The organism is Escherichia sp. WS1118, from assembly GCF_046487695.1.
Taxonomy (GTDB): Bacteria; Pseudomonadota; Gammaproteobacteria; order Enterobacterales; family Enterobacteriaceae; genus Escherichia; species Escherichia coli.
The window spans coordinates 1-115,343 of record NZ_JBJQIZ010000009.1 but is presented as its reverse complement, the minus strand read 5'-3'; the positions used below and the strand labels follow the sequence as shown (position 1 = coordinate 115,343).

At 50.9% G+C, this 115,343-nt stretch carries 107 protein-coding genes, 7 tRNA genes and 2 pseudogenes (1 of these 116 running past the window's edge); 77 read left to right on the top strand and 39 right to left on the bottom strand.

Features of this window, described 5'->3' with window-relative positions; genetic code table 11:
• A protein-coding gene (locus tag ACJHYO_RS16385) for a DUF1176 domain-containing protein (protein ID WP_001270553.1) crosses the window boundary here: on the top strand, window positions 1–481 show its final stretch. 563 nt of this gene lie to the left of the window's left edge; only the last 481 of its 1,044 coding nucleotides appear in the window; the start codon falls outside the window, past its left edge; the stop codon is at window positions 479–481.
• Window positions 482–583: 102 nt separating this feature from the next.
• Here the strand turns inward: ACJHYO_RS16385 and tkt are convergent, their stop codons facing one another.
• Complete coding sequence (tkt, locus tag ACJHYO_RS16380; RefSeq protein WP_000087285.1) at window positions 584–2,587, bottom strand: transketolase; 2,004 nt, start codon at window positions 2,585–2,587, stop codon at window positions 584–586.
• Window positions 2,588–2,606: 19 nt separating this feature from the next.
• Complete coding sequence (tal, locus tag ACJHYO_RS16375) at window positions 2,607–3,557, bottom strand: transaldolase (protein ID WP_001003709.1); 951 nt, start codon at window positions 3,555–3,557, stop codon at window positions 2,607–2,609.
• Window positions 3,558–3,845: 288 nt separating this feature from the next.
• Between tal and maeB the strand changes: the two genes are divergently transcribed.
• The 18 genes from maeB to eutR all read left to right on the top strand — a co-directional run bounded on the left by maeB (window position 3,846) and on the right by eutR (window position 21,403).
• Entirely contained in the window at window positions 3,846–6,125 is a 2,280-nt protein-coding gene (gene maeB, locus ACJHYO_RS16370) for an NADP-dependent oxaloacetate-decarboxylating malate dehydrogenase (RefSeq protein WP_000342643.1), read from the top strand.
• A 292-nt stretch (window positions 6,126–6,417) separates the two neighbouring features.
• Window positions 6,418–6,753, top strand: coding sequence for an ethanolamine utilization microcompartment protein EutS (eutS, locus tag ACJHYO_RS16365; protein ID WP_000356956.1), 336 nt, complete (start codon window positions 6,418–6,420; stop codon window positions 6,751–6,753).
• Window positions 6,754–6,765: 12 nt separating this feature from the next.
• Entirely contained in the window at window positions 6,766–7,245 is a 480-nt protein-coding gene (eutP, locus tag ACJHYO_RS16360) for an ethanolamine utilization acetate kinase EutP (RefSeq protein WP_000820789.1), read from the top strand.
• Window positions 7,220–7,921, top strand: a complete 702-nt coding sequence (gene eutQ, locus ACJHYO_RS16355; RefSeq protein ID WP_000733937.1) for an ethanolamine utilization acetate kinase EutQ — start codon at window positions 7,220–7,222, stop codon at window positions 7,919–7,921. The genes eutP and eutQ overlap by 26 nt, the downstream gene beginning before the upstream one ends.
• Entirely contained in the window at window positions 7,918–8,721 is an 804-nt protein-coding gene (gene eutT / locus ACJHYO_RS16350) for an ethanolamine utilization cob(I)yrinic acid a,c-diamide adenosyltransferase EutT (RefSeq protein ID WP_000651298.1), read from the top strand. The genes eutQ and eutT overlap by 4 nt, the downstream gene beginning before the upstream one ends.
• Entirely contained in the window at window positions 8,718–9,734 is a 1,017-nt protein-coding gene (gene pta / locus ACJHYO_RS16345; protein WP_000584522.1) for a phosphate acetyltransferase, read from the top strand. The genes eutT and pta overlap by 4 nt, the downstream gene beginning before the upstream one ends.
• 38 nt (window positions 9,735–9,772) lie before the next feature.
• Window positions 9,773–10,066: an ethanolamine utilization microcompartment protein EutM gene (eutM, locus tag ACJHYO_RS16340; RefSeq protein ID WP_000387713.1), complete on the top strand. Its 294-nt coding sequence runs from the start codon at window positions 9,773–9,775 to the stop codon at window positions 10,064–10,066.
• Between the two features lie 106 nt (window positions 10,067–10,172).
• Window positions 10,173–10,460: an ethanolamine utilization microcompartment protein EutN gene (gene eutN / locus ACJHYO_RS16335; protein WP_000762196.1), complete on the top strand. Its 288-nt coding sequence runs from the start codon at window positions 10,173–10,175 to the stop codon at window positions 10,458–10,460.
• 11 nt (window positions 10,461–10,471) lie between these two features.
• Window positions 10,472–11,875, top strand: coding sequence for an aldehyde dehydrogenase family protein (locus ACJHYO_RS16330; RefSeq protein ID WP_001075697.1), 1,404 nt, complete (start codon window positions 10,472–10,474; stop codon window positions 11,873–11,875).
• A 10-nt stretch (window positions 11,876–11,885) separates the two neighbouring features.
• Window positions 11,886–12,722, top strand: coding sequence for an ethanolamine utilization protein EutJ (gene eutJ, locus ACJHYO_RS16325; RefSeq protein ID WP_021541187.1), 837 nt, complete (start codon window positions 11,886–11,888; stop codon window positions 12,720–12,722).
• A complete protein-coding gene (gene eutG / locus ACJHYO_RS16320; protein ID WP_001298450.1) occupies window positions 12,712–13,899 on the top strand; it encodes an ethanolamine utilization ethanol dehydrogenase EutG in 1,188 nt (395 codons plus the stop codon). Before eutJ ends, eutG begins: the two co-directional genes overlap by 11 nt.
• A 316-nt stretch (window positions 13,900–14,215) precedes the next feature.
• Window positions 14,216–15,442, top strand: coding sequence for an ethanolamine utilization protein EutH (gene eutH, locus ACJHYO_RS16315; protein ID WP_000512347.1), 1,227 nt, complete (start codon window positions 14,216–14,218; stop codon window positions 15,440–15,442).
• Window positions 15,439–16,842, top strand: coding sequence for an ethanolamine ammonia-lyase reactivating factor EutA (eutA, locus tag ACJHYO_RS16310; RefSeq protein WP_001097487.1), 1,404 nt, complete (start codon window positions 15,439–15,441; stop codon window positions 16,840–16,842). Before eutH ends, eutA begins: the two co-directional genes overlap by 4 nt.
• A gap of 11 nt (window positions 16,843–16,853) precedes the next feature.
• Window positions 16,854–18,215, top strand: coding sequence for an ethanolamine ammonia-lyase subunit alpha (eutB, locus tag ACJHYO_RS16305; protein WP_000769961.1), 1,362 nt, complete (start codon window positions 16,854–16,856; stop codon window positions 18,213–18,215).
• 20 nt (window positions 18,216–18,235) lie between these two features.
• A complete protein-coding gene (gene eutC, locus ACJHYO_RS16300) occupies window positions 18,236–19,123 on the top strand; it encodes an ethanolamine ammonia-lyase subunit beta (RefSeq protein WP_000372316.1) in 888 nt (295 codons plus the stop codon).
• Between the two features lie 9 nt (window positions 19,124–19,132).
• On the top strand, window positions 19,133–19,792 hold the full coding sequence (gene eutL, locus ACJHYO_RS16295) for an ethanolamine utilization microcompartment protein EutL (protein WP_001111047.1): 660 nt from the start codon (window positions 19,133–19,135) through the stop codon (window positions 19,790–19,792).
• A gap of 12 nt (window positions 19,793–19,804) precedes the next feature.
• Entirely contained in the window at window positions 19,805–20,305 is a 501-nt protein-coding gene (eutK, locus tag ACJHYO_RS16290) for an ethanolamine utilization microcompartment protein EutK (RefSeq protein WP_001295463.1), read from the top strand.
• A 45-nt stretch (window positions 20,306–20,350) separates the two neighbouring features.
• A complete protein-coding gene (eutR, locus tag ACJHYO_RS16285) occupies window positions 20,351–21,403 on the top strand; it encodes an HTH-type transcriptional regulator EutR (RefSeq protein WP_000753709.1) in 1,053 nt (350 codons plus the stop codon).
• A gap of 5 nt (window positions 21,404–21,408) precedes the next feature.
• On the opposite strand, the gene hemF is transcribed toward eutR, so the two are convergent.
• Together hemF and amiA are read right to left on the bottom strand one after the other, a co-directional pair.
• Entirely contained in the window at window positions 21,409–22,308 is a 900-nt protein-coding gene (hemF, locus tag ACJHYO_RS16280; protein WP_001298446.1) for an oxygen-dependent coproporphyrinogen oxidase, read from the bottom strand.
• A 3-nt stretch (window positions 22,309–22,311) separates the two neighbouring features.
• Window positions 22,312–23,181: an N-acetylmuramoyl-L-alanine amidase AmiA gene (gene amiA / locus ACJHYO_RS16275; protein WP_000102910.1), complete on the bottom strand. Its 870-nt coding sequence runs from the start codon at window positions 23,179–23,181 to the stop codon at window positions 22,312–22,314.
• Between the two features lie 213 nt (window positions 23,182–23,394).
• Here amiA and ACJHYO_RS16270 point away from each other — a divergent pair, with 213 nt between their 5' ends.
• The 4 genes from ACJHYO_RS16270 (at window position 23,395) to yfeX (ending at window position 25,887) form a co-directional block, all read left to right on the top strand.
• Window positions 23,395–23,820 (top strand): GNAT family acetyltransferase, encoded by a 426-nt coding sequence (locus ACJHYO_RS16270; RefSeq protein ID WP_000406000.1) that lies wholly within the window; start codon window positions 23,395–23,397, stop codon window positions 23,818–23,820.
• The gene (locus ACJHYO_RS16265) at window positions 23,807–24,256 is read left to right on the top strand and encodes a DUF2919 domain-containing protein (protein ID WP_001331810.1); all 450 of its coding nucleotides are present in this window, start codon (window positions 23,807–23,809) and stop codon (window positions 24,254–24,256) included. The genes ACJHYO_RS16270 and ACJHYO_RS16265 overlap by 14 nt, the downstream gene beginning before the upstream one ends.
• Before the next feature lie 60 nt (window positions 24,257–24,316).
• A complete protein-coding gene (locus ACJHYO_RS16260; RefSeq protein ID WP_000838948.1) occupies window positions 24,317–24,892 on the top strand; it encodes an RpoE-regulated lipoprotein in 576 nt (191 codons plus the stop codon).
• Between the two features lie 95 nt (window positions 24,893–24,987).
• Window positions 24,988–25,887, top strand: coding sequence for a porphyrinogen peroxidase (gene yfeX, locus ACJHYO_RS16255; RefSeq protein WP_000084590.1), 900 nt, complete (start codon window positions 24,988–24,990; stop codon window positions 25,885–25,887).
• Between the two features lie 88 nt (window positions 25,888–25,975).
• On the opposite strand, the pseudogene ACJHYO_RS16250 reads toward yfeX, so the two are convergent.
• The 3 genes and pseudogenes from ACJHYO_RS16250 to murQ form a co-directional block, all read right to left on the bottom strand.
• A pseudogene (locus tag ACJHYO_RS16250) lies at window positions 25,976–26,062 on the bottom strand (hypothetical protein); the annotation flags it as partial.
• A 2-nt stretch (window positions 26,063–26,064) separates the two neighbouring features.
• Window positions 26,065–27,489 carry a PTS N-acetylmuramic acid transporter subunit IIBC gene (gene murP / locus ACJHYO_RS16245; RefSeq protein WP_001040463.1) on the bottom strand — a complete coding sequence of 475 codons (1,425 nt, stop codon included), beginning with the start codon at window positions 27,487–27,489 and terminating at the stop codon, window positions 26,065–26,067.
• Window positions 27,490–27,492: 3 nt separating this feature from the next.
• The gene (gene murQ / locus ACJHYO_RS16240; protein WP_001175632.1) at window positions 27,493–28,389 is read right to left on the bottom strand and encodes an N-acetylmuramic acid 6-phosphate etherase; all 897 of its coding nucleotides are present in this window, start codon (window positions 28,387–28,389) and stop codon (window positions 27,493–27,495) included.
• A gap of 279 nt (window positions 28,390–28,668) precedes the next feature.
• Here murQ and ucpA point away from each other — a divergent pair, with 279 nt between their 5' ends.
• From ucpA to cysM, 6 genes are all read left to right on the top strand, one after another.
• Window positions 28,669–29,460, top strand: a complete 792-nt coding sequence (gene ucpA, locus ACJHYO_RS16235; protein ID WP_000517443.1) for an SDR family oxidoreductase UcpA — start codon at window positions 28,669–28,671, stop codon at window positions 29,458–29,460.
• Between the two features lie 157 nt (window positions 29,461–29,617).
• Window positions 29,618–30,634 carry a thiosulfate/sulfate ABC transporter substrate-binding protein CysP gene (cysP, locus tag ACJHYO_RS16230; protein ID WP_000290260.1) on the top strand — a complete coding sequence of 339 codons (1,017 nt, stop codon included), beginning with the start codon at window positions 29,618–29,620 and terminating at the stop codon, window positions 30,632–30,634.
• Window positions 30,634–31,467 carry a sulfate/thiosulfate ABC transporter permease CysT gene (gene cysT, locus ACJHYO_RS16225; protein ID WP_000458408.1) on the top strand — a complete coding sequence of 278 codons (834 nt, stop codon included), beginning with the start codon at window positions 30,634–30,636 and terminating at the stop codon, window positions 31,465–31,467. Before cysP ends, cysT begins: the two co-directional genes overlap by 1 nt.
• Window positions 31,467–32,342: a sulfate/thiosulfate ABC transporter permease CysW gene (cysW, locus tag ACJHYO_RS16220; protein ID WP_000852686.1), complete on the top strand. Its 876-nt coding sequence runs from the start codon at window positions 31,467–31,469 to the stop codon at window positions 32,340–32,342. The genes cysT and cysW overlap by 1 nt, the downstream gene beginning before the upstream one ends.
• A complete protein-coding gene (gene cysA, locus ACJHYO_RS16215; protein WP_000021034.1) occupies window positions 32,332–33,429 on the top strand; it encodes a sulfate/thiosulfate ABC transporter ATP-binding protein CysA in 1,098 nt (365 codons plus the stop codon). Before cysW ends, cysA begins: the two co-directional genes overlap by 11 nt.
• Before the next feature lie 134 nt (window positions 33,430–33,563).
• Window positions 33,564–34,475 carry a cysteine synthase B gene (gene cysM, locus ACJHYO_RS16210; protein ID WP_000105467.1) on the top strand — a complete coding sequence of 304 codons (912 nt, stop codon included), beginning with the start codon at window positions 33,564–33,566 and terminating at the stop codon, window positions 34,473–34,475.
• 2 nt (window positions 34,476–34,477) lie between these two features.
• Here the strand turns inward: cysM and ACJHYO_RS16205 are convergent, their stop codons facing one another.
• Window positions 34,478–34,846 carry a YfeK family protein gene (locus tag ACJHYO_RS16205; protein ID WP_000719965.1) on the bottom strand — a complete coding sequence of 123 codons (369 nt, stop codon included), beginning with the start codon at window positions 34,844–34,846 and terminating at the stop codon, window positions 34,478–34,480.
• A gap of 104 nt (window positions 34,847–34,950) precedes the next feature.
• Here ACJHYO_RS16205 and pdxK point away from each other — a divergent pair, with 104 nt between their 5' ends.
• Window positions 34,951–35,802, top strand: coding sequence for a pyridoxine/pyridoxal/pyridoxamine kinase (pdxK, locus tag ACJHYO_RS16200; RefSeq protein ID WP_000096640.1), 852 nt, complete (start codon window positions 34,951–34,953; stop codon window positions 35,800–35,802).
• Window positions 35,803–35,844: 42 nt separating this feature from the next.
• Here pdxK and crr read toward each other — a convergent pair whose 3' ends face one another.
• The 5 genes from crr to cysZ all read right to left on the bottom strand — a co-directional run bounded on the left by crr (window position 35,845) and on the right by cysZ (window position 40,725).
• Entirely contained in the window at window positions 35,845–36,354 is a 510-nt protein-coding gene (crr, locus tag ACJHYO_RS16195; protein ID WP_000522247.1) for a PTS glucose transporter subunit IIA, read from the bottom strand.
• 40 nt (window positions 36,355–36,394) lie between these two features.
• Window positions 36,395–38,122 carry a phosphoenolpyruvate-protein phosphotransferase PtsI gene (gene ptsI / locus ACJHYO_RS16190; RefSeq protein WP_000623136.1) on the bottom strand — a complete coding sequence of 576 codons (1,728 nt, stop codon included), beginning with the start codon at window positions 38,120–38,122 and terminating at the stop codon, window positions 36,395–36,397.
• A gap of 44 nt (window positions 38,123–38,166) precedes the next feature.
• Window positions 38,167–38,424 (bottom strand): phosphocarrier protein Hpr, encoded by a 258-nt coding sequence (gene ptsH / locus ACJHYO_RS16185; protein WP_000487600.1) that lies wholly within the window; start codon window positions 38,422–38,424, stop codon window positions 38,167–38,169.
• A gap of 383 nt (window positions 38,425–38,807) precedes the next feature.
• Window positions 38,808–39,779 carry a cysteine synthase A gene (gene cysK / locus ACJHYO_RS16180; RefSeq protein WP_000034402.1) on the bottom strand — a complete coding sequence of 324 codons (972 nt, stop codon included), beginning with the start codon at window positions 39,777–39,779 and terminating at the stop codon, window positions 38,808–38,810.
• A 184-nt stretch (window positions 39,780–39,963) separates the two neighbouring features.
• Window positions 39,964–40,725: a sulfate transporter CysZ gene (cysZ, locus tag ACJHYO_RS16175; protein WP_000254826.1), complete on the bottom strand. Its 762-nt coding sequence runs from the start codon at window positions 40,723–40,725 to the stop codon at window positions 39,964–39,966.
• 229 nt (window positions 40,726–40,954) lie between these two features.
• Between cysZ and zipA the strand changes: the two genes are divergently transcribed.
• The 3 genes from zipA to ACJHYO_RS16160 all read left to right on the top strand — a co-directional run bounded on the left by zipA (window position 40,955) and on the right by ACJHYO_RS16160 (window position 44,259).
• On the top strand, window positions 40,955–41,953 hold the full coding sequence (gene zipA / locus ACJHYO_RS16170; protein ID WP_001350313.1) for a cell division protein ZipA: 999 nt from the start codon (window positions 40,955–40,957) through the stop codon (window positions 41,951–41,953).
• Window positions 41,954–42,023: 70 nt separating this feature from the next.
• Window positions 42,024–44,039: an NAD-dependent DNA ligase LigA gene (gene ligA, locus ACJHYO_RS16165; RefSeq protein ID WP_000443690.1), complete on the top strand. Its 2,016-nt coding sequence runs from the start codon at window positions 42,024–42,026 to the stop codon at window positions 44,037–44,039.
• A 1-nt stretch (window position 44,040) separates the two neighbouring features.
• Complete coding sequence (locus tag ACJHYO_RS16160; protein ID WP_000410198.1) at window positions 44,041–44,259, top strand: DUF3820 family protein; 219 nt, start codon at window positions 44,041–44,043, stop codon at window positions 44,257–44,259.
• Here ACJHYO_RS16160 and ACJHYO_RS16155 read toward each other — a convergent pair.
• Entirely contained in the window at window positions 44,256–45,254 is a 999-nt protein-coding gene (locus ACJHYO_RS16155; protein WP_000765604.1) for a bile acid:sodium symporter family protein, read from the bottom strand. The genes ACJHYO_RS16160 and ACJHYO_RS16155 overlap by 4 nt on opposite strands.
• Before the next feature lie 89 nt (window positions 45,255–45,343).
• On the opposite strand from ACJHYO_RS16155, the gene ACJHYO_RS16150 reads away from it, so the two are divergent.
• On the top strand, window positions 45,344–46,270 hold the full coding sequence (locus ACJHYO_RS16150; protein WP_001109796.1) for a LysR family transcriptional regulator: 927 nt from the start codon (window positions 45,344–45,346) through the stop codon (window positions 46,268–46,270).
• Window positions 46,271–46,308: 38 nt separating this feature from the next.
• On the opposite strand, the gene ACJHYO_RS16145 is transcribed toward ACJHYO_RS16150, so the two are convergent.
• Window positions 46,309–47,073: an outer membrane protein OmpK gene (locus tag ACJHYO_RS16145; protein WP_000716367.1), complete on the bottom strand. Its 765-nt coding sequence runs from the start codon at window positions 47,071–47,073 to the stop codon at window positions 46,309–46,311.
• 247 nt (window positions 47,074–47,320) lie between these two features.
• Between ACJHYO_RS16145 and xapA the strand changes: the two genes are divergently transcribed.
• Genes xapA through xapR form a run of 4 tightly spaced genes read left to right on the top strand, consistent with a single transcriptional unit; the run spans window position 47,321 to window position 50,607 of the window.
• Window positions 47,321–48,154: a xanthosine phosphorylase gene (xapA, locus tag ACJHYO_RS16140; protein ID WP_000283878.1), complete on the top strand. Its 834-nt coding sequence runs from the start codon at window positions 47,321–47,323 to the stop codon at window positions 48,152–48,154.
• 60 nt (window positions 48,155–48,214) lie between these two features.
• A complete protein-coding gene (gene xapB / locus ACJHYO_RS16135; RefSeq protein WP_085455461.1) occupies window positions 48,215–49,471 on the top strand; it encodes a xanthosine/proton symporter XapB in 1,257 nt (418 codons plus the stop codon).
• 52 nt (window positions 49,472–49,523) lie between these two features.
• Window positions 49,524–49,682 carry a DUF1427 family protein gene (locus tag ACJHYO_RS16130; protein ID WP_000651752.1) on the top strand — a complete coding sequence of 53 codons (159 nt, stop codon included), beginning with the start codon at window positions 49,524–49,526 and terminating at the stop codon, window positions 49,680–49,682.
• A gap of 40 nt (window positions 49,683–49,722) precedes the next feature.
• Complete coding sequence (gene xapR, locus ACJHYO_RS16125) at window positions 49,723–50,607, top strand: DNA-binding transcriptional regulator XapR (RefSeq protein WP_000442954.1); 885 nt, start codon at window positions 49,723–49,725, stop codon at window positions 50,605–50,607.
• Between the two features lie 110 nt (window positions 50,608–50,717).
• On the opposite strand, the gene ACJHYO_RS16120 is transcribed toward xapR, so the two are convergent.
• From ACJHYO_RS16120 to ACJHYO_RS16105, 4 genes are all read right to left on the bottom strand, one after another.
• Window positions 50,718–50,793 (bottom strand) — tRNA-Lys (locus ACJHYO_RS16120).
• A 4-nt stretch (window positions 50,794–50,797) separates the two neighbouring features.
• Window positions 50,798–50,873: transfer RNA gene (locus tag ACJHYO_RS16115), tRNA-Val, on the bottom strand.
• Window positions 50,874–50,919: 46 nt separating this feature from the next.
• Window positions 50,920–50,995, bottom strand: a tRNA-Val gene (locus ACJHYO_RS16110).
• A 44-nt stretch (window positions 50,996–51,039) separates the two neighbouring features.
• Window positions 51,040–51,115 (bottom strand) — tRNA-Val (locus ACJHYO_RS16105).
• 258 nt (window positions 51,116–51,373) lie between these two features.
• Between ACJHYO_RS16105 and gltX the strand changes: the two genes are divergently transcribed.
• Window positions 51,374–52,789 (top strand): glutamate--tRNA ligase, encoded by a 1,416-nt coding sequence (gene gltX, locus ACJHYO_RS16100; protein ID WP_000695635.1) that lies wholly within the window; start codon window positions 51,374–51,376, stop codon window positions 52,787–52,789.
• A gap of 50 nt (window positions 52,790–52,839) precedes the next feature.
• Here the strand turns inward: gltX and ACJHYO_RS16095 are convergent, their stop codons facing one another.
• Window positions 52,840–53,232, bottom strand: a complete 393-nt coding sequence (locus ACJHYO_RS16095) for a MerR family transcriptional regulator (protein ID WP_000826499.1) — start codon at window positions 53,230–53,232, stop codon at window positions 52,840–52,842.
• 1 nt (window position 53,233) lies between these two features.
• The gene (locus ACJHYO_RS16090) at window positions 53,234–53,593 is read right to left on the bottom strand and encodes a YfeC-like transcriptional regulator (RefSeq protein ID WP_000472021.1); all 360 of its coding nucleotides are present in this window, start codon (window positions 53,591–53,593) and stop codon (window positions 53,234–53,236) included.
• A gap of 220 nt (window positions 53,594–53,813) precedes the next feature.
• Here ACJHYO_RS16090 and ACJHYO_RS16085 point away from each other — a divergent pair.
• From ACJHYO_RS16085 to ACJHYO_RS16075, 3 genes are all read left to right on the top strand, one after another.
• A tRNA-Ala gene (locus tag ACJHYO_RS16085) sits at window positions 53,814–53,889 on the top strand.
• 39 nt (window positions 53,890–53,928) lie between these two features.
• Window positions 53,929–54,004 (top strand) — tRNA-Ala (locus tag ACJHYO_RS16080).
• A gap of 206 nt (window positions 54,005–54,210) precedes the next feature.
• Window positions 54,211–56,400, top strand: coding sequence for a sensor domain-containing phosphodiesterase (locus tag ACJHYO_RS16075; protein WP_001298577.1), 2,190 nt, complete (start codon window positions 54,211–54,213; stop codon window positions 56,398–56,400).
• Window positions 56,401–56,448: 48 nt separating this feature from the next.
• On the opposite strand, the gene nupC is transcribed toward ACJHYO_RS16075, so the two are convergent.
• Entirely contained in the window at window positions 56,449–57,651 is a 1,203-nt protein-coding gene (gene nupC / locus ACJHYO_RS16070) for a nucleoside permease NupC (protein WP_000376337.1), read from the bottom strand.
• A gap of 335 nt (window positions 57,652–57,986) precedes the next feature.
• On the opposite strand from nupC, the gene ACJHYO_RS16065 reads away from it, so the two are divergent.
• Window positions 57,987–59,225, top strand: a complete 1,239-nt coding sequence (locus ACJHYO_RS16065; protein WP_000186369.1) for an Nramp family divalent metal transporter — start codon at window positions 57,987–57,989, stop codon at window positions 59,223–59,225.
• A gap of 140 nt (window positions 59,226–59,365) precedes the next feature.
• Here ACJHYO_RS16065 and ypeC read toward each other — a convergent pair whose 3' ends face one another.
• Together ypeC and ACJHYO_RS16055 are read right to left on the bottom strand one after the other, a co-directional pair.
• The gene (ypeC, locus tag ACJHYO_RS16060) at window positions 59,366–59,692 is read right to left on the bottom strand and encodes a DUF2502 domain-containing protein YpeC (RefSeq protein ID WP_000490081.1); all 327 of its coding nucleotides are present in this window, start codon (window positions 59,690–59,692) and stop codon (window positions 59,366–59,368) included.
• A gap of 114 nt (window positions 59,693–59,806) precedes the next feature.
• Window positions 59,807–61,063, bottom strand: a complete 1,257-nt coding sequence (locus ACJHYO_RS16055) for an ion channel protein (RefSeq protein WP_033549471.1) — start codon at window positions 61,061–61,063, stop codon at window positions 59,807–59,809.
• A gap of 203 nt (window positions 61,064–61,266) precedes the next feature.
• On the opposite strand from ACJHYO_RS16055, the gene glk reads away from it, so the two are divergent.
• The 6 genes from glk to ptsP all read left to right on the top strand — a co-directional run bounded on the left by glk (window position 61,267) and on the right by ptsP (window position 68,704).
• On the top strand, window positions 61,267–62,232 hold the full coding sequence (glk, locus tag ACJHYO_RS16050) for a glucokinase (RefSeq protein ID WP_000170355.1): 966 nt from the start codon (window positions 61,267–61,269) through the stop codon (window positions 62,230–62,232).
• 218 nt (window positions 62,233–62,450) lie between these two features.
• Window positions 62,451–62,777, top strand: a complete 327-nt coding sequence (locus tag ACJHYO_RS16045; RefSeq protein ID WP_000038456.1) for a PTS fructose transporter subunit IIB — start codon at window positions 62,451–62,453, stop codon at window positions 62,775–62,777.
• 21 nt (window positions 62,778–62,798) lie between these two features.
• Entirely contained in the window at window positions 62,799–64,046 is a 1,248-nt protein-coding gene (locus ACJHYO_RS16040; RefSeq protein ID WP_000985305.1) for a PTS fructose transporter subunit IIC, read from the top strand.
• Window positions 64,047–64,061: 15 nt separating this feature from the next.
• Window positions 64,062–65,147 carry an aminopeptidase gene (gene ypdF, locus ACJHYO_RS16035; protein WP_000173256.1) on the top strand — a complete coding sequence of 362 codons (1,086 nt, stop codon included), beginning with the start codon at window positions 64,062–64,064 and terminating at the stop codon, window positions 65,145–65,147.
• Window positions 65,147–66,184, top strand: a complete 1,038-nt coding sequence (gene ypdE, locus ACJHYO_RS16030; RefSeq protein WP_000366000.1) for an aminopeptidase — start codon at window positions 65,147–65,149, stop codon at window positions 66,182–66,184. The genes ypdF and ypdE overlap by 1 nt, the downstream gene beginning before the upstream one ends.
• Window positions 66,185–66,208: 24 nt before the next feature.
• Window positions 66,209–68,704, top strand: coding sequence for a phosphoenolpyruvate--protein phosphotransferase (gene ptsP / locus ACJHYO_RS16025; protein WP_000955875.1), 2,496 nt, complete (start codon window positions 66,209–66,211; stop codon window positions 68,702–68,704).
• A 2-nt stretch (window positions 68,705–68,706) separates the two neighbouring features.
• On the opposite strand, the gene ACJHYO_RS16020 is transcribed toward ptsP, so the two are convergent.
• From ACJHYO_RS16020 to ypdA, 3 genes are read right to left on the bottom strand one after another with little or no spacing between them, the layout of a single operon-like run.
• Complete coding sequence (locus ACJHYO_RS16020; protein WP_000646857.1) at window positions 68,707–69,564, bottom strand: AraC family transcriptional regulator; 858 nt, start codon at window positions 69,562–69,564, stop codon at window positions 68,707–68,709.
• Between the two features lie 12 nt (window positions 69,565–69,576).
• Window positions 69,577–70,314 (bottom strand): two-component system response regulator YpdB, encoded by a 738-nt coding sequence (gene ypdB, locus ACJHYO_RS16015; RefSeq protein WP_001314031.1) that lies wholly within the window; start codon window positions 70,312–70,314, stop codon window positions 69,577–69,579.
• 14 nt (window positions 70,315–70,328) lie between these two features.
• A complete protein-coding gene (gene ypdA / locus ACJHYO_RS16010) occupies window positions 70,329–72,026 on the bottom strand; it encodes a two-component system sensor histidine kinase YpdA (RefSeq protein ID WP_000544377.1) in 1,698 nt (565 codons plus the stop codon).
• A 376-nt stretch (window positions 72,027–72,402) separates the two neighbouring features.
• Between ypdA and alaC the strand changes: the two genes are divergently transcribed.
• Window positions 72,403–73,641, top strand: coding sequence for an alanine transaminase (gene alaC / locus ACJHYO_RS16005; protein ID WP_000785931.1), 1,239 nt, complete (start codon window positions 72,403–72,405; stop codon window positions 73,639–73,641).
• Between the two features lie 64 nt (window positions 73,642–73,705).
• Here alaC and ypdK read toward each other — a convergent pair whose 3' ends face one another.
• Both ypdK and lpxP read right to left on the bottom strand, forming a co-directional pair.
• A complete protein-coding gene (gene ypdK, locus ACJHYO_RS16000; protein ID WP_010723117.1) occupies window positions 73,706–73,777 on the bottom strand; it encodes a membrane protein YpdK in 72 nt (23 codons plus the stop codon).
• A gap of 355 nt (window positions 73,778–74,132) precedes the next feature.
• Complete coding sequence (lpxP, locus tag ACJHYO_RS15995) at window positions 74,133–75,053, bottom strand: kdo(2)-lipid IV(A) palmitoleoyltransferase (protein WP_000484021.1); 921 nt, start codon at window positions 75,051–75,053, stop codon at window positions 74,133–74,135.
• Between the two features lie 352 nt (window positions 75,054–75,405).
• Here lpxP and ACJHYO_RS15990 point away from each other — a divergent pair, with 352 nt between their 5' ends.
• Window positions 75,406–75,648 (top strand): YfdY family protein, encoded by a 243-nt coding sequence (locus ACJHYO_RS15990; protein ID WP_000639875.1) that lies wholly within the window; start codon window positions 75,406–75,408, stop codon window positions 75,646–75,648.
• A 76-nt stretch (window positions 75,649–75,724) separates the two neighbouring features.
• Here ACJHYO_RS15990 and ypdI read toward each other — a convergent pair whose 3' ends face one another.
• The gene (gene ypdI / locus ACJHYO_RS15985) at window positions 75,725–76,000 is read right to left on the bottom strand and encodes a colanic acid biosynthesis lipoprotein YpdI (RefSeq protein WP_000867654.1); all 276 of its coding nucleotides are present in this window, start codon (window positions 75,998–76,000) and stop codon (window positions 75,725–75,727) included.
• Window positions 76,001–76,294: 294 nt separating this feature from the next.
• Between ypdI and ACJHYO_RS15980 the strand changes: the two genes are divergently transcribed.
• From ACJHYO_RS15980 to yfdE, 5 genes are all read left to right on the top strand, one after another.
• The gene (locus tag ACJHYO_RS15980; protein ID WP_000825598.1) at window positions 76,295–76,927 is read left to right on the top strand and encodes a YfdX family protein; all 633 of its coding nucleotides are present in this window, start codon (window positions 76,295–76,297) and stop codon (window positions 76,925–76,927) included.
• 511 nt (window positions 76,928–77,438) lie between these two features.
• A complete protein-coding gene (frc, locus tag ACJHYO_RS15975) occupies window positions 77,439–78,689 on the top strand; it encodes a formyl-CoA transferase (protein WP_000106750.1) in 1,251 nt (416 codons plus the stop codon).
• Between the two features lie 53 nt (window positions 78,690–78,742).
• On the top strand, window positions 78,743–80,437 hold the full coding sequence (gene oxc / locus ACJHYO_RS15970; RefSeq protein WP_001283513.1) for an oxalyl-CoA decarboxylase: 1,695 nt from the start codon (window positions 78,743–78,745) through the stop codon (window positions 80,435–80,437).
• Window positions 80,438–80,506: 69 nt separating this feature from the next.
• On the top strand, window positions 80,507–81,451 hold the full coding sequence (gene yfdV / locus ACJHYO_RS15965) for a transporter YfdV (RefSeq protein ID WP_000955028.1): 945 nt from the start codon (window positions 80,507–80,509) through the stop codon (window positions 81,449–81,451).
• 73 nt (window positions 81,452–81,524) lie between these two features.
• A complete protein-coding gene (yfdE, locus tag ACJHYO_RS15960) occupies window positions 81,525–82,670 on the top strand; it encodes a CoA:oxalate CoA-transferase (RefSeq protein ID WP_001296273.1) in 1,146 nt (381 codons plus the stop codon).
• A gap of 55 nt (window positions 82,671–82,725) precedes the next feature.
• On the opposite strand, the gene evgS is transcribed toward yfdE, so the two are convergent.
• Window positions 82,726–86,319, bottom strand: a complete 3,594-nt coding sequence (gene evgS / locus ACJHYO_RS15955; protein ID WP_001592431.1) for an acid-sensing system histidine kinase EvgS — start codon at window positions 86,317–86,319, stop codon at window positions 82,726–82,728.
• A 4-nt stretch (window positions 86,320–86,323) separates the two neighbouring features.
• A complete protein-coding gene (evgA, locus tag ACJHYO_RS15950) occupies window positions 86,324–86,938 on the bottom strand; it encodes an acid-sensing system DNA-binding response regulator EvgA (protein ID WP_000991370.1) in 615 nt (204 codons plus the stop codon).
• Between the two features lie 415 nt (window positions 86,939–87,353).
• On the opposite strand from evgA, the gene emrK reads away from it, so the two are divergent.
• Together emrK and emrY are read left to right on the top strand one after the other, a co-directional pair.
• A complete protein-coding gene (emrK, locus tag ACJHYO_RS15945; protein WP_001683100.1) occupies window positions 87,354–88,517 on the top strand; it encodes a multidrug efflux MFS transporter periplasmic adaptor subunit EmrK in 1,164 nt (387 codons plus the stop codon).
• On the top strand, window positions 88,517–90,055 hold the full coding sequence (gene emrY / locus ACJHYO_RS15940) for a multidrug efflux MFS transporter permease subunit EmrY (RefSeq protein ID WP_001018723.1): 1,539 nt from the start codon (window positions 88,517–88,519) through the stop codon (window positions 90,053–90,055). Before emrK ends, emrY begins: the two co-directional genes overlap by 1 nt.
• 107 nt (window positions 90,056–90,162) lie before the next feature.
• Here emrY and dsdA read toward each other — a convergent pair whose 3' ends face one another.
• Together dsdA and dsdX are read right to left on the bottom strand one after the other, a co-directional pair.
• On the bottom strand, window positions 90,163–91,491 hold the full coding sequence (gene dsdA, locus ACJHYO_RS15935) for a D-serine ammonia-lyase (RefSeq protein ID WP_000426391.1): 1,329 nt from the start codon (window positions 91,489–91,491) through the stop codon (window positions 90,163–90,165).
• 17 nt (window positions 91,492–91,508) lie between these two features.
• Window positions 91,509–92,846, bottom strand: a complete 1,338-nt coding sequence (gene dsdX, locus ACJHYO_RS15930; protein ID WP_000556041.1) for a D-serine transporter DsdX — start codon at window positions 92,844–92,846, stop codon at window positions 91,509–91,511.
• Between the two features lie 217 nt (window positions 92,847–93,063).
• On the opposite strand from dsdX, the gene dsdC reads away from it, so the two are divergent.
• A complete protein-coding gene (gene dsdC, locus ACJHYO_RS15925) occupies window positions 93,064–93,999 on the top strand; it encodes a DNA-binding transcriptional regulator DsdC (RefSeq protein WP_001329887.1) in 936 nt (311 codons plus the stop codon).
• A 99-nt stretch (window positions 94,000–94,098) separates the two neighbouring features.
• Here dsdC and ACJHYO_RS15920 read toward each other — a convergent pair.
• Both ACJHYO_RS15920 and ACJHYO_RS15915 read right to left on the bottom strand, forming a co-directional pair.
• Window positions 94,099–94,173, bottom strand: a tRNA-Arg gene (locus ACJHYO_RS15920).
• A gap of 75 nt (window positions 94,174–94,248) precedes the next feature.
• Entirely contained in the window at window positions 94,249–95,181 is a 933-nt protein-coding gene (locus tag ACJHYO_RS15915) for a formate/nitrite transporter family protein (protein ID WP_000368123.1), read from the bottom strand.
• Window positions 95,182–95,473: 292 nt separating this feature from the next.
• Between ACJHYO_RS15915 and mlaA the strand changes: the two genes are divergently transcribed.
• Complete coding sequence (mlaA, locus tag ACJHYO_RS15910) at window positions 95,474–96,229, top strand: phospholipid-binding lipoprotein MlaA (RefSeq protein WP_000776774.1); 756 nt, start codon at window positions 95,474–95,476, stop codon at window positions 96,227–96,229.
• A gap of 61 nt (window positions 96,230–96,290) precedes the next feature.
• Here the strand turns inward: mlaA and fadL are convergent, their stop codons facing one another.
• The gene (fadL, locus tag ACJHYO_RS15905) at window positions 96,291–97,631 is read right to left on the bottom strand and encodes a long-chain fatty acid transporter FadL (RefSeq protein WP_001350318.1); all 1,341 of its coding nucleotides are present in this window, start codon (window positions 97,629–97,631) and stop codon (window positions 96,291–96,293) included.
• Between the two features lie 371 nt (window positions 97,632–98,002).
• On the opposite strand from fadL, the gene ACJHYO_RS15900 reads away from it, so the two are divergent.
• From ACJHYO_RS15900 to ACJHYO_RS15850, 11 genes and pseudogenes are all read left to right on the top strand, one after another.
• The gene (locus ACJHYO_RS15900) at window positions 98,003–98,287 is read left to right on the top strand and encodes a YfcZ/YiiS family protein (protein WP_001296261.1); all 285 of its coding nucleotides are present in this window, start codon (window positions 98,003–98,005) and stop codon (window positions 98,285–98,287) included.
• A 180-nt stretch (window positions 98,288–98,467) separates the two neighbouring features.
• The gene (gene fadI, locus ACJHYO_RS15895; protein ID WP_000531977.1) at window positions 98,468–99,778 is read left to right on the top strand and encodes an acetyl-CoA C-acyltransferase FadI; all 1,311 of its coding nucleotides are present in this window, start codon (window positions 98,468–98,470) and stop codon (window positions 99,776–99,778) included.
• On the top strand, window positions 99,778–101,922 hold the full coding sequence (gene fadJ / locus ACJHYO_RS15890; RefSeq protein ID WP_410232512.1) for a fatty acid oxidation complex subunit alpha FadJ: 2,145 nt from the start codon (window positions 99,778–99,780) through the stop codon (window positions 101,920–101,922). The genes fadI and fadJ overlap by 1 nt, the downstream gene beginning before the upstream one ends.
• A gap of 202 nt (window positions 101,923–102,124) precedes the next feature.
• Window positions 102,125–102,610, top strand: coding sequence for a phosphohistidine phosphatase SixA (sixA, locus tag ACJHYO_RS15885; protein WP_001195816.1), 486 nt, complete (start codon window positions 102,125–102,127; stop codon window positions 102,608–102,610).
• Window positions 102,611–103,175: 565 nt separating this feature from the next.
• Window positions 103,176–103,742 (top strand): fimbrial protein, encoded by a 567-nt coding sequence (locus tag ACJHYO_RS15880; RefSeq protein WP_000032640.1) that lies wholly within the window; start codon window positions 103,176–103,178, stop codon window positions 103,740–103,742.
• Window positions 103,743–103,822: 80 nt separating this feature from the next.
• Window positions 103,823–106,471 (top strand): fimbrial biogenesis outer membrane usher protein, encoded by a 2,649-nt coding sequence (locus ACJHYO_RS15875; RefSeq protein WP_001683094.1) that lies wholly within the window; start codon window positions 103,823–103,825, stop codon window positions 106,469–106,471.
• Window positions 106,472–106,490: 19 nt separating this feature from the next.
• Window positions 106,491–107,243, top strand: a complete 753-nt coding sequence (locus ACJHYO_RS15870; RefSeq protein ID WP_000120673.1) for a fimbria/pilus periplasmic chaperone — start codon at window positions 106,491–106,493, stop codon at window positions 107,241–107,243.
• A gap of 16 nt (window positions 107,244–107,259) precedes the next feature.
• The gene (locus ACJHYO_RS15865) at window positions 107,260–107,763 is read left to right on the top strand and encodes a fimbrial protein (RefSeq protein WP_000642895.1); all 504 of its coding nucleotides are present in this window, start codon (window positions 107,260–107,262) and stop codon (window positions 107,761–107,763) included.
• Window positions 107,760–108,238 (top strand): annotated as a pseudogene (locus ACJHYO_RS15860) (fimbrial protein). Before ACJHYO_RS15865 ends, ACJHYO_RS15860 begins: the two are co-directional and overlap by 4 nt.
• Window positions 108,235–108,762 carry a fimbrial protein gene (locus tag ACJHYO_RS15855; protein ID WP_085455460.1) on the top strand — a complete coding sequence of 176 codons (528 nt, stop codon included), beginning with the start codon at window positions 108,235–108,237 and terminating at the stop codon, window positions 108,760–108,762. The pseudogene ACJHYO_RS15860 and the gene ACJHYO_RS15855 overlap by 4 nt, the downstream one beginning before the upstream one ends.
• A 1-nt stretch (window position 108,763) precedes the next feature.
• Window positions 108,764–109,606, top strand: a complete 843-nt coding sequence (locus ACJHYO_RS15850) for a StfH/YfcO family fimbrial adhesin (protein ID WP_410232510.1) — start codon at window positions 108,764–108,766, stop codon at window positions 109,604–109,606.
• A gap of 319 nt (window positions 109,607–109,925) precedes the next feature.
• Here the strand turns inward: ACJHYO_RS15850 and smrB are convergent, their stop codons facing one another.
• The gene (smrB, locus tag ACJHYO_RS15845; RefSeq protein ID WP_000730805.1) at window positions 109,926–110,477 is read right to left on the bottom strand and encodes an endonuclease SmrB; all 552 of its coding nucleotides are present in this window, start codon (window positions 110,475–110,477) and stop codon (window positions 109,926–109,928) included.
• Window positions 110,478–110,642: 165 nt separating this feature from the next.
• Here smrB and prmB point away from each other — a divergent pair, with 165 nt between their 5' ends.
• From prmB to ACJHYO_RS15815, 6 genes are read left to right on the top strand one after another with little or no spacing between them, the layout of a single operon-like run.
• Window positions 110,643–111,575 (top strand): 50S ribosomal protein L3 N(5)-glutamine methyltransferase, encoded by a 933-nt coding sequence (gene prmB / locus ACJHYO_RS15840; protein ID WP_001306448.1) that lies wholly within the window; start codon window positions 110,643–110,645, stop codon window positions 111,573–111,575.
• 34 nt (window positions 111,576–111,609) lie between these two features.
• Window positions 111,610–112,695, top strand: a complete 1,086-nt coding sequence (aroC, locus tag ACJHYO_RS15835; RefSeq protein ID WP_085455458.1) for a chorismate synthase — start codon at window positions 111,610–111,612, stop codon at window positions 112,693–112,695.
• Between the two features lie 3 nt (window positions 112,696–112,698).
• The gene (gene mepA, locus ACJHYO_RS15830) at window positions 112,699–113,523 is read left to right on the top strand and encodes a penicillin-insensitive murein endopeptidase (protein WP_001043805.1); all 825 of its coding nucleotides are present in this window, start codon (window positions 112,699–112,701) and stop codon (window positions 113,521–113,523) included.
• Window positions 113,523–114,332, top strand: a complete 810-nt coding sequence (locus ACJHYO_RS15825; protein WP_000447366.1) for a sulfite exporter TauE/SafE family protein — start codon at window positions 113,523–113,525, stop codon at window positions 114,330–114,332. The genes mepA and ACJHYO_RS15825 overlap by 1 nt, the downstream gene beginning before the upstream one ends.
• Window positions 114,332–114,880: an elongation factor P hydroxylase gene (gene epmC / locus ACJHYO_RS15820; protein WP_001089235.1), complete on the top strand. Its 549-nt coding sequence runs from the start codon at window positions 114,332–114,334 to the stop codon at window positions 114,878–114,880. Before ACJHYO_RS15825 ends, epmC begins: the two co-directional genes overlap by 1 nt.
• Before the next feature lie 33 nt (window positions 114,881–114,913).
• Window positions 114,914–115,192 carry a YfcL family protein gene (locus ACJHYO_RS15815; RefSeq protein WP_000559761.1) on the top strand — a complete coding sequence of 93 codons (279 nt, stop codon included), beginning with the start codon at window positions 114,914–114,916 and terminating at the stop codon, window positions 115,190–115,192.
• A 72-nt stretch (window positions 115,193–115,264) separates the two neighbouring features.
• On the opposite strand, the gene ACJHYO_RS15810 is transcribed toward ACJHYO_RS15815, so the two are convergent.
• On the bottom strand, window positions 115,265–115,343 hold a 79-nt coding region (locus ACJHYO_RS15810), incomplete at its 5' end, for an IS3 family transposase (RefSeq protein ID WP_322967685.1).

The following is a 115,343-nucleotide window of genomic DNA, read 5'->3' as shown; positions in this document are numbered from 1 at the left end:
TAACCCAACGCCGACGCCACTCTCACGCGAAGAACGTAACGATTTGCTGGATTATGGAAACTGGCGGATGAATGGTCTGCGCTGTTCGCTTGATCCGTTACGTCGTGAGGTGAATGTCACTGCGCTGACCGATGATAAAGCGCTGATGATGATTAGCTGTGAGGCTGGGGCCTATAACACCATTGATTTGGCATGGATTGTGTCGCGTAAAAAGCCGCTGGCCTCGCGCCCGGTACGGTTGCGTTTGCCGTTCAACAACGGTCAGGAGACCAATGAACTGGAACTGATGAACGCAACATTCGATGAAAAATCGCGTGAACTGGTGACCTTAGCAAAAGGGCGCGGATTAAGCGATTGTGGCATTCAGGCGCGCTGGCGCTTTGACGGTCAGCGTTTTCGCCTGGTGCGTTACGCCGCAGAACCCACCTGCGATAACTGGCATGGGCCAGACGCCTGGCCCACGTTGTGGATCACCCGTTAAACAAAATCCCAGATGCGCCCCTAAAAAGCGCACGGACCGTCCCCTCGCCCCTCTGGGGAGAGGGTTAGGGTGAGGGGAACATACAGCATCCGGCGATCACCATCAGGCACCTTTCACTCCCAGTACCTTATGCGCTTTTGCCACAATATTCTCGGCGGTAAAGCCAAAGAACGGGAACAGCTTATCCGCCGGAGCTGATTCCCCATAACCTGTCATCCCGACAATTGCCCCTTTCAGGCCAACATATTTGTACCAGTAATCGGCAATACCCGCTTCTACTGCCACGCGGGCAGAAACATTTGAAGGCAGTACCGACTCCCGATATTTCTCATCCTGGGCATCGAAAATATCGGTCGAGGGCAGGGAAACTACGCGAACATTGCGACCTTCTCCCGCTAATTTCTCTGCCGCTTGCAGGGTGATTTCCATCTCTGAACCGGTGGCAATCAGAATAATATCTGGCTTACCGCCGCTGTCTTTCAGCACATAACCGCCACGAGCAATCTCTTTAACCTGATCCGGTGTTCGTTCTACCTGTGCCAGATTCTGCCTTGAGAGGATCAGTGCTGTCGGTCCGTTGTGGCGCTCAACCGCCAGCTTCCAGCCAACCGCCGCTTCCACCTGATCGCACGGTCGCCAGGTGCTGAAATTTGGCGTTAAGCGCAGACTAGCCAGTTGCTCAACAGCCTGGTGCGTCGGACCATCTTCGCCCAGACCAATTGAGTCGTGGGTATAAACCATAATCTGCCGCGCTTTCATCAGTGCCGCCATCCGCGCGGCGTTACGGGCGTATTCAACAAACATCAGGAACGTCGCGGTATACGGCACAAAGCCGCCGTGGTGCGCGATGCCGTTGGCGATAGCGGTCATACCAAATTCACGCACCCCGTAGTGAATGTAGTTGCCCGCCGGATCTTCCTTCAGCGAAACAGAACCTTTCCAGATGGTCAGGTTGCTGGGAGCCAGATCCGCCGAACCGCCGAGCAACTCAGGCAGCATCGGCCCGTAAGCGTTAAGCGTATTTTGCGAAGCCTTACGGGTAGCGATTTTCGCCGGATTCGCCTGCAACTCATTGATATATTTCTGAGTCGTTTTCTCCCAGTCCTTCGGCAAACCGCCGCTCATTCGACGGGTAAACTCTTCTGCCAGTTGCGGATGAGCCTTTTTATAGGCGGCAAACTTCTCATTCCAGCTCTGCTGCGCTTTTTCGCCTTTTTCACGGGCATCCCAGGCGTGATAAATCTCTTTAGGGATCTCAAATGGCGGATGGTGCCAGCCCAGTTTTTGCCGTGCCAGAGCTACTTCTTCTTCCCCCAGCGGTGCGCCGTGCGCCTCTTCCTTACCTGCTTTATTCGGCGAACCAAAGCCAATCACCGTACGGCAGATAATCAGCGACGGCTTATCTTTCACGCTTTGCGCTTCAAGGATCGCTTCCTTCACCGCCTGCGGATCGTGGCCGTCGATTTCATGGATCACATGCCAGTGATAGGCTTCAAAACGTTTTGCCGTATCGTCGGTAAACCAGCCTTCGGTTTCACCGTCGATGGAAATACCGTTGTGATCGTAAAAACCAATCAGCTTGCCCAGCCCCAGCGTGCCCGCCAGCGAACAGACTTCGTGAGAGATACCTTCCATCAGGCAGCCGTCGCCCATAAACACATAGGTGAAGTGATCGACAATTTCATGATCCGGCTGATTAAATTGCGCCGCCAGCGTACGCTCTGCTATCGCCAGCCCGACGGCGTTCGCCAAACCTTGTCCAAGAGGACCGGTGGTGGTTTCAACACCTGGCGTATAGCCGATTTCCGGGTGACCAGGGGTTTTCGAATGCAACTGACGGAAGTTCTTCAGTTCTTCCAGTGGCAGGTCGTAACCGGTCAGATGCAGCAAACTGTAGAGCAGCATCGACGCGTGACCGTTGGAAAGAATAAAGCGGTCACGGTCATACCAGGTTGGGTCGGTGGGGTTATGTTTAAGAAAATCGTTCCACAGCACTTCGGCAATATCAGCCATGCCCATCGGCGCGCCGGGATGACCAGAATTGGCTTTTTGTACCGCATCCATACTGAGTGCGCGAATCGCATTGGCAAGGTCTTTTCGGGACATATAACACTCCGTGGCTGGTTTATAGTTTGGCGGCAAGAAGATCTTCCAGTTTGCGTTGATCAACGGCGAACAGACGAATGCCTTCAGACAGTTTTTCTACCGCCATCGCATCCTGATTGTGCTCCCAACGGAACTCCGCTTCGCTCATGGGAGCTGGGCGTGGGAACGTCTGAGAAGGTGGGATTAATTTACGTACCACTGGCGAAACTTTTTCCTGTAGCTCCTTCAGCAAATTCGGTGCGATAGTCAGTCGGTCGCAGCCGGTTAAGGCGAGGATTTGTTCGGTGCGACGGAAGCTAGCGCCCATCACAATGGTTTCATAGTGGTGTTGCTTATAGTAGTCGTAGATATTGCGTACTGATTTAACGCCTGGATCTTCTTCCACCACATACGGGTCCATCGGCTTGCGTGCCTGATACCAGTCATAAATACGCCCGACAAACGGCGAAATCAGAAAAACGCCTGCTTCTGCACAGGCCCGCGCCTGTGCAAAAGAAAACAGCAGCGTCAGGTTGCAGTTAATACCTTCTTTTTCCAGCTCTTCTGCCGCGCGAATTCCTTCCCAGGTCGAAGCCAGCTTGATCAGAATGCGTGATTTCTCAACGCCTTGTTGCTGATACAAGTCCACCAGATGGCGCGCCTTCTCAATACTCTTTTCTTTATCAAAAGAGAGGCGTGCATCAACTTCTGTTGACACGCGACCGGGTACGATTTTGAGAATTTCAGCACCGAAATTGACCGCCAGTTTGTCACACGCTGCGACCACCTGTTGCTCCTGGGTCTTGCCATTTTTTTTACCCCAGGCGATAGCATCGTCTATTAAATGCTCATATTGTGATAATCCGGCAGCCTTGAGTAACAGCGAAGGATTGGTGGTGGCATCCTGGGGATGATAATGGCGAATGGACTCAATATCGCCGCTGTCTGCCACGACAGTGGTGAACTGTTTGATGCCGTCTAACTCGTTCATAGGAAATACTCCTTGAAAAGTAAAGTGTTAGATGAGTGCGTTAATTCACACTTCTGAGAAATTTCGCTAAACGCATCAAAAAAGCATAGCAGACAGGCATGGTATTGCTGGATTAAGCAGGTAACATCAGTGTTATAGGATTATTACCAAAACATTATATTAATGGTGAGAGTTTGGACTTGCTCAAAGTCTGTAGACTCCGGCAGGGTAATAATGTGCGCCACGTTGTGGACAGGGGCTGTTGCCCACACACTTTATTTGTGAACGTTACGTGAAAGGAACAACCAAATGGATGACCAGTTAAAACAAAGTGCACTTGATTTCCATGAATTTCCAGTTCCAGGGAAAATCCAGGTTTCTCCAACCAAGCCTCTGGCAACGCAGCGCGATCTGGCGCTGGCCTACTCACCAGGCGTTGCCGCACCTTGTCTTGAAATCGAAAAAGACCCGTTAAAAGCCTACAAATATACCGCGCGCGGTAACCTGGTTGCGGTGATCTCTAACGGTACGGCGGTGCTGGGGTTAGGCAACATTGGCGCGCTGGCAGGCAAACCGGTGATGGAAGGCAAGGGCGTTCTGTTTAAGAAATTCGCCGGGATTGATGTATTTGACATAGAAGTTGATGAACTCGACCCGGACAAATTTATTGAAGTCGTCGCTGCGCTCGAACCGACCTTTGGCGGCATCAACCTCGAAGACATTAAAGCGCCAGAATGTTTCTATATTGAACAGAAACTGCGCGAGCGGATGAATATTCCGGTATTCCACGACGATCAGCACGGCACGGCAATTATCAGCACTGCCGCCATCCTCAACGGCTTGCGCGTGGTGGAGAAAAACATCTCCGACGTGCGGATGGTGGTTTCTGGCGCGGGTGCCGCAGCAATCGCCTGTATGAACCTGCTGGTAGCGCTGGGTCTGCAAAAACATAACATCGTGGTTTGCGATTCAAAAGGCGTTATCTATCAGGGCCGTGAGCCAAACATGGCGGAAACCAAAGCCGCATACGCGGTGGTGGATGACGGTAAACGTACCCTCGATGATGTGATTGAAGGCGCGGATATTTTCCTCGGCTGTTCCGGCCCGAAAGTGCTGACCCAGGAAATGGTGAAGAAAATGGCCCGTGCGCCAATGATCCTGGCGCTGGCGAACCCGGAACCGGAAATTCTGCCGCCGCTGGCGAAAGAAGTGCGTCCGGATGCCATCATCTGTACCGGCCGTTCCGACTACCCGAACCAGGTGAACAACGTCCTTTGCTTCCCGTTTATCTTCCGTGGCGCGCTGGACGTTGGCGCAACCGCCATCAACGAAGAGATGAAACTGGCGGCGGTACGCGCGATTGCAGAACTGGCCCATGCGGAACAGAGTGAAGTGGTGGCTTCAGCGTATGGCGATCAGGATCTGAGCTTTGGTCCGGAATACATCATTCCAAAACCGTTTGATCCGCGCTTGATCGTTAAGATCGCTCCTGCGGTGGCGAAAGCGGCGATGGAGTCGGGCGTGGCGACGCGTCCGATTGCTGATTTCGACGTCTACATCGACAAGCTGACAGAGTTCGTTTACAAAACCAACCTGTTTATGAAGCCGATTTTCTCCCAGGCTCGCAAAGCGCCGAAGCGCGTAGTTCTGCCGGAAGGGGAAGAGGCGCGCGTTCTGCATGCCACTCAGGAACTGGTAACGCTGGGACTGGCGAAACCGATCCTTATTGGTCGTCCGAACGTGATCGAAATGCGCATTCAGAAACTGGGCTTGCAGATCAAGGCGGGCGTTGATTTTGAGATCGTCAATAACGAATCCGATCCGCGCTTTAAAGAGTACTGGACCGAATACTTCCAGATCATGAAGCGTCGCGGTGTCACTCAGGAGCAGGCGCAGCGTGCGCTGATCAGTAACCCGACAGTGATCGGCGCGATCATGGTTCAGCGTGGCGAAGCCGATGCAATGATTTGCGGTACGGTGGGCGATTATCATGAACACTTTAGCGTGGTGAAAAATGTCTTTGGTTATCGCGATGGCGTTCACACCGCAGGTGCAATGAACGCGCTGCTGTTGCCGAGTGGTAACACCTTTATTGCCGATACCTACGTCAATGATGAGCCTGATGCAGAAGAGCTGGCGGAGATCACCTTGATGGCGGCAGAAACTGTTCGTCGTTTTGGTATTGAGCCGCGTGTGGCTCTGTTGTCGCACTCCAACTTTGGTTCTTCTGACTGCCCGTCGTCGAGCAAAATGCGTCAGGCGCTGGAACTGGTCAGGGAACGTGCGCCAGAACTGATGATTGATGGTGAAATGCACGGCGATGCAGCGCTGGTGGAAGCGATTCGCAACGACCGTATGCCGGACAGCCCTTTGAAAGGTTCCGCTAATATTCTGGTGATGCCGAACATGGAAGCTGCCCGCATTAGTTACAACTTACTGCGCGTTTCCAGCTCGGAAGGTGTGACTGTCGGTCCGGTGCTGATGGGCGTGGCGAAACCGGTTCACGTGTTAACGCCGATCGCATCGGTACGTCGTATCGTCAACATGGTGGCGCTGGCCGTGGTTGAAGCGCAAACCCAACCGCTGTAATTCTTTTTTAACTCTCACGCTTACCCTGAATATTCAGGGTAAGCGGTTTAGCTGCAATATATTAGTAAAGTTTATTACTGAGTTTGCGAATAATAAAAAAAGCAGTATATAAAATATCTCGATATTATTTTATTTATATTCATGCGTTGCATATGAAAGTTTATGCACCACAGCAAATATCTCTCCATTCTTAGTGATCTACCTCACCTTTTAAACGCGCTTGCCGAATTTTGTTATTTACTCTGACGAAAAATTGTCACGATACACGAAAGTTTTTCACAGGCGGCGACTCATGGATAAAGAACGCATCATTCAGGAATTTGTGCCCGGTAAACAGGTCACACTGGCGCATCTCATCGCGCATCCCGGCGAGGAACTGGCGAAGAAAATCGGCGTTCCGGATGCGGGCGCAATCGGCATTATGACGCTAACTCCCGGAGAAACGGCGATGATCGCCGGTGATTTAGCGTTGAAAGCCGCCGATGTGCATATCGGTTTTCTCGATCGTTTTAGTGGCGCGCTGGTGATTTATGGCTCGGTGGGCGCAGTAGAAGAAGCGTTATCACAAACCGTCAGTGGTTTAGGACGCTTATTAAATTATACGCTTTGTGAAATGACCAAAAGTTAATACGAGGCATTCATGAAACGAATTGCGTTTGTGGGGACCGTCGGGGCAGGAAAAACAACGTTATTTAATGCGTTGCAGGGGAATTATACCCTCGCAAGAAAAACACAGGCCGTGGAATTTAATGATAATGGCGATATTGATACGCCGGGTGAATATTTTAGCCATCCCCGCTGGTATCACGCCTTAATTACCACGCTACAGGATGTGGACATGCTGATCTATGTCCACGGCGCGAATGACCCGGAAAGTCGGTTGCCTGCCGGGTTGCTGGATATTGGCGTCAGCAAACGGCAAATCGCCGTCATCAGTAAAACGGACATGCCAGATGCTGACGTCGCCGCAACGCGAAAGTTATTGCTTGAGACGGGCTTCGAAGAGCCGATTTTCGAGCTAAACAGCCACGACCCGCAAAGCGTGCAGCAACTGGTGGATTATCTGGCATCTCTCACCAAACAGGAGGAAGCAGGTGAAAAAACTCATCACAGCGAATGATATTCGTGAAGCACACGCGCGCGGCAAACTGGCAATGTCCGTGGTTCTGCGCGCCAGCATTATTACCCCGGAAGCCCGTGAAGTGGCTGATCTGTTGGGTTTTACCATCACCGAATGTGATGAATCGATCCCGGTAACGGCGTCTGTTCCCGCCAGCGCATCAGCCGATAAAACCGAAAGCCAGCGCATCCGTGAAACCATTATCGCCCAACTGCCGGAAGGTCAGTTTACCGAAAGCCTGGTCGCGCAGCTGATGGAAAAAGTGATGAAGGAAAAACAGTCGCTGGAACAGGGTGCACTGCAGCCGAGCTTTAAATCGGTGACCGGCAAAGGCGGCATCAAAGTTATTGATGGCAGCAGCGTCAAGTTTGGTCGTTTCGACGGCGCACAACCGCACTGCGTAGGCTTGACTGATCTCGTGACCGGAGACGACGGCAGCAGTATGGCCGCTGGTTTCATGCAGTGGGAGAACGCCTTCTTTCCGTGGACCCTGAACTACGACGAAATCGACATGGTGCTGGAAGGGGAGCTGCATGTTCGCCACGAAGGCGAAACTATGATCGCCAAAGCGGGCGATGTGATGTTTATCCCGAAAGGCTCCAGCATCGAATTTGGTACGACATCCAGCGTGAAATTCCTGTATGTCGCCTGGCCGGCTAACTGGCAATCCCTATGAAAGATTTCATCACCGAAGCATGGCTAAGAGCGAACCATACGCTCAGCGAAGGCGCAGAGATCCATCTCCCTGCGGACAGTCGCCTGACGCCCTCTGCCCGGGAGTTACTGGAAAGCCGCCATCTGCGCATCAAGTTTATTGACGAGCAGGGCCGCCTGTTTGTTGACGATGAACAGCAGCAGCCGCAGCCCGTTCACGGGCTGACCAGTAGCGATGAACATCCGCAGGCGTGCTGCGAACTGTGCCGCCAGCCGGTAGCAAAAAAGCCGGATACGCTGACTCACCTGTCGGCGGAAAAAATGGTCGCCAAAAGCGATCCGCGTCTGGGTTTTCGCGCTGTTCTCGACAGCACCATTGCGCTGGCAGTGTGGCTGCAAATTGAACTGGCGGAACCGTGGCAGCCGTGGCTGGCGGATATCCGTTCGCGTCTTGGCAACATTATGCGTGCCGATGCGCTGGGGGAACCGTTGGGCTGTCAGGCGATTGTCGGGCTTTCTGACGAAGATCTGCATCGGCTTTCTCACCAGCCGCTGCGTTATCTCGACCACGATCATCTGGTGCCGGAAGCCAGCCACGGGCGCGATGCGGCGTTGCTGAATCTGTTACGCACCAAAGTGCGGGAAACCGAAACCGTAGCGGCGCAGGTCTTTATCACCCGCAGCTTTGAAGTATTACGCCCGGACATTTTGCAGGCGCTGAACCGCCTTTCCAGCACGGTCTACGTGATGATGATCCTGAGCGTAACGAAGCAGCCGCTAACGGTGAAGCAGATCCAACAACGACTGGGGGAAACGCAATGATTATTAAACGTTGTCGTGAACTGGCGTTGCGAGCGCCCGCCAGAGTAGTTTTTCCGGATGCGTTAGATCAACGTGTGCTGAAAGCTGCGCAATATTTACATCAACAAGGTCTGGCAACGCCCATTCTGGTCGCCAATCCGTTTGAACTTCGTCAGTTTGCGCTCAGTCACGGCGTGGCGATGGACGGGCTACAGGTGATAGATCCGCATGGCAACCTCGCAATGCGGGAAGAATTTGCTCATCGCTGGCTGGCCCGCGCGGGCGAAAAAACGCCGCCGGATGCGCTGGAAAAACTTACCGATCCGCTGATGTTCGCCGCCGCAATGGTCAGCGCCGGTAAAGCGGATGTCTGTATCGCGGGCAACCTCTCTTCCACGGCGAATGTGCTGCGTGCCGGATTACGCATTATCGGCTTGCAGCCAGGCTGTAAAACGCTCTCATCCATTTTCCTGATGCTGCCACAGTACAGCGGTCCGGCGTTGGGCTTTGCCGATTGCAGCGTGGTGCCGCAGCCGACGGCGGCACAACTGGCGGATATCGCGCTTGCCAGCGCCGAAACCTGGCGCGCCATCACCGGAGAAGAACCGCGCGTGGCGATGCTGTCGTTTTCCAGTAACGGTAGTGCCCGTCACCCCTGCGTTGCCAACGTCCAGCAGGCGACAGAAATCGTCCGTGAGCGCGCACCAAAGCTGGTTGTCGATGGCGAGTTGCAGTTTGACGCCGCCTTCGTGCCGGAAGTGGCGGCGCAAAAAGCGCCTGCCAGCCCGTTACAGGGCAAAGCTAATGTGATGGTTTTTCCGTCGCTGGAAGCCGGAAATATTGGCTACAAAATCGCACAACGACTTGGCGGATATCGTGCCGTCGGGCCATTGATACAAGGACTTGCCGCGCCGATGCACGATCTCTCTCGTGGTTGTAGCGTGCAGGAAATTATCGAACTGGCGCTGGTGGCAGCTGTGCCGCGTCAGACAGAAGTGAACCGCGAAAGCAGTTTACAAACACTGGTTGAATGAACGGTCCCGTTCTGGACCCTGATAAAGAGGAAAGCACAATGGAAGCATTAGGAATGATCGAAACCCGGGGCCTGGTTGCACTGATTGAGGCTTCTGACGCGATGGTTAAAGCTGCGCGCGTCAAGCTGGTTGGTGTTAAGCAGATTGGCGGCGGCCTGTGTACTGCCATGGTTCGTGGTGATGTTGCAGCCTGTAAAGCCGCGACCGATGCCGGTGCCGCAGCGGCACAGCGTATCGGCGAGCTGGTATCTGTACACGTTATCCCGCGTCCGCACGGCGACCTGGAAGAAGTCTTCCCGATCGGCCTGAAAGGCGATAGCAGCAACCTGTAATCACCTTGTGTGACGTCGATTCGGGCGTCACGCTCTCTCCTTTTTCATTTTACCTTCTGCGGAGGGTAGGGAGAGCTTTTACCTGAAATACGCCACGGAGGCGGGTATGAAACTGGCAGTCGTCACTGGACAAATTGTTTGTACCGTACGCCATCACGGACTGGCGCATGACAAATTGCTGATGGTGGAAATGATTGATCCACAAGGTAATCCTGACGGGCAATGCGCCGTCGCCATCGACAATATTGGCGCGGGAACCGGGGAGTGGGTGTTACTGGTGAGTGGCAGTTCCGCCCGCCAGGCGCATAAAAGCGAAACGTCACCGGTCGATCTGTGCGTGATTGGCATCGTCGATGAGGTGGTGTCTGGCGGTCAGGTCATTTTCCACAAATAAGGCAGAACATCATGAATCAACAGGATATTGAACAGGTGGTGAAAGCGGTACTGCTGAAAATGCAAAGCAGTGACACGCCGCCCGCCGCCGTTCATGAGATGGGCGTTTTCGCGTCCCTGGATGACGCCGTTGCGGCAGCCAAAGTCGCCCAGCAAGGGTTAAAAAGCGTGGCAATGCGCCAGTTAGCCATTGCTGCCATTCGTGAAGCAGGCGAAAAACACGCCAGAGATTTAGCGGAACTTGCCGTCAGTGAAACCGGCATGGGGCGCGTTGAAGATAAATTTGCCAAAAACGTCGCTCAGGCGCGCGGCACACCAGGCGTTGAGTGCCTCTCTCCACAGGTGCTGACTGGCGACAACGGCCTGACTTTAATTGAAAACGCGCCCTGGGGCGTAGTGGCTTCGGTGACGCCTTCCACTAACCCGGCGGCAACCGTCATTAATAACGCCATCAGCCTGATTGCCGCGGGCAACAGCGTCATTTTTGCCCCGCATCCGGCGGCGAAAAAAGTCTCCCAGCGGGCGATCACGCTGCTCAACCAGGCGATTGTTGCCGCAGGCGGGCCGGAAAACTTACTGGTTACCGTAGCAAATCCGGATATCGAAACCGCGCAACGCTTATTCAAGTTTCCGGGTATCGGCCTGCTGGTGGTGACCGGCGGCGAAGCGGTAGTGGAAGCGGCGCGCAAACACACCAATAAACGCCTGATTGCGGCAGGTGCCGGTAACCCGCCGGTAGTGGTGGATGAAACCGCCGACCTCGCCCGTGCTGCTCAGTCCATCGTCAAAGGCGCTTCTTTCGATAACAACATCATTTGTGCCGACGAAAAGGTACTGATTGTTGTTGATAGCGTAGCCGATGAACTGATGCGTCTGATGGAAGGCCAGCATGCGGTGAAACTGACCGCAGAGCAGGCGCAGCAACTGCAATCGGTGTTGCTGAAAAATATCGACGAGCGCGGAAAAGGCACCGTCAGCCGTGACTGGGTTGGTCGCGATGCGGCGAAAATCGCGGCGGCAATCGGCCTGAACGTCCCGTCAGAAACGCGACTGCTGTTTGTAGAAACCACCGCAGAACATCCGTTTGCCGTGACCGAACTGATGATGCCGGTGCTGCCCGTCGTGCGCGTCGCCAACGTGGCGGATGCCATTGCGCTGGCGGTGAAACTGGAAGGCGGTTGCCACCACACGGCGGCAATGCACTCGCGCAATATCGAAAACATGAACCAGATGGCGAACGCCATTGATACCAGCATTTTCGTTAAGAACGGACCGTGCATTGCCGGGCTGGGGCTGGGCGGGGAAGGCTGGACCACCATGACCATCACCACGCCAACCGGTGAAGGGGTAACCAGCGCGCGGACGTTTGTCCGTCTGCGTCGCTGTGTATTAGTCGATGCGTTTCGCATTGTTTAAGGAGTAACCGATGGCGCACGACGAACAATGGCTCACCCCACGTCTGCAAACGGCGGCAACGCTGTGTAACCAGACGCCTGCCGCGACGGAATCTCCGCTGTGGCTGGGGGTGGATCTGGGCACTTGCGATGTGGTGTCGATGGTTGTCGACCGCGACGGTCAGCCGGTGGCGGTATGCCTCGACTGGGCCGATGTGGTCCGCGACGGCATCGTCTGGGATTTCTTCGGTGCGGTCACCATTGTTCGTCGCCATCTCGACACCCTTGAGCAGCAATTCGGTCGCCGTTTTAGCCATGCGGCGACCTCATTTCCTCCTGGTACGGACCCGCGTATTTCCATCAACGTGCTGGAGTCTGCCGGACTGGAAGTGAGCCATGTGCTGGATGAGCCAACCGCAGTTGCGGATCTGCTGCAACTGGACAACGCCGGTGTAGTGGATATCGGCGGCGGCACTACCGGCATTGCCATCGTGAAAAAGGGCAAAGTGACGTACTCGGCGGATGAAGCCACCGGCGGACATCACATCTCTCTGACTCTCGCCGGAAATCGCCGTATTTCGCTGGAAGAGGCAGAGCAGTACAAACGCGGTCACGGTGACGAGATTTGGCCCGCGGTGAAACCGGTGTACGAAAAAATGGCGGACATTGTGGTCCGGCATATTGAAGGGCAGGGCATTACGGATTTATGGCTGGCGGGCGGTTCCTGTATGCAACCGGGCGTAGCGGCGCTGTTTTGCAAACAATTTCCGGCGTTACAGGTGCATTTACCGCAGCACAGTTTGTTTATGACCCCGCTGGCAATCGCCAGTAGTGGGCGAGAGAAAGCGGAGGGGATCTATGCAAAGTGAATTGCAAACGGCGCTTTTTCAGGCGTTCGATACCCTGAATCTGCAACGGGTAAAAACATTTAGCGTTCCACCGGTGACGCTTTGCGGTCCGGGCGCGGTGAGCAGTTGCGGGCAGCAAGCGCAAACGCGTGGGTTGAAACATCTGTTCGTGATGGCAGACAGCTTTTTGCATCAGGCAGGGATGACCGCCGGGCTGACACGTAGCCTGGCCGTTAAAGGTATCGCCATGACGCTCTGGCCATGTCCGGTGGGCGAACCGTGCATCACCGACGTGTGTGCAGCCGTGGCGCAGTTGCGTGAATCAGGTTGTGACGGGGTGATCGCGTTTGGCGGCGGCTCGGTGCTGGATGCGGCGAAAGCCGTGGCGTTGCTGGTGACGAACCCGGATAGCACGCTGGCAGAAATGTCAGAAACCAGCGTTCTGCAACCGCGCCTGCCGTTGATTGCCATTCCAACGACCGCCGGAACCGGCTCTGAAACGACTAACGTGACGGTGATTATCGATGCGGTAAGCGGGCGCAAACAGGTGTTAGCCCATGCCTCGCTGATGCCGGATGTGGCGATTCTCGACGCCGCGTTGACCGAAGGCGTGCCGTCGCATGTCACGGCGATGACTGGCATTGATGCGTTAACCCATGCCATTGAAGCGTACAGCGCGCTGAACGCTACACCGTTTACCGACAGCCTGGCGATTGGTGCCATTGCGATGATTGGCAAATCGCTGCCGAAAGCGGTGGGCTACGGTCACGACCTTGTCGCCCGCGAGAGCATGTTGCTGGCTTCATGTATGGCGGGAATGGCGTTTTCCAGCGCCGGGCTTGGGTTATGCCACGCGATGGCGCATCAGCCAGGGGCGGCGCTGCATATTCCGCACGGTCTGGCGAACGCCATGTTGCTGCCAACGGTGATGGAGTTCAACCGGATGGTCTGTCGTGAACGCTTTAGTCAGGTTGGTCGGGCGCTGCGAACTAAAAAATCCGACGATCGTGACGCTATTAATGCGGTAAGTGAGCTGATAGCGGAAGTTGGGATTGGTAAACGAATGGGCGATGTTGGTGCGACATCTGCGCATTACGGCGCATGGGCACAGGCCGCGCTGGAAGATATTTGTCTGCGCAGTAACCCGCGTACCGCCAGCCTCGAGCAGATTGTCGGCCTGTACGCAGCGGCGCAATAAATGCCGGATGCGACGCTTGCCGCGTCTTATCCGGCCGACGGGATTGCACATGTAGGGCGGATAAGGCGTTCACGCCGCATCCGCCAGTGGCGCGGTGCAATTGCCGGATGCGATGCTTTCCGCGTCTTATCCGGCCGACGGGATTGCACATGTAGGGCGGATAAGGCGTTCACGCCGCATCCGCCAGTGGCGCGGTGCAATTGCCGGATGCGACGCTTGCCGCGTCTTATCTGGCCTTCGGGATTGCACATGTAGGGCGGATAAGGCGTTCACGCCGCATCCGCCAATAAATAACAACTAACAGGGAGTAAAGGCGATGGGAATTAACGAAATCATCATGTACATCATGATGTTCTTTATGCTGATAGCTGCCGTAGACAGGATCCTGTCGCAGTTCGGCGGTTCTGCTCGTTTCCTCGGTAAGTTCGGCAAAAGTATCGAAGGGGCCGGCGGCCAGTTTGAAGAAGGCTTTATGGCAATGGGCGCACTGGGCCTGGCGATGGTCGGTATGACCGCGCTGGCACCGGTACTGGCCCACGTACTCGGGCCGGTGATTATCCCGGTTTACGAAATGCTCGGCGCAAACCCGTCAATGTTCGCCGGAACACTGCTGGCGTGCGATATGGGCGGCTTCTTCCTCGCCAAAGAGCTGGCGGGCGGTGACGTAGCAGCGTGGCTATACTCTGGGTTAATTCTCGGGTCGATGATGGGGCCAACGATTGTGTTTTCCATTCCGGTGGCGCTCGGCATTATCGAACCTTCTGACCGTCGTTATCTGGCGCTCGGCGTGCTGGCGGGCATAGTGACCATTCCGATTGGCTGTATCGCTGGTGGTCTGGTAGCGATGTACTCCGGTGTGCAGATCAACGGCCAGCCTGTTGAATTCACCTTTGCGCTGATCCTGATGAACATGATCCCGGTACTTATCGTTGCGGTGCTGGTGGCGCTGGGGCTGAAATTCATCCCGGAAAAAATGATCAACGGCTTCCAGATCTTCGCCAAATTCCTCGTTGCATTGATCACCCTCGGTCTTGCCGCTGCGGTAGTGAAATTCCTCCTTGGCTGGGAACTGATCCCGGGTCTTGATCCTATCTTTATGGCCCCTGGCGATAAACCCGGTGAAGTGATGCGCGCCATTGAAGTTATCGGCTCGATCTCCTGCGTTCTGTTAGGGGCGTATCCGATGGTACTGCTGCTGACTCGCTGGTTTGAAAAACCGCTGATGAGTGTCGGTAAAGTGCTGAATATGAACAATATCGCGGCAGCCGGCATGGTGGCAACGCTTGCCAACAACATTCCGATGTTTGGCATGATGAAGCAGATGGATACCCGCGGCAAAGTCATCAACTGCGCCTTCGCCGTTTCCGCTGCTTTCGCCCTGGGCGACCATTTAGGCTTCGCCGCTGCCAACATGAACGCCATGATCTTCCCGATGATTGTCGGCAAATTGATCGGCGGCGTAACGGCAATTGGCGTGGCGATGATGCTGGTGCCAAAAGAAGACGCGACCGCGGCTAAAACTGAAGCGGAGGCGCAATCGTGAACACTCGCCAGCTACTGAGCGTCGGTATCGATATCGGCACCACCACCACCCAGGTGATCTTCTCCCACCTGGAGCTGGTTAACCGTGCGGCGGTGTCGCAGGTGCCGCGCTACGAATTCATCAAACGCGAAATTAGCTGGCAAAGCCCGGTGTTCTTTACCCCTGTCGATAAACAGGGTGGTTTAAAAGAAGCGGAACTGAAAACCTTAATCCTCGAGCAATATCAGGCTGCGGGCATTGCGCCGGAAAGCGTTGATTCTGGTGCCATCATTATCACCGGTGAAAGCGCAAAAACCCGCAACGCTCGCCCGGCGGTGATGGCGCTCTCCCGGTCGCTGGGCGATTTTGTCGTCGCCAGCGCCGGGCCGCATCTTGAATCCGTGATCGCCGGACACGGTGCCGGGGCGCAAACCCTTTCTGAACAACGGCTGTGTCGGGTCCTGAATATCGATATCGGGGGTGGCACCGCGAACTACGCCCTGTTCGATGCCGGAAAAATCAGCGGCACTGCCTGCCTCAACGTCGGCGGTCGCCTGCTGGAAACCGACAGCCAGGGGCGCGTGGTTTACGCTCATAAACCGGGGCAGATGATTGTGGATGAGTGCTTCGGTGCCGGTACTGACGCCCGTTCGCTGACCGGCGCGCAGCTGGTGCAGGTTACTCGCCGGATGGCAGAGCTGATTGTCGAAGTGATTGACGGAACGCTCTCGCCGCTCGCGCAGGCATTGATGCAAACCGGTTTGCTGCCCGCAGGTGTTACGCCCGAAATCATTACGCTTTCTGGCGGCGTGGGCGAATGTTATCGCCACCAGCCCGCCGACCCGTTCTGTTTTGCCGATATAGGCCCGCTTCTGGCAACGGCGCTGCATGACCATCCGCGTCTGCGTGAGATGAACGTGCAGTTTCCGGCGCAAACCGTGCGCGCCACGGTGATTGGCGCGGGTGCTCATACCCTTTCGCTCTCTGGCAGCACAATCTGGCTGGAGGGCGTACAACTGCCGCTGCGCAATTTGCCGGTGGCGATCCCGATTGATGAAACGGATCTGGTCAGTGCCTGGCAACAGGCGCTGATTCAACTGGATCTTTGCCCCAAAACTGACGCGTATGTGCTGGCGCTTCCCGCCTCGCTGCCTGTGCGTTACGCCGCGGTACTGACGGTCATCAACGCGCTGGTCGATTTCGTCGCGCGTTTTCCGAATCCGCATCCCCTGCTGGTGGTGGCCGGGCAGGACTTTGGTAAAGCTCTGGGCATGTTGTTGCGCCCACAGCTACAACAACTCCCGTTGGCAGTCATTGACGAAGTGATTGTCCGCGCGGGGGACTATATCGACATTGGTACGCCTCTTTTTGGCGGATCGGTTGTGCCGGTGACGGTGAAATCACTCGCATTTCCTTCCTGAGGGAACGACTTATGAAACTAAAGACCACATTGTTCGGCAATGTATATCAGTTTAAGGATGTAAAAGAGGTGCTGGCTAAAGCCAACGAACTGCGTTCGGGGGATGTGCTGGCGGGCGTTGCTGCGGCAAGCTCACAGGAGCGCGTGGCGGCAAAGCAGGTGTTGTCGGAAATGACCGTAGCGGACATCCGCAATAATCCGGTGATTGCCTATGAAGATGACTGCGTGACGCGGCTGATTCAGGACGACGTTAACGAAACGGCCTACAACCAGATTAAAAACTGGAGCATCAGCGAACTGCGTGAGTATGTGCTGAGCGATGAAACCAGCGTGGACGACATTGCCTTTACCCGCAAAGGGCTGACCTCGGAAGTGGTGGCGGCGGTAGCGAAGATTTGCTCCAACGCGGACCTGATCTACGGCGCGAAGAAAATGCCGGTGATCAAAAAGGCCAATACCACCATTGGTATTCCGGGCACCTTTAGCGCCCGTTTGCAGCCGAATGATACCCGTGACGACGTGCAAAGTATCGCCGCGCAAATCTACGAAGGGCTTTCCTTCGGGGTGGGCGATGCGGTGATCGGCGTTAACCCGGTGACTGACGACGTGGAAAACTTAAGCCGCGTGTTGGATACCATCTATGGCGTGATCGACAAATTCAACATCCCAACTCAGGGCTGCGTACTGGCGCACGTCACCACCCAGATCGAAGCGATCCGTCGTGGCGCACCAGGCGGGCTGATTTTCCAGAGTATCTGCGGCAGCGAAAAAGGGCTGAAAGAGTTTGGCGTAGAGCTGGCGATGCTCGATGAAGCACGCGCAGTGGGCGCGGAGTTCAACCGTATCGCCGGGGAAAACTGTCTCTACTTCGAAACCGGACAAGGCTCGGCGCTATCCGCTGGCGCTAACTTCGGCGCAGACCAGGTGACGATGGAAGCGCGTAACTATGGGCTGGCGCGTCATTACGATCCGTTTATCGTCAACACCGTGGTCGGTTTTATTGGGCCGGAGTATCTCTACAACGACCGCCAGATTATCCGCGCAGGCTTAGAAGATCACTTTATGGGTAAGCTGAGCGGCATCTCTATGGGCTGTGACTGCTGCTACACCAACCACGCTGACGCTGACCAGAACCTCAACGAAAACCTGATGATCCTGCTCGCCACCGCAGGCTGCAACTACATCATGGGGATGCCGCTGGGCGATGACATCATGCTCAACTATCAGACCACCGCATTCCACGACACAGCCACTGTGCGTCAGTTACTCAACCTGCGCCCGTCACCGGAGTTTGAACGCTGGCTGGAAAGCATGGGCATTATGGCAAACGGTCGCCTGACCAAACGGGCGGGCGATCCGTCACTGTTCTTCTGATGACGCGGAGATAACACATCATGGATCAAAAACAGATTGAAGAAATTGTACGCAGCGTGATGGCGTCAATGGGACAAGCGGCCCCCGCGCCGTCAGAAGCAAAGTGCGCCACCACCAACTGTGCGGCACCGGTGACCTCGGAAAGCTGCGCGCTGGATTTAGGTTCTGCGGAAGCAAAAGCGTGGATTGGTGTTGAAAACCCGCATCGCGCAGACGTATTAACAGAACTGCGTCGCAGCACCGTGGCCCGCGTTTGTACCGGTCGTGCCGGTCCGCGTCCGCGCACCCAGGCGTTGCTGCGTTTCCTGGCCGATCACTCTCGTTCGAAAGATACCGTTCTGAAAGAAGTACCGGAAGAGTGGGTGAAAGCGCAGGGCTTGCTGGAAGTCCGCTCCGAAATCAGCGACAAAAATCTCTACCTGACTCGTCCGGATATGGGCCGCCGCCTGTGTGCAGAAGCTGTTGAAGCGCTGAAAGCACAGTGTGTTGCTAATCCGGACGTGCAGGTCGTTATTTCTGATGGCCTGTCAACTGATGCGATCACCGTGAACTACGAAGAGATCCTGCCGCCGCTGATGGCGGGCCTGAAGCAAGCCGGGCTGAAAGTCGGTACGCCATTCTTTGTACGTTATGGTCGCGTGAAGATTGAAGATCAGATCGGTGAGATCCTAGGCGCGAAAGTAGTGATCCTGCTGGTGGGCGAACGTCCGGGGTTGGGGCAGTCAGAAAGCCTCTCCTGCTACGCCGTTTACTCGCCGCGTATGGCGACCACCGTTGAGGCCGATCGCACCTGTATATCTAATATTCACCAGGGCGGCACGCCGCCGGTTGAAGCCGCAGCCGTCATTGTGGATTTGGCGAAACGTATGCTGGAGCAGAAAGCATCCGGCATCAACATGACCCGATAAGGAGGCATCATGCCAGCTTTAGATTTGATTCGACCGTCGGTAACCGCCATGCGGGTGATTGCCTCCGTTAACGCCGAATTTGCACGTGAACTGAAATTGCCGCCGCATATTCGTAGCCTCGGGCTGATTTCTGCTGATTCAGATGACGTCACCTACATTGCGGCTGACGAAGCGACCAAGCAGGCGATGGTCGAAGTGGTATATGGTCGCTCGCTGTATGCGGGCGCTGCACACGGCCCGTCACCGACTGCCGGTGAGGTGCTGATTATGCTTGGTGGACCAAACCCGGCGGAAGTGCGTGCTGGTCTGGATGCGATGGTTGCGAATATTGAAAATGGCGCTGCTTTCCAGTGGGCAAACGACGCAGAAAACACAGCCTTCCTGGCACATGTAGTTTCGCGTACCGGTTCTTATCTCTCATCAACCGCCGGGATCACGCTTGGCGATCCGATGGCGTATCTGGTGGCACCGCCGCTGGAAGCGACCTACGGCATTGATGCAGCGTTGAAATCTGCCGACGTGCAGTTGGTGACCTATGTCCCGCCACCGTCTGAAACCAACTACTCGGCAGCATTTTTAACCGGTAGCCAGGCCGCGTGTAAAGCAGCCTGTAACGCCTTTACCGATGCAGTGCTGGAAATCGCGCGTAATCCAATCCAGCGTGCGTAACGGAGGTTGCCGATGATCAATGCACTGGGATTGCTGGAAGTGGACGGCATGGTCGCCGCGATAGATGCAGCTGATGCCATGCTCAAAGCAGCTAACGTTCGTCTGCTCAGTCACGAAGTGCTTGACCCTGGTCGCCTAACGCTGGTGGTGGAAGGCGATCTGGCGGCGTGTCGTGCGGCGCTGGACGCAGGTTGTGCTGCCGCGATGCGTACCGGGCGTGTCATCAGCCGTAAGGAGATCGGTCGGCCAGACGATGACACCCAGTGGCTGGTTACTGGCTTTAACCGCCAGCCGAAGCAACCCGTAAAGGAACCCGACGCGCCAGTTATCGTCGCGGAATCTGCTGACGAGTTGTTGGCGCTGTTAACATCAGTACGTCAGGGAATGACGGCAGGAGAAGTGGCTGCCCACTTTGGCTGGCCGCTGGAAAAAGCCAGAAATGCGCTCGAACAGCTCTTTTCTGCCGGGACGTTACGTAAACGCAGTAGTCGTTACCGTCTCAAGCCCCATTAACCTGTCGGAGGTGCCGGGTGTCCTACAACACCCGGCATTAACATCATGAAAAAGACCCGTACAGCCAATTTGCACCATCTTTATCATGAACCCTTACCCGAAAACCTGAAGCTCACGCCGAAGGTCGAAGTGGATAATGTTCATCAACGACAGACAACGGACGTCTATGAACATGCTTTGACAATTACCGCCTGGCAGCAGATTTACGATCAACTGCATCCGGGCAAGTTTCATGGTGAATTTACGGAAATTCTACTCGATGATATTCAGGTTTTTCGTGAATACACTGGTCTGGCGCTGCGTCAGTCGTGCCTGGTCTGGCCGAACTCGTTCTGGTTTGGCATTCCGGCGACGCGCGGTGAGCAGGGATTTATCGGTTCGCAATGTCTGGGAAGCGCAGAAATTGCGACGCGCCCTGGTGGAACCGAGTTTGAATTAAGTACGCCGGACGATTACACGATCCTTGGCGTAGTGCTTTCTGAAGATGTCATCACTCGTCAGGCTAACTTTTTGCATAATCCGGATCGGGTATTACATATGCTGCGTAGCCAGTCGGCGCTGGAAGTGAAAGAGCAGCATAAAGCCGCTCTGTGGGGCTTTGTCCAACAGGCGCTGGCGACGTTTTGCGAAAACCCGGAAAATCTCCATCAGCCTGCAGTGCGAAAAGTGCTGGGGGATAATTTGCTAATGGCGATGGGGGCGATGCTGGAAGAAGCGCAGCCAATGGTGACGGCGGAAAGCATCAGTCATCAGAGTTACCGTCGATTGCTTTCCCGCGCCCGTGAATATGTGCTGGAAAACATGTCCGAACCGGTGACGGTGCTGGACTTGTGTAATCAACTGCATGTCAGCCGCCGCACGCTACAAAACGCGTTTCACGCCATTTTGGGCATTGGTCCGAACGCGTGGCTGAAACGTATTCGCCTGAACGCCGTGCGCCGCGAACTCATAAGTCCGTGGTCACAAAGCACAACGGTAAAAGACGCCGCCATGCAGTGGGGATTCTGGCATCTTGGGCAATTTGCCACGGATTATCAGCAACTGTTTGCCGAGAAGCCGTCACTGACGCTGCATCAGCGGATGCGAGAGTGGGGGTGAGGGAGTTACACCCAATCCCTGACCTTAATAAACTCACTTAAAGCCGCTTCCGGGCTGCCATCTTTTGGCTGATAATCATACTCCCAGCGTACCAGTGGCGGCATTGACATCAGGATCGACTCGGTGCGCCCGCCAGTTTGCAGGCCAAACAGCGTGCCGCGATCCCAGACCAGATTGAACTCGACATAACGACCGCGACGGTAGAGCTGAAAATTGCGCTCGCGCTCGCCGTAGGCCATCGCTTTTCGTCGCTCTACAATTGGTAAATAAGCGTCGGTGTAGCCTTTGCCTACCGCCTGCATAAAGGCAAAACAGTGGTCGAAATCTGGCGTGTTCAGATCATCAAAGAACAGCCCGCCAATGCCGCGCTGTTCGTTACGATGTTTGAGGTAGAAGTATTCGTCGCACCACTTTTTGTAACGCGGATAAACGTCTTCGCCAAATGGCAGGCACAGGTCACGGGCGGTGCGGTGCCAGTGAATGGCGTCTTCTTCAAAACCATAGAAAGGGGTTAAATCGAAGCCGCCGCCAAACCACCAGACGGGCTCTGCACCCGGCTTTTCGGCAATAAAAAAGCGCACATTCGCGTGGCTGGTGGGGACATACGGATTATGCGGATGCACTACCAGTGAAACGCCCATCGCCTCGAAACTGCGCCCGGCAAGTTCCGGACGATGAGCGGTGGCGGAAGCAGGCATCGCCTCACCGTGGACATGTGAAAAGTTGACGCCTGCCTGTTCGAAAACACCACCATTACGCAAAACCCGACTACGCCCGCCGCCGCCAGCTTCGCGCTGCCAGCTATCTTCGACAAATTCTGCGCCATCGACGGCGCTCAACTGCTGACAAATCGTATCCTGAAGGTTGAGCAGAAACTGTTTAACCTGGTGTGCGTCGGGTTTCATCACTTACCGCTTTCTCGAGTGTGCTTTCTGGTTGTCAAACCAGTGGAAATAACTGATCACGCCTTCGGCAATCGCTGTGGCGATTTTCTGGCGAAACGCTGCAGTGCCTAACAGCCGCTCTTCTTCCGGGTTGGTGATAAACGAGGTTTCCACCAGCACCGACGGAACCGACGGCGATTTCAACACCACAAACGCGGCTTGTTCGGTATTGCGGCTGTGCAGTTTATGCACCGGCTTAATCTTTTTCAGAATATGCGAGCCGAGCGTCAGGCTGTTTTTAATAGTATCGGTTTGCACCAGATCAAACAGCACTTGCTGCAATAGGTGATCCTTGTCAGTCGCTTTTTTACCGGCAACTTCATCGGCGCGGTTTTCGCGTTCAGACAGGTATTTCGCCATTGCGCTACTTGCCCCACGGTTAGAGAGGGCAAATACCGAAGCACCGGCAGCTTTCGGGTTGGTAAAACCGTCGGCGTGAATTGACATAAACAGGTCTGCGCCGTGTTTATGGGCGATTTCAACGCGATCGTACAGTGGGATAAACGTATCGCCAGAACGCGTTAAACGCGCATCAATGCCATGATTACGCAATATGGAACGGACATTCTTGGCAATTGCCAGCACCACATGTTTTTCTTTCGAACCGTTGCGTCCGATCGCTCCGGTATCAATCCCGCCGTGGCCTGGATCGAGAACAACGACACGTCTGCCGCCGCTTTTTTTTGCTTTCGGCTTGCTGTGTCCGTTACTGGTTTTTAACGGTTCTTCTTTGGCGATGGCTTGCGACATTCCTGACAACGTCAGGGCAGCCAAACCGGCTTTCAGCACCTGGCGGCGCGAAGTGAGTGTTTTTAGTGGTTTAAAAGTGCTCATACGGCCTGAGTTGTAATAATAAAGTTCCAGATGTTATATCGTATCGCGTAATCCGTTACGACGGTTTGCTGTTGAGAATTGTTTTACTTTTCATTTCAATAGTTGACAACTCCCCATTATGCCACTTTTTCAACCGATTTTCGTCAGATATTGGCTAATTCGACCGTTCACGCCATAATCAGCCTTTTAACCCGCAAAAAGGTAACGAATACCATGGAGATACGCGTATTTCGCCAGGAAGATTTCGAAGAGGTCATCACCCTTTGGGAGCGTTGCGACTTGCTGCGTCCGTGGAACGATCCGGAAATGGACATCGAGCGTAAGATGAACCATGACGTCAGTTTGTTTCTGGTCGCTGAGGTGAACGGTGAAGTGGTCGGAACGGTGATGGGCGGTTATGACGGGCATCGCGGGTCTGCTTATTATCTTGGCGTGCATCCCGAGTTTCGTGGGCGTGGGATTGCTAATGCGTTGCTTAATCGGTTGGAGAAAAAGCTGATTGCTCGCGGCTGTCCGAAAATTCAGATCAACGTGCCGGAAGATAACGACATGGTGCTCGGAATGTATGAACGCCTGGGATATGAACACGCCGACGTGCTGAGTCTGGGTAAGCGTTTGATTGAAGATGAAGAGTACTGAGTTTTATCCTGTCCATTATGATGCGCACGGTCGCCTGCGTTTACCCTTGCTCTTCTGGCTTGTGCTATTGCTTCAGGCGCGAACCTGGGTGCTGTTTGTCATTGCCGGAGCGTCGCGCGAGCAGGGTACTGCGCTGCTAAATCTGTTTTATCCCGATCACGATAATTTCTGGCTGGGGTTGATTCCCGGTATTCCGGCGGTGCTGGCATTTTTGCTGAGTGGTCGGCGGGCTTCATTTCCCCGTATCTGGCATGTGCTCTATTTTCTGTTGCTGTTGGCGCAAGTGGTTTTACTTTGTTGGCAACCGTGGCTGTGGCTGAACGGTGAATCCGTTAGCGGTATCGGTCTGGCACTGGTAGTGGCGGATATCGTGGCGTTAATCTGGCTGCTGACCAATCGACGTTTACGCGCTTGTTTTAATGAAGAAAAAGAATAACGGCACTTTTTGGTGAATTTGCACTCCAAGCAACGTTATTGAATAACCAAAGGAAGTGACATGAAATCGCTGCGTTTAATGTTATGCGCTATGCCGTTGATGCTGACCGGCTGTTCCACGATGTCGTCAGTTAACTGGTCGGCCGCTAACCCGTGGAACTGGTTTGGATCATCCACCAAAGTGAGCGAGCAGGGCGTGGGTGAATTAACGGCGTCCACACCACTGCAAGAACAAGCCATTGCTGATGCGCTTGATGGCGATTATCGCCTGCGCAGCGGAATGAAAACCGCGAACGGCAACGTGGTGCGCTTTTTTGAAGTGATGAAAGGCGACAACGTGGCGATGGTGATTAACGGTGATCAAGGCACGATCAGCCGCATTGATGTGCTGGATAGCGATATTCCTGCTGACACCGGTGTTAAAATCGGTACACCGTTTAGTGACCTTTACAGCAAAGCATTTGGCAATTGCCAAAAGGCCGACAGTGATGATAATCGTGCCGTCGAATGTAAAGCCGAAGGCAGTCAACATATTAGCTACCAGTTCAGCGGGGAATGGAGTGGTCCTGAAGGGTTAATGCCTTCGGACGATACCCTGAAAAACTGGAAAGTCAGTAAAATTATCTGGCGGCGTTAATTTGCGTCTGAACAAACCGCCGCCGCGAAAAAACACGTAAAATAGCGCCCAACAATGCCACGGATTGCGTGGCATTATTATTTTCAGGAGGAACAATGTCTCAGGTTCAGAGTGGCATTTTGCCAGAACATTGCCGCGCGGCGATTTGGATCGAAGCCAACGTGAAAGGGGAAGTTGACGCCCTGCGTGCGGCCAGTAAAACATTTGCCGACAAACTGGCAACTTTTGAAGCGAAATTCCCGGACGCGCATCTTGGTGCGGTGGTTGCCTTTGGTAACAATACCTGGCGCGCTCTGAGCGGCGGCGTTGGGGCCGAAGAGCTGAAAGATTTTCCGGGCTACGGTAAAGGTCTTGCACCGACGACCCAGTTCGATGTGTTGATCCACATTCTTTCTCTGCGTCACGACGTGAACTTCTCTGTCGCTCAGGCGGCGATGGAAGCCTTTGGTGACTGCATTGAAGTGAAAGAAGAGATCCACGGCTTCCGTTGGGTTGAAGAGCGTGACCTGAGCGGCTTTGTTGACGGTACAGAAAACCCGGCGGGTGAAGAGACGCGCCGCGAAGTGGCTGTTATCAAAGACGGCGTGGATGCGGGCGGCAGCTATGTGTTTGTGCAGCGTTGGGAGCACAACCTGAAACAGCTCAATCGGATGAGCGTTCACGATCAAGAGATGATGATCGGGCGCACCAAAGAGGCCAACGAAGAGATTGACGGCGACGAACGTCCGGAAACCTCTCACCTGACCCGCGTTGATCTGAAAGAAGATGGCAAAGGGCTGAAGATTGTTCGTCAGAGCCTGCCGTACGGCACCGCCAGTGGCACTCACGGTCTGTACTTCTGCGCCTACTGCGCGCGTCTGCATAACATTGAGCAGCAACTGCTGAGCATGTTTGGCGATACTGATGGTAAGCGTGATGCGATGTTGCGTTTCACCAAACCGGTCACTGGCGGCTATTACTTCGCACCGTCGCTGGACAAGCTGATGGCGCTGTAAGCGTTTCTGATTCATTGATTAAAGGCCAGCCAGTAACACAACTGACTGGCCTTTTTATTACTGCTTTAACGCCTCATACACTTGATCAACTACTTTCTGTCAGAACAGGGTATTTTGCGGCGCTGACGCTACAGCTAATAGCCAGCAGAGAAAGATAGAGCATTGTCCGTTTCATAATCAGTCCAGATTGACGTTACGGCAGCCAAAGAGTGTGGTGAAAATAAACCCACTAACCCATGCCACCAGAATACCGCCAGCGTAAACCGCCATTGCCGGAAGGATGCCTTGCGCGGAAGTCATCAGCGGCAGCGCCACCAGACCAGACGGCCCGAAGGCGCTGTTTAAGCCCATCGGCAGACCCCACCAGGCTATCAGGCCGATAAACAAACCGCCCGCCGCGCCGCCTAAACAGGCGGTAACAAACGGTTTCATGCGGGGCAGGGTGACACCGTAAATCAGCGGTTCGCCAACGCCAAGCAGACCGGGAATAATCGCCCCGCGGACCTGACTGCGTAATGCACTGTGCGGTTGCGCCCGCCAGTAGAGCGCCAGCGCCGCGCCCACCTGGCCTGCGCCTGCCATTGAAAGGATGGGAAATAAGCTGTTGAATCCCTGGCTGTCCATTAACGCCAGATAAACAGGAATAAAGCCCTGATGCACGCCAAATACCACGGCGATCAGGAACAGCCCGGCTAAAACCGCACAACCGAGCGGATTACTGTTCAGGTGCATAAACAGCCACGACATGCCTTCAAACAGCCAGCCGCCCAGCGGCATAATGATCAGGTACGCAAGCGTAGCGGTGATCAGCAGGGTGATTAACGAGGTCAGCAGCATGTCGAGATCGTCGGGCATAAAGCGGCGCACCATGCCTTCGATGCGGGCGCAGGCCCACGCGGCGATCAACACGCCGATAATATTGCCGCGCGGATCGATGGGCAGACCAAAGAAATCGTGAAATCCGGCGTAGTAACCCGTGGTTGCAGTTGGGTTATAACCAAGCAAAAAGAGCGCAGCGATAATTGCGCCATTTACGCCCGTGCCACCAAATGCCTGGGCCGCGTTATAGCCCACCAGAATTACCAGGAAGGTGAACAGGCCTTTGCTGAACACCTTCATAAAATTCAGCGCATCGGGTAGCGTGCCCTGAGCATCTGCCGTAACGTGCATCACCGTGGCAATTAACGTCGCTATCCCCAGCAGCAGACCGGCGGCAATAAAACCGGGGATCAGCGGCGTGAAGATGGTGGCGAATTTGGCGAGAAATTGTTGCACGCCGGAAGTTTGTCTGGCTTTTAACTGGCGTTTATTCTGGGCGGCGATTTCTGCGGCATCCTGTACCGGTGCCTCGCCCAGCAGCTCGCTCATGGCTTTTGCGGCACGATGCGCTTTGCCTGGCCCAAAAACCACCTGCACCTGATCGCTGGTCAAAATGACGCCCTTCACGCCTTCCAGCGTTTTGATATCGGGATCAACCAATGAACTGTCATGTACACCCAGACGCAGGCGCGTCATACAGTTACCACAACTGGCGATATTTCCCGGTCCGCCGACCCGGGTAAGAATGGTGTTCAGAAGTTCACTGCTGATCTCTTTAGCCATGGGTTATTCCTTTTCCAGAGCCTTGCGAATAAAACCGCCGTGTTGATCCAGGCATTTTTTAGCTTCATCGGCATCGAGATTTTTCAGTACCATCACAATGGCCGTTTTACAGTTGCGCTCGCAAGCAATTAACGCCGCTTCCGCTTGTTCGGCATTACATCCGGTAGCGTTTTTGACGATATTGACCTGGCGCACATGCAGTTTTTCGTTGGTGGCGACCACATCGACCATCAGGTTGCCGAACACTTTGCCGGATTTAATCATCAGCCCGGTGGAGAGCATGTTGAGCACCAGTTTCTGCGCCGTGCCTGCTTTCATTCGCGAAGAACCGGTAACAACTTCGGCACCAACTACCGGCGTAATAGCAAACTCTGCGGTGGATGAAACGGCACTCCCCGGATTACAGGAAATGCCCACTGTACGGCAGCCGAGTTGGCGCGCGTATTCCAGCCCGGCAATCACATAAGGCGTGCGTCCGCTGGCCGCAATACCAACCACCACATCCTGCGCGGTTAAATTAATATTTTTCAGATCATTAACACCACCTTCCCGGCTATCTTCTGCGCCTTCCACCGCGTGCTGAATGGCATATTCGCCGCCAGCAATCAAACCAACTACCAGGCCCGGTTTCACGCCGTAGGTCGGCGGACATTCGCTGGCATCCAGAATCCCCAGACGACCGGATGTTCCCGCACCGAGATAAATCAGACGGCCGCCGCCGCTTACCTGGGTGTGGATAACATCGATCGCCGCGGCGATATCCGGCAGTACGCGCTCAACGGCGAGTGGTACGGTTTTATCTTCATCGTTGATAATCCGGCACATTTCCAGCGTTGATACGCGGTCAATTTCAGCCGAGGCGGCGTTCGAGCCTTCGGTAATCATCTTTTCAAGTTGCATCGGTGGTGACCTTAATATTTGCGATCAAATAATTGCAGATAAATGGGATCATATATCCCGATTTGATAGACACAAAGGAATCATTAAGTCCGAATATTACTCATGTGATGTCACTGAAAATGATTGCGCGCTGACGTAACGCTTGAGGTGCTGCATAAAGCAGCGACTAAATTGAGATTTTCCTGAATTAGTGAGCTGATCCGCAGCAATATTTTGTTTATCCTGTATTTTCAGAGGGAATGGAGTGTAACGCTCTGTATTAACAAGGAGAGCATTAAAATGGGTAAACTCACGGGCAAGACAGCACTGATTACGGGCGCATTGCAGGGAATTGGCGAAGGAATTGCCAGAACTTTTGCGCGTCATGGCGCAAACCTAATCTTGCTGGATATCTCCCCTGAGATCGAAAAGCTGGCGGACGAACTGTGTGGCCGTGGTCATCGCTGTACGGCGGTTGTCGCCGATGTGCGTGACCCGGCGTCGGTAGCCGCAGCTATTAAGCGCGCTAAGGAAAAAGAAGGGCGCATTGATATTCTGGTGAATAACGCAGGCGTTTGTCGTCTGGGCAGTTTCCTTGATATGAGCGATGAAGATCGCGATTTCCATATTGATATCAATATAAAAGGCGTATGGAACGTCACGAAGGCGGTGCTGCCGGAGATGATTGCCCGCAAAGATGGCCGGATTGTGATGATGTCTTCAGTCACTGGCGATATGGTGGCAGACCCGGGCGAAACGGCGTACGCCTTAACGAAAGCGGCGATTGTTGGCCTGACTAAATCGCTGGCGGTGGAGTACGCGCAGTCTGGTATTCGCGTTAACGCCATCTGCCCTGGATACGTTCGCACGCCAATGGCGGAAAGCATTGCCCGCCAGTCGAACCCGGAAGATCCAGAATCGGTGCTGACTGAAATGGCGAAAGCAATCCCGATGCGTCGCCTCGCCGATCCGCTGGAAGTCGGCGAACTGGCGGCCTTCCTCGCATCGGATGAATCCAGCTATTTAACCGGTACACAGAATGTGATTGATGGCGGCAGCACACTGCCGGAGACGGTTAGCGTCGGCATCTGATTCACCTCTGTTTCCTCCCTGCATTTGTGGGGAGGATTTCGTCTTATTCCCTTTTCAACTTCCAAATCACCAAACGGTATATAAAACCGTTACTCCTTTCACGTCCGTTATAAATATGATGGCTATTAGAAAGTCATTAAATTTATAAGGGTGCGCAATGGCCGTTAACTTACTGAAAAAGAACTCACTCGTGCTGGTTGCTTCTCTGCTACTGGCGGGCCATGTACAGGCAACGGAACTGCTGAACAGTTCTTATGACGTCTCCCGCGAGCTGTTTGCCGCCCTGAACCCGCCGTTTGAGCAACAATGGGCAAAAGATAACGGTGGCGACAAACTGACGATTAAACAATCTCATGCCGGATCATCAAAACAGGCGCTGGCAATTTTGCAGGGTTTAAAAGCCGACGTTGTCACTTATAACCAGGTGACCGACGTACAAATCCTGCACGATAAAGGCAAGCTGATCCCAGCGGACTGGCAGTCGCGCCTGCCGAATAATAGCTCGCCGTTCTACTCCACCATGGGCTTCCTGGTGCGTAAGGGCAACCCGAAGAATATCCACGACTGGAACGACCTGGTACGCTCTGACGTGAAGCTGATTTTCCCGAACCCGAAAACGTCGGGTAACGCGCGTTATACCTACCTTGCGGCATGGGGCGCAGCGGACAAAGCCGACGGTGGTGATAAAGCCAAAACCGAACAGTTTATGACCCAGTTCCTGAAAAACGTTGAAGTGTTCGATACTGGCGGTCGTGGCGCGACCACCACTTTTGCCGAGCGCGGCCTGGGCGATGTGCTGATCAGCTTCGAGTCGGAAGTGAACAACATCCGTAAACAGTATGAAGCGCAGGGCTTTGAAGTGGTGATTCCGAAAACCAACATTCTGGCGGAATTCCCGGTGGCGTGGGTCGATAAAAATGTGCAGGCCAACGGCACGGAAAAAGCGGCAAAAGCCTACCTGAACTGGCTCTACAGCCCGCAGGCGCAAACCATCATCACCGACTATTACTACCGCGTAAATAACCCGGAAGTCATGGACAAACTGAAAGATAAATTCCCGCAGACCGAGCTGTTCCGCGTGGAAGACAAATTTGGCTCCTGGCCGGAAGTGATGAAAACCCACTTCACCAGCGGCGGCGAGTTAGACAAGCTGTTAGCGGCGGGGCGTAAGTAATGTTTGCCGTTTCTTCAAGACGCGTGCTGCCGGGCTTTACCTTAAGCCTCGGCACCAGTCTGCTGTTTGTGTGCCTGATTTTGCTGCTGCCGCTCTCCGCGCTGGTGATGCAACTGGCCCAGATGAGCTGGGCGCAGTACTGGGAGGTGATCACCAACCCGCAGGTGGTCGCAGCCTATAAAGTGACGCTGCTGTCGGCGTTTGTGGCATCGATTTTTAACGGCGTTTTCGGTCTGCTGATGGCGTGGATCTTAACCCGCTATCGCTTTCCGGGTCGCACGCTGCTTGATGCGCTGATGGATTTACCCTTTGCGCTGCCAACGGCAGTCGCCGGTTTAACGCTGGCCTCGCTCTTTTCCGTGAACGGTTTTTACGGTGAATGGCTGGCGAAGTTTGATATCAAAGTCACCTATACCTGGCTGGGGATTGCGGTGGCGATGGCCTTTACCAGCATTCCGTTTGTGGTGCGCACCGTGCAGCCGGTGCTGGAAGAGTTAGGCCCGGAATATGAAGAGGCGGCAGAAACGCTCGGCGCAACACGCTGGCAGAGTTTTCGCAAAGTGGTGCTGCCGGAACTATCTCCGGCGCTGGTGGCGGGTGTGGCGCTGTCATTTACCCGCAGCCTCGGTGAGTTTGGCGCGGTGATTTTTATCGCCGGGAATATCGCCTGGAAAACAGAAGTGACGTCGCTGATGATCTTTGTTCGCTTACAGGAGTTTGATTACCCGGCGGCGAGCGCGATTGCCTCGGTGATCCTCGCGGCATCGCTGCTGTTGCTGTTCTCAATTAACACTCTGCAAAGTCGCTTTGGTCGGCGTGTGGTAGGTCATTAATGGCGGAAGTGACACAATTGAAGCGTTATGACGCGCGCCCGATTAACTGGGGCAAATGGTTTCTGATTGGCATCGGGATGCTGGTATCGGCGTTCATCCTGCTGGTACCGATGATTTATATCTTCGTACAGGCGTTCAGCAAAGGACTGATGCCGGTGTTACAAAATCTGGCCGATCCGGACATGCTGCACGCCATCTGGCTGACGGTGATGATCGCGCTGATTGCCGTACCGGTAAACCTGGTGTTCGGTATTCTGCTGGCCTGGCTGGTGACGCGCTTTAACTTCCCCGGACGCCAGCTATTGCTGACGCTGCTGGACATTCCGTTTGCCGTGTCGCCGGTGGTTGCTGGTCTGGTGTATCTGCTGTTCTACGGCTCTAACGGCCCGCTGGGCGGCTGGCTGGATGAACATAATCTGCAAATTATGTTCTCCTGGCCGGGTATGGTGCTGGTCACCATCTTCGTGACGTGTCCGTTTGTGGTGCGCGAACTGGTACCGGTAATGTTAAGTCAGGGCAGCCAGGAAGACGAAGCGGCGATTTTGCTGGGCGCGTCCGGCTGGCAGATGTTCCGTCGCGTCACGCTGCCGAACATCCGCTGGGCGCTGCTTTACGGCGTGGTGCTGACCAACGCCCGCGCGATTGGCGAGTTTGGCGCGGTGTCGGTGGTTTCTGGCTCGATTCGCGGCGAAACACTTTCGCTGCCGTTACAGATTGAATTGCTGGAGCAGGACTACAACACCGTTGGCTCCTTTACCGCCGCGGCGCTGTTGACGCTGATGGCGATTATCACCCTGTTTTTAAAGAGTATGTTGCAGTGGCGCCTGGAGAACCAGGAAAAACGCGCGCAGCAGGAGGAACATCATGAGCATTGAGATTGCCAATATTAAGAAGTCGTTTGGTCGCACCCAGGTGCTGAACGATATCTCACTGGATATTCCTTCTGGTCAGATGGTCGCGTTGCTGGGGCCGTCCGGTTCCGGAAAAACCACGCTGCTGCGCATTATTGCCGGGCTGGAGCATCAAACCAGCGGGCATATTCGCTTTCACGGTACCGACGTGAGCCGTCTGCACGCGCGGGACCGTAAAGTCGGTTTCGTGTTCCAGCATTACGCGCTGTTTCGCCATATGACGGTGTTTGACAATATCGCTTTTGGCCTGACGGTGTTGCCACGGCGTGAACGCCCGAATGCGGCGGCGATCAAAGCGAAAGTGACAAAATTGCTGGAGATGGTGCAGCTCGCGCATCTGGCGGATCGTTATCCGGCGCAGCTTTCCGGCGGCCAGAAACAGCGTGTGGCGCTTGCACGCGCGCTGGCTGTGGAACCGCAAATTTTGCTGCTTGATGAACCGTTTGGCGCGCTGGATGCGCAGGTGCGTAAAGAGCTGCGTCGCTGGCTGCGTCAACTGCATGAAGAACTGAAATTCACCAGCGTGTTCGTGACCCACGACCAGGAAGAGGCGACCGAAGTAGCCGATCGTGTAGTGGTGATGAGTCAGGGCAATATTGAACAAGCTGACGCACCGGATCAGGTATGGCGTGAACCGGCGACTCGTTTTGTGCTGGAGTTTATGGGCGAGGTAAACCGCCTGCAGGGAACCATTCGCGGCGGGCAGTTCCACGTTGGCGCACATCGCTGGCCGCTGGGATACACCCCCGCGTATCAGGGGCCGGTGGATCTCTTCCTGCGCCCGTGGGAAGTGGATATCAGCCGCCGTACCAGCCTCGATTCGCCGCTACCCGTACAGGTACTGGAAGCCAGCCCGAAAGGTCACTACACCCAATTAGTGGTGCAGCCGCTGGGGTGGTACAACGAACCGCTGACGGTCGTGATGCATGGCGACGATGCCCCGCAGCGTGGCGATCGTTTATACGTTGGTCTGCAACATGCGCGGCTGTATAACGGCGATGAGCGTATTGAAACCCGCGATGAGGAACTTGCTCTCGCACAAAGCGCCTGATAGGTTGAGTGAATGTTAAACGCCCGGAGGCGCTTCCCGCGATCCGGGCTTTTTAATGGCAAGGTTTTGTAACCTGTAGGTCTGATAAGACGCGTAAGCGTCGCATCAGGCAACACCACGTATGGACAGAGATCGTGAGTACATTAGAACAAACAATAGGCAATACGCCTCTGGTGAAGTTGCAGCGAATGGCGCCGGATAACGGCAGTGAAGTGTGGTTAAAACTGGAAGGCAATAACCCGGCGGGATCGGTAAAAGACCGTGCGGCGCTTTCGATGATTGTCGAGGCGGAAAAGCGCGGCGAGATTAAACCGGGTGATGTGCTGATCGAAGCCACCAGTGGTAACACCGGCATTGCGCTGGCAATGATTGCGGCGCTTAAAGGCTATCGCATGAAATTGCTGATGCCCGACAACATGAGCCAGGAACGCCGTGCGGCGATGCGTGCCTACGGTGCAGAACTGATTCTGGTCACCAAAGAACAGGGCATGGAAGGCGCACGCGATCTGGCGCTTGAAATGGCGAATCGCGGCGAAGGAAAGTTGCTCGATCAGTTCAATAATCCCGATAACCCTTACGCCCATTACACCACTACCGGGCCAGAAATCTGGCAGCAAACTGGCGGGCGTATTACCCATTTTGTCTCCAGCATGGGAACAACCGGCACTATCACCGGCGTGTCACGCTTTATGCGCGAACAATCCAAACCGGTGACCATTGTTGGCCTGCAGCCGGAAGAAGGCAGCAGTATTCCCGGCATTCGCCGCTGGCCTGCGGAATATCTGCCGGGGATTTTCAATGCTTCTCTGGTGGATGAGGTGCTGGATATTCATCAGCGCGATGCGGAAAACACCATGCGCGAACTGGCAGTGCGGGAAGGGATTTTCTGCGGCGTAAGCTCCGGCGGCGCGGTTGCCGGAGCACTGCGGGTGGCAAAAGCTAACCCTGGCGCGGTGGTGGTGGCGATCATCTGCGATCGTGGCGATCGCTACCTTTCTACCGGGGTGTTTGGGGAAGAGCATTTTAGCCAGGGGGCGGGGATTTAAGATTATTGCGCAGGCACCGTTTTATCCGTCTGCGCAATTAACGCATGTAAAAAAGGCTGTGCGTTCTCATCGCTCTTACCGGGCATCTTCACGATATACGGCTTCCCGGTAATCGATGACGACGAGGCCACCTTGTCAATAAACTGCTCGGCTGTATCAATGCGATTACGGGTATTGCCCAGCTTCAGGCGCAGATGAGAAACCGCTTCATCGCAGGTATGTTCATCACCGTTGCGCACAAATATCAAATCCTTTTTCTGTGCTAATCCCTCCAGCATGGCGTTGATACGGGCTTCTTCATGGGCCGTTAACTTCGCATAAGCGGGGAGTGTCATTAGCAGCGTAACGACCAGACAAATGATTTTCTTCACTGAATTACCTTATCCTTGTTTTGTAATAGCCGATTTGACTGCCAGAATCAGGTAAAGTTTCGGCTGGAATACGATGAGGATCATCGGCAAGGAGAAAAAATTAAATGAGTAGTTTGTTGTTGTTTAACGATAAGAGCAGGGCACTGCAGGCGGATATCGTTGCCGTGCAGTCGCAGGTAGTGTACGGCAGCGTAGGCAACAGCATTGCGGTGCCTGCTATCAAACAGAACGGCCTGAATGTCTTTGCCGTGCCGACGGTATTGCTGAGCAATACGCCGCATTATGACACTTTCTACGGTGGTGCGATTCCGGATGAATGGTTTAGCGGTTATTTGCGTGCGCTTCAGGAGCGTGATGCGCTGCGCCAACTTCGTGCTGTAACCACGGGCTATATGGGAACGGCATCGCAAATCAAAATCCTTGCCGAGTGGCTGACTGCGCTACGCAAAGACCATCCTGACCTATTGATCATGGTCGATCCGGTGATTGGCGATATTGATAGCGGAATTTATGTCAAACCTGACCTTCCCGAAGCGTATCGACAATATTTACTGCCGCTGGCACAGGGAATTACCCCCAATATCTTTGAGCTGGAAATCCTGACCGGTAAAGATTGCCGCGATCTCGACAGTGCCATTGCTGCCGCAAAAAGTCTGCTTTCAGACACATTAAAGTGGGTGGTGATTACCAGCGCCTCCGGCAATGAAGAAAATCAGGAGATGCAGGTGGTGGTGGTCAGTGCCGACAGCGTGAATGTCATTTCCCATTCCCGGGTTAAAACTGACCTGAAAGGGACTGGCGACCTGTTTTGTGCTCAGCTTATCAGTGGTTTGCTGAAAGGGAAGGCGTTAACCGATGCGGTACACCGCGCGGGGTTGCGCGTACTGGAAGTGATGCGCTATACCCAGCAGCATGAGAGCGATGAATTGATTTTGCCGCCTCTGGCTGAAGCATAAAAAAATGGCGCCGATGGGCGCCATTTTTCACTGCAGCAAGAATTACTTCTTGATGCGGATAACCGGGGTTTCACCCACGGTTACGCTACCGGACAGTTTGATCAGTTCTTTGATTTCGTCCATGTTGGAGATAACAACCGGAGTCAGGGTTGACTTGGCTTTCTCTTCCAGCAGCGGCAGATCAAATTCAATGACAGTATCACCAACTTTCACGCGCTGACCTTCTTCAGCAATACGCTTGAAGCCTTCGCCTTTCAGTTCAACGGTGTCGATACCGAAGTGGACGAACAGCTCAACGCCGCTATCAGATTCGATAGAGAACGCATGGTTGGTTTCAAAGATTTTACCAATGGTGCCGTCTACAGGCGCGACCATTTTGTTACCCGTTGGTTTGATAGCAATGCCATCACCAACGATTTTTTCCGCAAAAACGACATCCGGCACGTCTTCGATATTGACGATCTCGCCAGAGAGCGGAGCAATGATCTCAATAGTTCCGGTATCCTTCTTGTCGTCGGAAACCAGAGATTTCAGTTTATCGAACAAACCCATGATCTTCTCCTAAGCAGTAAATTGGGCCGCATCTCGTGGATTAGCAGATTGTTTTTTCTTCAATGAACTTGTTAACCAGCGTCATTAACTCGTCCGTTGTCGGTTGAGCAAGAGCCTGCTCTGCTAACACCTTCGCATCTTCGAAGTTCGTGTTACGGATAATCTTCTTAATGCGCGGGATAGAAATGGCGCTCATAGAGAATTCGTCCAGACCCATCCCCAGCAACAGAAGTGTAGCACGTTCATCGCCAGCAAGCTCACCACACATGCCAGTCCATTTGCCTTCAGCATGAGAAGCATCAATAACTTGCTTGATCAAGTTCAGCACGGACGGTGACATTGGCTGGTAAAGGTGTGAAATCATATCATTACCACGGTCAACTGCCAGAGTGTACTGCGTTAAATCATTGGTGCCGATACTAAAGAAATCAACTTCTTTGGCTAAATGACGTGCAATTGTTGCGGCAGCCGGTGTTTCCACCATTACGCCGATTTCAATTGACTCGTCAAACGCTTTACCTTCGTCGCGCAGTTCCTGTTTGTAGATTTCGATCTCTTTGCGCAGTGCACGCACTTCTTCAACAGAGATGATCATCGGGAACATGATGCGCAATTTACCGAAAGCAGAGGCACGCAGGATAGCGCGGAGCTGATCGCGCAGGATCTCTTTACGATCCATCGCGATACGGATAGCGCGCCAGCCGAGGAACGGGTTCTCTTCTTTCGGGAAGTTCATGTATGGCAGCTCTTTGTCGCCGCCGATGTCCATGGTACGAACGATAACCGCCTGAGAGCCACACGCTTCAGCCACTGCTTTGTAAGCAGCAAACTGTTCTTCTTCAGTGGGCAGCGCGTCGCGGTCCATGAACAGGAACTCAGTACGATACAGACCAACGCCTTCAGCGCCGTTACGCTCTGCACCTTCAACGTCACGAACCGTACCAATGTTAGCGCACACTTCTACCTGGTGACCGTCCAGCGTAATAGCTGGCAGATCTTTCAGTTTAGCAAGCTCTGCTTTTTCAGAAGCCACTTGCTCCTGAACAGCGCGCATTTTATCAATAACTTCGTTGGTTGGATTGACGTAAACCTGATTATTTACGGCATCCAGAATCAGATAGTCGTCATTTTTCACCTGAGAGGTGACGCTACCGGTACCCACGATAGCAGGCAGTTCCAGAGAACGCGCCATGATAGAGGTGTGGGAAGTACGGCCACCCGCGTCGGTGATGAAACCCAGCACCTTCTTCAGGTTCAGCTGTGCGGTTTCGGACGGCGTCAGGTCAGCGGCAACCAGAATGACTTCATCCTGAATGGCGCTCAGGTCGATAATCTTCAGGCCCAGGATGTTGCGCAGCAGGCGCTTACCGATATCACGTACGTCAGCCGCACGTTCTTTCAGGTATTCATCATCCAGCTCTTCCAGGGCAGAAGCCTGACCTTCGATAACTTCATGAGCAGCTGCGTCAGCTGTCATGTGCTTATCTTTAATCAGGGCTATGATTTCCTGCTCCAGCTCCTCATCTTCGAGCAGCATAATATGCCCTTCAAAGATGGCTTCTTTTTCTTCACCGAACGTTTCACCAGCTTTCGTTTTGATCGTTTCCAGCTGGGCTGATGCCTTGGCACGACCGCTCAGAAAACGTTCAACTTCCTGATCAACCTGGTCGGCAGAAATTTTTTTCCGGTCAATGACAATTTCGTCTTCTTTCAGAAGCAGAGCTTTACCGAAAGCGATACCCGGGGATGCTAAAATGCCTGAAATCATAACCCTACCTTACTTGTGACTGATTTTTAAAAGAACCCGGGAAATTACTCGAGTTCCGCCATCAGTTTAACCAGATGTTCAACCGCTTTCTGCTCGTCTTCGCCTTCTGCGGAGATAGTCACAACGGTACCTTGAGTCAGGCCCAGAGTCTGCAGTTTAAACAGGCTTTTCGCGCTGGCGCTTTTGCCGTTGGAAGTCACAGTAATTTCAGAAGTGAAGCCCTTAGCTTCTTTTACAAACTGGGCAGCAGGGCGGGTGTGCAGACCGTTCGGAGCGGTAATGGTAACTTCTTGCTGGAACATTGTATTTCCCCAACTTATAGGTTTAGTGTTGTGGAACTAAAGTCTAGCCTGGCGGTTCGACTTTAGCCTGTATTGTTAGCGCCAGTTTTTAACAGACGCGACGCACGAAGAGCGTAATACAGTCCATTGCTGGCGGGTGTTGACCGCTGACGTTTCGTACGTCATTAAACATTATGCCGCTAAAGGAAGAATTGAACCAAATCATAAAATCGATTCAGCTTTGGCTTTTCCTGTAACGATTAATTTCGCGCATCAAAATAATTAGTCTGGTTAAATACCAGTTCCGACAGGCTGAATCAATGCCAGGAGGGGCGAAAGTTTGAAGCAGGCCACAAAAAAGCACCTAAAAAGGTGCTTTTTTACGCATTTTTTACAAGCTGGCATTACTGTTGCAGTTCTTTCTCAGTGAAAAGATCGGCAAACAATGCAGTGCTTAAATAACGCTCACCCGATGACGGCAGAATAACCACAATATTCTTATTGGTAAAGCTTTCATCTTCTTGTAGTTTCAACGCCGCAGCAACAGCTGCTCCAGAAGAGATACCAGCAAGAATGCCTTCTTCTTCCATCAGACGACGTGCGGTAGAAATGGCTTCTTCATTGGTGATGCCAATGACTTTGTCGACCAGCTTGAGATCAAGGTTAGCCGGGATAAAACCAGCGCCAATACCCTGAATTTTATGCGGACCAGGTTTAATCTCTTCACCTGCCAGCGCCTGGGCGATAACTGGAGAATCGGTTGGCTCAACGGCGACAGAGATAAGATCGGTCTTGCCTTTGGTGCCTTTAATGTAGCGGCTGACGCCAGTCAGCGTACCGCCAGTCCCAACGCCAGCAATAAATACATCAACCTGACCGTCGGTATCTTCCCAGATCTCCGGACCGGTGGTTTTTTCATGAATTTCAGGGTTTGCCGGATTGCTGAATTGTTGCAGCAGCAGGTATTTCTCTGGATTGCTGGCGACAATTTCTTCTGCTTTTTGGATTGCGCCTTTCATGCCTTTAGCACCTTCGGTCAGCACCAGGTTTGCACCTAACGCTTTCAGCAGCTTGCGGCGTTCAATACTCATGGTTTCTGGCATGGTCAGGGTAAGTTTGTAACCGCGAGCGGCAGCTACATAGGCCAGTGCAATCCCGGTATTACCGCTGGTTGGTTCAACCAGTTCAACGCCTGGTTTCAGCACGCCGCGCTTTTCGGCATCCCAAATCATGTTAGCACCGATACGGCACTTAACGCTGAAGCTGGGGTTACGAGATTCCACCTTCGCCAGAATGCGTCCGTTACCGATGCGATTCAGGCGAACCAGCGGCGTGTGACCGATAGTCAGCGAGTTATCTTCAAAAATCTTACTCATGGCCTGTCCTTAACTGTATGAAATTGGGATACAACAGGTAGCATACCCGCTCAGAGAATATGCGGAAGTAAGGATTTAGCATATCTATATGCAGAAGGGAAATAATGACATGCAAGATGGAATAAGGGGCGGCATAAGCCACCCCTGTTTCACACAAGCGCTTTACAAAATAACCGGTAGATTGTTACCGCCACATCGCGTGCTTATCGCGATAGCAATCGACCCACATCGCCGTCGCGCCACAAACGGCAACGGGCATGATGAACAGATTAAGCAACGGGATCATCGTAAACAGGCTGGTTAAAGCACCAAACTGCATATTGGTGATTTTGCGTGTGCGCAGGGCGGTGCGCATCTCTTTAAACGGCACTTTGTGGTTATCGAAGGGGTAATCGCAATACTGGATGGCTAACATCCAGGCGCTAAACAGGAACCACAGTACCGGCGCGACGGTTTGCCCAATACCAGGGATGAAGTAAAGAATTAGCAATACAATTGCGCGCGGCAGATACCAGGCAAATTTTTGCCATTCGCGTTTCATGATTCGCGGCACATCTTTCATGATACCGAAAATTCCGGTATCTGGCGGTGTAGCGCCAGTCAATCGTGCTTCCAGTTGTTCAGCCAATAAACCGTTGAACGGAGCAGCAATCCAGTTAGCAATCGTTGAGAAGAAATAGCCAAACACTAACAGCACAGAGATGACAGCCAGGGGCCACAACAGATAGCTCAGCCATTGTAACCAGTCCGGAACATAACTCATGAGCGTCGGGATCCAGACATCGAGTTGCGTAAAGAGCCACCAGAATGCGCCCCCCATCAACAAAATATTGACCAGCAGCGGTAAAATAACGAAACGCCGAATCCCAGGTTGCAAGACGAGCTTCCAGCCTTGCGCAAAATAGTAAAAACCGCTGCGTGGGGCAGATGTGAATGATGAAACCATAATCAGGATGAGCTCCTTTTGACCAATCCCAGGAAAATTCTGCGTATTTTACCGGGTAATTGCGCAATGGACAGTTAGGATATGTTCGAAAAAACAGCAAAAAGCACGATTTCATCTATCTTTGTGCTGTGAAAGTTAATAGTGCACTTGCACTTGAGGTAATCGGCAAATACTCTTAGTGAGTAAATGTTTGCCGTGGTGGCAAGGTGTTAGAACAACAGAGAATATAATGATGCAGGATTTGCGTCTGATATTAATCATTGTTGGCGCGATCGCCATAATCGCTTTACTGGTACATGGTTTCTGGACCAGCCGTAAAGAACGATCTTCTATGTTCCGCGATCGGCCATTAAAACGAATGAAGTCAAAACGTGACGACGATTCTTATGACGAGGATGTCGAAGATGATGAGGGCGTTGGTGAGGTTCGTGTTCACCGCGTGAATCATGCCCCGGCTAACGCCCAGGAGCATGAGGCTGCTCGTCCGTCGCCGCAACACCAGTACCAACCGCCTTATGCGTCTGCGCAGCCGCGTCAACCGGTCCAGCAGCCGCCTGAAGCGCAGGTACCGCCGCAACATGCTCCGCGTCCAACGCAGCCGGTGCAGCAACCTGTGCAGCAGCCTGCCTATCAGCCGCAGCCTGAACAGCCGTTGCAGCAGCCTGTTTCGCCACAGGTCGCGTCAGCGCCGCAGCCAGTGCATTCAGCACCGCAACCGGCACAACAGGCTTTCCAGCCTGCAGAACCCGTAGCGGCACCACAGCCTGAGCCTGTAGCGGAACCGGCTCCAGTTACGGATAAACCGAAGCGCAAAGAGGCGGTGATTATCATGAACGTCGCGGCGCATCACGGTAGCGAGTTAAACGGTGAACTGCTTCTTAACAGCATTCAACAAGCGGGCTTCATTTTTGGCGATATGAACATTTACCATCGTCATCTTAGCCCGGATGGCAGCGGCCCGGCGTTATTCAGCCTGGCGAATATGGTGAAACCGGGAACCTTTGATCCTGAAATGAAGGATTTCACTACTCCGGGTGTCACTATCTTTATGCAGGTACCGTCTTACGGTGACGAGCTGCAGAACTTTAAGCTGATGCTGCAATCTGCGCAGCATATTGCCGATGAAGTGGGCGGTGTAGTGCTTGACGATCAGCGCCGTATGATGACTCCGCAGAAATTGCGCGAGTACCAGGACATCATCCGCGAAGTCAAAGACGCCAACGCCTGATACACTTAAGGCAAATTAACTCCTCTTCGAACCCCCGCTTGTCGGGGGTTTTTAGCATTGATGGTGCGATATGGAATCAATCGAACAACAACTGACAGAACTGCGAACGACGCTTCGCCATCATGAATATCTTTATCATGTGATGGATGCGCCGGAAATTCCCGACGCTGAATACGACAGGCTGATGCGCGAACTGCGCGAGCTGGAAACCAAACATCCAGAACTGATTACGCCTGATTCGCCTACCCAACGTGTAGGTGCAGCGCCGCTGGCGGCTTTCAGCCAGATCCGCCATGAAGTGCCAATGCTGTCGCTGGATAACGTTTTTGATGAAGAAAGCTTTCTTGCTTTCAACAAACGTGTGCAGGACCGTCTGAAAAGCAACGAGAAAGTCACCTGGTGCTGTGAGCTGAAGCTGGATGGTCTTGCCGTCAGTATTCTGTATGAAAATGGCGTTTTAGTCAGTGCCGCGACGCGTGGCGATGGCACCACCGGGGAAGATATTACGTCTAATGTGCGTACTATTCGCGCCATTCCGCTGAAGCTACACGGAGAGAATATCCCGGCGCGTCTGGAAGTGCGTGGTGAAGTGTTCCTGCCGCAGGCGGGGTTCGAAAAGATTAACGAAGATGCGCGACGCACGGGCGGGAAAGTGTTTGCTAACCCACGTAATGCGGCAGCTGGTTCACTGCGTCAGCTTGATCCGCGTATTACAGCGAAGCGACCGCTCACTTTCTTCTGCTACGGCGTCGGTGTTCTGGAAGGTGGCGAGCTGCCGGATACTCATCTTGGCCGTTTACTGCAATTTAAAAAGTGGGGTTTGCCGGTCAGCGATCGGGTAACGCTTTGTGAATCGGCGGAAGAAGTGCTGGCGTTCTACCACAAAGTAGAAGAAGACCGTCCGACGCTGGGCTTTGATATCGACGGCGTGGTGATTAAGGTCAACTCACTGGCACAGCAGGAGCAGCTTGGCTTTGTCGCGCGTGCCCCGCGCTGGGCGGTAGCGTTTAAATTCCCGGCGCAGGAACAGATGACCTTTGTGCGTGACGTCGAGTTTCAGGTTGGGCGTACTGGCGCGATTACGCCTGTTGCGCGTCTGGAACCTGTCCATGTTGCTGGCGTGTTGGTGAGTAACGCTACACTGCATAATGCTGACGAAATCGAACGTCTTGGTTTACGCATTGGCGATAAAGTGGTGATTCGCCGCGCAGGCGATGTGATCCCGCAGGTGGTTAACGTCGTGCTTTCTGAACGCCCGGAAGATACCCGTGAGGTTGTATTCCCGACGCATTGTCCGGTATGTGGTTCTGACGTCGAGCGTGTGGAAGGTGAAGCGGTTGCCCGCTGTACCGGTGGCCTGATTTGCGGTGCGCAGCGTAAAGAGTCTCTGAAACACTTTGTTTCCCGCCGTGCGATGGATGTTGACGGAATGGGCGACAAAATCATCGATCAACTGGTTGAAAAAGAATATGTCCACACTCCGGCGGATCTGTTCAAACTCACCGCAGGCAAACTGACCGGACTGGAGCGTATGGGGCCGAAATCGGCACAAAACGTGGTTAACGCGCTGGAAAAAGCGAAAGAAACCACCTTTGCCCGCTTCCTCTATGCACTTGGCATCCGTGAAGTCGGCGAGGCTACCGCAGCAGGTCTGGCGGCATATTTCGGCACGCTGGAAGCGCTGGAAGCCGCGTCGATTGAAGAGCTGCAAAAGGTGCCTGATGTTGGAATTGTCGTTGCCTCCCACGTTCACAACTTCTTTGCCGAAGAAAGCAACCGCAATGTCATCAGCGAGCTGTTGGCGGAAGGTGTTCACTGGCCTGAGCCGATCGTTATCAATGCGGAAGAGATTGACAGTCCGTTTGCTGGTAAAACCGTGGTGCTTACGGGCAGCTTAAGCCAGATGTCGCGTGATGACGCTAAAGCTCGACTGGTCGAACTGGGGGCGAAAGTCGCGGGCAGCGTGTCGAAGAAAACCGATCTGGTGATAGCGGGTGAAGCTGCAGGATCTAAACTGGCGAAGGCGCAGGAACTGGGCATTGAAGTCATCGACGAAACGGAAATGCTGCGTTTGCTGGGTAGCTGAGATGGAAAAAGAGCAGCTGATTGAAATAGCCAATACGATAATGCCGTTTGGCAAGTACAAAGGGCGTCGCTTAATCGACCTGCCGGAGGAGTATCTGCTGTGGTTTGCCCGCAAAGATGAGTTCCCTGCAGGGAAGCTCGGTGAGCTAATGCAAATCACGCTGCTGATTAAAAACGAGGGGCTGACGCAACTGGTCCAGCCCCTGAAGCGTCCGCTTTAAGCTTTATCGGCGCTGCTTTCCTGCTGCGCCTGTAACTGTTCGGTCTGGCGTTTGTATCGACGCGCCAGCACCGCACAGACCATCAATTGGATCTGATGGAAAATCATCAGGGGCAGCACCATCATACCGATCACCGATGTGGGGAACAGAATGTTTGCCATCGGGATGCCATTTGCCAGACTCTTTTTCGAACCACAAAAGACGATAGTAATTTCATCTGCCTTATTGAAGCCCAGTCGGCGTGCCATAAAGACGTTAACTACAATCACGATAGCCAGAAGAACGCAACTGACCACCACGATAAACAGCAATGATCCCCAGCCAACTTTGTGCCAGATACCGTTAACGACGGCTTCGCTGAATGCCGTATAAACCACCAACAGAATGGACGTCTGGTCAGTTTTCGCAATCCATTTTTTATTACGCGACACCCAGTCACCAATCCACGGCCGGGAAAGATGCCCCAACACAAATGGCAGCAACAGTTGCAGCATAATTTTACCGACCTGCTCAAGGCTGCCCCCTGCACCGTGAACATTCATCACCAGACCAACCAGCAATGGTGAAAGGAAAATCCCCAGCAGGCTGGATGCTGACGCAGAACAAACCGCCGCCGCGACGTTACCGCCCGCCATTGACGTGAAGGCGATTGCAGACTGCACGGTCGCGGGGAGAATGCACAAGTAGAGAAAACCGGAGTAGAGCATCGGGTCGACATTTACCGGTTTCCACCAGGCAAACAGCACGCCCAGAATCGGAAACAGCACGAAGGTGCTGCACATTACCCACAAATGCAGTCGCCAGTGACCACCGCCAGCAATAATTGCCTCACGCGACAACTTCGCGCCGTGCATAAAGAACAGCAGAGCAATCGCTGCAGTGGTCAGATTTTCAAAGAAGGGGACGAAATCGCCTCTGGCCGGAAAGAAAGATGCCAGCAACACCACCGTGATCAGGGTTAAGGTGAAAGGATCGAGGATACGAAAAAGTTTCATAAAGACTCCAGATGATCGATGGTTCTATTGTGCTTCTTCCAGTTTGAGAAATAAAATTGATTTATTGCATCCATTCATGAAAAAAACAGATGAATTATTCTTTAAAGCAATTAAAGGTTTTCGTCACAGTAGCGCAGGAGAAAAGTTTTAGTCGTGCAGGAGAGCGTATCGGCCTGAGCCAGTCGGCAGTGAGTCACAGTGTGAAGGAGCTGGAAAATCATACTGGTGTTCGCCTGCTGGACAGAACCACGCGTGAAGTGGTGCTTACAGATGCAGGGCAGCAGTTGGCTTTGCGTCTTGAGCGACTGCTGGATGAACTTAACAGCACGTTGCGCGATACCGGGCGTATGGGGCAACAACTGAGCGGAAAAGTTCGGGTCGCTGCCAGCCAGACCATTTCCGCGCATCTTATTCCGCAATGCATTGCTGAAAGCCATCGCCGCTATCCAGATATTCAGTTTGTCCTGCACGATCGTCCGCAGCAGTGGGTGATGGAAAGTATTCGCCAGGGAGATGTCGATTTTGGCATCGTCATCGATCCAGGCCCAGTGGGCGATCTGCAATGTGAAGCGATTCTTTCCGAGCCTTTCTTTCTGCTTTGCCATCGCGATAGCGCTTTGGCCGTGGAAGATTATGTCCCCTGGCAGGCATTACAGGGAGCGAAATTGGTGTTGCAGGATTACGCGTCAGGCAGCCGACCGCTGATTGACGCAGCGCTGGCGCGCAACGGTATTCAGGCGAATATTGTGCAGGAGATTGGTCATCCGGCGACGCTGTTCCCGATGGTAGCCGCAGGCATCGGCATCAGTATTCTTCCCGCACTGGCGCTACCATTGCCTGAAGGTAGCCCACTGGTGGTAAAGCGCATTACGCCAGTGGTTGAACGCCAGTTGATGCTGGTGCGCAGGAAGAACCGTTCACTTTCCACCGCCGCACAAGCGTTATGGGACGTAGTACGAGACCAGGGCAATGCGCTAATGGCTGGGCGGGAAGGGGATCCGTTGTATCAGATATAGAGTGAATTCATACTGCCGGGAGCTCCGGCAGTAATCAATCAGAAATTAAATTTGATGGAGTAGATTATCGCATCCTGGTAAAAATCTTCGCCCAGTTTGTCATCCGCATAACGATACTGAATCCCTGTGGTGATGTGTGAAGTTGCATTCCACCAAAGTGCGACGGCACCGTTCAGACCTTCTTTGCCGCCATTACCTGCCGCGTAGGTGGCATCACGATCAAACTCGTACTCGTTCCAGTTGGTGAGGGTGAATTTCTCACTGCCCAGCATAAAGCTGTAACCTGCAACCCAACCGGCGACATAACCGTTATCGCCGGTATAATAGGTTTGGTCTGTATAGCGTTTTGCAAAGAACGGTTTGAACCACCAACCGCTGCCGGTGAAATTGTAGCCGATCCCGTAAAGGAACATATCGTCATGGAAATTCACACGATTCGCAGAACCGTAGGTGCCATACGCATGCAAGTAGAGATTAAATCCGGTGTCACCCAGGTAAATACGGTTGGTATTTTTAAATGTATAACGCTGCTCGCTACCCGGTTTATCATGACGATCATTATAAAAGTTTTCCCAGTCGAAGAACCCGTACATTTCTCCCCAACTAAAGTTAGCGCCGCCTTCCAGTTCCAGATATCCAAAATCATCTTTGTGTGATTTGGTCGACGATTTCTCAGTGGTTCTGCTAGTCCAGTCAAGATAATGAATACCTATATCAGCAAAACCGCCTTTAAATTCTGCATGGGATACTGCTGGTATCGCCAATACAGAAGAGAGTGTCAGAGTAAAAAGATGTTTTTTCATAGCATAATTCCCTATGCCGATCGTTATTAGTTGATTGCTTAATAAAAGGTTGATTAAAAGCGGCATATTGTTAATGCAAGGGAAAGGAGAGTACCAATACAGTTTTTTCAGCCTATTAATAGTGAAAAAATATAAATATATCGATATCGAATAACTATCGGATACATGAAAAAAGTGTATTGGTATGAGGTAGGGCAATCTCGTTATAAAAAGGCGTTAGATTCCACCCTACAAAAAAAGGATATATATGTATCAGGCTCAGTTTTCTCATAACCCACTGTATTGCGTAGATATTATCAAGACTTATAAACCTGATTTCACGCCACGAGTGGCCTTTATTTTAGGTTCCGGGCTGGGCGCGCTGGCCGATCAGATTGAGAACGCGGTCGCAATTTCCTACGAAAAGCTGCCTGGGTTCCCGGTAAGTACCGTACACGGTCATGCGGGTGAGCTGGTGCTGGGTTATCTCCAGGGGGTGCCAGTGGCGTGTATGAAAGGTCGCGGACATTTCTACGAAGGTCGTGGGATGACCATCATGACGGATGCAATCCGTACCTTTAAGTTGCTGGGCTGCGAGTTGCTGTTCTGCACCAATGCGGCTGGCTCACTGCGCCCTGAAGTGGGGGCCGGCAGTCTGGTCGCATTGAAAGATCACATCAACACCATGCCGGGAACGCCGATGGTGGGTCTTAATGATGAACGTTTTGGTGAGCGCTTCTTCTCGCTGGCGAATGCCTACGATGCGGAATACCGCGCACTGTTACAAAAAGTGGCGAAAGAAGAGGGGTTCCCTCTGACGGAGGGCGTGTTCGTCTCATATCCGGGGCCGAATTTCGAGACTGCGGCGGAAATTCGCATGATGCAAATTATTGGTGGGGATGTTGTTGGTATGTCTGTGGTGCCTGAGGTTATTTCAGCTCGCCATTGCGAACTTAAAGTCGTTGCGGTCTCTGCGATTACCAACATGGCGGAAGGTCTGAGTGACGTGAAGCTTTCTCATGCCCAAACGCTGGCAGCAGCGGAACTCTCAAAGCAAAACTTTATTAATCTTATTTGCGGCTTTCTGCGCAAAATTGCCTGAGTAAAACAACAATAAACGGCCTCACTGAGTGAGGCCATATGATGCGACAAGGAAACGATTATGAGCATCGCTTTGCGCTTAAAGGTAATGTCCTTTTTGCAATATTTTATCTGGGGGAGCTGGCTGGTTACCCTCGGTTCTTACATGATTAATACCCTTCATTTTACCGGCGCAAATGTCGGTATGGTCTATAGCTCCAAAGGGATTGCTGCGATTATTATGCCTGGCATTATGGGGATTATCGCGGATAAATGGCTGCGTGCGGAACGTGCATACATGCTGTGTCACCTGGTGTGTGCGGGCGTACTTTTTTATGCGGCATCCGTAACTGATCCGGATATGATGTTTTGGGTGATGTTAGTCAATGCGATGGCGTTTATGCCGACTATTGCGTTATCGAACAGCGTCTCTTATTCCTGTCTTGCCCAGGCAGGGCTTGACCCGGTGACCGCTTTCCCGCCCATTCGCGTTTTTGGTACGGTGGGGTTCATTGTCGCCATGTGGGCAGTAAGCCTGCTGCATCTGGAATTGAGTAGTCTGCAACTGTATATCGCGTCCGGTGCGTCATTGCTGCTGTCGGCTTATGCGTTGACTTTGCCGAAGATTCCGGTTGCGGAGAAAAAAGCGACTACATCGCTTGCCAGCAAGCTGGGTCTGGATGCCTTCGTGCTGTTTAAAAATCCACGCATGGCTATCTTTTTCCTCTTCGCCATGATGCTGGGCGCGGTGCTGCAAATTACCAACGTTTTTGGCAACCCATTCCTGCATGATTTCGCCCGTAATCCTGAGTTTGCTGATAGCTTCGTGGTGAAATACCCGTCCATTTTACTGTCAGTTTCACAGATGGCTGAAGTCGGTTTCATTCTGACGATACCGTTCTTTTTGAAGCGTTTCGGTATTAAAACCGTCATGCTGATGAGTATGGTGGCGTGGACGCTGCGCTTTGGCTTCTTTGCCTATGGCGATCCATCACCAACCGGGTTTATTTTGCTGTTGCTGTCGATGATTGTTTACGGTTGTGCATTCGATTTCTTCAATATTTCTGGTTCGGTCTTTGTCGAACAGGAAGTTGATTCCAGCATTCGTGCCAGCGCCCAGGGCCTTTTTATGACGATGGTAAATGGCGTCGGCGCATGGGTTGGCTCGATTCTGAGCGGTATGGCAGTGGATTACTTCTCGGTGGATGGCGTAAAAGATTGGCATACCATTTGGCTGATGTTTGCAGGGTATGCTCTTTTCCTCGCAGTGATATTTTTCTTTGGGTTTAAATATAACCATGACCCTGAAAAGATAACGCATCGTTCAGTTATACATTAAAAGGATTCGCAGCTCTGTTCCTTGGGGCTGCTTTTATGATAAAGGTTAATTAGTGAAAGATATTTTATTTTCTTCTGGCGTTGGTTTTGGCATTGGTGCTTTGTTTACAATCGTGCGATTACCTATTCCTGTTCCAAATGTATTGCCGGGTATATTATCCATCGTGTTTATGTATGTCGGATATCTGGTGGTGAAATACTTTATGCCATGATAATTTAATACGATATATTTTTTATATGGAGCACTTAATTATGGAACGCGTATATAGAACAGATCTTAAGTTGCTCCGTTATTTTCTTGCCGTAGCGGAAGAGTTGCATTTTGGTCGCGCAGCAGCGCGTTTAAATATGTCTCAGCCTCCGCTCAGTATTCATATTAAAGAGCTGGAAAATCAACTCGGCACGCAGCTTTTTATTCGCCATTCGCGCAGCGTCGTACTGACACACGCGGGCAAAATCTTGATGGAAGAATCGCGTCGATTGCTGGTGAATGCAAATAATGTATTGGCTCGGGTTGAACAAATAGGTCGGGGAGAAGCAGGGCGGATTGAACTCGGGGTTGTGGGAACTGCAATGTGGGGACGGATGCGCCCGGTTATGCGGCGATTCCTTAGAGAAAATCCTAACGTTGAAGTTCTGTTTCGCGAAAAGATGCCTGCGATGCAAATGGCCTTGCTGGAACGCCGCGAACTTGATGCCGGGATCTGGCGAATGGCGACAGAACCACCGACTGGTTTTACCAGCTTACGGTTGCATGAATCGGCGTTTCTGGTGGCGATGCCTGAAGAGCATCATCTCTCATCATTTTCCACCGTCCCGCTGGAAGCGCTACGTGACGAGTATTTCGTTACAATGCCGCCCGTGTACACTGACTGGGATTTTTTGCAGCGAGTTTGCCAGCAGGTGGGATTTTCACCGGTTGTTATTCGCGAAGTTAATGAACCGCAAACGGTACTCGCCATGGTCAGTATGGGTATTGGTATCACATTGATAGCGGACAGCTACGCGCAGATGAACTGGCCCGGTGTCATATTCCGTCCGCTCAAAGAACGCATCCCGGCAGACTTATATATTGTTTATGAAACGCAGCAGGTGACGCCCGCGCTGGTTAAACTGCTGGCGGCGTTGGCGCAGTAGATGAGAGGCACGGGAACTGCCGGACATAGTTGGTCTGATAAGCGAAGCGCATCAGGCAATTTCGCAAATTGCAGATAGCAAAAAAGCGCCTTTAGGGCGCTTTTTTACATTGGTGGGTCGTGCAGGATTCGAACCTGCGACCAATTGATTAAAAGTCAACTGCTCTACCAACTGAGCTAACGACCCGAAGTGGTGGGTGATGACGGGATCGAACCGCCGACCCCCTCCTTGTAAGGGAGGTGCTCTCCCAGCTGAGCTAATCACCCACTTCGGTACTTCACATTGTTACAAGAAATCTAGCTGGCGAGAAAGTGGTGGGTGATGACGGGATCGAACCGCCGACCCCCTCCTTGTAAGGGAGGTGCTCTCCCAGCTGAGCTAATCACCCACTTCTCAATTTCTTGCTACACGGCGGAGCCTACATAAAGTAGTTGGTGGGTGATGACGGGATCGAACCGCCGACCCCCTCCTTGTAAGGGAGGTGCTCTCCCAGCTGAGCTAATCACCCCCGCTGTGTGGAGTCGCATTATAGGGAGAGTTCAAAATGAGTCAACGCATTTTCTAAAGAAATTGTTCGTTCGTCGTAAATTTAAGCAAGATGATCGCAAAACAGACCGTGTTGCGCAATTTGTCAACGAAAACAATAATGCGTAAGGTTGCAACCCGAACTACATTGAGGAATCAGGCGGGAGTGATAGAATATCGCCCACTCAATTTTTCCAGGATTTGCCGGTTGTCGGCATCTTTCTAAACGTAAGGCCATTTCATGAAAATCAAAACTCGCTTCGCGCCAAGCCCAACAGGCTATCTGCACGTTGGCGGCGCGCGTACTGCTCTTTACTCCTGGCTTTTTGCACGTAACCACGGCGGTGAGTTCGTGCTGCGTATTGAAGACACCGATCTTGAGCGTTCCACGCCGGAAGCTATCGAAGCCATTATGGATGGCATGAACTGGCTGAACCTGGAGTGGGATGAAGGTCCGTACTACCAGACCAAACGTTTTGATCGCTACAACGCGGTGATCGATCAGATGCTGGAAGAGGGCACAGCTTATAAATGCTATTGCTCTAAAGAGCGCCTGGAAGCGCTGCGCGAAGAGCAAATGGCGAAAGGTGAGAAGCCGCGTTATGACGGTCGCTGCCGCCACAGTCATGAGCATCACGCTGATGATGAGCCGTGTGTCGTACGTTTTGCTAACCCGCAGGAAGGTTCTGTTGTTTTTGACGATCAGATCCGTGGTCCGATCGAGTTCAGCAACCAGGAGCTGGATGATCTGATTATCCGCCGTACCGATGGTTCCCCAACCTATAACTTCTGTGTGGTTGTCGATGACTGGGATATGGAAATCACCCACGTTATCCGTGGCGAAGACCATATCAACAACACACCGCGCCAGATTAACATTCTTAAGGCTCTGAAAGCGCCGGTACCGGTTTACGCGCACGTTTCTATGATCAACGGCGATGACGGTAAAAAACTGTCCAAACGTCACGGGGCGGTCAGCGTAATGCAGTATCGTGATGATGGTTATCTGCCAGAAGCACTGCTGAACTATCTGGTGCGTCTGGGCTGGTCCCACGGCGATCAGGAAATCTTCACTCGTGAAGAGATGATTAAATACTTCACTCTGAATGCCGTCAGCAAATCTGCCAGTGCGTTCAACACCGACAAGCTGCTGTGGCTGAACCATCACTACATTAACGCGTTGCCGCCGGAGTATGTTGCTACTCACTTACAGTGGCACATTGAGCAGGAAAATATCGATACCCGTAACGGCCCGCAGCTGGCTGATCTGGTGAAACTGCTGGGCGAACGCTGCAAGACGCTGAAAGAGATGGCACAGAGCTGCCGTTATTTCTACGAAGATTTTGCTGAGTTCGATGCCGACGCCGCGAAAAAACATCTGCGTCCGGTAGCGCGTCAGCCGCTGGAAGTAGTTCGTGACAAACTGACTGCGATTACTGACTGGACCGCTGAAAACGTTCATCACGCTATTCAGGCGACGGCGGATGAGCTGGAAGTGGGTATGGGTAAAGTTGGTATGCCGCTGCGTGTCGCCGTAACCGGTGCGGGGCAGTCTCCGGCGCTGGATGTTACCGTTCACGCAATCGGTAAGACCCGCAGTATCGAGCGTATCAACAAAGCGCTGGCTTTTATTGCTGAACGCGAAAATCAGCAGTAATTAGCGCATAAAAGATAAACGGCAGGAGAGATACCCCTGCCGTTTTTTATTTATGCTGATTCATCTATGTCGAGACGAGCAAGAAAATTACGAATTCCTTCGCGTGACAAAAATTGCGCAACTTTTTCTTGCTCACTGTGAGTCATGTTGTCTATTGCGCTGATGATTTGCCGATAAGCAGGAGTGCGAATACCCGGTGCGTATTCGGCAAGGGGTTCTTCGGCTTCCAGAAGCATCGGTGTGTTATGGAAGGCTGGCGTGTTCTGAATAAACTCGCAAACTTGCGTATCGACCAGAATAAGTCTGGCACGACCGCCTTTCACGCCGGGAAATTTTTCCGTTTTCCAGCCTTTTTCTCTGATCCAACGGTTAACAGTTTGTTTAGCCACGCCGAGGCATTCAGCCAGTTCTTCGGTGGTCATTTTATTGCGTAATCTTTTCATATTATTTGCTATCGCGAATCCCTAAGCGTTGTAACAATCCGATAATCCCTTCCCGCAGAAGCAAGGATGTAAACTGTTTTTGTTCAACTGGCGTCATCTCTTTCGCCAGTGTCACCAGCAACACTTCAAGCGGCGCATCACCAGAAAGGGCTGGCGCTTCTCCCTGACCTTCTGGACGTTCAGCATTGCGAATATATTCACGAACCTGTTCATTGACGTGAACCAGTCGAGCTTTGCCACCCTGGACGCCTGGTTTTGGTGACGTTGTCCAGCCTTCCTTGCGTACCCATTTATTAATGGTCTGGCGGCTATAGCCGGTCAGTCTGGCAAGTTCATCTGGCGTCATCCTCTCCTTGAACATAACAATTCCCTGAATGTATGTGGGTCTATTAGTAGTTCATTTTATAACACCACTTTACAGGAAACCGTGACATGAATAACTACTGAATGCGAGCGGTTTTCCAAAATTGTTCATTTGCCTGATTTTTCAGCGATTGAAACTACACGTGGCAATTTGCCGTTGACACATTCGGGCGGAATTCATATGATGCCGCCCGTCAACTCGACAAGCTTTACGTGATGGGGCTATAGCTCAGCTGGGAGAGCGCTTGCATGGCATGCAAGAGGTCAGCGGTTCGATCCCGCTTAGCTCCACCAAATTTTGCACCCAGCAAATTTGGTACGTAAACGACTCGTGGGGCTATAGCTCAGCTGGGAGAGCGCTTGCATGGCATGCAAGAGGTCAGCGGTTCGATCCCGCTTAGCTCCACCAAATTTCAAACCCTCGCTGCAAAGCGGGGGTTTTTTGTCTCTGCCTTTTGCCGCTTTTGTAATACAGTCTATATCCTGGCAGTGCCGTGTGGTGAATGCATCACTGACTGAAAAAACAGCAACAGGCTGGCCCCTGTTTGCTTCGCGATGCGAATAAACTTATTATTTGTGTGCCTGAAAACCCCGATCAGTGAGAGTAGTGTACTCATGTTTGTGGAGCATAACCTGATAAAAAATATCAAGATATTCACACTAGCGTTTACGCTCACCGTGGTACTTATTCAGCTATCCCGTTTAATTTCGCCACTTGCTGTTATCCATTCCAATTATATCTTTCTGGCGTGGATGCCACTGTGCGTAATGCTGTCAATCTTGTTTATCTTTGGCTGGCGTGGTGTCGTTCCCATTTTATGCGGGATGTTTTGCACCAATCTGTGGAACCTGCATCTCTCTTTTTTACAGACCGCCGTCATGATCGGCAGCCAGGCGTTTGCAGTCCTGTGTGCCTGTGCAATATTACGCTGGCAATTGGGGACGCGTTGGCGTTATGGATTGACCAGCCGATACGTCTGGCAACGTCTGTTCTGGCTTGGTTTGGTGGCGCCGATTGGCATCAAATGCAGCATGTATCTTGTGGGAAATTTCTTTGATTTTCCGCTAAAGATATCTACCTTTTTCGGCGATGCGGATGCCATTTTCACGGTCGTTGATTTGCTAAGCCTTTTCACCGCAGTGCTGATTTACAACATGCTTTTTTACTATCTCACCCGCATGATTGTAAGTCCCCACTTTGCACAGATATTGTGGCGTAGGGATATCGCTCCGTCGTTGAGCAAAGAGAAACGCGCATTTACCTTAAGCTGGCTGGCAGCTCTTAGCGTGCTGCTACTTCTGATGTGCACACCGTATGAAAATGACTTTATTGCCGGTTACCTGGTACCTGTTTTCTTTATCATCTTTACCCTCGGTGTCGGTAAGATTCGCTATCCGTTTTTAAATCTCACCTGGGCTGTTTCAACGCTTTGCCTTCTGAATTACAACCAGAACTTTTTGCAAGGGGTACTAACCGAATATTCGCTGGCATTTATTCTCGCAGTACTGATTTCCTTTAGTGTTTGCCTGCTCTATATGGTGCGTATTTATCATCGTAGTGAATGGCTTAACCGCCGCTGGCATTTGCAGGCGCTGACCGATCCGTTAACGCTTCTACCCAACTTTCGTGCGTTGGAGCAAGCGCCGGAGCAAGAGGCGGGCAAGAGTTTTTGCTGCCTGCGCATTGATAATCTTGAGTTTATGAGTCGTCATTACGGCTTAATAATGCGCGTTCACTGTATCCGCTCAATTTACCGTACGCTGCTGCCGTTGATGCAGGAAAACGAAAAGTTGTATCAATTGCCGGGTAGTGAACTGCTGTTAGTGCTGAGCGGGCCGGAAACGGAAGGGCGACTCCAGCATATGGTTAACATCCTGAATAGTCGGCAAATTCACTGGAACAATACCGGGCTGGATATGGGCTATGGTGCTGCCTGGGGGCGTTTTGATGGAAATCAGGAAACCCTGCAACCCTTGTTGGGGCAGTTAAGCTGGCTGGCGGAGCAATCCTGCGCACATCATCATGTGCTGGCGCTGGATAGCAGAGAGGAGATGGTTTCCGGGCAAACCACTAAACAGGTGCTATTGCTGAATACCATTCGCACGGCGTTAGATCAGGGTGATTTGCTGCTCTACGCCCAGCCAATTCGCAACAAAGAGGGTGAAGGTTATGATGAGATCCTCGCGCGACTGAAGTATGACGGCGGCATTATGACCCCGGATAAGTTTCTGCCCCTTATTGCTCAGTTTAACCTTAGCGCGCGTTTTGATTTGCAAGTGCTGGAATCCTTGTTGAAGTGGCTGGCAACACACCCTTGCGACAAAAAAGGTCCACGCTTTTCAGTCAATTTAATGCCGCTCACGCTGCTGCAAAAGAATATTGCCGGGCGGATTATTCGTCTGTTTAAGCGTTATTACATCTCCCCGCAGGCGGTCATTCTTGAGATCACCGAGGAGCAGGCGTTTTCTAACGCAGAAAGCAGCATGTACAACATCGAGCAGCTGCATAAGTTTGGTTTCCGGATTGCAATTGATGACTTTGGCACCGGATATGCCAACTACGAACGGTTAAAGCGTTTGCAGGCTGATATCATCAAAATTGATGGCGTCTTTGTGAAAGATATCGTCACGAACACGCTGGATGCGATGATTGTGAGATCAATTACCGATCTGGCGAAAGCGAAGTCATTGAGTGTGGTCGCGGAGTTTGTCGAGACGCCACAGCAGCAGGCGCTATTGCATAAACTTGGGGTGCAATATCTGCAAGGATATTTAATTGGTCGTCCGCAGCCATTAGCTGATTAACAGGCGTAAAAAAGCCGGGGAATTACCCCGGCTTTTTTATGTATGGTCTTACAGCACCAGTGCTGCGATTGACGCAGACAGCACACTCACCAGGGTAGAGCCGTAAACCAGTTTCAGACCGAAGCGAGAAACCACGTTACCTTGCTCTTCATTCAGGCCTTTAACCGCACCCGCGATAATCCCGATTGAAGAGAAGTTAGCGAAGGAAACCAGGAACACAGAGATGATGCCTTCCGCACGCGGAGAGAGCGTGGAAGCAATTTTCTGCAGATCCATCATCGCAACGAACTCGTTGGAAACCAGTTTGGTCGCCATGATACTGCCCACTTGCAGTGCTTCACTGGAAGGAACACCCATCACCCATGCAATCGGATAGAAGATGTAGCCCAGGATGCCCTGGAAGGAGATGCTGTAGCCAAACCAGCCAGTCACGGTGGCAAACAGTGCGTTCAGCGCGGCGATCAGGGCGATAAAGCCGATCAGCATCGCGGCAACGATAATGGCAACCTTGAAACCTGCCAGAATGTATTCACCCAGCATTTCGAAGAAGCTCTGACCTTCGTGCAGGTTGGACATCTGAATATTTTCTTCACTGGCATCAACACGGTAAGGGTTGATCAGCGACAGCACGATAAAGGTGCTGAACATGTTCAGTACCAGCGCCGCAACGACGTATTTCGGCTCCAGCATGGTCATGTATGCACCAACGATGGACATCGACACGGTGGACATCGCCGTTGCTGCCATGGTGTACATACGATTGCGGGAGATTTTGCCGAGGATATCTTTATAGGCGATAAAGTTTTCAGACTGACCCAGAATCAGGGAGCTGACGGCGTTAAAGGATTCCAGTTTGCCCATGCCGTTGACTTTGGAGAGCAGGAAACCAATTGCGCGGATAATCACCGGCAATACGCGAATATGCTGGAGAATACCGATCAGCGCAGAGATAAAGACGATTGGGCACAGCACTTTCAGGAAGAAGAATGCCAGGCCTTGATCATTCATGCTACCAAAGACGAAGTTAGTCCCTTCGTTGGCAAAACCGAGCAGTTTTTCGAACATTTCGGAGAAGCCTTTCACGAAGCCCAGACCAACGTCGGAGTTCAGGAAGAACCACGCCAGTAACACTTCGATAACAAGCAGTTGAATAACATAACGGATACGAATTTTTTTGCGGTCGCTGCTTACCAGCAGTGCGAGAATCGCAACAACGGCAAGTGCCAGTACAAAATGAAGGACGCGGTCCATATTTGCTCCAAATATGAGGCAGGTTAAATTTCCGTGCACATTCTATGTAACATGGTTAAGGAAAACGAGATCTGACACACACTATAATGACGTCCTGTGACAAGCTTCAAAAATAGTGATCTGTCATACATTTCTGCTATGTTGTGTATGGAAGCGGAAGGTTATGTAAATGTGCTAATATTAAACATAACCATAACATTCGAGTCATCTATCTTTTCGTAGTCATAATCCTGGTCTATCAGAGAAATCATCACAACCCATTTAAATGAATTTGATAATCATTCTCATTTAACGTAGCATGAAACATAGCAAAGGCTATGTTTTAGAGGCACAAGATGACGAACTATCGCGTTGAGAGTAGCAGCGGACGGGCGGCGCGCAAGATGAGGCTCGCATTAATGGGACCTGCGTTCATTGCGGCGATTGGTTATATCGATCCCGGTAACTTTGCGACCAATATTCAGGCGGGTGCCAGCTTCGGCTATCAGTTATTGTGGGTTGTCGTTTGGGCTAACCTGATGGCGATGCTGATTCAAATCCTCTCGGCCAAACTGGGGATTGCCACCGGTAAAAATCTGGCGGAGCAGATTCGCGATCACTACCCGCGTCCCGTCGTGTGGTTCTATTGGGTTCAGGCAGAAATTATTGCGATGGCAACCGACCTGGCGGAATTTATTGGTGCGGCGATCGGTTTTAAACTCATTCTTGGTGTTTCGTTGTTGCAGGGCGCGGTGCTGACGGGTATCGCGACATTCCTGATTTTAATGCTGCAACGTCGCGGGCAAAAACCGCTGGAGAAAGTGATAGGCGGGTTACTGTTGTTTGTTGCCGCGGCTTACATTGTCGAGTTGATTTTCTCCCAGCCTAACCTGGCGCAGCTGGGTAAAGGAATGGTGATCCCGAGTTTACCTACTTCGGAAGCGGTCTTCCTGGCAGCAGGCGTGTTAGGGGCGACGATTATGCCGCACGTGATTTATTTGCACTCTTCGCTGACTCAGCATTTACATGGTGGTTCGCGTCAACAACGTTATTCCGCCACCAAATGGGATGTGGCTATCGCCATGACGATTGCCGGTTTTGTCAATCTGGCGATGATGGCTACAGCTGCGGCGGCGTTCCACTTTTCTGGTCATACTGGTGTTGCCGATCTTGATGAGGCTTATCTGACGCTGCAACCGCTGTTAAGCCATGCTGCGGCAACGGTCTTTGGATTAAGCCTGGTTGCTGCCGGACTGTCTTCAACGGTGGTGGGGACGCTGGCGGGGCAGGTAGTGATGCAGGGCTTCATTCGCTTTCATATCCCGCTGTGGGTGCGTCGTACAGTCACCATGCTGCCGTCATTTATCGTCATTCTGATGGGATTAGATCCGACACGGATTCTGGTTATGAGTCAGGTGCTGTTAAGTTTTGGTATCGCCCTGGCGCTGGTTCCACTGTTGATTTTCACCAGTGACAGCAAGTTGATGGGCGATCTGGTGAACAGTAAACGCGTAAAACAGACAGGCTGGGTGATTGTGGTGCTGGTAGTGGCGCTGAATATCTGGTTACTGGTAGGAACGGCACTGGGATTGTAGTTGAATGAGCGTCGCATTTGGCACCATTGGCGGATGCGGCGTAAATGCTTTATCCGCCCTACGCGTTAAAGAGCTGGTTTGTAGGCCTGATAAGACGCGCTAGCGTCGCATCAGGCATTGTGCTCCATTGACGGATGCGTTTAATGGCGGTGTCCATGTCCGCGGCCTTTTCCACGATGATCGTCACGATCGCGCCAGCCTTCACGATAGCCACGCTCATACGCTTTACGCTTATCCCAGCCACGATGGTAGCCATTATCATGACGCCACCAGCGGTTTTTACGCCATTCATAATTGCGGTGCCAGTAGTCACGGTCGCGCCAGTGACCACCGTCCCAGTAATTACCGTAATGATCGCGATCGCCAATTTGTAATTTGATTGATGGCAGTAGGGTGATTTCACTTGCGTTTGCCGCAAGCGGGGTAAATGCCATCAGGGCGGCCGCCAGAAACAGTGACCTGAACATTGTTATTCTCCTTCACGATCGAAGCCGTCAGCGGCCTGTTAACGCAATATTACGGGGAGGTAAAGCGCCGTATCATCGCCATAACTCTTAAATCATAAAGGAGAGCATTTTTTGCTAAACGTTATCGTGGGGTGGCTGTTGCTTCTGACGATTGACCATCATCATCGGCTTACCTGCTAATAACAGCCATGCCGGGAGCATGACGATACAGAGCAGCGGTAGCAATGTGGTATTGGGTACAACGACTGCCGCCATAAAAAGACTTAACCAGCCATCGCGTGTTACCACCAGCACGATGCCGAGTATAGCGCAGGAAACGGTTATTGCCGCTGGAACGGCGGGAACGTGCTCATGAAGCATCAACCCTAATGCCACGCCGACAAACACTGCCGGGAAGATTCGCCCACCGCGAAAGCCACTGGCGGCAGCAACGACCAGGGCGGCAAGTTTTATCACCGCCAGCAAAAAGTAATCGCTGGTGCTGAAAGCCTGATTTGCCACCATCTGCTGCATCTCATCCAGCCCTTTAAACAGCGAAACCGGTCCACCAATAACCCCCAGAATACCGAGAATAAATCCGCCAATACCCAGCACGAACACCGGATTTTTCATTTGATGCATCATCGCGTGCAACCGTGGTAAGCACCATACGGCGACCATCCCTGCTGCGATGGCAATCGCCGCGACAATTGCACCGCTGAGAATATCGGTCATTTCCATCTGTCCGTAATGCGCAATGGGCAGTGAAAAATGAGGATGGAAAAATAATCCGGTAGTAAGTGCACCAGCTGCTGCCGCCATTAACAGCGCAAAGAGACGATCCCATAGCGGAACTTCATTACTGCCATTTAAGGTTTGCGAAAATATCAATGCCGCCGCAACAGGTGTGCCAAACAGCGCGCCGATGGTTCCGGCAGAGGCTAAAATAGTCCACTCCATTCGGTTGACGCGCGGTAACAGACGAGCGCCAATGGCGACGGCAAGGGCGATATTGACGGTTATGATCGGATGTTCCGGCCCCAGGCTGACGCCGCCAGCAAGACCGAGAATTAATGCTACGATAAGTCCTGGTAGCGCAGAGGGCGGAATCGGTGCGCCGATAAGCGGTTCACAGGCGGGATCTGGTCCGGCATGACCCTGGCTGAAACGGATAACCAACCCCACCGCAATACCCGTTAGCGTTAATACACCGATGATCCAGAGAGGTGAATCCTGGGCTATCCCCAGAGTTCCCGGCAGTCGTTGCCAGAGCAAATTCTGTAATACCGAGGCGATTTTCATCACCATAATCAGAATAAGACTGGACGCAATCCCAATTGCCACGGCGGGGAGCGATAATAACAACATGGTTCTGGCTCGCGGATGGAGCATGTTCTATTCCTTATGCGGGGTCAGATACTTAGTTTGCCCAGCTTGCAAAAAGGCATCGCTGCAATTGGTGCTGAAACGATAAAGTAATTGTGTGACCCAGATCGATATTTACAGGGAGCCTGCCTTTCCGGCGTTGTTGTTATGCCCCCAGGTATTTACAGTGTGAGAAAGAATTATTTTGACTTTAGCGGAGCAGTTGAAGAATGACAAAGTATGCATTAGTCGGTGATGTGGGCGGCACCAACGCACGTCTTGCTCTGTGTGATATTGCCAGTGGTGAAATCTCGCAGGCTAAGACCTATTCAGGGCTTGATTACCCCAGCCTCGAAGCGGTCATTCGCGTTTATCTTGAAGAACATAAGGTCGAGGTGAAAGACGGCTGTATTGCCATCGCTTGCCCAATTACCGGTGACTGGGTGGCAATGACCAACCATACCTGGGCGTTCTCAATTGCCGAAATGAAAAAGAATCTCGGTTTTAGCCATCTGGAAATTATTAACGATTTTACTGCTGTATCGATGGCGATCCCGATGCTGAAAAAAGAGCATCTGATTCAGTTTGGTGGCGCAGAACCGGTAGAAGGTAAGCCTATTGCGGTTTACGGTGCCGGAACAGGGCTTGGGGTTGCGCATCTGGTCCATGTCGATAAGCGTTGGGTAAGCTTGCCAGGAGAAGGCGGTCACGTTGATTTTGCGCCGAATAGTGAAGAAGAGGGCATTATCCTCGAAATATTGCGTGCGGAAATTGGTCATGTTTCGGCGGAACGCGTGCTTTCTGGCCCTGGACTGGTGAATTTGTATCGCGCAATTGTTAAAGCCGACAACCGCCTGCCAGAAAATCTCAAGCCAAAAGATATTACCGAACGCGCGCTGGCTGACAGCTGCACCGATTGCCGCCGCGCGTTGTCGCTGTTTTGCGTCATTATGGGCCGTTTTGGCGGCAATCTGGCGCTCAATCTCGGGACATTTGGCGGCGTGTTTATTGCGGGTGGTATCGTGCCGCGCTTCCTTGAGTTCTTCAAAGCCTCTGGTTTCCGCGCCGCATTTGAAGATAAAGGGCGCTTTAAAGAATATGTCCATGATATTCCGGTGTATCTCATCGTCCATGACAATCCGGGCCTTCTCGGTTCCGGTGCACATTTACGCCAGACCTTAGGTCACATTCTCTAAATCCTTCCTGTTATATCGGGAGGTAACTCTCCCGATAATCTTTTAAATCATACAGTTAATTAAATTTTCTTTGTGTCCCCCTCACAAGGCCGACCTGCGTCACACTTCCGTACAGCGGGATTAATTCTCCAGTAAATGCATTATTTGTCTGGTAACGGCGATTTGTTTTGCACGTTCATAATTTCACTCGTCAACTATCACTGAACGAGGAATTAACGATGAGTAAGAAACTGATTGCCTTATGTGCCTGCCCAATGGGCCTGGCTCACACTTTTATGGCCGCTCAGGCGCTGGAAGAAGCGGCGGTAGAAGCCGGTTATGAAGTGAAAATTGAAACCCAGGGCGCGGACGGTATCCAGAATCGCCTGACGGCGCAGGATATCGCCGAAGCGACCATCATCATCCACTCCGTGGCAGTTACCCCGGAAGATAACGAACGTTTCGAATCACGCGACGTTTATGAAATCACTTTGCAGGACGCAATTAAAAACGCTGCGGGAATCATCAAAGAAATCGAAGAGATGATTGCCTCTGAACAACAGTAATATTCGACAGGGATAATTGTTATGGCCATTAAAAAACGCAGTGCAACCGTTGTGCATGGCGCATCCGGTGCGGCAGCGGCAGTTAAGAATCCGCAGGCCTCTAAATCCAGCTTCTGGGGTGAACTCCCGCAGCATGTGATGTCAGGGATTTCACGCATGGTGCCGACCTTAATTATGGGCGGTGTGATCCTCGCTTTCAGTCAGCTGATTGCTTATAGCTGGCTTAAAATTCCTGCTGATATCGGCATCATGGATGCTCTTAATAGCGGGAAATTCTCCGGTTTCGACCTCTCCTTACTTAAATTTGCCTGGCTGTCGCAGTCCTTCGGCGGCGTGTTGTTTGGTTTTGCCATTCCGATGTTTGCTGCTTTTGTGGCGAACTCTATCGGTGGCAAACTGGCGTTCCCGGCTGGTTTTATCGGCGGCTTGATGTCTACCCAGCCGACGCAACTGCTGAACTTCGATCCCAGCACGATGCAATGGGCGACCTCTTCGCCGGTGCCGTCCACCTTCATTGGTGCGCTGATTATTTCTATCGTTGCCGGTTACCTTGTGAAATGGATGAACCAGAAAATCCAGTTACCGGATTTCCTGTTAGCGTTCAAAACCACATTTTTGCTACCGATTCTTTCCGCCATTTTTGTCATGCTGGCGATGTACTACGTCATCACCCCCTTTGGTGGCTGGATCAACGGCGGTATCCGTACCGTGCTGACCGCTGCAGGTGAGAAGGGCGCGCTGATGTACGCAATGGGGATCGCCGCGGCGACAGCAATCGACCTTGGTGGCCCGATCAACAAAGCGGCAGGTTTCGTTGCCTTCAGCTTTACCACTGACCACGTATTACCGGTCACTGCACGTTCTATCGCTATCGTTATTCCGCCGATTGGTCTGGGTCTGGCGACCATTATCGATCGTCGCTTAACTGGCAAACGCTTGTTCAACGCCCAGCTTTATCCGCAGGGTAAAACCGCGATGTTCCTGGCGTTTATGGGGATCAGTGAGGGTGCGATTCCGTTTGCACTGGAAAGCCCTATCACCGCCATTCCGTCGTATATGGTCGGCGCGATTGTCGGTTCCACCGCCGCTGTCTGGCTGGGCGCAGTGCAATGGTTCCCGGAGTCCGCTATCTGGGCGTGGCCGCTGGTCACTAATCTGGGTGTCTATATGGCGGGGATCGCGCTGGGAGCAATCATTACTGCGCTGATGGTGGTGTTCTTGCGTCTGATGATGTTCCGCAAAGGTAAATTGTTAATCGAGAGCCTGTAAGAAGGAAAAATCCAGATGACATTACTCGCTTCGCTGCGCGACTGGCTTAAGGCACAACAACTGGATGCGGTGCTTCTCTCCTCACGGCAGAACAAACAGCCGCATCTGGGGATCTCCACCGGATCAGGCTATGTGGTGATTAGCCGTGAAAGTGCGCACATTCTGGTGGATTCGCGCTATTACGCGGATGTTGAAGCCCGCACGCAAGGTTACCAGCTGCATTTGCTCGACGCGATGCACACGCTTGCCACCATCGTCAGACAAATCATTGCCGATGAGCAGTTGCAAACGCTCGGTTTTGAAGGCCAGCAGGTGAGTTGGGAAACCGCGCACCGCTGGCAGTCCGAACTCAATGCGAAACTGGTTAGCGCCACGCCGGATGTGCTGCGGCAAATCAAAACGCCAGAAGAGGTGGAGAAAATCCGCCTTGCCTGCGGGATTGCCGATCGTGGCGCAGAGCATATTCGCCGCTTTATTCAGGCGGGGATGAGCGAATGCGAGATAGCCGCTGAACTGGAGTGGTTTATGCGCCGGCAGGGCGCAGAAAAAGCCTCTTTCGATACCATTGTCGCCAGTGGCTGGCGTGGGGCGCTGCCGCACGGTAAAGCCAGCGACAAGATTGTTGCAGCGGGCGAGTTTGTCACTCTCGATTTCGGTGCGCTCTATCAGGGCTACTGCTCTGATATGACGCGCACCTTGCTGGTGAATGGCGAAGGGGTGAGCGCCGAATCTCACCCGCTGTTTAACGTCTATCAGATTGTCCTGCAGGCACAGCTCGCGGCAATCTCTGTAATTCGCCCCGGCGTGCGCTGCCAGCAGGTTGACGATGCCGCGCGCCGCGTGATTACCGAGGCCGGTTATGGCAAGTTTTTCGGCCATAACACCGGTCATGCTATCGGTATTGAAGTCCATGAAGAACCGCGTTTTTCACCGCGGGACACCACGACGCTACAGCCAGGTATGTTACTGACCGTGGAGCCAGGGATTTATTTTCCAGGGCAAGGGGGCGTGCGCATTGAAGATGTCGTGCTGGTCACCCCGCAAGGCGCAGAAGTGCTCTACGCCATGCCGAAAACAGTGTTGCTCACGGGAGAGGCATAATGGATTTATCGCTCTTAAAAGCGTTGAGCGAGGCAGATGCGATCGCCTCCTCGGAACAGGAAGTACGGCAGATCCTGCTGGATGAAGCGGATCGCCAGCAAAAAGAGGTCCGTTTTGACGGCCTGGGATCGGTGCTGATCCGACTCAATGAGTCGACAGGTCCGAAGGTGATGATCTGTGCGCATATGGACGAAGTGGGATTTATGGTGCGCAGCATCTCCCGCGAAGGGGCGATCGATGTGTTGCCGGTTGGCAATGTACGCATGGCTGCCCGCCAGCTTCAGTCGGTGCGTATCACTACCCGTGAAGAGTGCAAAATTCCAGGCCTGCTTGACGGCGACCGGCAGGGGAATGACGTCAGCGCCATGCGCGTGGACATTGGCGCGCGCTCCTGTGACGAAGTGATGCAGGCAGGAATTCGTCCAGGCGATCGCGTCACCTTCGATACCACTTTTCAGGTTCTCCCTCACCAGCGGGTGATGGGGAAAGCCTTTGATGACCGCCTCGGTTGCTATCTGCTGGTGACGTTACTGCGTGAGCTGCACGACGCCGAACTGCCTGCGGAAGTGTGGCTGGTGGCAAGTTCCAGCGAAGAGGTGGGATTACGCGGCGGGCAAACTGCCACCCGCGCGGTGTCGCCGGATGTCGCCATTGTGCTTGATACTGCCTGCTGGGCGAAAAACTTTGATTATGGCGCAGCTAACCATCGCCAGATTGGTAACGGGCCGATGCTGGTGTTAAGCGACAAGTCACTGATTGCGCCGCCAAAACTTACCGCCTGGATCGAAACCGTGGCGGCAGAAATTGGCGTACCGTTGCAGTCAGATATGTTCAGCAATGGCGGCACGGACGGTGGGGCGGTGCACTTAACCGGCACTGGCGTACCCACAGTGGTGATGGGGCCTGCAACCCGCCACGGACATTGCGCCGCATCGATTGCCGACTGCCGTGACATTTTGCAGATGGAGCAACTTTTATCTGCCCTTATTCAACGTCTTACGCGTGAGACGGTTGTTCAACTGACGGATTTCAGATGATCTCCTGATTAACCCGGAGCGGTTATGTTAACGATTCAATTTCTCTGTCCTTTGCCTAACGGTCTACATGCTCGTCCGGCGTGGGAACTTAAAGAGCAGTGCAGCCAGTGGCAAAGCGAAATCACTTTTATTAACCATCGCCAGAACGCAAAGGCCGATGCGAAAAGCTCGCTGGCGCTGATTGGCACTGGCACTTTATTTAATGACAGTTGCAGCCTGAACATTAGCGGTAGCGATGAAGAGCAGGCGCGGCGAGTGCTGGAAGAGTATATCCAGGTGCGCTTTATCGACAGCGATAGCGTCCAGCCGACGCTGGCAGAACTGACGGCGCATCCGCTGCCGCGTTCATTAAGCCGCCTGAACCCGGATTTACTGTACGGCAACGTGCTGGCAAGCGGCGTTGGCGTGGGTACACTGACCCTGTTACAGAGCGACAGCCTCGACAGTTATCGGGTGATCCCTGCGAGTGCGCAAGATTCCACCCTACTGGAGCACAGTCTGGCAACGCTTGCCGAGCAACTGAACCAGCAATTGCGTGAGCGTGACGGCGAAAGCAAAACTATCCTCAGCGCCCATTTGTCGCTGATTCAGGATGATGAATTTGCAGGCAATATCCGTCACCTGATGGCAGAACAGCATCAGGGGCTGGGGGCGGCGATCATCAGCAATATGGAGCAGATTTGTGCCAAACTTTCTGCTTCTGCCAGCGATTATCTGCGCGAGCGGGTCAGCGACATTCGCGATATCAGCGAACAGTTGCTGCATATCACCTGGCCGGAACTAAAACCGCGCAATAATCTGGTGCTTGAAAAACCGACCATTCTGGTGGCTGAAGATTTAACCCCAAGCCAGTTTTTGAGCCTCGATTTAAAAAATCTTGCGGGCATGATTCTGGAGAAAACCGGGCGCACCTCGCATACCCTGATTCTGGCCCGCGCTTCGGCGATCCCGGTACTGAGCGGCCTGCCGCTGGATGCGATTGCCCGTTATGCCGGGCAACCTGCAGTGCTTGATGCCCAGTGCGGCGTACTGGCAATTAATCCCAACGATGCGGTGAGCGGTTATTACCAGGTGGCGCAGACGCTGGCGGATAAACGCCAAAAACAACAGGCGCAAGCTGCCGCGCAGCTGGCCTATTCCCGTGATAAAAAGCGTATTGATATTGCGGCGAATATTGGCACAGCTCTGGAAGCCCCAGGCGCGTTTGCCAACGGAGCGGAAGGCGTTGGGCTGTTTCGTACCGAAATGCTCTATATGGATCGCGACAGCGCGCCGGACGAGCAGGAACAGTTTGAAGCGTACCAGCAGGTGCTACTGGCGGCGGGCGACAAGCCGATTATCTTCCGCACGATGGACATCGGTGGCGATAAAAGCATTCCTTACCTCAACATTCCCCAGGAAGAGAACCCGTTCCTCGGCTATCGCGCGGTACGTATTTACCCGGAATTTGCTGGCCTGTTCCGTACTCAATTGCGGGCGATTTTGCGCGCTGCCAGTTTCGGCAACGCCCAGTTGATGATCCCAATGGTCCATAGTCTCGATCAGATCTTATGGGTGAAGGGTGAGCTCCAAAAAGCGATCGTTGAGCTTAAGCGCGATGGCCTGCGTCATGCAGAGACGATTACGCTGGGTATCATGGTGGAAGTGCCGTCGGTGTGCTACATCATCGACCACTTCTGCGATGAGGTCGATTTCTTCAGTATCGGTTCTAACGATATGACCCAGTATCTGTATGCAGTCGATCGTAATAACCCGCGCGTATCGCCGCTGTATAACCCGATTACGCCATCGTTCCTGCGCATGTTGCAGCAGATTGTTACCGCTGCGCATCAGCGCGGCAAATGGGTAGGTATTTGCGGTGAACTGGGCGGTGAAAGTCGTTATCTGCCGCTACTGCTAGGGCTGGGCCTGGATGAGCTAAGCATGAGTAGCCCGCGTATTCCGGCAGTGAAAAGCCAGCTTCGTCAACTGGATAGCGAGGCGTGTCGGGAACTGGCGCGTCAGGCATGTGAATGCCGCAGTGCGCAGGAAATTGAAGCGTTACTCACCGCCTTTACGCCGGAAGAAGACGTTCGCCCACTGCTGGCGCTGGAGAATATCTTTGTTGATCAGGCTTTTAGCAATAAAGAGCAGGCGATCCAGTTCCTGTGCGGCAACCTTGGCGTTAACGGGCGTACTGAACATCCGTTTGAGCTGGAAGAGGATGTCTGGCAGCGGGAAGAGATTGTTACTACTGGCGTTGGTTTTGGCGTGGCGATCCCGCACACCAAATCTCAGTGGATCCGTCATTCCAGTATCAGCATTGCCCGGCTGGTGAAACCGGTTGACTGGCAGTCAGAGATGGGCGAAGTCGAACTGGTGATCATGCTGACACTGGGCGCTAACGAAGGGATGAATCATGTGAAAGTCTTCTCGCAGCTGGCGCGTAAACTGGTGAATAAAAACTTCCGCCAGTCGCTGTTTGCCGCGCAAGATGCACAAAGTATTCTGACGCTGCTGGAAACGGAATTAACCTTCTGAAGTTAGCCCTGAAAACGTGCGCTATACTCTCCCGGCGTCAGACCAAACTGACGCCGGAAAACGCGACAAAAATAGTCGCTATCCGGAAACCCGCAACGCTGCGCCACTTCATGAATCGACAGATGATATTTTTGCAAAATCATCCTCGCTTTTGCCATTCGTACCCAACGCACATATTCGATAAAACGCATTGTTCCATGCTGAGCAAACAGTTTTGACAGATGATTTGGCGTGATATTAAAAAACTGCGCCACGCTCTCGCGGGTGAGCGGCTGGGCATAATTATCCTGAATCCAGTTACAAATGCTGTGATAGAGAAAATCGCCGCGCGGTTGCGAATTGCCCGGCGGCATATTCACCACGTTACGGCAAAGATGCAGCAAACTTAACACCAGCGGCTGAATGATATTCTGCTCCAGTGGCGAACGGCTAAGATGGGTGAGGGCGGTAAGCATCGCTTCACCTTCACCGCGTTGCAGGCTGGGAAGCTGGATCTGGCGAGCAGGATGTAACAACGACGTGGTGCGGCTATCGTAAAACGATAACCCAAGCCAGGTCGGTGCGAACACCAGGCTTAACAGCATCACCGGTTTGTTGTTGACCGGTAAATTAGCCGCGCGTGCCGGAATAAACAGCATTTCTCCTTCCACCATACGTTGCTGCTTTGCTTCCAGCAGATTGCCGTATTCGCCGCGTAGCACGATATCCAGACGGGGAAAATCAATACATAAACTGCCCACTGGCAATGAGGCGGGCTGGCTGGCAAACCAGACGCGCCCAAGGAGTTGCGGGTTAAGCACCAGGCCGCTGAACAGATCGGCGAAAAATTGTTGATCGGCGGGCAAGCCTGGTGCTTTCATGAAAGTTCCCGATTACAGATGCATTAACTGGCGGAATTCTTTAACTTTGCTACGGCTGACCGGCACTTCAAAATCCAGATCTTTCAGCCGCAGAATGTAGGTGTTATTAAACCACGGTTCGATTTCGCGTATTTTGTTCAGATTGACACAAAATGAGCGATGGCAGCGGAAAAAATGCGACGGCGGCAGCTTGCTGCAAAACTCGGTAATGTTCATCGGCATTACGTAGGATTCACGCCGCGTATAGACAAAGGTCATTTTCTCGTGCGCTTCGGCGTAATAGATATCGTTAATTGGCGTGACGATGATTCGCTCATCTTTCACCAGATTAATGGTGTCATTCTCACGCGTTACCGTCGCGGCAGGCGTCGTACTGCTGGTCTGCTGTTGTTGCCAGGCTGCTTCCAGTTTTTGCAGCATCCCGGTAATGCGTGATTCCTGATACGGTTTGAGAATGTAGTCAAACGCTTCCAGTTCAAATGCTTCCACCGCATGTTCTTTCCACGCGGTGATGAACACAATAAACGGTTTATGGGCGAACTGGCTGATGTTTTGCGCCAGCAACACACCGTCCAGCGACGGAATATTGATATCCAGAAAAATGGCGTCGACGCGGTTATGCTGCAAAAATTTCAACACGTCCAGACCGTCGTCAAAGGTGCCGACAATCTCCATCTGGCTGTGCTCTTTAATTAGCCAGCTCAGTTCCTGTTGTGCCAGGAATTCGTCTTCAACAATGATGACTTTCACAATATCACTCCGGCTCAAAGCAATAACGTAGCCTGTGAGGCGACTGGGGTGCGTTGGTTAGGAATGTAAAACGCAATTTCCGTCCCCGGTTCCAGGCGGCGGATATGCAGCCCCTCGCCATACAATAACTTCACGCGATGATGGACATTCAGCAGGCCAATTTTATTGCCCGGCATTTCATTCGCTTCGACCCGCTCAATCACCTTTGGATCGATGCCGTGCCCGGTATCTCGCACCGCAATGCGTACCCGATTACCGCACTCAGCAACGCTGATGGTGACAACGCCTTTACCTTTGCAAGGCTGGATACCGTGGACAATGGCGTTTTCCACCAACGGCTGGATCAGCAGGCTGGGAATGCAGCAATTCACCTCTTCATCAATATCATAGATAACCGTCAGCTTGTCGCCAAAGCGGGCCTGCTCAATGGCAATATAGTCTTTAATTTGATACAGCTCTTTTTTGATATCGATTTGCTCATCGTCTTTTAATTCAATGTTATAGCGCAGATAGCGCGACAAATTAAAGATCAGCTGGCGAGCAGTATCCGGATTCAGACGGATTGACGATGAAATAGCGTTCAAAGCGTTAAACAGAAAATGGGGATTAATTTTGCTTTGCAGGGCGCGAAGCTCTGCCTTATTTGCCATTTCACGCAGCTGCTCAGCGCGCGAAACCTCCAGTTGCGTGGAGATGATTTGTGACAGACCGACCGCCATTTCCTGTAATGACGAGGTTATCTGATGCGCGTGGCAGTAGTAAATTTTCAGCGTTCCGGTCACAACGCCTTTCTCCCACAATGGGATCACCAGCATGGAATGAATCTCTGGTGTGCGGTGGGCTTCATCATTGTTTTTGATGATGATTTTTCCGTAATTCATCGCCTGTCGGGTAGTCGGGCTAATGAAGTCATCGCCATTCTGATAGTTGTGTTCACCCACGCCGACATAGGCCAGCACATGATCAGTATTAGTCATCGCCACCGCATCGGCGTGAATATCATCGCGAATAATTTCACAAACTTTGCGTAATGACTCGCTATTGACATGGCGAAACAGCGGTAGCGTTTTGTTGGCGATATCCAGCGCCAGCTTGGCCTGCCGCGCGGCGCTGGCCTCTTTTTCGCCCTCAACGCTTTGCACCAGCAGCACAATAAAGCCGATACAGACGCTACCGAGGATCATTGGAATCCCGATTTTAGAGACGATATCGATCCCCAATGCGGTAGTGGGTGCCCAGACAATCACCAGAATCATGGTCAACGTTTCACACAACATGCCGCCGAGAATACCGACGCGCCAGCGCTGTGCTTTGGGGATTTTCAGGTTGATCCAGCCCGATATACAACCCGCCAGAATGCTGGTGATAAAGCAGGGGATCGCCGTCACGCCGCCGATGTCAATTAAATAACGGTGAATACCCGCAATCACGCCGGTAATGATGCCCACCCACGGGCCAAACAGAATTCCGCCTGACATCACCGCGATAATACGTACGTTCACCAGCGAGCCTTCTACGGGAACGCCGGACCAGGTGCTGAACAGGGCGAACAGCGAGAAAATGGCGGTAACGGCGAGCAGCTCTTTCGGTGAGTGTGCCGACTTGTGCAACAGTTCGCGAAACAGGCGGATACGGATGAGAAAAAACAGGCAGATAAGCATTAACGCGGCCCGATCGAAGACCGCCAGCAGCATGTTGAATATTTCGTGCACGGGTGACTCTGAATAAGGATTAAACCTCTATGATAGGTAACCTGAAGGCTGATGACCAGCAGGCCGTTTTTGAGGAAAAACCACAATTTTAAAAGGGGATTGAAAGATAAATGGTGTATTAGCAATGCATCTCTTGATAATGCACATCTGGTTGGTAAATTTATTGAAATTATAATGTTAATAAAATGAGTGGTAATTTTCTTGTTAGCGTAGATAAATTTCCTGTTTTTGAAGTGGAGTTCCTCATTTAAAGCCATTGATAAAAATGTTCTAAAACGCTGGACAGACAGAAATTAATCAGGCTATTTTCAAAACAGCCACCATCGTGGCAGCGTCGCTCGGACGGTCCGGGCGCTAACGTTAATCTGAGGAAATTATGGCTGACACTCGCCCTGAACGTCGCTTTACGCGCATTGATCGTCTCCCGCCCTACGTTTTTAACATTACCGCTGAACTGAAAATGGCTGCGCGTCGGCGCGGCGAAGATATTATCGATTTCAGTATGGGTAACCCGGACGGTGCGACTCCGCCGCATATCGTCGAAAAATTATGTACGGTGGCCCAGCGCCCGGACACGCATGGTTACTCCACTTCACGCGGCATTCCGCGGTTACGTCGCGCCATTTCCCGCTGGTATCAGGATCGCTACGACGTTGAAATCGACCCGGAATCAGAAGCCATCGTCACTATTGGTTCGAAAGAGGGCCTGGCGCATCTGATGCTGGCGACACTGGATCACGGTGACACAGTGCTGGTGCCGAATCCAAGTTACCCCATTCATATTTACGGCGCGGTGATTGCCGGGGCGCAGGTACGCTCAGTGCCGCTGGTGGAAGGTGTCGATTTCTTCAACGAACTGGAACGTGCCATTCGCGAAAGTTATCCGAAACCGAAGATGATGATCCTCGGCTTCCCGTCGAATCCAACCGCGCAATGCGTGGAGCTGGAGTTCTTCGAAAAGGTTGTGGCGCTGGCGAAACGCTACGATGTGCTGGTGGTCCATGACCTGGCCTATGCCGATATCGTCTACGATGGCTGGAAAGCGCCGTCAATCATGCAGGTGCCGGGTGCACGCGATGTGGCGGTCGAGTTCTTTACGCTGTCGAAAAGCTACAACATGGCGGGCTGGCGTATCGGCTTTATGGTTGGCAACAAAACGCTGGTCAGCGCGCTGGCACGTATTAAAAGCTATCACGATTACGGCACCTTTACGCCGTTGCAGGTGGCAGCGATTGCGGCGCTGGAGGGCGATCAACAGTGCGTGCGCGACATTGCCGAACAGTACAAACGCCGCCGTGATGTACTGGTTAAAGGGCTGCATGAAGCGGGCTGGATGGTCGAAATGCCGAAGGCTTCGATGTATGTCTGGGCGAAAATCCCGGAACCATATGCTGCTATGGGCTCGCTGGAATTTGCCAAGAAGCTGCTGAACGAAGCGAAGGTCTGTGTCTCTCCGGGGATTGGCTTTGGCGACTACGGCGACACGCATGTTCGCTTTGCACTGATTGAAAACCGCGACCGTATTCGTCAGGCGATTCGTGGGATTAAAGCGATGTTCCGTGCCGATGGTTTACTACCCGCCAGCAGCAAACATATTCACGAAAACGCGGAATAAACACCGACCTCAAAAATGCAAACAGGAGCCTGATGGCTCCTGTTTTTCATTGCACAGTTTGCTTTTAGATCATCAGGGCAAAAGTACCGGCCCAAACGATGACCATAAAAGAAATGCCCATAAAGAAATATTTCACTTTACATCTCTCCGCGTAATTACTGTTACGCCTGAATGACTTCATTACACCTGATACAGTGAGTTGACACCGGGCAAAACGACCTTAAACGTCCTGTATTTTACCGTGGGCATCACCCCAGAATTCTGAGCTAAACTGCTCCAGACGGCGCTAATGTACGCCTAAAACTGAAACGAGACAAGAGGCATTTTCTTATTTACTTTTAGTAACTTACAGGTGTCTCATATCGGCGACAGTTTAATTTCTGACGGTAATAATTAGAGATTCAGCGAAGGAAAAAACCTTAAGAAAAAAGCCATAAAAACCATGAGGTTATTATGGCTGATTTGAGGAGGGAAAGAGTAAGAGCAGTTTGTTAAATGTATAGCGATGATTCTCCCACCGGGCGCGTTTTAAAGCGACGGTGGATCCAGAGGTACTGCTCCGGTGCGCGCATGATCTCTTTTTCGATAATCTTGTTCATATAGGCAGCGGCTTGATTTTCATCTGCCGGGTAGCCTTCCATCTCTGGGGTGATGTACAAACGATATCCGCTGTAATCTGCTTTTCTTACCATCGTTACGGTTAACATGGCTGCGCCAGAGAGACGTGAAAGGACATACGTGCCATTGGTTGTGGCGACATTTTCCACCGCAAAGAACGGCGCGAAGGAGCTGCCTTTACGACCATAATCCTGATCGGGAGCAAACCATACCGCTTCACCTTTCTTCAGTGCACTGACAATGCCGCGCAGATTATTTCTGCCGATCATCGCTTTGTTAGAGCGCATGCGACCACGGGTCTGCACCCATTCCATCAGCTGATTATTATGCGGGCGATAGGTGGCCATCATTGGTTGGCAAAGTCCCATCACCCGACCGCCCAGTTCCAGCGACATAAAATGGACGCCGACAACCATTACGCCGCGATTTTGCATTTGTGCGCGTTTAAGGTTATCCAGCCCTTCCACATCAAACCATTTACGTACGCGACTGTCGGGCCAGAACCACGCCATGCCGGTTTCTACCAGCGCCATGCCGAGTGAACGAAAGTTTTCGGCAATCATCTTCTCGCGCTCTTTCGCAGAATGCTGCGGGAAACAAAGTTCCAGGTTTTTACGGGCGATAGATTCACGACGTTTCAGGAATGGTCGCGCCATTGTGCCGATACGCGTGCCGAGAAAGCAGAGAACAGGATAAGGAAGCTGTACCCAAAGCCAGAGTACACCAAGCCCAAACCACGTGAGCCAGTAGCGAGGATGCAGAAACTCGCGGGAAAATTTGCATTTTGGAAACATAGTTACCTTCTGTAGATACGATTTGTTGTATCGCAGAAGATTCCATGTCGACAGCGGTACACTCAATTGATTAGGCCATCATGTACGACAATGGTTCCTGTAAAGAGTGTAAAGACTAGTCAGGACATAACCACGAGGAGCATGAATGCGGTATCTGTACTTTATCACTCGCTGACTGCTTTCAGCTACTGATTATTAATCGTGCAAAGTAAATATTTTTCCGTACACAACAGTCTTGCATTTAACATGCTGTTTTCATTGATGCTTAGCAAAAATTGCCAGAGGTTAAGGATTGTCTTACTATTAAAGTGACTGAAGTTACAGGTTTTTTAGCGCGGCAGGAGGTTGAGCTATGATTTATTTATGGATGTTTCTCGCCCTGTGTATTGTCTGCGTAAGCGGATACATCGGTCAGGTACTGAACATGGTATCGGCGATCTCTTCTTTCTTCGGCATGGTGATCCTCGCTGCACTCATTTATTACTTCACCATGTGGTTAACTGGCGGTAATGAACTGGTGACGGGGATATTTATGTTTCTTGCCCCGGCTTGTGGCTTGATGATTCGCTTTATGGTGGGGTATGGCAGGCGATAGTGGGTCAGGATGGCTCATTTGGGCAGGTGTTCACATCAGCATCAGACATGATTGTTCACCTGCCAGGTGACAGACGCTATCGCAAAGGATGAATGAGATAATTCGCCTTTGTCGGATAAGTAGGCGTGATGTCTTCTGTGAGGTTTAATGGTGGTGCATCTTCTCTCATCTTAAACAAAATCGCCTGTGATGGCTGAAGTTTTGTAGAATGCGTTGTCGTCATCACTGACGTTTTTTCTGTCTCTTTATAGCTCGCCTCACTACCACCACCAGAAATAGAAAATGCAAAAACATTGCATGCCATAATAGAGACAAATAAAAATAAGCTAAAAAGCATTAAGTTTACTTTCATAGAAAATATCCTGAAAATGGTTCACTGAAAACCTACGATGTTATGGCTGTATTTATATTTAATTAATCAGTATTTACATCGATATAATAAATGACATATCTTTGTGGTATATAAGAATAGTTCTCTGCGACAGGAAGCAGATTCCTACAACTGTAAGACTAAAAGCGGCTTTGCGATAATAACTACAGTTGTAAGATAACCCTTTCAAAATGTCCGTTGCTCTCTGATTTCTCATTTCATGCTCACCCAATATGATGGCGGCGTTTTCTAAAACTGTTAAAGAATGAGGTAAGTATGAAACGTTTAATTATGGCTACGATGGTCACAGCAATTCTGGCATCTTCAACTGTATGGGCTGCTGATAATGCACCGGTAGCGGCACAACAGCAAACTCAGCAAGTTAAGCAAACCCAGAAAACGGCAGCAGCAGAGCGTATCTCTGAACAAGGTTTATATGCGATGCGTGACGTGCAGGTAGCGCGCCTGGCTCTGTTTCATGGCGATCCGGAAAAGGCAAAAGAACTGACCAATGAAGCTTCCGCTTTGCTGTCAGATGATAGTACCGAATGGGCAAAGTTCGCTAAGCCAGGTAAAAAGACCAACGTCAATGATGACCAATATATTGTCATTAATGCATCTGTCGGAATTTCTGAGAGTTATGTAGCGACACCCGAAAAAGAAGCCGCGATAAAAATTGCCAACGAAAAAATGGCGAAAGGGGATAAAAAGGGGGCAATGGAAGAGCTTCGCCTGGCCGGTGTTGGTGTAATGGAAAACCAATATTTGATGCCGCTTAAACAGACTCGTAATGCACTTGCTGATGCGCAGAAACTGCTTGATAAAAAGCAATACTACGAAGCAAACCTGGCGCTTAAAGGTGCGGAAGATGGAATCATCGTTGATAGCGAAGCACTGTTTGTGAACTAAACCTGACAGGCAATATATTGAGGTAAAGGATTTAACTCCCTCCAGTCGACAATTTTTTATGACCACAATACGACAGGTTGTGGTCATAAAATTATTTGGCGCTCGCGGTGCTATAAACTCGCATTTTATCTTCCTCAAAGTAAACCGCAATAATCCCGTGTCATCACAAATCATTTATTATGTTATATTTTATGGTGCGCTTTAAATAGCGTAATCATAACCTTACTTATAAATCACTGACACTTCTTACAGTTGTAAGAATAACATCACAAATGTCGCGGCTCTCTCTGATTACCGCGAACCAATATTTATTATATTCTTCTTTTCGTCCTCACTACTTACCATGCAGAAAGGAATTGGAAGTAGCGATGAAATGATTTTCAGCACTTGATACAGGAATTTAAAAATATCGAGTGCAGCTACGACGATATTTTGCAGATTATTTATAGAGGCGTTATGCCTTAAATAAACGCTAAATTAACACATATTTAATTAACTAATAGGTATTGCTATGTCAACTCCACTTCAAGGAATTAAAGTTCTCGATTTCACCGGTGTGCAATCTGGCCCATCTTGTACTCAAATGCTGGCCTGGTTTGGCGCTGACGTCATTAAAATTGAACGTCCCGGCTTTGGTGACGTAACGCGCCACCAGCTGCGAGATATTCCTGATATCGATGCGCTTTACTTCACCATGCTTAACAGTAACAAACGTTCTATTGAATTAAATACCAAAACAGCGGAAGGCAAAGAGGTAATGGAAAAGCTGATCCGCGAAGCTGATATCTTAGTCGAGAACTTTCATCCAGGGGCCATTGATCATATGGGCTTCACCTGGGAGCATATTCAAGAAATCAATCCACGTCTGATTTTTGGTTCGATCAAAGGGTTTGATGAGTGTTCGCCTTATGTGAATGTAAAAGCCTATGAAAACGTTGCTCAGGCAGCGGGTGGCGCGGCATCTACTACAGGTTTTTGGGACGGTCCGCCGCTGGTAAGCGCTGCAGCGTTGGGTGACAGCAACACCGGAATGCATTTGCTGATCGGTTTACTTGCTGCTTTGCTGCATCGCGAAAAAACGGGGCGTGGGCAACGAGTCACCATGTCAATGCAGGATGCCGTGTTGAACCTTTGCCGCGTGAAATTACGCGACCAGCAGCGTCTCGATAAATTGGGTTATCTGGAAGAATACCCGCAGTATCCGAATGGCACATTTGGTGATGCAGTTCCCCGCGGTGGTAATGCGGGTGGGGGCGGTCAGCCTGGCTGGATCCTGAAATGTAAAGGCTGGGAAACCGATCCTAACGCCTATATTTATTTCACTATTCAGGAGCAAAACTGGGAAAACACCTGTAAAGCCATCGGCAAACCAGAATGGATTACCGATCCGGCATACAGTACAGCCCATGCCCGACAGCCACATATTTTCGATATTTTTGCTGAAATCGAAAAATACACTGTCACTATTGATAAACATGAAGCTGTGGCCTATTTGACTCAGTTTGATATTCCTTGTGCACCGGTTTTAAGTATGAAAGAAATTTCACTTGATCCCTCTTTGCGCCAAAGTGGCAGTGTTGTCGAAGTGGAACAACCGTTGCGTGGAAAATATCTGACAGTTGGTTGTCCAATGAAATTCTCTGCCTTTACGCCAGATATTAAAGCTGCGCCGCTATTAGGTGAACATACCGCTGCTGTATTGCAGGAGCTGGGTTATAGCGACGATGAAATTGCTGCAATGAAGCAAAACCACGCCATCTGATATTAACGGGGGCTTCTGGCTCCCAATTTATAAAAATTTCGAGGTTATTAATCATGTCAGATCAACTTCAAATGACAGATGGTATGCATATCATCGTTGAAGCATTAAAACAGAATAATATTGACACTATTTATGGTGTTGTAGGTATTCCTGTGACGGATATGGCGCGCCATGCCCAGGCGGAAGGCATTCGTTATATTGGTTTTCGTCATGAGCAGTCGGCAGGCTATGCCGCTGCAGCAAGCGGTTTTCTTACCCAAAAACCAGGGATCTGCCTGACAGTGTCTGCGCCAGGATTCCTCAATGGTTTGACCGCATTGGCCAATGCAACGGTAAATGGTTTTCCGATGATCATGATTAGCGGTTCCAGCGACCGCGCGATCGTCGATCTCCAGCAAGGTGATTATGAAGAGCTGGACCAAATGAATGCGGCAAAACCGTATGCCAAAGCAGCATTTCGCGTTAATCAGCCGCAGGATCTTGGCATTGCATTGGCACGCGCTATCCGGGTCTCAGTATCGGGTCGTCCTGGCGGTGTTTATCTTGATTTGCCAGCAAATGTCCTGGCCGCGACGATGGAAAAAGACGAAGCGTTAACCACGATTGTTAAAGTTGAAAATCCGTCGCCAGCATTATTGCCATGCCCGAAGTCAGTCACTAGCGCAATTTCGCTTTTAGCAAAAGCTGAACGACCATTAATTATTCTTGGCAAAGGCGCGGCGTATTCACAATCTGATGAACAGCTTCGTGAATTTATTGAAAGTGCCCAGATTCCATTCCTGCCAATGTCTATGGCGAAAGGGATCCTCGAAGATACGCATCCACTTTCTGCGGCAGCTGCGCGTTCGTTTGCCCTGGCAAATGCTGACGTTGTCATGCTTGTTGGTGCACGACTGAATTGGTTACTGGCACACGGTAAAAAAGGATGGGCGGCAGAAACACAGTTTATTCAACTGGATATTGAACCGCAGGAAATTGACAGCAACCGCCCCATTGCTGTGCCAGTCGTTGGCGATATTGCATCCAGTATGCAAGGTATGTTGGCAGAATTGAAACAAAACACATTTACGACTCCACTGGTGTGGCGCGATATTTTAAATATCCACAAGCAGCAAAATGCACAAAAAATGCATGAAAAGTTAAGTACAGATACCCAACCATTAAATTACTTTAATGCATTGAGTGCTGTGCGCGATGTTTTGCGCGAGAACCAGGATATTTATTTAGTTAATGAAGGGGCAAATACCCTGGATAATGCACGAAATATTATTGATATGTATAAACCACGTCGTCGTCTGGATTGTGGCACCTGGGGTGTCATGGGCATCGGTATGGGCTATGCCATCGGTGCTAGCGTGACCTCTGGTTCTCCGGTTGTCGCCATTGAAGGTGATAGTGCTTTTGGTTTCAGTGGGATGGAGATTGAAACGATTTGTCGATATAACCTGCCGGTGACGATCGTTATTTTTAATAATGGCGGCATCTACAGAGGAGACGGTGTTGACCTCAGCGGCGCTGGTGCACCATCGCCAACGGATCTGTTGCACCATGCAAGGTATGACAAATTAATGGATGCGTTTCGTGGCGTTGGCTATAACGTCACCACGACAGATGAACTTCGTCATGCTTTAACCACCGGAATTCAGTCGCGCAAACCGACCATTATTAATGTGGTCATCGACCCAGCAGCAGGAACTGAAAGTGGCCATATTACCAAACTTAACCCAAAACAAGTCGCTGGTAATTAAATACTGACATCGTCTCCTCTTGCCAACTTATTATGCGATGGTAAGGGGACCCTTATCGGAAATACTATTATGCTAACATTTTTTATTGGCGATTTATTGCCTATTATCGTAATCATGCTGTTGGGTTATTTTAGCGGCAGACGAGAAACTTTTTCAGAGGATCAAGCTCGGGCATTTAATAAACTGGTATTAAACTACGCTCTTCCTGCGGCTCTATTTGTTTCTATTACCAGGGCAAACAGGGAAATGATTTTTGCGGACACTCGCCTGACCCTTGTATCACTTGTGGTTATTGTCGGGTGTTTCTTTTTCTCCTGGTTCGGTTGCTACAAATTTTTTAAACGTACCCATGCAGAAGCAGCAGTATGTGCATTAATTGCAGGTTCACCTACCATTGGATTCCTGGGGTTTGCAGTTCTCGATCCTATTTATGGTGATTCCGTATCAACAGGTTTAGTGGTAGCAATTATTTCTATTATTGTTAACGCAATTACTATTCCTATTGGTCTGTATTTGCTGAATCCTTCCTCAGGAGCGGATGGTAAGAAGAATAGTAATCTGAGCGCATTAATTTCTGCGGCAAAGGAGCCAGTAGTATGGGCACCTGTTCTGGCAACGATCCTGGTGCTGGTTGGGGTAAAAATTCCGGCAGCATGGGACCCAACCTTTAATCTGATTGCGAAGGCTAACTCAGGGGTAGCGGTATTCGCTGCGGGGTTGACTCTGGCTGCACATAAATTCGAGTTCAGTGCCGAAATTGCTTATAACACTTTCCTGAAGCTGATTCTGATGCCACTGGCGCTGCTTCTCGTAGGTATGGCATGTCATTTGAATAGCGAACATTTGCAGATGATGGTACTGGCAGGCGCATTACCGCCGGCATTCTCCGGAATCATTATTGCCAGCCGGTTTAATGTCTACACCCGCACTGGTACAGCGTCATTGGCTGTGAGCGTACTGGGTTTTGTCGTCACGGCTCCTTTGTGGATTTATGTCAGTCGACTGGTTTCATAATTAATCATTTTATTGATTTTACATAAATGCCGAAGTGTCTTTTCACCTTCGGCTTTTTTCAAGGCATAAGCAAATGACAAATAATGAATGCAAAGGGCCGTTTGAAGGCTTATTAGTTATCGATATGACGCATGTCCTTAATGGGCCTTTCGGAACTCAACTTCTTTGTAATATGGGCGCAAGGGTAATTAAAGTTGAGCCGCCGGGTCATGGTGATGATACCCGCACATTTGGTCCCTATGTGGATGGACAGTCACTCTATTACAGTTTTATTAATCATGGCAAAGAGAGTGTGGTTCTTGATTTAAAGAATGATCACGATAAAAGTATATTTATAAATATGCTTAAACAAGCTGATGTATTAGCTGAGAATTTTCGCCCAGGTACAATGGAAAAACTCGGGTTTTCATGGGAAAGGTTACAAGAAATCAACCCGCGCCTTATATATGCTTCATCGTCAGGTTTCGGACATACCGGTCCGCTAAAAGATGCTCCTGCCTACGATACCATCATTCAGGCAATGAGCGGGATAATGATGGAAACAGGATACCCTGATGCTCCGCCAGTGCGCGTTGGTACCTCTCTTGCGGATCTCTGTGGCGGTGTTTATTTATTCAGTGGAATAGTGAGTGCACTTTATGGCCGCGAAAAGAGCCAGAGAGGGGCGCATGTCGATATAGCGATGTTTGATGCCACTCTGAGTTTTCTGGAGCATGGACTGATGGCATATATCGCGACTGGGAAGTCACCACAACGTTTAGGAAATCGCCATCCCTACATGGCACCTTTTGATGTTTTCGATACTCAGGATAAGCCGATTACGATTTGTTGTGGTAATGACAAGCTTTTTTCTGCGTTATGCCAGGCACTGGAGCTTACGGAACTGGTTAATGATCCCCGATTTAGCAGCAATATTTTACGCGTACATAACCAGGCTATTCTTAAAGAATATATTGAGCGGACGTTAAAAACGCAGGTAGCTGAAGTTTGGTTAGCCAGAATACATGAAGTTGGTGTGCCCGTCGCGCCGTTATTAAGTGTGGCTGAGGCCATTAATTTACCACAAACTCAGGCGAGAAATATGTTGATTGAAGCCGGGGGAATAATGATGCCGGGTAATCCGATAAAAATCAGCGGCTGCGCGGACCCGCATGTTATGCCGGGAGCGGCAACGCTCGACCAGCATGGGGAACAAATTCGCCAGGAGTTCTCATCATAAATGTAAGATGTGCTGGTAAATAGCTCCCACATTTGAACATTGTGGGAGCCGCTATTTAGTCATTTTGCTGACAGAAAACAGTAATCTCCTGGTCCAGCTCTGCAATGTGTTCTTTTACAGAGTTCAGCAACTGAAGAATTTCAGGCTTACTGTCATCTGAAACAGGTGTTATTTCTAACTGGTGGCTAATATTAATCAACTTTTGCAAATTCAGGATGTTAGCCGCACCGTGGATGCGATGAATACACTGATGGAAAGTTCTGTTATCGCCAGCTTCTAGTGCATGAAACGCAGCGGGTAGATCTTTATGCGTTTCATGCTGGAAAGTCATGAGAATCTCCTGCATCAGTTGTAGATCATTCGCCGTATTATTCTTCAGGGCCTCGATATCAAGGTGGCGATACTGAGGTGCAATATGCGCAACCTGGTGTAACTGACTTAAATGTGTTTTCAGTACATCCAGAGTCAACGGTTTGAACAAACATAAGTTCATGCCGCAATTTAACCCTTTTTCACGTTCGTTAGCCTGTGCGTTGGCTGTAAGCCCCCAGATGGGTAAGGAAGAATTTTGCTCACGGAGTTTGCGAGTCAACTCAAAACCATCCATATTCGGCATATTAACGTCAGTAATAAGCAGATCATAATGTTGCATACTGACTTTGTGTAGCGCTTGCACACCATCAGTGGCTTCATCAACATCATATCCTAATAGATTTAGCTGGCGTTTGAGTAATAGCCTGTTGGTCGGATGATCATCCGCGATTAATATGCTCAACTTTTCAGGTAGTGTGATAGGTTGTTCTGCTTTTGCCTCGACAGCCGCCACTTGTTGGGTAATTTCTACCGGGATTGTGATCGTAAATATCGTTCCTATGCCTGGATGACTTTCTAATGACAAATCGCCCTGCATGTTTTTAATTAATTCTTTGCAGATCATTAAGCCTAAACCAGAACCTGTTTGCTGACGACCTGCACTTGTTTGGCTATAGCGTTTAAACAGTTGTTGTTGTTCTTCCTGAGATAATCCACTTCCAGAATCCATAATCGTCATTTTGATAACAGCGTGGTTGTCATCAATGTGACCCAGGGAGGTCGTAATTTTTACTGCCCCCTCGGTAGTAAATTTGAGAGCATTACTCAGTAAATTAGATAAGACCTGCTTAAATGCCTGAGGGTCGATCTTAACCAGGTAGCGTTCAGGAAGCGTACTGCTGCAACTTAATGCGATCGATTTGCTTGCAGCAATCGCACCGAAAGAGTGACAAGTGTTCTGGACTAAAGTAGGGATATCGACCCATTGTGGTTGAAGTTGATAGTTACCCGATTCAATTTTGTCGACATCAAGGATTTCACCAATTAAGCCGAGGAGTGATTGTCCGGTGGCGTAGGCAAGTGAAATCGCCTCCACCCGTTGTTCCTTGCTAAGACCAGAACCCGACAGTAGTTCCAGGAAGCCCATAATGGAGCTTATTGGTGTTCTTATTTCGTGACTCATTGTTGCCAGAAACTGGCTTTTTGCGACAGTTGCATTGATCGCTTTATTTCTCTCTACTTCGAGTGCATGAATTAAATCACGCGTCTCGGTAATATCTTGCCAACCACAAATATAAACAGCATGTTCGCTTGCTGGCAGATTACATAAGGTATGCCAGTGATTAATGCATCTTTTCTCGATGCCATTATCAATTTCAAATACCTGTGTGTATATTGTTCGGTTTTCTTTCGTTTCTGCTGTGACTTCATGTGTATTAGAAAAAACATCTTTAAAGGGGGATTCACTATTTTCTAATGGTAACATTGCATTTTTATAGTAATCAGCAGTGAAATAATGTTCAAATGCACTATTGTGACTAATGACATTACCTTGCCAGTTTACAACATAAGTTGGATTCGGTAAGGAATCCGAGAGCGCTTTCCGGAATGATATTTGGTTTTCTAAATCACCCTGAATAACTTTACGACGACGAACTGAGCGTAACAGGTAGAATCCCCATAAAAGGCTACTGCCAACTAATAAAACGGATAATGTCGTAACAATATAAAATTGCTCGCTATAGAGGTCCCATGTGTCAATGGTCACATTGGGCATTTTAATCCATTTTTCGGTCAGGCGCAGAACTTCGCTTGGGGGAATTGCATTCAGTGCTTTATTAATAATATCCTTAAGTTCCGGTTCTCCGCGAGGAAAAGCGAACGAAAGTGATGCATTCTGAACGCCGGGAATAAGAAAATGATAAAGTTCATTAGGATAGTAATGGTCGATCATGTAACGCGAATTTAACTGTGTCGCGACCAGAGCATCAAGTTCCCCTTCCTTGACCTTGTGAAATGCAGCGCTGGCGTTATCGACTTTTATCCACTCTACCTCCGGATACATCTCTTTTAATTGCGAATGAAGCTCATAATAATATGGAATGGCAACTTTCATTCCTTTTTTTAATGTTTGTTCACTGTCAGGCGCTTTTTGCATGACAAAAACGTAAGGCGTTGTTATGAAGACTTCAGCAAATGAAACATTATTTTCTCGATCTTCACTATAAATAGCGGCGGGCAATATATCCCATCCACCGGGGTTAAGCTGTGTCCCAGCATGAATATTGTGTGAAACGGTGATCGGAGAAAAATTTAAACCTGTTTGCAAGGTAATAATATTAAGAATATCACCCATCACGCCTCGAACTGAGCCAGTTTCATCTGTCATAGAATAGGGTGGCGAGTAAGGATTTTCCAGCACCTTTAAATCGGGATGCTGCTTAATCCACTGTTTTTCATGTTCAGTGAGTTCTAATGGTTTGTTCAGAAAGGCCAGGTTTCCTGTATCAAGCCAATTTTGTGATACTTCATAGCGAACTTCATTTGTTAAAGCATCAACAAATCGATTGAGTACTTCATTAAGAACGATTGAATCTTTTCTGGTTAATAAAAAGTTATATTGACGCGGTGAGTTATAATACTTCACTACATTTAAGGAGTGAGTAAAATAACGGGAAATCATACTGCTGGTAATGATGTTACTACCAATAAAGTAATCATTCTGTCCGGCTGAGACGGATGCTAATGCCTGATATAAATTTGTAAAAGAGATAATTGTTGCTTTTGGAAATGATTGATGAATTACCTCGTCTGGGGGATAATTTGCTACTCGAGCAATATTTACTGGTTTTGATGAGGTAAGCGGTCGCATTGAATCGTGAAGGGTAGTGACCAGCGCCGGAAAGGTAATTATCAGAGGATTAGTTGCAGCAATGTCATCATTAAGAGGCGGCGAAGCAACTAAATGTGATAACACTATATCAACTTCACCGTCTTCCAGCGCGTCCATTGCTTTTTGATGATCTGCGTATTCCCGGAGTGTTAATTTGATATTTAACGCTCTTTTTAAAAGATTTAAATAATCAGCATTAATACCACGAATCCGTTGCTGCGAATCGGTATGCAACAACGTAGCTGTTTGGGACTTGTGTACTGCAATCACAAGATTTTTTTTGCTCGCGAGCCAACGTAATTCCTTGTTGCTCAGACGTAGTGGATCAAGTGTGACACGGTTGTTACTACTGATGCCACGATATTCGATGTAATCTCCGTCTGCGAAACTTATGGTCGACCAAAGACCACAACAGAGAAGAAAAATATAGGGTAAAAACTTCATGTGGTTAGCCGATTTTGTTACGTTGTGCGAATGTGTAAAGATCCATCAGTGATTTGCATTCTAATTTTTCCATCAAGCGACTTTTATAAGTGCTGACAGTTTTGTTGCTGATGAACATTTTTTCAGCAATGTCATTATTATCCTTGCCATCAAGAATATACCGCATGACACTAATTTCTTGTTTCGATAAGGAGTCGAGTTTTTGTTGGTCGGACGTTAAACTTCCAACAAACCGGTTGAGAGAGAAGGGGAAATAGCAGTAGCCATTTTTTGCAGCTTCAATAGCCGCAATGATATTGTTCATGCCTTCTTTTTTACTCACGAAACCATTAGCGCCAGCATCAGCACAATGTTTCCCGTAAAAATGGTCATTTTTAGCGGAGACAATAATAATAATTCCGCTATATTGGCGCTTTCTCAGCGTTTCTAACACCTGGATACCGTTAACTCCGGGGATATCGACATCAATGATGACGATATCAGGCTTAAGTGTTTCCACCCGCTGAACGGCGCTTCCGCCTTCAGTCAACTCTGCTAAGATTTCAATATCGTTTTTGATCAATAAATTACGAATTGCTGCGATAGCAAGAGGATGGTCATCAATAATTATTGCGTTCATAGATTATTCCCTTTGCAATGAAGCATTTCCCTTCTCCCTGTAGTAATACAGACATAAGGTATCATCTCATTTTCTCAATAAAAATAAGAAAATTTGAGCTTCCTTTAAGATAATTCGATAAGTATACCATATAAATAGTCGGCATAAATAAAATGTCAACAATAAAATCAGGGATGATACCGATGATTTATAGTTTCAAATGAGCACTATAAGTTTTCTCACTAATCCTACAGGCGTAAGAATTGTATTGCAAAAGCCGCGGTTTAGTCCTCTGTTGTTTTTTTTGCACTTCATTTAAATTAGCCCTCCAACGTTCCCGGGATAATGTGCAAAACATGCACTGTGTTTGATATGAGGAATGAATACTCTTTTCATTCAATTCATAAATTTCATCTATGCGAAATGAGAGATAATAGTGGAACAGATTAATTCAAATAAAAAACATTCTGACAGAAGAAAATATTTTGCTTTGTTAGCGGTAGTTTTATTTATTGCGTTTTCAGGTGCCTATGCCTATTGGTCAATGGAATTAAAAGACATGATTAGTACAGATGACGCCTATGTCACGGGAAATGCAGATCCAATTTCTGCACAAGTCTCAGGCAGTGTCACTGTCGTTAATCATAAAGATACGAACTACGTTCGACAAGGTGACATTTTAGTTTCACTGGATAAAACTGATGCCACTATCGCACTCAATAAAGCTAAAAATAATCTGGCAAATATTGTTCGGCAAACGAATAAACTATACTTACAGGATAAACAATACAGTGCCGAAGTCGCTTCAGCACGTATTCAGTATCAACAATCTTTAGAAGATTATAACCGTCGTGTGCTTTTAGCGAAGCAAGGGGTTATTTCAAAAGAAGCGCTGGAGCATACCAAAGATACGTTAATAAGTAGCAAAGCGGCATTGAATGCTGCTATCCAGGCTTATAAAGCGAATAAAGCTTTAGTAATGAACACACCATTAAACCGTCAGCCACAAGTCATTGAAGCTGCAGATGCAACCAAAGAAGCCTGGTTGGCGCTTAAACGTACGGATATTAAGAGTCCGGTTACCGGTTATATTGCCCAGAGAAGTGTTCAGGTCGGCGAAACAGTGAGTCCCGGACAATCGTTAATGGCTGTCGTACCGGCGCGTCAAATGTGGGTTAATGCCAACTTTAAAGAAACACAACTCACGGATGTACGGATTGGTCAATCGGTCAATATTATCAGCGATCTTTATGGTGAAAATGTTGTGTTTCATGGTCGGGTGACAGGGATCAATATGGGAACCGGCAATGCGTTCTCCTTATTACCTGCACAAAATGCGACAGGGAACTGGATCAAAATCGTTCAGCGTGTACCGGTTGAAGTTTCTCTGGATCCAAAAGAACTCATGGAACACCCTTTGCGCATTGGTTTATCGATGACTGCTACTATTGATACGAAGAATGAAGACATTGCCGAGATGCCCGATCTGGCTTCAACCGTGACGTCCATGCCTGCTTATACCAGTAAGGCTTTAGTTATCGATACCAGTCCGATAGAAAAAGAAATTAGCAACATTATTTCGCATAATGGACAACTTTAATGGCAATCACTAAATCAACTCCTGCACCATTAACCGGTGGGACGTTATGGTGCGTCACTATTGCATTGTCATTAGCGACGTTTATGCAAATGTTGGATTCCACTATTTCTAACGTCGCAATACCGACAATATCTGGCTTTCTGGGAGCATCAACAGACGAAGGCACCTGGGTTATCACCTCGTTTGGCGTAGCAAATGCCATTGCGATCCCTGTTACCGGCAGGCTGGCACAAAGAATAGGCGAATTAAGGTTATTTTTACTTTCAGTAACCTTTTTTTCGCTGTCTTCATTAATGTGTAGTTTATCGACCAATCTTGATGTGCTGATATTTTTTAGAGTCGTTCAGGGGTTAATGGCGGGGCCGTTAATTCCACTGTCACAGAGTTTGTTATTAAGGAATTATCCACCAGAAAAAAGAACATTTGCTCTGGCATTATGGTCAATGACCGTGATTATCGCTCCGATATGTGGGCCGATATTGGGCGGCTATATTTGCGATAACTTTAGCTGGGGTTGGATATTTTTAATCAATGTCCCTATGGGGATTATCGTCCTGACATTATGCTTAACCTTACTTAAAGGACGAGAAACTGAGACTTCACCGGTCAAAATGAATCTACCAGGACTGACCCTGTTAGTGCTCGGTGTTGGTGGCTTGCAAATTATGCTTGATAAAGGGCGCGATCTGGATTGGTTCAACTCGAGTACAATAATACTACTAACAGTAGTATCAGTTATTTCTCTGATTTCTTTAGTCATTTGGGAGTCGACCTCAGAGAATCCGATTCTTGACCTCAGTTTGTTTAAGTCCCGTAATTTCACCATTGGTATTGTGAGTATCACATGCGCGTATTTATTTTACTCTGGAGCGATAGTTCTTATGCCGCAGTTACTCCAGGAAACGATGGGGTATAATGCGATATGGGCCGGACTTGCCTATGCGCCCATCGGTATCATGCCGCTATTAATATCACCTTTGATAGGACGTTATGGCAACAAAATTGATATGCGGTTGTTGGTGACATTTAGTTTTTTGATGTATGCGGTTTGCTATTACTGGCGTTCTGTGACATTTATGCCAACGATTGATTTTACAGGCATCATTTTGCCACAGTTTTTTCAGGGATTCGCCGTTGCCTGTTTCTTTTTACCCTTAACAACGATTTCGTTTTCAGGCTTGCCAGATAATAAATTTGCCAATGCCTCGAGTATGAGTAATTTTTTTCGCACCTTGTCAGGATCAGTTGGTACGTCGTTGACAATGACACTGTGGGGACGCCGCGAATCGTTACACCATAGTCAGTTGACAGCAACCATCGATCAATTTAACCCCGTGTTTAATTCATCGTCACAAATTATGGATAAATACTATGGTTCGCTTTCAGGAGTTCTTAATGAAATTAATAATGAAATAACTCAGCAGTCACTTTCTATTTCTGCAAATGAGATTTTCCGTATGGCGGCTATTGCTTTTATCTTACTTACGGTTTTGGTTTGGTTTGCGAAACCGCCGTTTACAGCGAAAGGCGTTGGGTGATGGAAAAAGAGGAGGCTATAGCAGGTAAAACGGCAGAATCTTAAGTCTGCGTCATCGGCAGCATCGCTCACCCAGGGAAAGGATGGCGATGCTGCGTTGAAACGTTATTAACGGCCTTTTGCCAGATATTGATTCATCTCTTCTTCCGGCACCATTCCACCTCCCGTCGCCCACACCAGATGAGTGGCATTACGCAGTTGTTCTGCGCTGAAACCGTGCATCTGTTGGTAACTTACTGATGCGCACACGCGCTGAGACCCGGCCATACCCGCCAGTGCCGATGGTTCAAGACGAATACCTTCTTCCTGCGCCAGCCAGCCAAGCATGTCATACATGGTTTGATCGCTAAGGGTATAGAAGCCATCCAGCAGACGCTCCATCGCCCGCCCGACAAAGCCCGATGCGCGACCAACCGCAAGGCCATCGGCAGCGGTAAGGTTGTCGATGCCAATATCCTGAACAGAAATCTGATCGTGTAATCCGGTATGGACGCCTAATAACATACACGGGGAGTGTGTTGGTTCGGCAAAAAAGCAGTGAACATGATCGCCAAACGCCAGTTTAAGTCCGAATGCGACGCCACCAGGACCACCGCCAACACCACACGGCAGATAGACAAATAGAGGGTTATCAGCATCGACGATACGGCCTTGCTGGGCAAATTGCGCTTTAAGACGCTGGCCAGCGACGGAATACCCAAGGAACAACGTGCGGGAATTCTCGTCATCAATAAAGAAACAGTTCGGGTCAGACTGCGCTGCTTTACGTCCTTCCTCGACAGCAACACCATAATCTTGCTCGTATTCCACGACAGTAACGCCATGACTGCGCAGTTTCGCTTTTTTCCAGGCGCGGGCATCAGCAGACATATGCACCGTTACTTTAAAGCCGATGCGGGCGCTCATAATACCAATTGATAACCCCAGATTTCCGGTTGATCCCACAGCAATACTGTATTGGCTAAAGAACTGTTTAAACTCCGGGGAAAGCAGTTTGCTGTAATCATCCTCAAGTGTCAGCAAACCCGCTTCCAGAGCCAGTTTTTCAGCATGGGCCAGGACTTCATAAATCCCGCCACGTGCTTTTATGGAGCCGGAAATCGGCAAATGGCTGTCTTTTTTTAGTAGCAATTGCCCGGCGATCGGTTGTTGATATTCCTTTTCCAGCCGTTTTTGCATAGCAGGAATAGCAACCAGTTCTGATTCAATAATCCCCCCCGCGGCAGCCGTTTCAGGAAATGCTTTTGCCAGATACGGCGCAAAACGAGACAGGCGCGCATGGGCGTCCTGAACATCCTGTTCGGTCAGGCCAACATAAGGTAAACCTTCTGCCAATGAGGTCGTGCCAGGATTAAACCAGGTGGTTTCTTTAAGAGCAACCAGATCCTCTACCAACGGATACTGGGCGATGAGCGAATTCATTTTAGCGTTTTCCATAGTACGTCTCTTTGCGCTTAGATGATAAATGACAGCAGGAATGTGCCCGCCAGAGCGACGACCGAAGCGATAAATGTCGCTGTCGTATAGTATTTAAATGTTTCATTGAGCGTAGCGCCGCAATATTGCTTCACCAGCCAGAAAAGCGAGTCCGTAACGATCGTGCAGCCAATCGCACCTGAACCGATAGCAATCGCAATAATTTCCGGGCTGATGTCGGGATACAGCGGCAGCATGGGTGCAACAATTGCCGTTGCCCCCATCATTGCCACCGTAGCGGAGCCCACTGCAGCATGCAGAATAAGTGCCACCAACCAGGCCAGAAGAATCGGGTGCATATGCATATTAGAGAGAATAACTGCCAGCGTATCAGCGAGACTGCTGCTTTTTAAAATGGCGTTGAATGCGCCTCCGGCCCCGATAATCAGCAAAATATTAGCAATAGAACCGAAACCATTTTCCGTATGTGTGAGCATCGTCCCCATGCTCATATGCTGACGTATACCCAACACATAATAGGCGACAAACACGGCGATAAACATGGCAGTGATAGGGTTGCCAATAAACTCAAGCAAGGTATACAAACCACTCTCACGCGCCATATTCAATTCGGCAATCGTTTTAACCAACATCAGCGCAATGGGTAGCAGTACGGTGAATAACGTTGCGCCTAATGAAGGTAGTGTTTTTTCATCGCGAACTTTGAGATCGGCAAACTCTGTGGGTACAGGTTTAAAGGGCAGTCGTTGACCCAGAAATTTAAGGAAAAGTGGGCCACCGATCAGTGATGCCATCAGCCCAACCAGCAAACCGTAGACGATCACCGAACCGATATCTGCGCCCAGCTTATTGGCAACATATAAAGCAGCCGGATGTGGGGGAACCACGCAGTGCACTGCCATCAATGCGGTACACAGCGGAATGGCCAGCTTTAACAATGAGGTATTGGTTTTTTTGGCAATTGAAAAAGCCAGAGGAATCAATAGCACGACGCCCACTTCAACAAACAGCGTGATGCCGCAAATCAGGCCAACCAGCACCATAATGACATCAGCTGAAAGCCACCGGCAGCGTTGAAGTGTCAGACCAATTCTTTCTGCGGCCCCGGATACTTCCATCATTTTTCCCAGTATCGTGCCCAGGCCGATAACCGCAGCAAGGAACCCCAGCGTTCCGCCAATTCCACTTTCAATAGCATTTACCATATCCAGTGGTCCCATACCCATCATCGTTCCCACGAAGAAGCTGGCCAGCAACAGCGCCAGAAACGGGTGGAATTTGAACTTCACGATGGTCAGTACAATTAACACGATGCTGATAAGCAGCGTGCTCACAACCCAGATTTGAGAGTGCATATCTCACCTTCCCCTGTGATTAACCTGATGATATTGGACAAAAAAACAACGCAGGCTGACAAACGATAAAATTTGCCTTTCACATGAGCTAAATTGCATCAAGGGAGTGATTTACATCTAAAAATGAAGGTGAATTGAGATATGGTTCACTTTAGCTCACCTTACAGCTGAAATTTTGCCGCTATTTTTTTACACTTAAGAGAAAAATGAGGTGATTATGGAACCCCTTCGTGAAATAAGAAATCGACTGCTTAACGGCTGGCAACTATCAAAACTGCATACTTTTGAAGTGGCAGCCAGGCATCAGTCCTTCGCCCTTGCGGCAGAGGAATTGTCGCTGAGCCCCAGTGCGGTAAGTCACCGTATCAATCAGCTGGAAGAAGAATTAGGTATTCAGTTGTTTGTTCGTTCCCATCGCAAAGTGGAATTAACGCACGAGGGGAAACGCGTTTATTGGGCGCTAAAATCGTCGCTGGATACCCTGAACCAGGAAATTCTTGATATCAAAAATCAGGAATTATCGGGAACGTTAACGCTGTATTCCCGGCCCTCTATCGCCCAATGCTGGTTGGTGCCCGCATTAGGTGACTTTACACGCCGATATCCGTCTATTTCGCTCACCGTGCTCACTGGTAATGACAATGTCAATTTGCAACGTGCCGGAATCGATTTGGCGATCTACTTTGATGATGCGCCGTCAGCGCAATTGGCTCATCACTTTCTGATGGATGAAGAAATCTTGCCTGTATGTAGCCCGGAATACGCTCAAAGACATGCTTTAACCAACCAGGTAATTAACCTGCGCCACTGTACGTTGCTCCATGACAGACAGGCATGGAGCAACGACTCCGGTACGGATGAATGGCATAGTTGGGCGCAACATTATGCGGTTAATTTGCCAACATCTTCTGGAATTGGCTTTGATCGCTCTGATTTAGCCGTTATCGCCGCGATGAATCATATTGGGGTGGCGATGGGAAGGAAACGTCTGGTACAAAAAAGGCTTGCCAGTGGTGAGCTCGTCGCGCCGTTTGGCGATATGACGGTGAAATGCCATCAGCATTATTACATCACTACATTACCGGGCAGGCAGTGGCCAAAAATTGAGGCATTTATTACTTGGTTAAGAGAACAGGTAAAAACCACTTCATAATGAATAAGACCACGAGTTCCTGGTGTGCCTTATTCGGCATTGCTAGTGCGAATTTAATAATTTACGGTTTTTACGTGGTTTTAGGGATAAACACAAGAATGGTGTCCCCTGCAGGAATCGAACCTGCAATTAGCCCTTAGGAGGGGCTCGTTATATCCATTTAACTAAGAGGACAATGCGGCATGAGTATACCCGCTAATGGACTACGGGGTAAGTACACAGCCGCTCGATTGCTTAAACCCTCGCCATTTATGCCGGGTTTTTATCATTTTTCTTAATGTTTTCCGCACGTTCTGCTTTTTGACGTGCTTCTGCTTTGCGCTTGTTGCTCATGTCGTTACGAATCTGTGCATGACTCATTAACGCAAAGATAAAGGTGCCGCCGCAGATGTTCCCCGCTAAAGTAGGTAGTGCAAAGGGCCAGATGAAATCGCTCCAGTGCAGCGTGCCGTTAAACACCAGATAGAGGATTTCAACAGAACCGACAACGATGTGGGTGGTGTCACCCAGGGCAATAAGCCAGGTCATCAATATAATCACCACAATCTTTGCCGCACCCGCTGCAGGAAACATCCATACCATAGTGGCGATCAGCCAGCCGGAAATGATCGCGTTGGCAAACATCTCGCTGGGGGTGTTCTTCATCACATCCATGCCGATTTTGACAAATGCATCGCGAGTTTCTTCATTGAAGATAGGCATATATTCAAATGCCCACGCAGCAATACCTGTCCCGAGAATATTACCCAGCAGCACGATGCCCCATAACCGCATAAGTAAGCCGACGTTGCTCATTGTCGGTTTTTGCATGACGGGTAGTACCGCAGTTACGGTGTTTTCGGTAAATAATTGCTGGCGGGCCATTATGACGATAATAAAACCAAAGGTATAACCGAGATTCTCCAGCAAGAAGCTGCCCGGCACGCCTTCCAGTTCGACATGAAATATCCCTTTTGCCAGTAGCGAAGCGCCCATCGACAGGCCCGCCGCAATGGCTGACCACAGTAGCGCCATTGCGTCGCGTTCCAGCTCTTTTTCACCATCCTGGCGGATATGCTCATGAATTGCCATCGCCCGGGAGGGGAGTCGGTCTTCATCTATTTCTATTTTTTTACCGCGCTCTTTTTCTTCGCTCTCAACTTCAATTTCGTCGCTGTGTTGATCAATTTTGTCGTTGTCCATGGTCTCTTCTCTTGAATTAGCACGTATAGCTAAAGCGTAGCGGCTTTTTTGCTCGCAACTGGCGGGAGTTACTCTGAAAATGTAGAAAAGGCCGCGTTTGCCTTTTTCTGTTTCTATTGAATCAAGTAGCCTACAGGGCGGCGATTACCAGGCTATGATCAAATCAGCAAATCAGGGCGTCTGGACATCAGTTGACGTGCTGTTACAATCGCCCACACCTAAACAGGCGGATACGGTATCGTTCCGTCATGGATGGCAAACTGCATAAGCCATAAAAAACAGGGAGACATTTATGAAGCTTCGCCTGTCGGCGCTTGCTCTGGGAACTACGCTTCTGGTGGGGTGTGCGAGTTCCGGTACAGATCAGCAAGGGCGTTCTGACCCGTTAGAAGGGTTTAACCGCACTATGTACAACTTCAACTTCAATGTATTAGACCCGTATATTGTTCGACCGGTCGCTGTCGCCTGGCGTGATTATGTTCCGCAACCTGCGCGTAACGGTTTGAGCAACTTTACCGGCAACCTTGAAGAACCTGCGGTGATGGTTAACTACTTCTTGCAGGGCGACCCTTATCAGGGGATGGTCCACTTTACCCGCTTTTTCCTGAATACCATTTTGGGAATGGGCGGCTTTATTGATGTTGCAGGGATGGCGAACCCGAAACTGCAACGGACTGAACCTCACCGCTTCGGTAGTACGCTTGGTCATTATGGTGTGGGTTATGGGCCGTACGTTCAGTTACCGTTCTACGGTAGCTTCACGCTGCGTGATGACGGTGGTGATATGGCGGATAGTCTTTACCCGGTTCTTTCCTGGCTGACCTGGCCGATGTCTGTGGGTAAATGGACGCTTGAAGGGATAGAAACTCGTGCGCAGTTGTTGGATTCCGACGGTCTGCTGCGTCAGTCCTCCGATCCTTATATTATGGTGCGTGAAGCGTACTTCCAGCGTCATGATTTCATCGCTAATGGCGGTGAACTCAAACCGCAGGAAAATCCGAACGCGCAAGCGATTCAGGATGATTTAAAAGATATCGATTCTGAATAAGAAACAAACAAAAAAGGTGAGTCGCAAAACTCACCTTTTTTCTTATTAAGCTAACGCGTTATCAGAACGCGTAGTTAAAGTTAGTACCGAACAGCCAGGCTTTACCTTCAGACTCGAAGGAATAAGCTGCCGCTCCTTCACCTTCGGTGAATTTCACTTTCTGACCATGCATATAAGATGCGCCAACATCAATGGATGCATCTTCATTAAATGCGTAGGTTAACCCAGCACTTAACCACAAACGATCCTGGTCAGGAATGGAAATAGAACGTTTATCTGCCGGAACCGGGCTGTCGTCATAAGCGATACCGGTACGGAAGGTCCAGTTTTTATCATAATAGTAGGTTGTACCCAACGCGATACGATACGCGTCCCGGAATCCTTCATCTTTATAGAACAGAGTCTGACCACTATCGCCTTTCGCTTTCAATTCCTGGAACTGGCTCCAACTGGTATAGGCCATGCTGTAGTGAATTGCCCACTGCGGCGCAACACGGTTATAACCAGAAATCTCCCACATCTCAGGCAGGTTCAGCGTTAAGGATCCATTTTGGGTTGCCCCCATCGTGCCATACGGTAAGCCCATGTTACCCAAAATATTGTTCAGATTTGGGTTAATGGAGCTTTTGTAATCCCCATCGAAGTCGATTTTAACTTCTGAACGATATGTCAGCCCCCAACGGTTATCTTTATCCAGTTCATAAAGAATACCCGCGTTCCAGCCAAAGCCCCATTCGTCACCTTTCAAATGAGCAATTTGAGAGTCCGGAGTATTAATACCATTGGTTAATGAAGCGGGTACACCCTGGGCAATCAACTGTTGAGACAACAATGGCCCCAGCGAACCGGCGTAACGCTCAATTTTTGCCTTGGCATAAACTGCATCAAAACCAAGACCAAAACTCCAGCTATTGTTAAGGCGATAAGCCCCGCTAAGGTTAAGGTTGATTGTTTGCAGATCGGTTTTACCGCCATAGATACCAGCAGCGTAGTTGTCGGTAAATTCCGTAGCCAGGCCATAGTTGGAAGTTATTGACGCTCCCCAACCAAACTGATCGTTAATAGGCGCAACAAAGTGCAGGTTAGGTACCCATGCTGTCGGTGCGATATTTTTAGCATTTGCACTCTGACCGGTTAAATCAGAATGTCCGGTAATATCTACATCCGGATCAATATAAACCGCACCCGCAGAAAATGTCGGGCGGTCAAACATGGTAATCAATGCGGGGTTACGGCTAACGTTACCTGCATCATCGGCAATTGCACCTTCCCCTGAATAAGCCCGGCCCAGGCCAGAGGAAGAAAATTCGTTTAACTGAAAGCCTGCCGACCAGGCCTGGGTGGAGATAAGTGCCACTGCGACTGCGAGAGCAGACTTTGTAAACAGGGTTTTCTGGCTCATGACCATAACCTCAATGATTTATTTTTATACAAACTATGTTACGTGCTGTAACAGGAGCGCGAAGTGTAGGGTCTGAGGTACATCTTAGAAATCAGACCAGTGGCGAGAGTATAGGTCGGACCAGCTGGAATGTTGCAAGTATGTTTCTATCTTTTTTCAGATATGATCTAAGAAACGCGATCCAGCTGGCAAAATTGGGAGGTGGCGCACTCATGGATTCGGGTGAATTTTGTTTTAGATCATTTTTAAGTGTGATTTCGGTCACTTATCCGATTTTGCAGAATTAACAACTGGAGCAGCACTTTCCGGAAGCGTAAAATATCCACAACGTTTATCTGGCACCTTGGGTGCACATACAGAGGAAATCAACGATGAGTAAATGTAGTGCTGATGAAACCCCGGTTTGCTGCTGTATGGATGTTGGCACCATTATGGACAACTCCGACTGCACCGCGTCTTACAGCCGTGTGTTTGCAAACCGCGCAGAAGCAGAACAAACGCTGGCGGCGCTGACTGAAAAAGCCCGTAGCGTGGAATCCGAACCGTGCAAAATCACCCCGACTTTCACTGAAGAGTCTGACGGTGTGCGCCTGGATATCGATTTCACTTTTGCCTGCGAAGCTGAAATGCTGATCTTCCAGCTGGGTCTGCGTTAATTCCTCTCGGGTACATACGCCCCTGTCAGTTGCTGGCAGGGGCGTTTTCTTTTCTCTTCTTCTTTTCTCTCTGTGTCATAGCTCCCACTTTCCCTTTTCTCCACTTGGCTAAATGTAAAAAAATGGTTAAGACTATGATCAGGTCAGACCACTTTATTTATTTTTTTACAGGGGAGTGTTATGGGTCAGGTTTTACCGCTGGTTACCCGCCAGGGCGATCGTATCGCCATTGTTAGCGGTTTACGTACGCCTTTTGCCCGACAGGCGACGGCTTTTCATGGCATTCCCGCGGTTGATTTAGGGAAGATGGTGGTAGGCGAACTGCTGGCACGCACCGAGATCCCCGCTGAAGTGATTGAACAACTGGTCTTCGGTCAGGTCGTTCAGATGCCTGAAGCCCCCAACATTGCGCGTGAAATTGTTCTCGGTACTGGAATGAATGTGCATACCGATGCTTACAGCGTTAGCCGCGCTTGCGCTACCAGTTTCCAGGCGGTTGCAAACGTCGCAGAAAGCCTGATGGCGGGAACTATTCGAGCGGGGATTGCCGGTGGGGCAGATTCCTCTTCCGTATTGCCAATTGGCGTCAGTAAAAAACTGGCGCGCGTACTGGTTGATGTCAACAAAGCCCGCACAATGAGCCAGCGCCTGAAACTTTTTTCTCGCTTACGTTTGCGTGACTTAATGCCAGTGCCTCCGGCAGTGGCGGAATACTCCACTGGATTACGGATGGGGGACACCGCAGAGCAAATGGCGAAAACCTACGGCATCACCCGAGAACAGCAAGATGCACTGGCGCACCGTTCGCATCAGCGTGCCGCTCAGGCGTGGTCAGAAGGTAAACTCAAAGAAGAGGTGATGACTGCCTTTATCCCCCCTTATAAACAACCGCTTGTCGAAGACAACAATATTCGCGGTAATTCCTCTCTTGCTGATTACGCAAAGCTGCGCCCGGCGTTTGATCGTAAACACGGGACGGTAACGGCGGCGAACAGTACGCCGCTGACCGATGGCGCGGCAGCGGTGATCCTGATGACTGAATCCCGGGCGAAAGAATTAGGGCTGGTACCGCTGGGGTATCTGCGCAGCTACGCATTTACTGCGATAGATGTCTGGCAGGACATGTTGCTCGGTCCAGCCTGGTCAACACCGCTGGCGCTGGAACGTGCCGGATTGACGATGGGCGATCTGACATTGATCGATATGCACGAAGCCTTTGCCGCCCAGACGCTGGCCAATATTCAGTTGCTGGGTAGCGAACGTTTTGCTCGCGACGTACTGGGGCGTGCACATGCCACTGGCGAAGTGGACGAGAGCAAATTTAACGTGCTTGGCGGTTCGATTGCTTATGGACATCCCTTCGCAGCGACCGGCGCGCGGATGATTACCCAGACATTGCATGAACTTCGCCGTCGCGGCGGTGGATTTGGTTTAGTGACCGCCTGTGCTGCGGGTGGGCTTGGCGCAGCAATGGTTCTGGAGGCGGAATAATGGAAATGGCATCAGCGTTTACTCTTAATGTTCGTCTGGACAACATTGCTATCATCACCATCGACGTACCGGGTGAGAAAATGAATACCCTGAAGGCGGAATTTGCCTCGCAGGTACGCGCCATTATTAAGCAACTCCGTGAAAACAAAGAGTTGCGTGGCGTGGTGTTTGTCTCCGCGAAACCAGACAACTTCATTGCTGGCGCAGACATCAACATGATCGGCAACTGCAAAACGGCGCAAGAAGCGGAAGTACTGGCGCGGCAGGGGCAACAGTTAATGGCGGAGATTCATGCTTTGCCCATTCCGGTTATCGCGGCTATTCATGGCGCTTGCCTGGGCGGCGGGCTGGAGTTGGCGCTGGCGTGCCACGGTCGTGTTTGTACTGACGATCCTAAAACGGTGCTCGGTTTGCCTGAAGTACAACTTGGATTGTTACCCGGTTCAGGCGGTACCCAGCGTTTACCGCGCCTGATAGGTGTCAGCACAGCATTAGAGATGATCCTCACCGGAAAACAACTTCGGGCGAAACAGGCAGTAAAGCTGGGGTTGGTGGATGACGTCGTTCCGCACTCCATATTGCTGGAAGCCGCTGTTGAGCTGGCAAAGCAGGATCGCCCATCTTCACGCCCTCTACCTGTACGCGAGCGTATTCTGGCGGGGCCGTTAGGTCGTGCGCTGCTGTTCAAAATGGTCGGTAAGAAAACAGAACACAAAACGCAAGGTAACTATCCGACGACAGAACGCATCCTGGAGGTTGTCGAAACGGGATTAGCGCAGGGCACCAGCAGCGGCTATGACGCTGAAGCACGGGCGTTTGGCGAACTGGCGATGACGCCGCAATCGCAGGCGCTGCGCAATATCTTTTTTGCCAGTACGGAAGTGAAAAAAGATCCCGGCAGTGATGCGCCGCCTGCGCCATTAAACAGCGTGGGGATTTTAGGTGGTGGCTTGATGGGCGGCGGTATTGCTTATGTCACTGCTTGTAAAGCGGGGCTTCCGGTCAGAATTAAAGATATCAACCCGCGGGGCATAAATCATGCGCTGAAGTACAGTTGGGATCAGCTTGAGGGCAAAGTTCGCCGTCGTCATCTCAAAGCCAGCGAACGTGACAAACAGCTGGCATTAATCTCCGGAACGACGGACTATTGCGGCTTTGCCCATCGCGATCTGATTATTGAAGCGGTGTTTGAAAATCTCGAATTAAAACAACAGATGGTGGCGGAAGTGGAGAAAAATTGCGCTACTCATACCATCTTTGCTTCGAACACGTCATCTTTACCGATTGGCGATATCGCCGCTCACGCCGCGCGACCTGAGCAAGTTATTGGCCTGCATTTCTTCAGTCCGGTGGAAAAAATGCCGCTGGTGGAGATTATTCCTCATGCGAGTACATCGGCGCAAACCATCGCCACCACGGTAAAACTGGCGAAAAAACAGGGCAAAACGCCAATTGTCGTGCGTGACAAAGCCGGGTTTTACGTCAATCGCATCTTAGCGCCTTACATCAATGAAGCTATCCGCATGTTGACCGAAGGCGAGCGTATTGAGCATATCGATGCCGCGCTGGTGAAATTTGGTTTTCCGGTAGGCCCAATCCAACTTTTGGATGAGGTAGGAATCGACACCGGGACTAAAATTATTCCTGTACTGGAAGCCGCTTATGGAGAACGTTTTAGCGCGCCTGCAAATGTTGTTTCTTCAATTTTGAACGACGATCGCAAAGGCAGAAAAAATGGCCGGGGTTTCTATCTTTATGGTCAGAAAGGGCGTAAAAGCAAAAAACAGGTCGATCCCGCCATTTACCCGCTCATTGGCGCACAAGGGCAGGGGCGACTCTCCGCACCGCAGGTTGCTGAACGGTGTGTGATGTTGATGCTGAATGAAGCAGTACGTTGTCTGGACGAGCAGGTTATCCGTAGCGTGCGTGACGGGGATATAGGCGCGGTATTTGGCATTGGTTTTCCGCCATTTCTCGGTGGACCGTTCCGCTATATCGATTCTCTCGGCGCAGGCGAAGTGGTTGCAATAATGCAACGACTGGCCACGCAGTATGGTTCCCGTTTTACCCCTTGCGATCGTTTAGTTGAGATGAGCGAGCGTGGGGAAAGTTTTTGGAAAACAACTGCAACTGACCTGCAATAAGAAGGTCAAAGTTATATGAATCCGCGCTGAATGGCGGAGTGTTGCTCAAAATGTAAACGCATATTGACTATACTTACGCCATTGAGGTAAAAAACAGCGTTTCATTCGGTGAATGGATAAGGCACAATGCCGGCCACCGTTTTCTTTCTCTGGTTTCAGATGAAAGAAAACGGGCGAATCTGGTTAACAAAAGCGGTGCAATATGCAAGTTTTTATCATGCGTCACGGCGACGCAGCCCTCGATGCCGCCAGTGATTCGGTTCGTCCTCTGACCACTAACGGTTGTGACGAATCTCGCCTGATGGCGAACTGGCTGAAAGGTCAAAAAGTGGAAATCGAACGCGTTCTGGTGAGCCCGTTCCTGCGAGCCGAGCAAACACTGGAAGAAGTAGGGGATTGTCTGAACCTGCCTTCCAGTGCAGAAGTTCTGCCGGAGTTAACGCCCTGCGGCGATGTTGGTCTGGTCGGTGCCTATTTGCAGGCGTTGACCAATGAAGGTGTTGCTTCGGTACTGGTGATCTCCCACTTACCGTTAGTTGGGTATCTGGTTGCCGAGTTATGTCCGGGCGAAACGCCGCCTATGTTTACCACTTCAGCGATTGCCAGCGTAACGCTTGATGAAAGCGGAAAAGGCCAATTCAACTGGCAAATGAGCCCTTGTAATTTGAAGATGGCAAAAGCAATTTAAGCAATCAATGCCCGGTTACGTGCGCGTACACCGGGCAGTTTCTCCGTCATACAATCATTCTTTTTCTTGTCTAAATGTTGTTAATATTTAACAACTCTCGATAGTTATTATATTTTCCCATTATTGAATCCCGTAATAAAATAAAGAAGATAATGGTTTTGTGTCTTGAATATATATTTATTGATTTAATTAATATTAAATTTTAGCAATAAATAATGGTAAGGTCATTATAATTTTTTAGTGTGCTTTATAAGCAATTCATTTTTGTTGATTATAATGGTTTGTTTTTTTGTTGATAATTCGCATGTTTTTTTGTTGGAAAGTGGTGAAAGTATTTTGTAGATGTATTAATTAATAAAATCTACATAAAGTGTTTAAGTATTACTAAATTGAGTTTTTTTATAGATAAGACCAACATACAGACACACCAGAGAATACTTGTTTACATTCTATGATTATATTGGAGTGTATATGTTCAATGGCTAACTATAAGTATCGGGCATACTATATATTAATTTTATGTCAGGTGTTTATATTATAACTCTTAATGATTTAAGGACAAATAATGAGTAAGTTTGCCAAAACAGCCATTGCTGCGGCGATGGTCATGGGCGCAGTTGTTTCCAGTTCTGCTTTTGCAGCAGGCAACAACGGTACCGCGCGCTTCTACGGCACCATTGAAGACTCCCCGTGCTCTATCGTTCCAGACGATCACAAACTGGAAGTCGATATGGGTGACATCGGTGCGGCTAAACTGACCGGCGGTGGCACTACCACACCGAAAGATTTCCAGATCCGTTTACAGGATTGCGTGTTTACCACTGAAACAAACATGGAGACCACGTTCACCGGTACTAACTACGCGGGGCCAGCCAACACGGATAACTATGCGTTATTCAATGTTGACAGCGGTGTTGCCATGAACCACGTGAGCCTGGTAATCGGCGATACCCATGGCAAAGGTTATAAAGTGGGCGAAAAGATTGTTCAGCCAATCGTGATGGATACTTCAACCAGCAAGGGTAAAGACAAGCAAACGCTGAACTTTAAAGCCTGGCTGGTGGGTGAAACCGATGCGCCGGATCTCGGCCAGTTCGAAACCCTGACCACATTCCAGATTACCTATCTCTGATGTGACAACCCCACAGCGTTCTGCTGTGGGGTTATTCAACACGCAACAGATTTACGACTGTTTCACAAACGGATATGTGTATGCCTAATCACTCAAATTTTCGGCTGCGGGGAATCGCCTGCTATATTGCGCTGGCAATCTCTGGTGGGTCAGTCAATGCATGGGCTGATGATTCAATTCAATTTGACCCCCGTTTCCTTGAGTTAAAGGGCGATACGAAAATTGATCTCGGTAAGTTTTCAAAAAAAGGGTATGTCGACGCGGGTAAATATAATTTACGTGTATTTATAAATAAACAACCCCTTTCTGATGAATACGACATTAACTGGTACGTCTCTGAAAACGATCCAACAAAAAACTATGCCTGCCTGACACCTGAGTTAGTGGCGGCGCTGGGGCTGAAAGAAGGGATAGCAAAAAGCCTGCAGTGGACGCACAACGATGAATGCCTTAAACCGGGGCAATTAGACGGGATGGAAGTCGAGAATGATTTAAGCCAGTCGGCGTTGCTGCTGACAGTGCCACAGGCTTACCTCGAATATACCAGCAGCGACTGGGACCCTCCCTCACGTTGGGACGACGGTATTCCTGGCCTGATTGCCGACTACAGCCTCAATGCGCAAACTCGCCACCAGGAGCAGGGGGGCGAGGACTCACATGATATCAGCGGCAACGGTACCGTTGGGGCGAACCTGGGGGCATGGCGTTTCCGTGCAGACTGGCAAAGTGATTATCAGCACACCCGCAGCAACGATGACGACGATGACAGCAGTAACAGCACAACGAGTAAACACTGGGACTGGAGTCGTTATTACGCCTGGCGAGCCTTGCCCTCTTTAAAAGCGAAGCTGTCGCTGGGGGAAGATTATCTCAATTCCGATATTTTCGACGGCTTTAACTATATCGGCAGCAGCGTCAGCACCGATGACCAGATGCTGCCGCCCAACCTGCGCGGCTATGCACCGGATGTTTCCGGCGTGGCGCACAGCAGTGCAAAAGTCACCATTAGCCAGATGGGCCGGGTACTTTACGAAACCCAGGTTCCAGCCGGGCCATTCCGCATTCAGGATATCGGCGACTCCGTCTCCGGCACACTGCACGTCCGCGTTGAAGAACAGAATGGTCAGGTGCAGGAATATGACGTTACGACCGCATCTATGCCATTCCTCACGCGCCAGGGGCAGGTGCGTTACAAAGTGATGATGGGGCGTCCGGAAGACTGGAACCACAAGACCGAAGGCGGCTTTTTCTCCGGCGGAGAAGCGTCATGGGGGGTGGCAGATGGCTGGTCGCTCTACGGTGGTGCGCTGGCAGATAAACACTATCAGTCGGCGGCGATGGGGGTGGGGCGCGACCTCGCACAGTTTGGCGCGCTGGCGTTCGATGTGACTCACTCGCACGTCAACCTGGATCATGACAGCGCATATGGCAAAGGAAAACTGGACGGCAACTCCTTTCGCGTGAGCTATGCCAAAGACTTTGACGAACTCAACAGCCGCGTCACCTTTGCAGGCTACCGTTTTTCTGAAAAGAACTTCATGACCATGAGCGAGTATCTGGACGCGAACCAGTCAGACATGGCGCGGACCGGTAACGACAAAGAGATGTATACGATCACCTATAACCAGAACTTTGCCGCTGCGGGTGTCTCGATCTATCTCAACTACTCCCATCGTACTTACTGGGATCGCCCGGAACAGACAAACTATAACCTGATGTTTTCCCACTATTTTAATATGGGGAGCATTCGCAACATGAGCATCTCGGTGACCGGCTATCGCTACGAATATGACGATAATGCGGATAAGGGGATGTACCTCAGTATGAGCATTCCGTGGAGCGACAGCAGCACCGTGACCTACAACGGTTCCTACGGCAGCGGGTCGGACAGCAGCCAGGTCGGTTACTTTAAGCGCGTCGATGACGCAACGCACTACCAGGTTAACGTTGGCACCAGCGAGCAGCACGGCAGCGCGGATGGTTATCTGAGCCACGACGGTTCGCTGGCGAAGGTTGATCTCAGCGCCAACTACCATGAAGGGGAATACCGTTCGGCGGGGATCGCCTTACAGGGCGGGGCAACGCTGACCGCGCATGGTGGGGCGCTGCACCGTACCCAGAACATGGGCGGCACGCGCCTGCTGATTGACGCCGACGGGATTGCCAACGTGCCGGTCGAAAGCAACGGCGCGCCGGTGTACACCAATATGTTTGGCAAGGCGGTGGTCGCCGATATTAACAACTACTATCGCAATCAGGCGTATATCGATTTAAACAACCTGCCGGAAGATGCGGAAGCCACCCAGTCGGTGGTGCAGGCGACTCTGACGGAAGGCGCAATCGGCTATCGTAAATTCAAAGTGATCAGCGGGCAAAAAGCGATGGCGGTACTGCGGTTACGTGACGGTAGCTACCCGCCGTTTGGCGCGGAAGTGAAAAACGACGAGCAGCAGCAGGTTGGCATTGTGGATGATGAAGGCAATGTCTATCTGGCGGGGGTCAATGCGGACGAGCATATGATGGTGTTCTGGGAAGGCAGCGCACAATGCGAGATCGTATTGCCGAAGCCGCTACCTGCCGATTTGTTCAGCGGCCTGTTGTTGCCGTGTGAACAAAAGGGAACGGCAGCCCCTGATTCTTCAGCGCCAGAAATTAAGCCTGTTATTCAGGGCCAGACGCGGCAAGTCACACCAACGGAAGCGCCGACGTCAATTTCAGCAACTCAATAATCTGATTAAGGAACGATCAATGTCTTATAAATTATCCTGTCCAATGCTCGTCAGCACAGCGCTGATGGCACAGCTTACCACCGCCAGCCTGACGGCGCATGCATCGGTCACCCCGGATCGCACCCGTCTGGTGTTTAACGAAAGCGATAAATCGATCAGCGTGACGTTGCGTAACAACAACGAAAAGCTGCCTTACCTGGCGCAAAGCTGGCTGGAAGACGAGAAGGGCAACAAAATCACTTCGCCGCTGGCGGTGCTGCCGCCGGTGCAGCGTATTGACGCTATGATGAACGGCCAGGTGAAGATTCAGGCGCTGCCGGACATTCACACGCTGCCGTCCGACCGAGAAAGCCTGTTCTACTACAACGTGCGTGAGATCCCGCCAAAGTCCGGGAAAGCCAACACCCTGCAAATTGCGCTGCAAACGCGCATCAAGCTGTTCTGGCGACCAAAGGCGCTGGAAAAGATTGACATGAGAAAACCGTGGCAGTTTAAGGTCACACTCACGCGCAGCGGCCAGGACTATACCGTCAATAACCCGACGCCGTACCACGTCATCATCAGCGATGCCAGCACACAGAAGAAAGGGCTGACTGCCGCCGGGTTTAAACCGCTGGTGATGCCACCGAAAACGTCACAACCGTTAAAGGCAAAAATGGCGAGCGCCCCGGTGCTGACCTATATCAACGACTACGGCGCGCGCATGCCGCTGATCTTCCGTTGTGAAGGGAACACCTGCAAGGTGGATGAAGATCAAAGCAGCAAAGGTTGATAACGGGAGAAGCAACATGAAAGCGTTCTTTCTGACCGGATCTGCCGCGCTATTGCTGGCCTGTGGCGTGACCGTTTTCCCGGCAATGGCGGGCGGCAAAATCGTCAATTTGACGTTGCGCGTGCTGGTGGATGGGCCGCCGCCCTGTTCGGTAAAGGGAAGCGCGGTGGAGTTCGGCAATGTGATTATTAAAAGTATTGATGGTGCCAACTACCGTCAGCCAGTGGGCTACACCCTGAACTGCTCAAACAGTGTCAGCGACGACCTGCAAATGCAGCTTCAGGCCACCACCACGACCATCAACGGCGAAACGGTGCTGAGTACTGGAATCAGCGGTTTTGGCATTCGTATTCAGAATGCCGCTGACCATTCGCTGGTGGCAGTGGGTAACAGTAGCTGGCTGCCGTTCAACATCAATACTCAGCCAGACTTCGAAGCCGTTCCGGTGAAGCAGAGCGGTGTGGAACTGATGGCATCGGAGTTTAATGCGACCATGACCATGGTGGTGGACTACCAATGAAACGACTCGCATGGTGCTTAATTTACGGTTTTGCTGGCCTGGCGCAGGCGCGATTAACGACGTTACTTTTCATGGCACGCTGGTTTCGCCGCCCGCCTGTACTATCAGCGATGGTAAGACGATCGAAGTTGAGTTTCGCAACGTCATTATCGACAACATTAACGGCGATAATTTCCGTCAGGATGTGCCTTACACCATCACATGTGACCCCGATGTGCGCGACGACGCCTGGGAGATGAGCCTGACCTGGACGGGCAGCCAAACCCCTTATGATGATTCCGCCATTGAAACGGACGTTAGCGGCCTGGGGATTGAGCTACAGCAAAACGGCCAGCCGTTTAAGCTGGGAACACCGTTGAAAATTGACCCGTCAACGCCGCCAACGCTGCAAGCTGTGCCGGTGAAAGCCAATGATGCGGCGCTCAGCGACGGAACCTTTTCTGCCTACGCAACATTACAGGTGGATTACCAATGAACCTAAAACGGATATCTCACTGCGCGGCTGCACTGGCGGCGGTGCTGCTGACGCCCCATGTTCAGGCGGCTGACAACCTGCATTTCTACGGCAATTTACTCAGCAAGTCCTGCACGTTAGTCGTTCAGGGCGAGTCGCTGGCGGAGGTGCATTTTCCCACCATCAGCCGTAAAGACCTGATGGTGACCGGGCAGTCGGCGCGGGTGCCGGTAGTGTTTCAGTTGAAAGATTGTAAAGGGCCAGCTCAGTATGAAGTCCGGGTGACGCTGACCGGTACAGAAGACAGTGAACAGCCCGGCTTTCTGGCGCTGGATGCGTCCTCAGGGGCGCAGGGCGTGGGGATTGGCATGGAAAAAACCGACGGAACGGCGGTGCCGATCAACAACACCAGCGGCGCGACCTTTTTGCTGAGTAACGGCAATAACAATCTGAATTTTAATGCCTGGCTCCAGGCGAAAAGCGGGCGGGAAGTGACGATGGGTGAGTTTACCGCTTTTTTAACCGCAACGTTTGAGTACATTTAAGATGAAAATACTGCGTTTTTGGGCCTGTTTACTCGTCCTGATCTTTTCAAGTACTGGTGGGCTGGCGGCGAAGAAAATTTCAACATTGGTGACTCCGATAGGATTTTCTGCTGTTACAACCCAGATTCATTACTATCTTGAAATTCTGACGCCAGAAGGCGTTGCCTATGGCGTGTACAAGCAACACAGTCGTATGCTTCAAACAGAAAAGTTAGATTTAGTCAGTTGGAGCGGTAACACGACTGCACCTGAGTTGACAGTTGATGATGGCTATGAGGTAGCAAAATCCAATTGTGTTGGACTTGAAGCATATGATGCTTTATCGAGTAGGACGAATTGGATTTGTGAGAATATGGTCCTTAGCGTGTATCACGATGGACCTGTACAAGGGTGCCCATGGTTAGTTTCAACATACACTGATAGTGTTCTCCCGTATGATGTACCGACCCCATATGTGGGGCCAAAAGTGCATAACTCATCATGCCCCGTCTCCGTCGCCGCTTATGATATTTCGTGGAGTGAAGATTATGTTGTCCATTCGAAAGTGCTGTCGCTGCAATCGACGGGTGGAACGATTGAGAAAACGCTGCCCACCTTTTTGATGGAAAGCGGCAAGCTCTGTGACGGCAGCGTGATGGACGATCGAGGTGCATACTGCCGCTTTGTGGCGCAAATGATCACCTTCTCCACCTCCGGCTGTGACAGTTCGAAAGTGACGGTCACACCCAACCAGCATCCCATCACTGACAAGCAACTGCACGACATGGTAGTGCGTGTCGATACCAGCAGCCGCCAGCCGATTGATTCCACCTGCCGCTTCCAGTACACGCTCAACGAGCTGTAGCGTATACACCACACAACGGGGCCATCAGGCCCCGTTGTCCGTTATGTCATGCGGTCATCCAGTTTTTTAGAATATTCGCCACCACAGGAGCGAAAGGTGCCAGATAACCGTCGACGGGGGTGAGTAATTCGTCGATAACCGCTTGCAGCAGGTCGTCATCCTCAAGCCCCTCTGAAGGGGCAATGCCATTAGCCCACAGAAGGCTGTCGGAAAGCTGCTTACGTTTTTCAATTAATGCCCGATTATTACGTTCATTATCGCCAGGGTTGAGACGCCAGTATTCAAGGCTAAATGGACAGACTCGTCCACCTTTAAATATTCAGGGCAATTCCGGCGGCAGCCACTCATCTACTTCTATCAACACCAGCAATGCCGCATCACCACCATACTCTTTTGGTGCCTGGTGAAATGCCATTACATGGGGATGTTGCGCCAGCCACAGTGGCGTTTGCTGCTTTAAAATATGCTTACCATGACCATGCATCACACAGGCGCAAAACACATGTTCACGGCGGCAGGCGGCAATCAACGCCCCCAGTTCCTGTTTGGCTTGTAGCTGCGTCAGACCGTGCAAATCAAGAAACAACTCCGGGGAATAATCACCGCGCCGCAGTTTCTTCGCTTCAAAATGGCTGACATCCGGGCGAACATATTTCACCGGACCTTCAGTATTTAATAATGGTTGAAACTCGTCAGAGAAATAATGGCTGGCATCGGCCTGCTCCTGAATCAACCGCTTGACCGGTACTTCGCTGATTTTCTTGCGTTGTGGTCGATGGACAATCGTGTCCTGCTTAATCTTGCGAGTCCCCGCCATCAACTGGCGAAACAGCGCCTGGTCCTCCTCGCTAAGTGTTGTTTTCTTTTTCATTTAACTGTCTCTATTTCTAATTTTCCTACAGTTTACCCGACTCGTAGCACAATCGATCGTTTTAAACGTATTTTTCCTCACTCACCGCGCGTGAATGCTGATTTATCGTCATCTTCATGGCAAACTAGCCGCCGAAATTAATGCGACCATGCCCTGGAGGAATACGTGGATAAAATTTTCGTTGATGAAGCAGTAAATGAGCTGCAAACCATTCAGGACATGTTGCGCTGGTCGGTGAGCCGCTTCAGCGCGGCAAATATCTGGTACGGCCACGGCACCGATAACCCGTGGGATGAAGCCGTGCAACTGGTGCTGCCATCGCTCTATCTGCCGCTGGATATTCCGGAAGATATGCGCACCGCGCGTCTGACTTCCAGCGAAAAACACCGTATTGTTGAGCGCGTGATCCGCCGCGTCAACGAACGCATTCCGGTGGCCTACCTGACCAACAAAGCCTGGTTCTGCGGTCATGAATTTTACGTCGATGAACGTGTGCTGGTGCCGCGCTCGCCGATTGGTGAACTGATCAACAATAAATTTGCCGGACTCATCAGCAAGCAACCGCAACACATTTTAGATATGTGTACCGGTAGCGGCTGCATCGCCATTGCCTGTGCTTATGCCTTCCCGGAAGCGGAAGTCGACGCGGTGGACATCTCTCCAGACGCGCTGGCGGTTGCTGAACAGAACATCGAAGAACACGGTTTGATCCACAACGTCATTCCGATTCGTTCCGACTTGTTCCGTGACTTGCCGAAAGTGCAGTACGACCTGATCGTCACCAACCCGCCGTACGTCGATGCGGAAGATATGTCCGACCTGCCAAACGAATACCGCCACGAGCCGGAACTCGGTCTGGCATCTGGCACCGACGGCCTGAAACTGACGCGTCGCATTCTCGGTAACGCGGCAGATTACCTCGCTGATGATGGTGTGCTGATTTGTGAAGTGGGCAACAGCATGGTACATCTTATGGAACAATATCCGGATGTTCCGTTCACATGGCTGGAGTTTGATAACGGCGGCGATGGTGTGTTTATGCTCACCAAAGAGCAGCTGCTGGCGGCCCGTGAACATTTCGCGATTTATAAAGATTAAGTAAACACGCAAACACAACAATAACGGAGCCGTGATGGCTGGAAACACAATTGGACAACTCTTTCGCGTAACCACCTTCGGCGAATCGCACGGGCTGGCGCTCGGCTGCATCGTCGATGGTGTTCCGCCAGGCATTCCGCTGACGGAAGCGGACCTGCAACATGACCTTGATCGTCGTCGCCCTGGGACATCGCGCTATACCACCCAGCGCCGCGAGCCGGATCAGGTCAAAATTCTCTCCGGTGTTTTTGAAGGTGTTACTACTGGCACCAGCATCGGATTGTTGATCGAAAATACCGACCAGCGTTCTCAGGATTATAGTGCGATTAAGGACGTTTTCCGTCCAGGTCATGCCGATTACACCTATGAACAAAAATACGGCCTGCGCGATTATCGCGGCGGTGGACGTTCTTCCGCCCGTGAAACCGCCATGCGCGTGGCGGCAGGGGCGATTGCAAAAAAATATCTCGCCGAGAAATTTGGCATTGAGATTCGCGGTTGCCTGACCCAGATGGGCGACATTCCGCTGGAAATCAAAGACTGGTCTCAGGTCGAGCAAAATCCATTCTTCTGCCCGGACCCGGACAAAATCGACGCGTTAGATGAACTGATGCGCACGCTGAAAAAAGAAGGCGACTCCATCGGTGCGAAAGTCACCGTCGTTGCCAGTGGCGTACCCGCCGGACTTGGCGAGCCGGTCTTTGACCGCCTGGATGCCGACATCGCCCATGCGCTAATGAGCATTAACGCGGTGAAAGGTGTGGAAATTGGTGATGGTTTTGACGTGGTAGCGCTGCGTGGCAGCCAGAACCGCGACGAAATCACCAAAGACGGTTTCCAGAGCAACCATGCGGGCGGCATTCTTGGTGGTATCAGCAGCGGGCAGAAAATCATTGCCCATATGGCGCTGAAACCGACCTCCAGCATTACCGTGCCGGGGCGCACTATTAACCGCTTTGGCGAAGAAGTTGAGATGATCACCAAAGGCCGTCACGATCCTTGTGTTGGGATCCGCGCGGTGCCGATCGCAGAAGCGATGCTGGCGATCGTTTTAATGGATCACCTGCTACGGCAGCGGGCGCAAAATGCCGATGTGAAGACTGATATTCCACGCTGGTAAAAAATGAACAAAACCGCGATTGCGCTGCTGGCTCTGCTTGCCAGTAGCGCCAGCCTGGCAGCGACGCCGTGGCAAAAAATAACCCAACCTGTGCCGGGTAGCGCACAATCGATAGGCAGTTTTTCTAATGGCTGTATCGTCGGTGCTGACACGTTGCCGATACAGTCCGAACATTATCAGGTCATGCGTACCGATCAGCGTCGCTATTTCGGGCACCCGGATCTGGTGATGTTTATCCAGCGTCTGAGTCGCCAGGTGAGCAATCTGGGCATGGGTACGGTGCTGATTGGCGATATGGGGATGCCTGCTGGTGGTCGTTTCAACGGCGGTCACGCCAGCCACCAGACCGGACTGGATGTCGATATCTTCCTGCAACTGCCAAAAACACGCTGGACCTCCGCGCAGCTCTTGCGCCCGCAAGCGTTAGATTTAGTTTCCCGCGACGGTAAACACGTTGTCCCGACGCTGTGGAAGCCAGAAATTTTCAGCTTGATCAAACTCGCCGCCCAGGATAAAGACGTCACGCGCATTTTTGTTAATCCGGCGATTAAGCAACAACTTTGCCTTGATGCGGGCACCGATCGCGACTGGTTGCGCAAAGTGCGACCCTGGTTCCAGCATCGCGCGCATATGCATGTACGATTACGTTGTCCTGCCGATAGTCTGGAGTGTGAGGATCAACCTTTACCGCCACCAGGCGATGGTTGCGGGGCAGAACTGCAAAGCTGGTTTGAACCTCCAAAACCGGGAACAACAAAGCCTGAGAAGAAGACACCGCCTCCGTTGCCGCCTTCCTGCCAGGCGCTACTGGATGAGCACGTGATCTAATGGAAACGTTTAATAGCCTGTTTATGGTTTCCCCGCTGCTGCTGGGAGTTCTCTTTTTTGTCGCCATGCTGGCGGGATTTATCGACTCGATTGCCGGTGGCGGTGGGTTACTCACCATTCCGGCATTGATGGCGGCGGGGATGTCTCCCGCTAACGCGCTGGCAACCAATAAACTGCAAGCCTGCGGTGGCTCTATTTCCGCCACTATCTACTTTATTCGCCGTAAAGTGGTTAGTTTAAGCGATCAAAAACTCAATATCGCCATGACCTTTGTCGGCTCAATGAGCGGCGCGCTACTGGTGCAGTATGTTCAGGCCGATGTCTTACGGCAGATTTTGCCTATTCTGGTGATTTGTATCGGCCTCTATTTCTTGCTGATGCCAAAGCTGGGTGAAGAAGATCGCCAGCGTCGGATGTATGGACTGCCATTTGCGCTGGTGGCGGGGGGCTGCGTCGGTTTTTACGATGGATTCTTTGGCCCGGCTGCCGGATCGTTTTACGCGCTGGCCTTCGTTACGCTGTGCGGATTCAACCTCGCCAAAGCCACTGCTCACGCCAAATTACTTAACGCAACGTCAAACATTGGCGGTCTGCTGCTGTTTATTCTCGGCGGCAAAGTGATTTGGGCGACGGGCTTTGTGATGCTGGTGGGGCAGTTCCTCGGCGCGCGCATGGGTTCAAGACTGGTGTTGAGCAAAGGACAAAAGCTGATCCGCCCGATGATCGTTATCGTCTCGGCGGTGATGAGTGCCAAATTACTTTACGATAGCCATGGACAGGAGATCCTCCACTGGTTGGGGATGAACTAATGAACAGTACACACCACTATGAGCAGTTGATTGAGATTTTTAATAGCTGCTTTGCCGATGAATTTAATACCCGTCTGATTAAAGGCGACGACGAACCGATCTATCTTCCTGCTGATGCGGAAGTACCGTATAACAGAATCGTCTTCGCTCATGGCTTTTATGCCAGCGCCATCCACGAGATTTCGCACTGGTGTATTGCCGGGAAAGCGCGCCGTGAGCTGGTTGATTTCGGCTACTGGTATTGCCCGGACGGACGCGATGCCCAGACACAAAGCCAGTTTGAAGATGTTGAAGTGAAGCCGCAGGCGCTGGACTGGTTGTTCTGCGTGGCAGCGGGATATCCGTTTAATGTTAGCTGCGACAATCTGGAAGGGGATTTCGAACCGGACCGCGTGGTGTTTCAACGGCGGGTACATGCGCAGGTGATGGATTATCTGGCAAACGGCATTCCCGAACGTCCGGCACGCTTCATTAAAGCACTACAAAATTATTATCACACGCCGGAACTTACGGCGGAACAGTTCCCGTGGCCGGAAGCGCTCAACTGAAGCCAGCGCCACGTTTTACAATGAGGAAAGAAGATGATCGCGGAGTTTGAATCACGCATTCTGGCATTAATCGACGGTATGGTTGACCATGCCAGTGATGATGAGTTGTTTGCCAGTGGGTATTTGCGTGGCCACCTGACATTAGCCATCGCAGAACTGGAAAGTGGTGACGACCACTCCGCTCAGGCGGTACATACAACCGTTAGCCAGAGTCTGGAAAAAGCCATTGGTGCCGGTGAATTGTCGCCGCGTGACCAGGCGCTGGTGACCGATATGTGGGAACACCTGTTTCAGCAGGCCTCACAGCAGTAAGTTGTGACGTCTGGAGCACCATGCCTGATGCGACGCTTATTGAACTGAACCCCAAAACCTGGACAGTTTCAGTTAACCGGCTTTTTGATACTCAGTCCGGTATTCTACCGGGCTGAGTCCCCCAAGACTGAGTTTTATTCTTTTTTGATTC

Coding starts and splice junctions, on each gene's coding strand:
- ACJHYO_RS15875 (WP_001683094.1), top strand. CDS start 103,823: ATGCCTAATCACTCAAATTTTCGGCTGCGGGGAATCGCCTGCTATATT.
- eutC (WP_000372316.1), top strand. CDS start 18,236: ATGGATCAAAAACAGATTGAAGAAATTGTACGCAGCGTGATGGCGTCA.
- gltX (WP_000695635.1), top strand. CDS start 51,374: ATGAAAATCAAAACTCGCTTCGCGCCAAGCCCAACAGGCTATCTGCAC.
- cysA (WP_000021034.1), top strand. CDS start 32,332: ATGAGCATTGAGATTGCCAATATTAAGAAGTCGTTTGGTCGCACCCAG.
- ACJHYO_RS15825 (WP_000447366.1), top strand. CDS start 113,523: ATGGAAACGTTTAATAGCCTGTTTATGGTTTCCCCGCTGCTGCTGGGA.
- xapR (WP_000442954.1), top strand. CDS start 49,723: ATGGAACGCGTATATAGAACAGATCTTAAGTTGCTCCGTTATTTTCTT.
- tkt (WP_000087285.1), bottom strand. CDS start 2,587: ATGTCCCGAAAAGACCTTGCCAATGCGATTCGCGCACTCAGTATGGAT.
- ypeC (WP_000490081.1), bottom strand. CDS start 59,692: ATGTTCAGGTCACTGTTTCTGGCGGCCGCCCTGATGGCATTTACCCCG.
- murP (WP_001040463.1), bottom strand. CDS start 27,489: ATGGCTAAAGAGATCAGCAGTGAACTTCTGAACACCATTCTTACCCGG.
- xapA (WP_000283878.1), top strand. CDS start 47,321: ATGTATCAGGCTCAGTTTTCTCATAACCCACTGTATTGCGTAGATATT.
- tal (WP_001003709.1), bottom strand. CDS start 3,557: ATGAACGAGTTAGACGGCATCAAACAGTTCACCACTGTCGTGGCAGAC.
- cysT (WP_000458408.1), top strand. CDS start 30,634: ATGTTTGCCGTTTCTTCAAGACGCGTGCTGCCGGGCTTTACCTTAAGC.
- dsdA (WP_000426391.1), bottom strand. CDS start 91,491: ATGGAAAACGCTAAAATGAATTCGCTCATCGCCCAGTATCCGTTGGTA.
- ACJHYO_RS15870 (WP_000120673.1), top strand. CDS start 106,491: ATGTCTTATAAATTATCCTGTCCAATGCTCGTCAGCACAGCGCTGATG.
- ACJHYO_RS16090 (WP_000472021.1), bottom strand. CDS start 53,593: ATGTTCAAGGAGAGGATGACGCCAGATGAACTTGCCAGACTGACCGGC.
- ACJHYO_RS16065 (WP_000186369.1), top strand. CDS start 57,987: ATGACGAACTATCGCGTTGAGAGTAGCAGCGGACGGGCGGCGCGCAAG.
- zipA (WP_001350313.1), top strand. CDS start 40,955: ATGATGCAGGATTTGCGTCTGATATTAATCATTGTTGGCGCGATCGCC.
- emrY (WP_001018723.1), top strand. CDS start 88,517: ATGGCAATCACTAAATCAACTCCTGCACCATTAACCGGTGGGACGTTA.
- cysZ (WP_000254826.1), bottom strand. CDS start 40,725: ATGGTTTCATCATTCACATCTGCCCCACGCAGCGGTTTTTACTATTTT.
- ACJHYO_RS15915 (WP_000368123.1), bottom strand. CDS start 95,181: ATGGACAACGACAAAATTGATCAACACAGCGACGAAATTGAAGTTGAG.
- eutG (WP_001298450.1), top strand. CDS start 12,712: ATGCAAAGTGAATTGCAAACGGCGCTTTTTCAGGCGTTCGATACCCTG.
- ACJHYO_RS15815 (WP_000559761.1), top strand. CDS start 114,914: ATGATCGCGGAGTTTGAATCACGCATTCTGGCATTAATCGACGGTATG.
- lpxP (WP_000484021.1), bottom strand. CDS start 75,053: ATGTTTCCAAAATGCAAATTTTCCCGCGAGTTTCTGCATCCTCGCTAC.
- fadJ (WP_410232512.1), top strand. CDS start 99,778: ATGGAAATGGCATCAGCGTTTACTCTTAATGTTCGTCTGGACAACATT.
- ACJHYO_RS16145 (WP_000716367.1), bottom strand. CDS start 47,073: ATGAAAAAACATCTTTTTACTCTGACACTCTCTTCTGTATTGGCGATA.
- hemF (WP_001298446.1), bottom strand. CDS start 22,308: ATGAAACCCGACGCACACCAGGTTAAACAGTTTCTGCTCAACCTTCAG.
- glk (WP_000170355.1), top strand. CDS start 61,267: ATGACAAAGTATGCATTAGTCGGTGATGTGGGCGGCACCAACGCACGT.
- pdxK (WP_000096640.1), top strand. CDS start 34,951: ATGAGTAGTTTGTTGTTGTTTAACGATAAGAGCAGGGCACTGCAGGCG.
- evgS (WP_001592431.1), bottom strand. CDS start 86,319: ATGAAGTTTTTACCCTATATTTTTCTTCTCTGTTGTGGTCTTTGGTCG.
- ucpA (WP_000517443.1), top strand. CDS start 28,669: ATGGGTAAACTCACGGGCAAGACAGCACTGATTACGGGCGCATTGCAG.
- ACJHYO_RS15990 (WP_000639875.1), top strand. CDS start 75,406: ATGATTTATTTATGGATGTTTCTCGCCCTGTGTATTGTCTGCGTAAGC.
- eutS (WP_000356956.1), top strand. CDS start 6,418: ATGGATAAAGAACGCATCATTCAGGAATTTGTGCCCGGTAAACAGGTC.
- ACJHYO_RS16270 (WP_000406000.1), top strand. CDS start 23,395: ATGGAGATACGCGTATTTCGCCAGGAAGATTTCGAAGAGGTCATCACC.
- oxc (WP_001283513.1), top strand. CDS start 78,743: ATGTCAGATCAACTTCAAATGACAGATGGTATGCATATCATCGTTGAA.
- nupC (WP_000376337.1), bottom strand. CDS start 57,651: ATGGACCGCGTCCTTCATTTTGTACTGGCACTTGCCGTTGTTGCGATT.
- aroC (WP_085455458.1), top strand. CDS start 111,610: ATGGCTGGAAACACAATTGGACAACTCTTTCGCGTAACCACCTTCGGC.
- ACJHYO_RS15855 (WP_085455460.1), top strand. CDS start 108,235: ATGAACCTAAAACGGATATCTCACTGCGCGGCTGCACTGGCGGCGGTG.
- eutK (WP_001295463.1), top strand. CDS start 19,805: ATGATCAATGCACTGGGATTGCTGGAAGTGGACGGCATGGTCGCCGCG.
- ACJHYO_RS16330 (WP_001075697.1), top strand. CDS start 10,472: ATGAATCAACAGGATATTGAACAGGTGGTGAAAGCGGTACTGCTGAAA.
- evgA (WP_000991370.1), bottom strand. CDS start 86,938: ATGAACGCAATAATTATTGATGACCATCCTCTTGCTATCGCAGCAATT.
- yfeX (WP_000084590.1), top strand. CDS start 24,988: ATGTCTCAGGTTCAGAGTGGCATTTTGCCAGAACATTGCCGCGCGGCG.
- eutN (WP_000762196.1), top strand. CDS start 10,173: ATGAAACTGGCAGTCGTCACTGGACAAATTGTTTGTACCGTACGCCAT.
- cysP (WP_000290260.1), top strand. CDS start 29,618: ATGGCCGTTAACTTACTGAAAAAGAACTCACTCGTGCTGGTTGCTTCT.
- mlaA (WP_000776774.1), top strand. CDS start 95,474: ATGAAGCTTCGCCTGTCGGCGCTTGCTCTGGGAACTACGCTTCTGGTG.
- eutH (WP_000512347.1), top strand. CDS start 14,216: ATGGGAATTAACGAAATCATCATGTACATCATGATGTTCTTTATGCTG.
- eutM (WP_000387713.1), top strand. CDS start 9,773: ATGGAAGCATTAGGAATGATCGAAACCCGGGGCCTGGTTGCACTGATT.
- ACJHYO_RS16020 (WP_000646857.1), bottom strand. CDS start 69,564: ATGAAAGCACCAGGCTTGCCCGCCGATCAACAATTTTTCGCCGATCTG.
- xapB (WP_085455461.1), top strand. CDS start 48,215: ATGAGCATCGCTTTGCGCTTAAAGGTAATGTCCTTTTTGCAATATTTT.
- ACJHYO_RS16045 (WP_000038456.1), top strand. CDS start 62,451: ATGAGTAAGAAACTGATTGCCTTATGTGCCTGCCCAATGGGCCTGGCT.
- ptsI (WP_000623136.1), bottom strand. CDS start 38,122: ATGATTTCAGGCATTTTAGCATCCCCGGGTATCGCTTTCGGTAAAGCT.
- sixA (WP_001195816.1), top strand. CDS start 102,125: ATGCAAGTTTTTATCATGCGTCACGGCGACGCAGCCCTCGATGCCGCC.
- ypdI (WP_000867654.1), bottom strand. CDS start 76,000: ATGAAAGTAAACTTAATGCTTTTTAGCTTATTTTTATTTGTCTCTATT.
- ypdE (WP_000366000.1), top strand. CDS start 65,147: ATGGATTTATCGCTCTTAAAAGCGTTGAGCGAGGCAGATGCGATCGCC.
- eutL (WP_001111047.1), top strand. CDS start 19,133: ATGCCAGCTTTAGATTTGATTCGACCGTCGGTAACCGCCATGCGGGTG.
- epmC (WP_001089235.1), top strand. CDS start 114,332: ATGAACAGTACACACCACTATGAGCAGTTGATTGAGATTTTTAATAGC.
- ACJHYO_RS16160 (WP_000410198.1), top strand. CDS start 44,041: ATGGAAAAAGAGCAGCTGATTGAAATAGCCAATACGATAATGCCGTTT.
- ACJHYO_RS15980 (WP_000825598.1), top strand. CDS start 76,295: ATGAAACGTTTAATTATGGCTACGATGGTCACAGCAATTCTGGCATCT.
- ACJHYO_RS15850 (WP_410232510.1), top strand. CDS start 108,764: ATGAAAATACTGCGTTTTTGGGCCTGTTTACTCGTCCTGATCTTTTCA.
- ligA (WP_000443690.1), top strand. CDS start 42,024: ATGGAATCAATCGAACAACAACTGACAGAACTGCGAACGACGCTTCGC.
- ACJHYO_RS16150 (WP_001109796.1), top strand. CDS start 45,344: ATGAATTATTCTTTAAAGCAATTAAAGGTTTTCGTCACAGTAGCGCAG.
- fadL (WP_001350318.1), bottom strand. CDS start 97,631: ATGAGCCAGAAAACCCTGTTTACAAAGTCTGCTCTCGCAGTCGCAGTG.
- ACJHYO_RS16075 (WP_001298577.1), top strand. CDS start 54,211: ATGTTTGTGGAGCATAACCTGATAAAAAATATCAAGATATTCACACTA.
- dsdC (WP_001329887.1), top strand. CDS start 93,064: ATGGAACCCCTTCGTGAAATAAGAAATCGACTGCTTAACGGCTGGCAA.
- ACJHYO_RS16155 (WP_000765604.1), bottom strand. CDS start 45,254: ATGAAACTTTTTCGTATCCTCGATCCTTTCACCTTAACCCTGATCACG.
- maeB (WP_000342643.1), top strand. CDS start 3,846: ATGGATGACCAGTTAAAACAAAGTGCACTTGATTTCCATGAATTTCCA.
- ACJHYO_RS16265 (WP_001331810.1), top strand. CDS start 23,807: ATGAAGAGTACTGAGTTTTATCCTGTCCATTATGATGCGCACGGTCGC.
- mepA (WP_001043805.1), top strand. CDS start 112,699: ATGAACAAAACCGCGATTGCGCTGCTGGCTCTGCTTGCCAGTAGCGCC.
- cysK (WP_000034402.1), bottom strand. CDS start 39,779: ATGAGTAAGATTTTTGAAGATAACTCGCTGACTATCGGTCACACGCCG.
- alaC (WP_000785931.1), top strand. CDS start 72,403: ATGGCTGACACTCGCCCTGAACGTCGCTTTACGCGCATTGATCGTCTC.
- murQ (WP_001175632.1), bottom strand. CDS start 28,389: ATGCAACTTGAAAAGATGATTACCGAAGGCTCGAACGCCGCCTCGGCT.
- yfdE (WP_001296273.1), top strand. CDS start 81,525: ATGACAAATAATGAATGCAAAGGGCCGTTTGAAGGCTTATTAGTTATC.
- yfdV (WP_000955028.1), top strand. CDS start 80,507: ATGCTAACATTTTTTATTGGCGATTTATTGCCTATTATCGTAATCATG.
- eutB (WP_000769961.1), top strand. CDS start 16,854: ATGAAACTAAAGACCACATTGTTCGGCAATGTATATCAGTTTAAGGAT.
- ACJHYO_RS15880 (WP_000032640.1), top strand. CDS start 103,176: ATGAGTAAGTTTGCCAAAACAGCCATTGCTGCGGCGATGGTCATGGGC.
- ptsP (WP_000955875.1), top strand. CDS start 66,209: ATGTTAACGATTCAATTTCTCTGTCCTTTGCCTAACGGTCTACATGCT.
- amiA (WP_000102910.1), bottom strand. CDS start 23,181: ATGAGCACTTTTAAACCACTAAAAACACTCACTTCGCGCCGCCAGGTG.
- eutJ (WP_021541187.1), top strand. CDS start 11,886: ATGGCGCACGACGAACAATGGCTCACCCCACGTCTGCAAACGGCGGCA.
- cysW (WP_000852686.1), top strand. CDS start 31,467: ATGGCGGAAGTGACACAATTGAAGCGTTATGACGCGCGCCCGATTAAC.
- eutT (WP_000651298.1), top strand. CDS start 7,918: ATGAAAGATTTCATCACCGAAGCATGGCTAAGAGCGAACCATACGCTC.
- smrB (WP_000730805.1), bottom strand. CDS start 110,477: ATGAAAAAGAAAACAACACTTAGCGAGGAGGACCAGGCGCTGTTTCGC.
- frc (WP_000106750.1), top strand. CDS start 77,439: ATGTCAACTCCACTTCAAGGAATTAAAGTTCTCGATTTCACCGGTGTG.
- ACJHYO_RS15865 (WP_000642895.1), top strand. CDS start 107,260: ATGAAAGCGTTCTTTCTGACCGGATCTGCCGCGCTATTGCTGGCCTGT.
- ACJHYO_RS16040 (WP_000985305.1), top strand. CDS start 62,799: ATGGCCATTAAAAAACGCAGTGCAACCGTTGTGCATGGCGCATCCGGT.
- ptsH (WP_000487600.1), bottom strand. CDS start 38,424: ATGTTCCAGCAAGAAGTTACCATTACCGCTCCGAACGGTCTGCACACC.
- ypdF (WP_000173256.1), top strand. CDS start 64,062: ATGACATTACTCGCTTCGCTGCGCGACTGGCTTAAGGCACAACAACTG.
- eutR (WP_000753709.1), top strand. CDS start 20,351: ATGAAAAAGACCCGTACAGCCAATTTGCACCATCTTTATCATGAACCC.
- fadI (WP_000531977.1), top strand. CDS start 98,468: ATGGGTCAGGTTTTACCGCTGGTTACCCGCCAGGGCGATCGTATCGCC.
- ACJHYO_RS16055 (WP_033549471.1), bottom strand. CDS start 61,063: ATGCTCCATCCGCGAGCCAGAACCATGTTGTTATTATCGCTCCCCGCC.
- dsdX (WP_000556041.1), bottom strand. CDS start 92,846: ATGCACTCTCAAATCTGGGTTGTGAGCACGCTGCTTATCAGCATCGTG.
- crr (WP_000522247.1), bottom strand. CDS start 36,354: ATGGGTTTGTTCGATAAACTGAAATCTCTGGTTTCCGACGACAAGAAG.
- ACJHYO_RS15900 (WP_001296261.1), top strand. CDS start 98,003: ATGAGTAAATGTAGTGCTGATGAAACCCCGGTTTGCTGCTGTATGGAT.
- pta (WP_000584522.1), top strand. CDS start 8,718: ATGATTATTAAACGTTGTCGTGAACTGGCGTTGCGAGCGCCCGCCAGA.
- eutP (WP_000820789.1), top strand. CDS start 6,766: ATGAAACGAATTGCGTTTGTGGGGACCGTCGGGGCAGGAAAAACAACG.
- ACJHYO_RS16095 (WP_000826499.1), bottom strand. CDS start 53,232: ATGAAAAGATTACGCAATAAAATGACCACCGAAGAACTGGCTGAATGC.
- ACJHYO_RS16260 (WP_000838948.1), top strand. CDS start 24,317: ATGAAATCGCTGCGTTTAATGTTATGCGCTATGCCGTTGATGCTGACC.